The sequence below is a fragment of the Bradyrhizobium sp. WYCCWR 13022 genome, from assembly GCF_030435535.1.
Lineage (GTDB): Bacteria > Pseudomonadota > Alphaproteobacteria > Rhizobiales > Xanthobacteraceae > Bradyrhizobium.
This window is the reverse complement of sequence record NZ_JAUIZJ010000002.1, coordinates 57,145-170,622: the sequence shown is the minus strand read 5'-3', so window position 1 is coordinate 170,622 and position 113,478 is coordinate 57,145. Positions and strand designations below refer to the sequence as shown.

Here is a 113,478-nt window from a genome sequence, read left to right as displayed (position 1 = left end):
CGTGGACGTTGGCGATCATGGCGCCGAGCGCGAACTGCCATTCGAACCGGAACCAGAGATAGATCAGGATCGAGACGATCGCGAGCATCAGGCCGAGCATGCCGAATGCCAGCAGTTCGCCAGAAACGCGGGGGCCGACCACTTCGACGCGGCGGTACTCGACGGAATCACCGAGCGCGCCGCGGACCTTCTGCACGGCCTCCTGCTGGGCAGCGTCACCGCCGGGCTGCTCCGCGACGCGGATGAGGACGTTCTCCGGGCCACCGAACTGCTGCAACTGGACCTCGCCAAGACGCAGGCCGTCCAGGGTGGTTCGCATCGCCGCGATGTCGGCGGCGCCCGACTTCGCCCTGACCTCCAGCAACGTGCCGCCACGGAAGTCGATGCCGAAATTCAGGCCATGGGTGAAGAACAGCGTGATCGCAACGATCGACAGCGCCGCCGAGATCGGGAAGCTGATGCGACGGAAGCGTGTAAAGTCGAAATGCGTATTGTCCGGGACGATGCGCAGTGACGGCAGCCAGCCGAACACCGAGACCACGGTGAGGACAGCAATCAGAATGCCGAGCCCGATGAGAACGTAGTGAGTCACGGTCAGGCTCCTAGATCGGCACGTTCTGCGGCCGCTTCCACCGCACCCACCCGGCCACGATCAGCCGGGTCAGCGTGAAGGCGGTGAACACCGTAGTGATGATGCCGATGCCGAGCGTCACGGCGAAGCCGCGCACCGGACCAGTGCCGATGTAAAACAGCACCGCAGCGGCAATGAAGGTGGTGATGTTGGAATCAAGGATGGTCGCGAGCGCCCGCTTGAACCCGGCGTCGATCGCCGAGATCGCGTTGCGGCCGCCGCGCAGCTCCTCGCGGATGCGCTCGTAGATCAGCACGTTGCTGTCGACCGCGATGCCGACGGTGAGCACGATGCCCGCAATGCCGGGCAGCGTCAGCGTGGCATTGAGCAGCGACAGCAGACCGAAGATCATGGCGACGTTGACGGCCACCGCGATGTTGGCGAACACGCCGAACAGGCGGTAGGTCAGCAGCATGAATACGATGACCATGATCGAGCCGACATAGGCCGCAAGCTCGCCCTTCTCAATCGAGTCCTGGCCGAGGCCCGGACCGACGGTGCGCTCCTCGGCCACAGCGAGCGGCGCCGGCAGCGCGCCGGCGCGCATCAGGATCGCGAGGTCGTTGGCTGACTGGACGGTAAAGTTGCCCGAGATCTGCCCCTGCCCCCCGGTGATGGGCTCGCGGATCACAGGCGCCGAGATCACCTCGTTGTCGAGCACGATCGCGAACGGCAGCCCCACATTCTCCTGCGTGGCCTGCGCGAATTTGCGCGCCCCGGTGGAGTTGAAGCGGAAGGAGACGATCGGCTCATTGGTACGCTGGTCAAATCCGGGCTGCGCATCGGTAAGCTCGGCGCCCGAGACCAGCACCTGCTTCTTGACGACGTAAGGCACCTTCGGCGTGCTCTGGCTCATCAGGAGCTCGGAATCCGGCGGCACGCCGCCGCGCTGCGCCTGGTCCGGCGGCACCGAGGTGTCGACCATGCGGAATTCCATCTTCGCGGTCTTGCCGAGCAGTTCCTTCAGATGCGTCGGGTCCTGGAGGCCCGGAACCTGCACCAGAATTCGGTCGGTGCCCTGGCGCTGGATCACCGGCTCGACGGTGCCGAGCTCGTTGACGCGGCGCTCCACGATCTGGATCGATTGCTCGATGGTCTTGCGCATGCGCTCGACCATCGCCGGCTGCGACAGCGCCAGGCGAATCAATCCACCGCCGGCGTCGGAGACGTCGAGGTCGCGCTGGCTGCTCGACCCGAGCAGGCCGCCGACCGGCTGTGCGAGGTCACGCAGCTTGGCCAGCGCGGTCTCGAACTCGGTGTCCTTGACCCGGACCTCGACGGCGTCACCGCGAGTAGCGAGGCCCGTATACCCGATCTTGGCCTCGCGCAGCACGCGGCGGACATCGTCGCGAACCTGGTCGAGCTTTTCCTTCTTGACGTAATTGGCGTCGACCTCGAGCAGCAGATAGGAGCCGCCCTGAAGGTCGAGGCCGAGCACGAGCCGACGCTGCGCCCAGGCGGGCCAGGTCTTGACCTGCGCCTCGGGAAAGAAATTCGGGACCGCGCAGAGGCACACGATCAGCGCCGTCAGGATGATCCCGAGCGCCCTCCACCGCGTGAAATACAACATCGACTGGACCTGTCAGATCAGGAGATTTTAAACACTCGCGGGAAAGCGCTCACTTCGCCGCGGCGTCGTCCTTGGCGCTTTCCTTCGCGCTGTCCTTGGCCGGCTCGCCCTTGGCGCGCACGCCCGAGATCATCGACCGCATCTGGCGCACGCGCACGCCGTCGGAAATCTCGAACTCGATCTGGTCGTCATCGACCACCTTGGTGACCTTGCCGACCAGGCCGCCCGAGGTCACGACGGTGTCGCCGCGGCGGATGTTCTTCACGAGTTCGGCGTGGTCTTTCACCTTCTTCTGCTGCGGGCGCAGAATCAGGAAGTACATGATCACGAAGATCAGGGCGAACGGCAGCAGCGACATCAACATGCTGTTGGTGTCACCGGCGCCCGCGGCCTGGGCATACGCAGGGGTAATGAACATTCGGACGATCCTCGTAGAAACGGGGGAAAACCGGTCAGGCCCTCAAAGGCGACCGGTTCGGTCAAATTCGCGCGGACTATAGCGACCACCGCCCCAATTGCAACGCTGCCAGACCGCCCCTTTTGGCCACCTTGCGGCGCGCCGTCAGGCCCGATAAGGCTGCATTCTCAGGAACTTCGGACATGCCAAAAAAACCAAGCAAAAGCCCGGCCGGCAAAGGCCCCCGTACCCCTGCCACAAAGCCCGCCCAGGTCGCGGCAAAACGCCCCAAGGCGGTCCAAAAGGCCCCCCTCTCCAAGGCCGTCCCGGACCTCTCCCAGGACCGCATCGTCCGCGCGCTGGAGACGATTGCGGCGCACCTTGCAGCCCAGGGCAGGCCGGCCGTCGAACGCGAGTCGTTCGAGCGGGCGAACGCTTATGTCTGGCACCCCGACGGCCGCCTGGCCGCAGTGCCGCGGGTCAGTCGCGTCGAGCTGTTCCTGCTGAAGGGCGTGGACCGGATGCGCGACATCCTGATGGAGAACACCGAGCGTTTCGCCAACGGCTTGCCCGCCAACAACGCCCTGCTCTGGGGTGCGCGCGGCATGGGCAAGTCGTCGCTCGTGAAGGCGGCGCATGCCAGCATCAACGCCGATCGCAAACTCTCTGAAAAGCTCAAGCTGATCGAGATCCATCGCGAGGACATCGAAACGCTGCCGATGCTGATGGAGAAGCTTCGCGACTCGAGCTTCCACTTTATCGTTTTCATCGACGACCTCTCCTTCGACGGCAATGACGCGTCCTACAAATCGCTCAAGGCCGTGCTCGAAGGTGGCATCGAGGGCCGGCCCGACAACGTCATCCTCTATGCGACGTCCAATCGCCGTCATCTGCTGGCGCGCGACATGATCGAAAACGAGCGCTCGACGGCGATCAACCCGGGTGAGGCCGTCGAGGAAAAGGTCTCGCTGTCGGACCGCTTCGGCCTCTGGCTCGGCTTCCACCGCTGCAGCCAGGACGAATACCTCGCCATGGTGCGCGGCTATTGCAGCCATTTCGGCATCAAGGTCGATGACGAGGCGCTGGAGCGCGAAGCGCTGGAATGGTCGACCACGCGCGGCTCGCGCTCCGGTCGCGTCGCCTGGCAGTTCGTGCAGGAGCTGGCGGGGCGCCTCGGCGTCAAGCTGACGACGAAGTAGCACTGATTTCAAGCACAGGATCGCCCGCCCCATGACACACAGGGCGGGCGATAATTTCGTTCTTGTGGAGAGAGCGAGAGCCTGAAGGGGCCTTACGCCCCGTTCAGGAATTGAAGCGGGTCAACCGGGCTCGATCCCTTACGGATCTCGAAGTGGAGCTGCGGCGACGCCACCTCCCCGGATTGACCCGACTTGGCAATGACCTGACCGCGCTTGATGGTATCGCCGCGCTTCACCAGCAGCTCACTCGCATGGGCATATGCGGTGACGTAGCCGTTGGCGTGCCGAACCAGGACCAGATTGCCGTAGTTTTTCAGCTCGTTGCCGGAATAGGCAACGACGCCGTCATCAGCCGCCTTGACCGGCGTGCCTTCGGGCACCGCGACGTTGATGCCGTCATTCGCCTTGCCATTGGTCTTGGTGCCGTAGCTCGTGATCACCTTGCCGCGCACCGGCCAGCGGAAAGTCGGCAGCGAGCTGGTGGTCTCCGCCGCTTTGGCCGGTGCTTCGGCAGCGGGTTTCTCGTCGATGTTGGTGGTTGCCTGCGCCAGACGCGCACTCTGCGCCGGCTGGGCGACAGCGGCCATCCTGGTGGCGGGCGCGGGAGCGGCCGCGACCGGCTGCAACGCAGCCGCAACGGGCGCTGCAGCAACAGGGGCCGGAGCAAGCGCAGCCGCAGCTGCGGCGGTCCTCGCGCCCGGCACGGTCAACCTGGTGCCGAGCTTGAGCTTCGTCGACGGCTGCATTCCATTGGCGCGAGCCAGCTCCGCCGCGGAGATATGGTTCTTGCGCGCAATGCTGACGAGCGTGTCGCCGCGATTGACGAAGTGGAAGCTCGACGGCGCAGCGGCGGCAGCAACCGGCTTCGGCGCCATCGCGGGAGCCGCGGCGACCGGAGCCATTGCCGGCGCCGGCATGGCAGCCGTTGCACCCGGATGCGGGATGATCAGTTGCTGGCCAGGCGAGAGCGCGCGCGGGCCCTTGTAGCCGTTGGCGGCCATGATCGCCTGCGGCGTAACATGATAGCGCCTGGCGAGCACGTCGAGCGTATCGCTGGTGCCGACGATGATTTTGGTCCCGCCGACCGGCTGGGCGGCTGCGACCGAGCGCGGCGGCACCGTGCCGGTGGCTTCGAGACGCGGCTGGGCCGGCGGCGTGTACGAGCCGAGGCCGCGCCCGCCTCCCGAGACTCCCCCGCCAGAGGCAACCGGATAGGATTGCGGCGCGGCGACCGCCGGCGGCGGCAAGGCCTGGGACTGATAATAGCCGGGCTGGGTCTGCGGCCGCGCATATTGCGGCAACTCACGCTGCGGGGGCGGAGCCTGCTGCACCGAACCGGTCGATTCAGCGAAGGGATTTGAGAAGTTCGACTGGGACAGCCGCGACGACATGTCGGCACTGCACCCTGCGAAGCTGAAGGAAATCAGCGCCAGCACCGCGACCTGCGGTACGCGGCGCGAGTAAAGCAACTCGGCGACAACAGACATGGTTACTCACTCGTACGCAACAGAACTCGTGCTTTAAGTAAACACGCGCCAAGTAAATAACGGCTTAACCCTCCCAATAAGATGTTGGATGCGCTGCCGATCCGGAATTCTACAGCTCCCGCGCCACGCCGGGGAGCGCCGGCACGAAGCGGACCTCGACGAGTTCCTTGCGCTCGATCCCTCGATCCCCGCGGATCAGGCGCGTCAGCGTCTGCACACCCTGATGCGGGCCGACCGGCGCGATCAGGATGCCGCCGAGCTCGAGCCGATCGATCAGGTTCTGCGGGATCTGCTCGACCGCGGCGGTAACGATGATGCGGTCGAACGGGCCGATGTTCGCTGGCAGATCGAGGCCGTCGCCGAGCATCACCTCGACATTGTGGCAGCCCAGCTTTTCGAGCCTGGCGCGCGCGGTGTCCGCGAGCTTGCGATAGCGCTCGACCGTCAGCACCTCGCGCGCCAGCTTCGACAGCACGGCGGCCTGGTAGCCGGAGCCCGTGCCGATCTCGAGCACGCGGTGGCTCTTCTGGAGCTGAAGCTGCTCGGTCATATAGGCCACGACGAAGGGCTGGCTGATGGTCTGCCCGCAGGCGATCGGCAGCGCGCTGTCACGGTAGGCGCCGTCGCGATCGGAGGCTTCGACGAAGAGCTCGCGCGGCACCTCCTCCATGGTCCGCAACACGGCCTGATCACTGATGCCGCGACGCCTCAGCGTAAGCTGAAACATCATCTTTTCCGGTGGGGGCTGATTGGAGATCATCGCTGCTTATGTCGTCTCGTCCGGTCCGGATCGATGGTTTTTGCGCCAGTTTCCAGAGCCAGAATCTTGTTCCTGCTCAGGAACCCATGATAGCCTTCCGGCTTAGGTTTTGACCATAAATCGCTTGCAGCGGACGAGCCACCACGGCCATTTTCATGGGCCAGCCGGCTGAAACGCGCATTGCGTCGATTCGTGTTATCTGCGAACGTTTTCACGAATGGGCAAGGACTCAACGACAATGACCGCGACAGGGCTTTCCGGCCGCTCTGTATTCCTCGTCGAGGACGAGGTGATGATCCGAATGATGGTTGCGGACATGCTGGAGGAGCTGGGCTACAAGGTCGCAGCCGAAGCGGGCGACATCACCGAGGCGATGCGGCTGGCTCAGGCCACCGAGTTCGACATTGCCATCCTCGACGTCAACGTCAACGGCAAGGTCATCTCACCGGTCGCCGACGTCATCAGGGCCAAGGGCTGCCCCTTCATCTTCGCGACCGGCTACGGCTCGTCGGGCCTGCCGGAGCAATACCGCGACCGGCCCGCGCTTCAGAAACCGTTTCAGCTCGACGCGCTCGGCAAGACCATCGAGGCCGCGCTGCGCGGCGGCTAGGCTAGCCGCTACTTCAGCATCGCGCTCAGTTCTTCGGAAAACGCTTCATTGGTGCGGTCGAGCCGCAGCGGCGTAACCGAGACGTAGCGCTCGCGCAGCGCCGCGAGGTCGGTCCCCTCGGCCGGCGTGTCCATCATCGCTGCGCGCTCGAAGCCGATCCAGAAATAGGGATTGTTGCGGCCATCCCTGCGCTCGTCGATCCTGAGGAAACCGAGGTTGCGCTTGCCCTGCCGCGTGACGCGAATGCCGAGCACGTCTTCCGGCGCGCAGGAGGGAAAGTTGACGTTGATGACCGTCTCCTTGGGAATGCCGGCCTTGATCACCTTGCGAAGGATGTCGGGGCCGAATTTGCGCGCGGTGTCCCATGGCAACCGCTCGCGCGTCTCGACGTTGAATTCCTGCGACAGCGCGAATGACGGGATGCCCAGAATGGTGCCTTCGAGAGCGCCGGCAATGGTGCCGGAATAGACTACGTCCTCGGCAACGTTGCGGCCTTTGTTGACACCAGAGAGGACGACGTCGGGGAGCTTGGCGCCGAGAATATGGCGCGCGCCCATGATGACGCAGTCGGTCGGCGTGCCTCGCACCGCGAAGTGCCGAGGTCCGACTTCGCGCAGGCGCAGGGGATCGTTCAGCGACAGCGAATGCGACACACCGGACTGATCGAGTTCGGGCGCCACCACCCAGACGTCCTCGGACAGAGCGCGTGCGATCTCCTCCACGACCTTGAGGCCGGGAGCGTTGATGCCGTCGTCATTGGTGCAGAGAATGCGCATGCCGGTGGTTGATTCCTGAGCTGGTATCAGGTCGTCTTATCCCCCTGGGACCGATCAGGCAAACCGGCTTCGGCGCAGACCTCACCCGTGATTCCCGCTCATCGCCGCAACGCAGCAATTGCCCCTTCCGCTAGCGGCGGACTCGCCATTGCGGCAGGAAGCGAGCGAGCCTGCCCTCCGCACGTAATTGCATCGCTGGCACGACCGGGATCGTGGCGGGCGATGTTTCAATCACACCGAGCGCGTTGAGTTGCGCGATGGGCGGCTCCGCCACAGGCATCTGCGGATAACGACCCCGTGCCAACGTCACCGCCTGGTCAAAATCCTCGACATTGACGCCGGCCTTCGCTCTGCGGCCTTGAATGAGTGCGTCGTCCCAGAGCCGTGCGATGTCGATATCAAGCACGCCACGCAAACGCTGATCGACAGCCTGGATGCCGGCACCTGTCACCGCCCATTGACGGCCGATCCAGAAGATGTCGCGGTGCAAGGCCATGGACGTTGGTTTCGCGTTCGCGGGCGGGCGTCAGGATAGCCGGCCGCCCGATCTTCGCAACCAAACGTTTCCGCGCTTCAGCCCGGCAACACGCGGTTCCTGCTCGACGCGAATGCGGTGACCTCTTCACTCGAAAACGCCTCGTTACTCGCGAGCGATCGCCTTCAACCCGCCCATATAGGGCTGGAGTACGCTGGGAACCGCGATCGAGCCGTCCTCCTGCTGATAGGTCTCCATCACAGCAATCAGCGCGCGGCCGACGGCCGTGCCGGAGCCGTTCAGCGTGTGCACGAAGCGCGGCTTGCCGTCCGGGCCGCGCGAGCGCGCGTCCATGCGCCGTGCCTGGAAGTCGCCGCAGACCGAGCAGCTCGAGATCTCGCGGAACATGCCGCCATCGCCCTGCCCGGGCATCCACACTTCGATGTCATAGGTTTTTTGCGACGAAAAACCCATGTCTCCTCCGCAGAGCGTCATCACGCGATAATGCAGGTCGAGCTTCTGCAGCACCTGCTCGGCGCAGGACAGCATCCGCTCCAGCTCGTCCTTGCTGGTCTCCGGCGGCGTGATCGAGACCAGCTCGACCTTGGTGAATTGATGCTGGCGGATCATGCCGCGCGTGTCGCGCCCGGCAGCACCCGCTTCCGCGCGGAAGCATGGCGTCAGCGCGGTGAGCCGCATCGGCAGTTGCTTCTCGTCGAGAATGGATTCTCGCGCGAGATTGGTGAGCGACACTTCCGCGGTGGGGATCAGGCCGAGGCGCTCAGTCTTCAGTCGCTCGTGGTCGGGCTCTGCAAGCAGCTCGCCCTTGATCGCCCAGAACTGGTCGTCCTCGAATTTCGGCAACTGCCCGGTGCCGAACATAACTTCGTTGCGCACAAGGAGCGGCGGGTTGATCTCGGTGTAGCCGTGCTCGGTAGTGTGCAGGTCGAGCATGAACTGACCGATTGCGCGCTCGAGCCGCGCGAGCCCCTTCTTCAGTACGACGAAGCGCGCGCCGGAGAGCTTTGCCGCCGCTTCGAAATCCATGTAGCCGAGCGCGGTGCCGAGATCGTCATGCAGCTTCGGCGCAAAACCATAATTGCGCTTGGCACCGAACACGTGGCGCTGAACATTGCCGTGTTCGTCGACGCCATCTGGCACGTCATCGAACGGAATGTTCGGGATCGCTGACAGCTCTTTGGTGAGCTCCTCGTCGGCCGCCTTCGCGGCGGCCTCGAGCTCGGGCATCGTGGTCTTCAGCTCGGCGACTTCGGCCATCAGCTTGGCCGCCCGCGCCTCGTCCTTGACCTTCTTCGCATCGCCGATTTCCTTGGACGCCGCGTTGCGCCGTGCCTGTGCCTGCTCCGAAGCCAGGATCGCCGCCCGCCGACGCTCGTCGATCGCGAGCAGCGACGCCGACAGCGGCTTCAGTCCTCGCCGGGCGAGTCCGGCGTCGAAGGCGTGCGGATTGTCGCGGATCGATTTGATGTCGTGCATGGCTGTTTTCCCGTCATGGCCGGGTTCATCCCGGCCATCCACGTATCAACCGCCTTAGATCAAGTCGTGGATGCCCGGGTCAAGCCCGGGCATGACGAATCATCGGCTGTACAGCGGTATGATCGAGCGAAAGTGCCCTACTCCGCCGGATTGGCCGGCGTCGACACGTCCGTACCGGTGGCCGCCTGCGAGGCAGCCGCCTTCTTCTCCACCATCGACACAGCGATGATCGATCCCTCGTAGAGCGCAAGCAGGGGAATCGCGAGCGAGCACTGGCTGAGGATGTCAGGCGGCGTCAGCACGGCTGCGATGATGAAGGCCAGAACAATGAAATAGCGGCGCTTCTCGCGCAGCATCTTTGACGTAATGATGCCGACCCGCCCGAGCAGCGTCAGGATCACCGGCAGCTGGAAGGCGATGCCGAAGGCGAAGATCAGCGACATCATCAGCGAGAGATATTCGCCGACCTTGGGCAGGAGCTGGATCTGCGCGGTCTCGTCACCGCCCACCTGCTGCATGCCCAGCGAGAAGCGCACCAGCATCGGCAGCACGACGAAATAGACCAGCGCCGCGCCCATCACGAAGAAGAACGGGGTCGCAACGAGATATGGCAGGAAGGCCTGCTTCTCATGCTTGTAGAGACCGGGCGCGACGAACTTGTAGATCTGCGTCGCGACGATCGGGAACGAGATGAATCCCGCACCGAACAGTGCGAGCTTGAGCTGCGTGATGAAGTATTCCAGCAGCGCCGTGTAGATGAATTTGGAGTTCTCTGCACCCGCGACCCACACGAACGGCCAGACCAGCACGTTGTAGATCTGCTTGGCGAAGAAGAAGCAGAAGATGAAGGCCAAACCAAAGCCGAGCAGCGCCTTGATCAGCCGCGAGCGCAGCTCGATCAGATGGTCCATCAGCGGGGCTTTGCTGGCCTCGATATCGGCGTCGCTCATGACGCTTTGGCGTCCTTGATCGCTTCGGATGCGGTGTCCTGCGCAACCGGTGTCTGCTCGACCTCACGGGTGATGGCGAGCGGCTCATTCGCGGCCGAATGTGCCTCCGCTTCCACGAAGGTCTCGGGGGTCGGCGCTTCGGGGGGTGTCGGGCTTGCCGGCGGTTCGACAGCAGCCGTCGCCGGCGTCTCGGCTGGCTTGTCGAGCGCATCGACGCGGAGCGCGTCGCTCACGTCCTTCTGGAGGGAAGTCATCAGACCGCCGCCGGTGAAACCGGAGGCGGCTTCCTTGACCTCGTCGAAGCTCTTCTTGAGGTCGGCCATCTCGGCCTCGCGCATCGCTTCCTGGAACTGGCCCTGGAATTCGGCGGCCATCTTGCGGGCCTTGCCCATCCACTGGCCGACCATGCGCAGCACGCCCGGAAGCTCCTTCGGGCCAATGGCGACCAGGGCAACAACCCCGATCAGGACCAGCTCACTCCAGCCGATGTCGAACATGACGTCTTCCGTTCACGCGAAGCCACGACCGGCCCAATCCCTCACGTGCAGGATCGGGTCCGCTTCCCGCGTCTCGCGTGCTCCTGGCTCAGACGGCCTTGCTGCCGACGTCGGACCGTGCCGCGGTCGGCGCGGCATTGTGCTCGATGGACTTCGAGGGCTCCTGCTTCTCGGCGGGCTTGTCGTCGTCCTGCATGCCCTTCTTGAAGGCCTTGATGCCCTGCGCCACGTCGCCCATCAGATCAGAAATCTTGCCACGGCCAAACAGCAGCAGGACCACTGCGATCACCAAGATCCAGTGCCAAATGCTAAGTGAACCCATCCTGCAACCCTCCAAACGCGCATGGCCGGGACCCGGCCGATCTTGACCGGAACGTAGGCTTGGCAGGCCTCAAAAACAAGGACCAAGGCAGTGCCAATTCGCTGTTGGCACTACGTAATCTTGCTAGTGTTAACCGGCCGCAAGGGGCCCCGTGGACGGCCGGAGGATTACTCCTCGCTGCCGCCCTCATTGCCGCCTTCCGGCGGGGTCTCGGGCTCCACCGCAGGCGCCAGCGCCAGATCGAGCTCCTCGCCCGGTTCCAGGGGATCCTCGTCCTCACGCAGCGCCGGGTCGTCCGAGGGCGTCGGCACGCTGAAGCCGGTCGGCAGGCGCGAATCCAGCAGGCCCGTGCCCTTCAGCTCCTCGAGGCCCGGCAGATCGCCGAGTTGTTCCAAGGTGAACTGCGACAGGAAGTCCTCGGTGGTTCCGAAGGTCAGCGGACGGCCCGGCGTCTTGCGGCGGCCGCGCGGCTTGATCCAGCCCGTCTCCAGCAGCACGTCGAGCGTGCCCTTCGAAGTGACGACGCCGCGGATCTCTTCGATCTCGGCGCGCGTCACCGGCTGATGGTAGGCGATGATCGCCAGCACCTCGATCGCCGCGCGCGACAGGCGCTTGGTCTCGGTGCTCTCGCGGGTCATCAGCCAGGCGAGATCGCCGGCGGTGCGGAAGGTCCATTTGTTGGCGACCCGCACGAGGTTGACGCCGCGCGAGGCATAATCGACCTGGAGCTGCTCGAGCGCAGCCTTCACGTCCACGCCCTCGGGCATGCGCTTGGCCAGCGTCGCGGTGTCCAACGGTTCACTCGAGGCGAACAGCAGCGCTTCCAGCAGCCGCAATTCTTCGGGACGTGCCTGGGATTCGTTCTCCATCGGCTCGGCCTCTTCTACCCGCACTTCAGCCAGGCTTGCCATGGCAGCTTCTCCTTCTTGCACTTAACCGACCGGCGCATCGGGCGCAGGCGCTGCGTCCGCGACCGGTTTCGGGCGCCCTTTGCGGAAATAGATGGGCGCAAACGCCTCTTTCTGGTTCAGTTCGAGCTGACCTTCACGCACGAGTTCGAGCGCGGCTGCGAAGCTCGAGGCGAACACCGTCGCGCGCTGCGTCGGATCGGCGACGTGACGGATCAGGAAATCGTCGAGCACGCCCCAATCGTCCTGCTCGGTGATGCTGCCGACCAGACGCTCAAGCGTGGCGCGCGCCTCGGCGAGCGACCACACGGTACGCTTGGCCAGATGCACACTCGCCAGCACGCGCGACTGGCGCTGTGAGGCATAGGCCGTGAGCAAATCGTACAGCGTCGCGGTGTATTTCGGATGCCTGATCTCGGCGATCTGCTCGGGCTCGCCGCGCGGGAAAATGTCGCGCAGCAATTGCTGCCGGTTCATCAGCCGGTTGGCCGCTTCGCGAATGGCTTCGAGACGACGCAGGCGATTGGCGAGTGCGGTCGCCATTTCCTCGGCGCTCGGGCCTTCCGCGCTCGGCGGTTCCGGAAGCAGCAGGCGCGATTTCAGGAAGGCGAGCCAGGCGGCCATCACCAGATAGTCGGCGGCAAGCTCGAGCCGGATCTTTCGTGCGGCTTCGATGAAGTGGAGGTACTGGTCGGCCAGCGCCAGGATCGAGATCTTGGCGAGATCAACCTTCTGCTGCCGCGCCAGCGCGAGCAGCAGGTCGAGCGGGCCCTCATAGCCCTCGACGTCGACCACCAACGCCGGCTCGCCCTCGGCGAGCTCTGCGGGCCGGCCGGTTTCAAACGATAGAATTTCTGCGGTCATGCGGATGCCGTGGTTGCGGTCAATGCGTCCCGTTGCGCATTGTCGTTGCTGTGAAGCGGCGTGCCGGCCGCCAACATGGCGTGATTTTGCCCGCCAATGCTTCCCCCCAGCGCCTTCATCGGCACGTCATTACTCATTAACAAACCCTGGAACCCGATTGCGCTGCGAATCACCTGAGCAATCATTGTCGCAGAAGTCGTCATGGGATGGACCGGGTCGGCGGCGCCATCCACGGGAATGCTGTGACCGGCGAGATTAGCCTCAATCAGCCGCGCCGTCGTCATTTCCCCAACAGAGACGGCGACTTGCATCGATATCTCGAAGCCAAGCCTGAAGGGAATCGCGTTCGATGGGCATTCGGCACGGACAAACACCCGCGCAGGGGCGGTCAGTTCCGTTCCGGATACGCCGGTAATGAAGGCCCGCGTGGTCATAGGGCCGATTAACGCTGCCCCGGAAAGGGGGTCAAGGAAACGGCCGCTAATTCCTCTGGACGAAGCAAGACGGCAGGCCGGCCGACTTCAGATTGTTGCAAGTCTGCACCGCCTCGTCGGCCGTGCCATACGGTCCAGCGAAGGCGCGGTAGACGATGCCCTTGCCCTTGTCGGTCAGATCGACCCGCTTGATCACCGGCGAGCGGGAGCCGAGCACGCTGCCATATTTGCTCTGGAGAACCCGGTAGGACGCGGCGGCGCTATCCTCGCTCTGCTGCGAAGACACCTGCACGACATAGCCGCCACCACTGCTCGCGGGGGCAATCTGCGTCGGATTGGTTGCAGCCATCCGCTGCGGCGGCTCGGCCTGCGGCGCCAGTGAGAGCGGCTGGTTGGCGCTGGCATTGGCCGAGGTCGGCGGCGTGCGCAGCGCGGCGGCCGGCTTCGGAGAAGCGGCTGGTTTGGCCGACGGCGCGGCGGCCTGCGGCACGGCGCTGTCGGTCTGGTCGCCCTTCACAGCCACGGTCTTGATCGCGCGCGGCGCGCTGTTCGGCATCGTCCCGTTGCTCGGAACCGGACCGCCCGGCGGCGGAACATTGGACGGCGACACGCTCGCAACCGGCGGCGGATTCGCATTCGGGTTCAGCGGCGGAAACACCACGCGGGGACCCGCTGCCTTGGCGTTGACGTCGACGGGGGCCTCTTCGCGCGGCACGATCTTCTCGCTGCCGTCGCCGCTCACCATGCGGTCCGGCACCTTGGCCGAGTCGGACGGCGCCGGCACGATCTTGGTCGGCGTGTTGTCTGCCTTGATGATCGGCGGCTCACCGCTGCGGGGCGAGCCGATATAGGTCTTGTAGGCGAAGGCTGCACCAGTGCCGACCACTGCGAGCGCAAGGATCGCAGCGACCGTCATCATGCCGCCGCGCGACTTCTTGGGCTCGTCGAGATCGGCCTCGGGATAGTCGCTCTGGAATGCGTAGGGGTCGTCCGGATAGGCCGGCTCACGCTGAAAATCCTGCTCGCCCGACTCAAGCCGGCCATAGAGCGCATCGTCGTAGCGCGCCGGATCGGGCTGCTCGTAGGGCGCCTCGTAAGCTTGGTGCTGAGCCTGATCCTGATGGTAGGCTTGATCCTGATAAGCCTGATCCTGATAGGCGCGGCCCTGATAGGCCTGCTGCGGCGGATGATACTGCGGCTCGGGCGCGGCCGGCTGGGCCGCATAGCGATGCAGCGGATGAACCGGATTCACGGCAACGGGATCGTCAGGCTCCGGCGCGGGCTGCGCCTGCACGTTGGCACGGCGCATCCATGAGGGCGGCCCTGGCTGAGCCTGCGGCGCGGGCTCGGCATAGTCCTGCCGATAGTCGTCCTGCGAATAATCGTCGTCCTGATAGCTCTGCGTCGGTGCGGGCGCTGCCGGGCGCGCGCCTGGCCGGCCCTGCGCTGCGAACGGGTCGGTCTGCCCGATCAGGCGGGCGAGTTCGGCCAAGGGATCGCTGTCCGCCCTCCCATGCTGATCGGCGTCGCGACCATAGTCATCGGAAGGAAGAGATCTGTTCTGATATCGATCGGCCATCGTGATGATGCGTCCCTTCGGGAAAGCCGCGCGCCCCTCGACCAAGGCACGACTTTCGACCCACAAGGCTTTCAACCAAGTCTAAGCGATCCGGCTTCTGCCGGTACCCCCAAATATTCCCCTTAAGTAGTTCGCCCCAAACTACCGCATCTCGTCCGGAGCATGGACGCCGAGGATGGCGAGGCCCGATGCCAGGACAGAGACGACGCCCTGGACCATGGCCAGTCGCGCCTTCGTAAGATCTGCATCATTATTGATAATGAAGCGTAAATAGGGCAAATCGCGCCCCTTCGTCCAAAGTGCGTGAAATTCGCTCGCTAAGTCATAGAGATAAAAGGCAATACGGTGCGGCTCGTGGGCGCTGGCTGCCGCTTCCAGCATCCGCGGATAAATTGCAAGGTGCTTGAGAAGATCGAGTTCGACGGGGTCCGACAGCCGTTCCACGGCCGACTCACTGAGCCAAGAGATGCGCTTGTCGGAATCCTCAGGCAGGTCCGGGAACACCTCGGCGCGCGCATTGCGGAAGATCGAGTGGCCGCGGGCGTGGCCGTACTGGACGTAGAACACCGGATTGTCGCGCGACTGTTCCATGACCTTGGCGAGGTCGAAGTCGAGCACCGCGTCGTTCTTGCGGTAGAGCATCATGAAGCGAACGGCGTCCTGACCGACTTCATCCACCACCTCACGCAAGGTGACGAAATCCCCGCTCCGCTTGGACATTTTCACCGGCTCGCCGTTGCGCAGCAACTTCACGAGCTGAACGATCTTGACGTCGAGCGCGCCCTTGCCTGAGGTCGTCGCCTTCACCGCCGCCTGCATGCGCTTGATGTAGCCGCCATGATCGGCGCCCCAGACGTCGATCATCTCCGCAAAACCACGGTCGAACTTGTTCTTGTGGTAGGCGATGTCGGAGGCGAAGTAGGTATAGGAATTGTCCGACTTGATCAGCGGGCGATCGACGTCGTCCCCGTAGGCGGTCGCCTTGAACAGCAGCTGCTCGCGGTCTTCCCAATCCTCGACCGGCGCGCCCTTCGGCGGCGGCAGGCGACCCTCGTAGATGTCGCCCTTGGCCTTGAGGAAATCGATGGTCTCGGCGACCTTGTTGTTGCCGCTCTCGATCAGCGAGCGCTCGGAGAAGAACACGTCGTGGCGGATGTTGAGGGCGGCGAGATCGTCCTTGATCGCGTCCATCATCATCGCAATCGCCTTGGCACGCACCGTCGGCAACCACTCGGCCTCGCTCATCGCGCGCAGCTTGTCGCCGTGCTCCTTCGCCAGCGCCTGCCCGACCGGCTTGAGATAGTCGCCGGGATAGAGCCCTTCCGGGATCGCGCCGATATCCTCGCCGAGCGCCTCGCGGTAGCGCAGGAACGCGGAGCGCGCGAGCACGTCGACCTGCGCACCGGCGTCGTTGATGTAATATTCGCGGGTGACGTCGTGGCCGCCGAACTGCAGCAGGCTCGCCAGCGCATCGCCGAACACCGCGCCGCGGCAATGGCCGACATGCATCGGTCCGGTCGGATTGGCCGACACGTATTCGACATTGACCTTGGAGCCGCCGCGGACGCGGCCGTAATCGCTCCCCTCGCGCAGCACCGTGCGCAGCGCCTCGGCCCAGGCGGCGGGCTGCAGCGTCAGGTTGATGAAGCCGGGTCCGGCGACGTCGACCTTGGCGATCAGCGCATCCGCCCGCAGCCGCTCAGCGATCTGCTCGGCGAGGTCACGGGGCTTTGCCTTTGCCTCTTTCGCGAGCACCATGGCAGCATTGGTCGCCATGTCGCCATGGGAGGCGTCGCGCGGCGGCTCGACCACCACGCGCGAAAAATCGATGCCCTCGGGCCAGTTGGCTTCCGCGGCGAGCGCGCGGCAGGCGGCGTGCACGCGTGCGAGCACGTCGGCGAACAGATGCGGGCTTGAGGATGTGTCGGGCATGGCCGCCGCCTAACGCAAATCCGGGGTCGAGTCAAAGAGCCGCTGGTGCTCGGTCAAGGCGAAACGGTCGGTCATTCCGGCAATGAAATTGCCGATCCGCCGGGCCCGGTCGCCCTCGTCGTCGCCTTGCGCCCCTACCAGCCATTCCGGCGGCAGGTCAGCGGGAGATGATAGGTACTTTGCAAACAGGTCGAACAGGATCTGTTCCGCCTCGGCCATCACCCGCATCACCCGCTTGTGGCGGTACATGTGCCCATAGAGAAACCGCTTGATGGCAGCCTCCTCCTCGGCGACCGCGGCGGGGAACGCGATCAGCGCCCGGCTCTGCTGCCGGACGTCCTGGGCCGATTGCGGCCTGACGGCGGCAATGTTCTTCTGCGCCTCCGCGAACACCGCACCGATCAGATGCGAGATCAGCTCGCGCACCAGCTCAGCGCCGCGCCTGACGTCTTCGAGGTCGGGGTAATGCGCCGCGGTGTCGGCGATGATCTCCGCGGTCAGCGGCATCACCTTGAGGTCGTCGAGATGGAACAGCCCTGCCCGCAGGCCATCGTCGATGTCATGGGCATCATAGGCGATGTCGTCGGCGATCGCGGCGACCTGGGCCTCGAGCGAGGCGAAGCTCCAGAGCTCGAGGTCGTAGGTCCTGATGTAGTCGGCGATGCCGACGGGAATGCCGTGCTCGCGATAGCGTCCGACAGGCGCGCCGCTGCGGTCGGTGAGCGGCCCGTTGTGCTTGACGATACCCTCGAGCGACTCCCAGGTCAGGTTCAGCCCGTCGAACTCGGGATAGCGGTGCTCCAGCGAGCCGACGACGCGGAGCGCCTGGGCATTGTGGTCGAAGCCGCCGAAATCCTTCAGGCAGGCGTCCAGCGCGCGCTCGCCGGCATGGCCGAACGGCGGGTGGCCGAGATCATGGGCGAGCGCCAGGGTTTCGGTGAGGTCCTCGTCGAGCCCAAGCTGCCGGGCCAGCGCCCGGGCGATCTGGGCCACCTCAAGCGAATGGGTCAGCCGGGTCCGGTAATGGTCGCCCTCATGGAACACGAACACCTGGGTCTTGTACTTCAGGCGGCGGAATGCGGTCGAATGGATCACCCGGTCGCAATCGCGCCGGAACGGGCTCCGGGTCCGGCTCGGCGGCTCGGCGACCAGCCGGCCACGGCTGCGCTCGGGGTCGCAGGCATAGGGCGCGCGGGGGGCTGCCATTCCGACGGACACGACGAATTTAGTCCCTATCCATTTGATTCTGCGTATCCTTGCACTTAACTATGCCGGACGCGGGATACCAAATGAATTGGGTATGACGTGGCCCTATCGGAGACGAACTATGACCACCCCTGTGACCATCAGTGACCGCGCCGCCCGCCGGATCGCGGAGATCCTCAAGGGCGAAGGCACAGGCGCGATGCTGCGCATCTCGGTCGAGGGCGGCGGCTGCTCCGGCTTCCAGTACAAGTTCGACATCGACCGCGCGCGCGGCGACGACGATCTCGTGATCGAGCAGGAGAACGCGGTGGTCCTGGTCGATTCCGCCTCGCAGCCGTTCCTGGCGGGCTCGCAGGTCGATTTCGTCGACGACCTGATCGGCGCCTCGTTCCGCGTCAATAATCCCAACGCGACGGCCTCCTGCGGCTGTGGCACCAGCTTCTCGATCTAGCCCGACACAAAATCTCGAAAACAACCCCATGCACAGTAGCCGGGACGCCGGCATGGCGCATTTCGGCTTTTACGAAAATCATTTGACCCGTCGGGCAAAACAGGGGTAAGGTGTGATCATCGCGAGGTCTCCAAGGGGAGCTTAACGGAACGCATACGCGGCGGGTTCAGCCCAACGCCGAAGCGGCCGCCTGCCCCAGTCCAAATTTCCGACTAGAAATCTCTTCAGCGACGCCGATAGCGGTAGTCAATTATCCAATGCGCATTCTCGATCGTCTGCTCTGTTGCCTCGCCCTATTCCTCGCAATCGCAGCCCTCCCCATGCCTCCCGCGCATGCTGCCGTCACCTGCCCGTTCATCAGCGCCCAGGAGCTCACCGGCGCGATGCCGGCGCTCAAATGGTCGCTGATTTCAAATCAGGACGGCCGCGGCTGCATCTATCAGGGCGGGCGCGGCGACACGATGATGCTGACCGTGTTCCGCAATCCCGACAAGGACCGCGCCAAGGAGTTGTATGCGACCTTCGTCAAGACGCTCGGTGAGCGCATGCCGCTTGGCGCGGTGTCCGGGATTGGTGAGGAAGGCCAGGGCGGGACGACCGCCGCTGACGCGCAGCGCCAGGAGGCCTCGGTCGTCGCCTTGTCCGGCGATTGGATTCTCCAGATCAGCGTCTATCCGACCGGCCGGCGCGCCGATAGCGCGCTGCTCGGGCCGGTCACCGAAGCCGCGCGCATTGCCATCGCCAATGTGACCAAGAGCAGCGAGCGGTTCGGCGATTGCGAATGGCTCAACGCCACGGATGCCGACGGCTTTCTCGACAAGAGCACGCTGCAGGTCCAGCGAACCGGCGCCGGCAGCTGCATGATGTTCGATCGCGAGGCCAACACCATGGCTGTTGCGGTGATCACGATGTCGCGTGACACGGTCATCAGCATGATGAAGCGCGCGGGTCCCTGCCAGCACGTGGCGATCCCCGAGCTCGGCAGCGAAGCGTTCGGCGAGCATTCCTGCACCAAGGGCAACGGCAACGCCGTCAACATCTTTGTCTGGAAGAACGGCAGGCAGGCTTCGATCCTGTTCGCGCCGGTCAAGCCGCATCCGGAATCAGGCTCGGTCGAGCATCTGAAAGCGGTCGCAGCGCGAGTCTATGGAAAGCTTTAGGCGCCGCGTTAGAGCATGACGGTGGAGGTTCGATCGGCCGGCCTTCTACACCTCTCCCCAGCGGGGAGAGGTCGGATTGCGCAGCAATCCGGGTGAGGGGCTGCGCCCAACAGTGAGACCAGAGCCCCTCACCCGGACCGCATCTTCGATGCGATCCGAGCTCTCCCTACGGGAGAGGTGTTCGGAGTTCGTGGATTACACCGATTCAACCAAAACGCATTCCGCTTTACGCCCCGGTCATCTGCCTTTCCTCGTCCGTCCACTCGACCTCGTCAGGCATCAGTTCCGGCCGGAGCGGCGCCTCCTCCGTCATCACGTGCCCATCCAGCGCACGCAACAAGGCTACGGCCAGCGCGGGCTTGCGCAGCGGCTTGGCCAGGAAGTCCGACATGCCGGACTCGCGGCAGATCCTGACGTCCTCTGGGAAGGCGTTGGCGGTCAGCGCGATGATCGGCAACGCCGCGAAGCGCCCTCCCTCCGCGCGGATCGCGCGGGTCGCGGCAAGGCCGTCCATCTCGGGCATCCGCACGTCCATCAGCACGATGTCGTAGTCGGCTTCGGACGCGGCCGCGACGGCTTCGACACCGTCGGTGACGACGCGCAGCTCGACGTCGAACGCACCCAGCATCTTGCTCACGACCATGCGGTTGACGGCATCGTCTTCCGCGACCAGCACCTTCAGCGGCCGGTCGAGGCTCGCAATGCGGGCCTTGAGCTCGTCGATCTCGTCACGGCCTGCGTCATGGTCGGACGTTTGCGCCTGGCTCCAGGGCAGCACCAGCGTGAAGCGGAAGGTCGAGCCCTCGCCCGGCGCCGATGTGACGCCGATGGTGCCGCCCATCTGCTCGATGATGCGCCTGGAGATCGCAAGGCCGAGCCCGGTACCGCCGAAGCGGCGGCTGATCGAGGCGTCGGCCTGGGCGAAGTCCGAAAACAGCTGCCCGAGCTTTTCGGGCGCAATGCCGATGCCGCTGTCCGTCACGATCCATTCGACGGTCGCGAGCAGATCGCGGCGCGCCTGGCACACGGCCTTGATCGTCACCTCGCCATGGTTGGTGAACTTCACCGCGTTGGAGGCGAGATTGAGCAGCACCTGGCGGATGCGCGCGACGTCGCCGCGCAGCGTCGGCGGCAGGTTCGGATCGAGCTCGACCTTGACGAGGAGCTCCTTGCTCTTGGCGCTTGCGCGCACGACGGTCGCAAGCGTCTCGACCAGCGCTTGCGGCGCAAAGTCGATCGCCTCGAACTGGAAGCGCCCGGCCTCGAGCTTGGAGAGATCGAGGATGTCGTTGAGAATGCGCTGGAGATTGTCGCCGGACTCGCGGATCGTGATGACGGCTTCGCGCTGCTCCGCATCGAGATCGGTTTCGAGCAGCATGCTGGCAAGCCCGAGCACGCCGTTCATGGGCGTGCGGATCTCGTGGCTCATCACGGCGAGGAAATCCGATTTGGCGCGACTCTCGGCTTCGGCCTTCTCCGCGCGCCAGCGCTCGGTGACGTCGCGGCCGAAGCCGCGATAGCCCAGAAATTGCCCATCGCGGTCATAGGCTGGCTTTGCGGTCAGCGACCACAGCCGCGCTTCGCCGCCGGCGACGACCTTCAAATTCATCTCGTGCAGCGGCTCGGCATGCTCCATCAGGCCGACGACGTTGTAGGCGGCCGCCTTGTCCTCGGGGCAGAGCATGTCGAGCACGTCGGCGAACAGAGATCCTTTCAGCAGCGGAAGCGGCAGCTGCGCGACGTCGGCGAAGCGCTGCGGCACGTCGGTGAGATGCCCGTCGGCGTCGGTCTGCCACAGCCAGTCGCTGGCGTTCTCCTGAAAATCCTTCAGCAGCAGCGAGATGATCTCGGTCTGGCGCTCGAGCTCGAGCTGGGCCTTGAGATTGCCGAGGAACAGATTGCCCTGCGAGACGATGTTACGCGCCATGAAGAACGCGAACAGCATCAGGAACACCGCGGTCACCAGATAGGGCCCCGTGCCGCACAGCAGCAGCGCACCGGCGCAGGCCACAGTCATGGTCGCGAGATAGACGAGGCCGGCGCGCGGAAAGGTCGACAGCGTAAAGGCGCCGCCGGACATCATGCCGACCATCAGGCAGGCCAGGATGAGCTGACTGGTCGGTCCGACCTGGCTGAACAGTGCCAGCGGCAGCGTGCCCCAGATCGCGGCGAGGAAGAATGCCTGCCGCATCATCTTTCGCGCCGCGCGCGGCGAAGCTTCCTGCGGTGGATTGCGGTGCGAGCGCTGCCATGAGCGCACCGCGAGCGAGGCGACCGCCGTGAGGGTTGCGCCCCAGATCGCGAGGAAGTCGTTCCAGCCCCTGCCCCAGAACAGGATCAGCACGATGGCGACGTTGAGCATGGTGACGGCCATCGTCACCGGGATTGCCCTCGTCACCGCATCGATCTGCTTGGCGCGGATGCGGCGCAGCTCGCGCTCGCTGAGACCGGCGATCAGGCCGTCCTCGATCTCGAAGCCGCCGAGCCAGTACAGGAATGCGCCGAACAGGCCGTCGCGCGGCTCAGTGGATTGTGAAGATTTGTCCTGCCATCCCATTCGAAAAACCTTTTCCGCATCAATGGCCCAGACCCGCCTTAAGCCGGGTTAATTTTGTGGGAGATTTTGCGGCGTCCTTGACGGGCGCGTTGGCAGTTTGTTCTAACCATGGCCCCTGCCCGGAGCCGCCCCCATGCCCATCAGAGTTGCCACCTGGAACGTGAATTCGGTTCGGCAGCGGATCGACCTTCTTCTGACGTGGCTGAAGGAGTGCCAGCCCGACATCGTCTGCCTCCAGGAGATCAAATGCGTCGACGAGGCGTTCCCGCGGCTGGAAATCGAGGCGCTCGGCTACAACGTGGTGACCCACGGGCAGAAGACGTTCAACGGCGTCGCCCTGCTCTCCAGGCTCAAATTCGACGAGACCAAGTCGGGGCTCGCCGGTGACGACGAGGATTCGCACGCCCGCTTCCTCGAAGGCGTGGTGACGCTCAAGCGCGGCGTGCTGCGCATTGCCTGCCTCTACCTGCCCAATGGCAATCCGGTCGGAACCGAGAAATACCCTTACAAGCTCAAATGGATGTCCAGGCTTCTTGAGTATTCGAAGGAGCGCCTCAAGACCGAGGAGCCGCTCATCCTCGCAGGCGACTTCAACGTCATCCCGCACGCCCGCGACGTCTCCAATCCCGCCGCCTGGACCGAGGACGCGCTGTTCAAGACCGAGACACGCGAGAGTTTTCAGTCCCTGCTCGGCCTCGGCCTGACGGACGCCTTGCGCGCCGTCACCGACGAGGGCGGGCTCTACACTTTCTGGGACTACCAGGCCGGGGCCTGGCAGAAGAACCAGGGCCTTCGCATCGACCATCTGCTGCTGTCGCCGCAAGCCAGCGACAAGCTCGCCAATGTCGGCATCGACAGCTATGTGCGGGCCTGGGAGAAGCCGTCGGACCACGTGCCGGTGTGGGCGGATCTGGATCTGGAGGCGGCGTAAGGCCGCCTCACCAGATTACTCGCGACGGCCTTGCACCCACTGTTCCAGCATTTGCAGGCACATGGCGCGGTCGTCGTCCGACGCCTTGGCTAAGGCGCGGTTGTAGTTTTCCTTGATCCAGACTTCATCGGTGCCGGCACTGTCACGCGCGAGCGTCAGCCACATCAGGCCGCGCGCGGCCTGCCGCGGCAGGCGGTCGCCGTTGAACAGCATCTGGCCGAGCAGCGCCTGGGCCTCATGCTGGCCCTTCTGGGCGGCAAGGCCGAGCCAGCGTGCGCCGTAACGGAAATCCTCGCGCGAGGCGTCCGGCGTCTTCAGATAGAGCCGGGCGAGATCGTATTGGGCATCCGCATTGCCGAAATAGGACGCCGCATAGGAGAACATCTCCCGCGCCCTGTCAGGATCGGCCTTGACCTTCGAGTTGGGGATGCCGTTCAGATAATAGCGGCCGAGCGCGACGAAGGCGTTGGCCACGACCTGCGCCTGGGCCGTCAACGGGCTGTCTTCGGCGTGCGCATTCGCAATCCGGGTGAAATAGTCGAAGGCGCGCACATCGTCCTGGGCGACGCCGTCGCCGCTGGCGTACATGCGGCCGAGCTTCCATTGCGCAATGGGATGACCGCCCTCGGCGGCATATTGCAGCGCGCTGAGCGAGGTCTCCTGGGGCGCGGCCGGCGCCGACCTGCGCACTGCGGCCGCCGAGCCGGGCAAGGTGGTCACGACCGGGATGGCCGCATCCTTCGGGTTGACAGGCGCACCGTCGAAGGCGAGCGCCGGCGCGGCCAGCGCGGTAGCCCCGAACACAAACGCAACTATGGCACGCCTAGATGTCCGCATAGCACTGTTTCTCGTGCGCGCCGCCCGGATGGGTCACTGCCCCCCCGACCGCTGGTCCAACCTGCTGAGCATATTTCCAGAGCGCACCCGACGTATGGTTAGTCGCGCGAGCGCTCCATTTGGTCTTGCGCTGAGCCAGCTCAGCGTCACTCAATTTTACGTTAAGAGTCCCGACGTCGGCGTCGATCTCGATGATGTCGCCGTCCTCGAGCAGCCCGATCGGCCCGCCGACCGCAGCCTCCGGCCCGACATGGCCGATGCAGAAGCCGCGCGTGGCGCCGGAGAAACGGCCGTCGGTGATGAGCGCGATCTTGCCGCCCATGCCCTGGCCGGTCAGCGCCGCGGTGGTCTGGAGCATCTCCCGCATGCCGGGGCCGCCCCTGGGGCCCTCGTAGCGGATCACGATGACTTCGCCTTCCTTGTAGGTGCGGTTCTGGACAGCCTCGAACGCATCCTCCTCACGGTCGAAGCACCTGGCCGGACCGGTAAACTTGAGGTTGGACATTCCCGCGACTTTCACGATCGCACCTTCTGGCGCCAAATTGCCCTTCAGACCGACCACACCACCGGTCTCGGTGATGGGCTTGTCCGCCGGGTGCACCACGTCCTGGTGCGGATTCCATTTCACGCTTTTGAGGTTTTCGGCGATCGTTCGACCGGTGACCGTAATGCAGTCGCCGTGGAGAAATCCGTTGTCGAGCAGCGTCTTCATCAGAAGCGGTATGCCACCTACTTCAAACATGTCTTTGGCGACATAACGGCCACCCGGCTTCAAATCCGCGACATAAGGTGTCTTTTTGAAGATTTCGGCGACGTCGAATAAGTCAAACTTGATGCCGGCCTCATGCGCGATGGCCGGCAGGTGCAGTGCAGCATTGGTCGAGCCGCCGGATGCCGCCACGATGGCCGCGGCATTCTCGAGCGCCTTGCGGGTGACGATGTCGCGCGGCCGAAGGTTGGACGCGATCAGGTCCATCACCTTCTCGCCGGCGGTCATGCAGAACGCGTCGCGGATTTCGTACGGTGCGGGGGCGCCGGCCGAGTAAGGCAGCGCCAGCCCGATCGCCTCCGAGACCGTCGCCATGGTGTTGGCGGTGAACTGTGCGCCGCAGGCGCCCGCCGAGGGGCACGCCACGCGCTCGATCTCGTCGAGGTCCTCGTCGGACATGGCGCCGACCGAGTGCTTGCCGACCGCCTCGAACATGTCCTGCACGGTGACCTGCTGGCCGCGGAAATTGCCGGGGAGGATCGAGCCGCCATAGATGAAGATCGAGGGCACATTGAGGCGGACCATCGCCATCATCATGCCCGGCAGCGACTTGTCGCAGCCCGCGAGCCCAACCAGCGCGTCGTAGGCATGGCCGCGGACGGTCAACTCGACGGAATCGGCGATACATTCGCGCGACGGCAGCGAGGAACGCATGCCGTCATGACCCATGGCGATGCCGTCGGTGACGGTGATGGTGCAGAATTCGCGCGGGGTGCCGCCGGCGGACGCGACGCCCTTCTTCACCGCCTGCGCCTGGCGCATCAAGGCGATGTTGCAGGGGGCGGCTTCGTTCCAGCACGAGGCGACGCCGACGAAGGGCTGATGGATCTGCTCGGTGGTCAGACCCATCGCGTAGAAGTAGGAGCGATGAGGCGCGCGCGCGGGGCCTTCCGTCACGTGACGGCTCGGCAGCCTCTGCTTGATGTTGGCCTTGGCGTCCATCGCGACCAGTTTCCTCGGGTCCAGTTTCCTTGGCCAACCCTTGTCAGTTCAGGAACATCAGACCCAAGATTTGAATCGACCTTGGGATTTCCCGCCGCCTGCAAGGGACCAGCCGGCCCCTGAAACATTAGAGAGATTTTATTCATGTTCAGGTGTGGCCAAAAAGCGGCGTCGATGCGAACGACTGGTGATGAGGGTTAAATCCGCTGTGAGTGTTGCTCTGACAGCACAATCGTTACCGGGAAGACACGCGCCGGCTTACTCCCATACCCTCGCAGAGATGACATCTCGCAATCTCTGATTTCATGATGCGGGGCGCGCGACCTGCTTGACGGCGATGGCGCGCGGCGCCGTGACTGAGTCGGAGCGACCAAGCAAGCGAAATCATGATTTTCAGAAACCGCAGTCGCGATATTGCTTTCTCGCAAGCCGGAAATGCGAGCCCACCTCGACGAAGTCGAGGTCGATGCACTGCTGGCCGTGGCGGACCTCCGTGAGCCCCTCGCAACGGAGATATTCGATGTTGATGCGCCAGCGCTTCTCGGCCGGGGAATAGGTTGCGAAGTCGTGCTGGGCGCTGGCCGGTCCTCTGCACAGGCTCGCAATGTACTGGCGGATTTCAGGCGGCAGGGCGCCGATATGCTCGGGATTCCAGGGATCGTCCTTGGATGGCGAGCTTCCCCTTGAATCGGCCGGCAGTGCGCTCGCGAGCAGAAGGCAAGCTCCGAGAACAAGTGCGCGCATCAACATTTCAGGCACCTCCGTGAGTGAGGGCTGCGTCAACCTTAGTCCCTTTCAGGCCGAGCAAGACGCAGAAAGTCGAGCGGTAGTGCCGTCCCCCGTTACCGGTCGCCCACTGCCCCGCGGTAAACGCGCATTGACTCACATAGGGTACCCCCCTATCTTACCCTGATGTCACACACGATCAAGCACAAGTCGAAGCTCATCGGCCGCGTCCGGCGCATCAAGGGGCAGCTCGAGGCCGTCGAACGCGCGCTGGAGTCGGAGATCGGCTGCGCCGACGTGCTGATGCTGGTGGCTTCGGTGAAGGGTGCGATCAGCGGCCTCACCACCGAACTGCTGGAAGACCATATCCGCCATCACGTCGTGGATCCCGCGCACGAGAAGGATCCGGAAAAGGCCAAGGGCGCCGCCGACCTGATCGACGTCGTCCGAACCTATTTGAAGTGAAGAGATGACCGACCTGTCTCACCTGCTCCAGCAGAGCAGCGCGAACGCGTGGCTGTTCGTACCCAGCGCCATCCTGCTCGGCGCGCTGCACGGACTCGAGCCAGGCCACTCCAAGACCATGATGGCCGCTTTCATCATCGCGGTGAGGGGCACCGTGTTCCAGGCCGTGCTGCTCGGCCTGTCGGCGACCGTCTCCCACACCGCGATCGTCTGGGCTGTCGCGCTCGCGGGGCTGTATTTCGGCCAGGAACTGTCCGGGGAACGCAGCGAGGCGTATCTGCAACTGGTGTCCGCGGTCATCATCGTCGGCATCGCCGGCTGGATGGTCTGGCGCACCTGGCGGGATCAGAACCACGAACACGAGCACGACCATCATCATCACGACGAGCCACAATCCATGTCCCTCGCCGGGTCGTCGTTGTCGCTGGAAGTGTTCGAGGACGGCGTGCCGCCGCGCTGGCGGATCCGGAGCGAAGGCGATGCGCTTCCCTCTGCCGGCGACGTCAAGGTGACCACGATCCGCGAGGACGGCGCGAAGCAGACCTTCGCGTTTGCCGCCCGGGACGGATATCTCGAAAGCATCGACGAGATCCCCGAGCCGCATGCGTTCAAGGCGCGCGTGACCCTGGGCGCCGACGCCGTCGAGATCATCTTCGAAGAGCACGATCACGACCATATCGATCTCGGCGACGAGGACGACGCGCACGCGCGTGCCCATGCCGCCGACATCCGCAAGCGCTTCGCAGGGCGCACGGTCACGACGGCGCAGATCGTGCTGTTCGGCCTCTCCGGCGGACTGATCCCCTGCCCCGCCGCCATCACCGTGCTGTTGCTCTGCATTCAGCTGAAGCAGTTCAGCCTCGGCTTCGTCCTGGTGCTGTCCTTCGGCATCGGGCTCGCGATCACGATGGTGTCGGCCGGCGTTCTCGCAGCCCTCAGCCTGCGCCACGTCGAGCGTCACTGGGGCGGCTTCACCCGCTACGCGCGCCGCGCGCCCTACGTCTCGGCAGCCCTGATCGTCTTCGTCGGCCTCTACACCGGCTGGACGGGGCTGCACGAACTGATGTTGTGAGCGACGACTGACGCCCGGAACGGGTCGCAGGCGCGTATTAAGCGCGCTGCTCCGCGCTGCGATCAAAACGCGCAAACACGGTGCTGGTCAGACCGCCCAGCAGCGTCCAGAACACCAGGCTCGTCACCGTCACCGCGGTGACGAACTGATGCGTCAGCGACGACGGCACGTTGGTCTCGATATTGGCGAGCTCCGGCGCACCGATCAGATGCGGCAAGATCAGCAGGATCACGCCTGATATTGCCGCCGGCACCGTGCGGCGGAAGGCGATCAAAGCGAGCCCTCCTGATGTCGCCAGCACGGCGGCGAGCCACCAGATCTGCCGCGACAGCAGCGGCGCCGAGGGCACGCCGGGCAGCTCCGGCGGCAGGCCGAGGCCCGGCGCCAGTGTAAAGACGGCAAAGCCGGCGAGGCCCCAGAGCAGACCTTCGTGCCAGGGCACGCTCGCACCGGTCGTTCCGCTGCGCACGGCGAAGAAGCCGGCCAGCAGCAGCGCGAAGCCGATCGCCGTCAGGACGTTGGCGGCAGCGGTATAGGCGTTTCGCTCAAAACCGTCGCGCGGCTCCCAGGCCCCGGCGCCATGGTCGTGGTCGCCAGCGCCATGGTCGTGGTCGCCGGCGCCATGCTCATGGCCGGCGTGGTCGTGCCCGGTCGCCGCCGGTTGCACCGCGAGCGCTGCGTCATGCCGATGCGTCTCGGCCGCCTTCTCGAAGACTTCCGCCTTCAGGATCAGGGGGACGGTGCCGAACTGCTGGACGACAGTGACGATGAGACCGACGATGAAGCCTGATATGACCGACGCGAAGACGATCGAACGAAACGTGCTCATGCCATCGCGGTTAGTGGCAGGGGAACGCGTTCGAGTGGCGGACGTCGTGAGCGGCGTTGTGGACGACGTCGATGTGGGAGAACCCGACCATGCCGACGACGAACACGCCGAGCACCATGGCCATCAGAGCCTGCGACAGCCGTCCCACCTGCCCGGCGGCGACCGGAAGCGTGACCTGAGTCGTGGCCTGGGCGTCGGCGAGCTGGGATTGGCTCATGGTCTATTCTCCATTGGCGATTTGCGGCTGTTCTAGCAGCTTCCGGGCGATGTCGCGACTGGTAAGATGCAGGCTTGTTCCGGACAAAATGCCCCTGCGGGCGATCTTGGCGCTGGCTGCGGCCCGAAAGACGGACTCAAACCGCTGGAAATAGCCGAGGCAGGCCTCCGGCGTGGGTGAGGTGCCGAGCAGCGTCCGGAAGGCGCCGCGGTGCACGGCGCAGATCGCGCCATGGCCGGTGACGGGAAACACCAGCGAGGCGATGTCGTCGCGCCAATGAGGCTCGCTGCTCAAGCGCGTCCCGCATGCGGCGACAGGATCATGAAGGCCATCGGTGATCTCCTGCGGACCACCCTACCACACAGCAGCCGACGTCCGGCAACGCGCAATCCGGGCGAGCTATGCTCGCCCTCTTTATTCCAAGACGGGCGAGCTATGCTCGCCCTCTTGGCCGCTGGGCCTGAGCCCAGGCTGCTTTGACGTCACGTGGCGGAGCGTCGATGCGCTTGATCGGCGTCAGCTCACCGGAGGCGGAGACGATGGCGGTCTCTTCGCGGCGGCAGTGCGGACAGACGAAGCGAACCTCGTGCGGCGCCGCCGACCAGCTCGAGCGTTTCACATTGGCAGCCATCGGCCATGCCTCGCAATGCGAGCACGACACCAGAAACCGACCGGGATCGAGCATACCCATTCCATAGGACTCCGTGTCCTGCCGCTCCCCTCTAATGATCAACCCATGTGAATCGTTCCGGTGCCCGAGCACCACGACGAACTGCGTGCGCGCTGTTCAGGGTGAAGCGGCTCGCGGCACACTATCAGCGGACGGCCGACGTCATCCTTCAGGACGACACCATTTTCCCGGAATTGCGACGAGAGGCGGCCTTGGGATGACGGGCTCCGTGACGCCCCTCAATGCGCGCCCTTGAGCGTGCAGGAGGTGCTGCAGGTGACCGTGTTGCCATGGTCGCACGCCTTGCAGGCTGCAACACACTGATTCATGTCGCGAGGATTGTAAGTGCTGTAGGTGCGCATCGGGCAAAGCGGGGTCGAGCCCGTGACATCCTGCTCCTGGTTGCAGGCCGCCGTCAGAATCGAAAACAACATGACCGCAAACAGACGCATGGGAGGTCAACCGTCGGACGAGCTACGTTCGCGGGCAATGTCGCATCGCAACCTTGCCCCGGGCATTCCCAACGCCAGGAGTGGCACTGCGCGACTCCCCGCTTCCCACCGAGGATGCGTCTGAATTGTTAAGAACGGCTTGCGATGGCACGACGCCTCGCAAAGACACGGATGCGGAAACACCGTGCCTTGCGGGGCATCGCGGCACTGTCCAGCGTCAGGCCGCGGCCCTCGTCGCGATCACCTGGCGCATGTCGAGCGCGAGTTGGCGGTATTGCTCCCCAAGCTTCAGGTAGAATTCCCGCTTTCTGCTGTCGGTGGCGAGCTTCGCAATCAGCTCGCATTCGGCGGTGAGCGTCTCGAACCGCTCCAGCCGGTCCTCAAGTTCTGTCATCGGCGTATCCCCATCAAACGCCCTAGGGACAGCAAACCTAAGCCCGGAAATTAGGTCACGACAAACATCGTTATAGGGTAGAATCAATTATTCACGAGCGGGCGGCTATTTGCTGTCCATCCGCCAGGCGCCATCCCAATTGGCCGCCGGCGGACGCGCCTCGAACTGTGCGATGCGAGCGAGCATCGTGCGCGAGGGCCCATCACCGGGAACGCTTTCGAGCGCTGCGTTGAACGCGGTGCGTGCGTCATCGAAGCGGCACGCGCGATAGGCGGCAAGGCCTTCGGCATAACGCGTGCGCAGGCTTTCCTGCGGCGCAGCCAGCGCACCTGCCCGGCCCATTACCTCGAACACCGGCTGCGGCACGCTCTGGCCGACCACCGCCAGACGATCGATCTCGCGCAACTCCAGGCGCACGCCGGTCGACTCCGCTGTCGCCTGCGAAATCAGGATGCGGGTACCGTAGACCTTGTTCGCAGCCTCCAGGCGCGACGCAAGGTTCACCGCATCGCCCATCACCGTAAAGCTCATCATCAGCTCGGAGCCGATGCTGCCGGTCAGGACCTCGCCGGTGGCGATGCCGATGCGCAGGTCGCATGGCACCGGCATGGCTCGGATGCCGAGGAGGTCGGGAAGCTGCTTCTGCAGCGCGGGCACCTGCTCGGCCATGTCGATGGCGGACAGGCCTGCGAGCAGCGCCTGCTCGTCCTCCTCGATGAAGGGCGGGCCCCAATAGGACATGATGGCGTCGCCGATATATTTGTCGATCACGCCGCGGTTGTTGCGGATCGGGCCGGACATCACCGTGAAATAGTGGTTCATCACCTTGACGAGGCCGCGCGGGGTCATGCCCTCGCTCATCGAGGTGAAACCGCTCATGTCGCAGAACATGATGGTCATCACACGGCGCTGGCCGTCGATGGCGACCTCGGGCTTGTCGATCAGGCCCTGCACGACCTTGGGATCGATGTAGCGGCCGAAGGTCTCGCGGATGCGCTCATTGTGGCGCAGCTGCTCGATCATGCGGTTGAAGGCGGCGGCAAGCTCGCCGATCTCGTCCTGGGTCGAAACCGTGATGGCCTTGTCGAAGCGGCCGGCCTCGACCTCGCGGGCGCCGGCGAGCAGCAGCCGCACCGGGCGGGTGATGCCGCTGCTGACCAGCAGCGCGAAGGCAAATCCGACCACGGCCGCGAGCAGCGTCACGAGACCTGAGATGATGATCGCCTGCCGCTGATGGCCGATCACCCTCGAGGTGCTCGCGAAAACCTGCTTGAGCATGTCGGCGCGGATCGCATCGATCCTCTGGTTGAACAGATCGCGCGTTGCATCGATGTGCTCGAGCGTCCCTCGTGCCTCCGCCATCTGCTTGGCATCGACCTGCTTGAGCAGCTTGGCGTGATCCGCGTTCATGTCGCGGCGCAGCTCGGTGACCGCAGTATCGATGCGCGTGTCGATCCGCGCCAGCGTGGCATTGTCCGACGGGGTCCTGGGATCCTCGATGATCGCGTTGATCAGCTTTTGCGCGCCCGACGTCTCTTCCTCGATCTTCCGGTCGGCTTCCTCGAATTCGTGCAGGCGCGCCGCATAGGCCTCCTCGTCCGAGGAGTCCTGCATCTTCATCATGACCATCCGCCGCAGCGCCACCGACCGCTCCAGCGAGCGGATATTGGCGCGCGCCAGGTCGCCATAGGCCGGGATGTAGCGGTTGGTCAGCTCGTCCAGGAGAACGCCGACCTGGCTCGACATCACCATCGACAGGATCGAGGTGATCAACATCAGGACGATCAATCCGAGGGCGATGCCGACGATCTTGCGCCGGATCGACTGGTTGAAAAGCGGCATGAGGGGGCAAAGGCTGAAAAGAAGGGTCTATGGAACTCAATACACCGGATTTTCCCTTGGGAACACGCGCAATCGCACCGTTCGTGGCGTGGAGAGCTCCCCGCAACCGGCGCGCGAGGCCCAATCGTTAACAAAGGTTAAAGCCCCTGCCGCTTCCGCTGTTTCGGAAGTTCCCCGGTTCCATTCCGTATTTTGCCGCATTGTTGAACCAGCGTGAGGAATGCGAAACGATGTCATGGCATCGTTTTGGTGTCGTCTTCGATTCTCAAGCCGCATGTCGTCGCGGACCTTGGTTTGTAGTGGTTTCGCAGGGGGACCATCGAATGAACCAGTGCCTACGCTCGCTCGCGTGTGTCGTTGCCGTGGCCGCCCTGGCCCTCCTTCCCACCGAACTGGCAGCGAAGAGCAGTCACAAATCATCCGCGTCGAAGAAGACGCACCTCGCGAAGGCCGGCAAGCAGCGTCATGCTGCGAGCGGCAAGCACGGCAAACATGCCGAGGCCAGGCGCAAGTCGAAGAAGCGGGACGAGGAGCCCGCGGACAAGCCCGCGCCGCCGGCGCTGACGGGCGACCTCGCCGCACTGAAAGATGCCATCGACTTCGCACGCAAGGGCAAGACCGACGACGCGAGCGCGGCGCGCGACCGCATTGCCGACCCGGCCGGACAGAAGGTCGCCGACTGGTTCATGCTGCGCCATTCCGAGAGCACGGCGCCATTCAAGCGCTACGCCGCCTTCCTCGCCGCCAATCCGGATTGGCCGAGCGCCGCGCTGCTGCGCAAACGCGCCGAGGCGCGGCTGTGGCAGGAGAAGAGCGATGCGGCCACCGTGCACGCTTTCACGATGGACCGGCCGACCAGCGCCAAGGGCAGTTTCGCACTCGCACGCGTGCTGCTGGCCGAGGGCGACAGCGACCGGGCCACGCGCCTCGTGCGCGCAGCATGGCGCTCGGAGGAACTGTCCGAACGCAGCGAGGAGGATTCCTACGAAGCGTTCCACGACCTGTTGCGGCCGGAGGATCATCGCGCCCGCATGGACAAGCGCCTTGGCGCCAAGGATTATGCCGGTGCACGGCGCGCCGCAAAGCGCCTCGGCGAGGATGCGCTCGCCATCGTCAAGGCCTGCGCCGCGGTCAACGGCAAGTCCAGCAAGGCCAAGGATTATCTCGACGACGTCGCGGCCGATGCGCGCCGCGATCTCGGCTATGTCCTGTGCCGCGCGCAATGGCATCTGCAGAAGGACCACATCGACGATGCCGCCGAAGTGATCCTGGCCGCTTCGCCCGACACCATGGGGGCCCAGGACACCGATGCGTGGTGGCGCGAGCGCCGCCTGCTCGCGCGCAAGCTGCTCGACCAGGGCAAGCCCAGAACCGCCTACGACGTGGTGCGCGCGGCCGCGGTGCCGGCGATGGAGGTCTATCGCGTCGACTACCATTTCATGTGCGGCTGGATCGCGCTGCGCTATCTCGACGATCCCAGGACCGCGATGGCGCATTTCGCTGCGATCGACGAAGGCTCGGCCAATCCGATCGCGCTGTCGCGCGCCCATTACTGGCGCGGCCGTGCGGCCGAGGCCATGGGGGCGACCGCCGACGCGCGGCAGAGCTACAAGGCAGCCGCGCGCTATCCGACCGCCTATTACGGCCAGCTCGCCCGCGCACGGCTCGGCCTCGAGGGGCTGGAGCTGCGCGCGCCCTCGCCCGTGCTGGCCGCGGCCGACACACTGCCTGCGGACGAGCGCGTGCGCGCCGCGGACATGCTGTATGGCATCGGGGAACGCGACGTGGTGCTCTACTACGCCGAGGATTTCGCCAAGGAGAGCACCGACGTCGCTGCCCTCGAAGCGCTCGGCGAGCTCGCCAGGCAGCGCAACGACGCCCGCGTCATGCTGGAGGTCGGCAAATCGGCGTTGGCGCGTGGGCTTGCGCTCGACCATTACGCCTTCCCGACCATCGGCATCCCCGAGCACAAGCAGGTCGCGCCCGCGATCGAGACCAGCGTGATCTATTCGGTGGCGCGCACCGAGAGCTCATTCGACCAGCGCGACAAGTCGTCCGCCAACGCGGTCGGCTTGATGCAGGTGACGCCGGAAGCCGGCCGCGACACCGCCAAGCGCTTCGGCGTGACCTATGACTGGGACAAAATGGTCTCCGACCCCGTCTACAACACGCAGATGGGTGCGGCCGAGCTCAGCGCGCTGCTGTCGGAATATCGCGGCAACCAGATCATGACCTTCGCCGGCTACAATGCCGGTCGCGGCCGGGTGCGCGAATGGGTGCAGGCGCACGGCGATCCCCGAGATCCCAAGGTCGATCCGGTCGACTGGGTCGAGCGCATCCCGCTGTCGGAGACGCGCAACTACGTCCAGCGCGTGATGGAGAACGTGCTGGTCTACCGGGCGCGGTTCGAGGGCAGCGGCGCGGTCGCCGGCAAGACCGACCAGCGTGTCGTGACGCAGGATGCCACCGCCAGGGCGACGCCGGTGGGGTTCAGGGGAGCGGAGTAGAAGCGGACCGGCCTCAATCCACCTTGATGTTCGCCGCCTTGATGATCGGCCACCACTTCGCGATCTCGGCCTTCTGTCTGATGCCGAGCGCCTCCGGGGTGAGCTGGTCCTTGGGTGTCATCTCCAGGCCCTGGCTTTCGAGCTGCTTCTTCACGGCCGGATCGTTGAGCGCTTCCACGGCGGCCGCGTTGAGCTTCGTGACGATGTCCTTCGGCGTGCCCTTCGGCACCCACAGGCCCGACCACAGCGTCATGTTGAAGCCCTTCAGGCCCGCTTCATCCGCGGTCGGGATGTCGGGCGCGGAGGCCAGGCGCTTGCTGTCGGTGATGGCATAGGCGCGGATGGTGCCGGCGCGGACCTGATTGATGGAGTTGGAGGTCTGGTCGACGATGATATCGATCTGGCCGGCGATGAGGTCGTTCAGCGCGGGCGCCGTGCCGCGGTACGGCACGTATTGCAGCTTGACGCCGGAAACGCTCTCGAAATAGACGCCGGCGATGTGGCTGCCGGAGCCGGCGCCCGCCGTGCCCGCGGTCGGCGGCGACGGTCGCGACTTCAGCCACTCCACCAGCTCCTTCAGCGATTTCGCCGGCACCGCGTTCTTGCTGACCACGATCATCGGGTTGCTCGGCAAGAGCACCACCGGCTCGAGGTCGGTGACGAGATCGTAATTGAGCTTGTAGACCGCGCCGTTGGCGACATGGGTGCCGAGATGGCCGAAGGAGATGGTGTAGCCGTCGGGCGGCGAGTGCACGGCGCGCCCCACCCCGATCGAGCCGCCGGCGCCGGTGACGTTCTCGATCACCAGCGGCTGGCCGAGCGACTGACGCATGCGCTCGGCGAGCACGCGCGCCATTGCATCGGACGGACCGCCGGCCGCAAAAGGAACGATGATGGTGATGGGATGAGAGGGATAATCGTCGGCGCGCGCGGCGCCGATGAAAGCGAGAAGTCCGATCAGCCCGGCCCAGGCGGCCTTTTTCATTGTCTGCTCCCCAGCGATGCGTTTTTGTTCTTGTCTCTTCCCGCGTACGGGAAGAGGGCTCATTCGTGAAGAGACGTGTTGCCGCGCTTAAAACTGCGAAAAATCGATCGGCTTGTGGCGATCGAGCGTGCGGGTGACTGGCGGCAGCGGGTATTTCAGGCCGGTGGCGCAGTTGAACAGCATCACGCGGTCATCCTTCGAGACGCGACCGTCCGCAAGGCTCTCCTTGTAGGCGGCGTAAGTCGCGGCACCCTCCGGGCACAGCAGCAGCCCCTCCTCGCGCGCGACCTCGTTGAGCGCCGACGAGATCTTGTCGTCGTCGACCGCGATCGCAAACCCCTTGCTCTCGCGCACGGCGCGCAAGATCAGGAAGTCGCCGATCGCCTGCGGCACGCGAATGCCCGATGCGATGGTGTGCGCGTCTTCCCAGCGCGTGGCGTGCTCGGTGCCGGCGTCATAGGCCCGCACCATCGGGGCGCAGCCGGAGGCCTGCACAGCGACCATGCGCGGGCGCTTCGATCCGATGAAGCCGATCTTCTCCAGCTCGTCGAACGCCTTCCACATGCCGATCAGGCCGGTGCCGCCGCCGGTCGGATAGAAGATCACGTCGGGCACGTCCCAGCCGAGCTGCTCGGCGAGCTCGAGGCCCATCGTCTTCTTGCCTTCGATGCGATAGGGCTCCTTCAGCGTGGAGGTATCGAACCAGCCGACCTTTGCCTTGCCTTCGCCGACGATCTTGCCGCAATCATCGATATAGCCGTTGACGCGATAGACCGTCGCGCCCTGCAGCTCGATCTCGCTGACATTCACCTCGGGCGTATCGGCCGGGCAGAAGATCGTGGTCTTGATGCCGCAAGAGGTCGCATATGCTGCGAGCGCCGCGCCGGCATTGCCGTTGGTCGGCATCGCCATGTGCTTGATGCCGAGCGCCTTGCCCATCGACACCGCCATCACGAGGCCGCGTGCCTTGAACGAACCGGTCGGCAGGCGTCCCTCGTCCTTGACGATGATCTCGCCGCCGCCGAGCTTCTTGCCGAGCTTGGGCAGGCGGATCAGGGGCGTCGTGACTTCGCCGAGCGAGACGATGTCCTTGCATTTGCGCACCGGCAGCAGCTCGCGGTAGCGCCACAGGTCGCCGGGGCGCTGCGCCAGAGCGTCCTTCGTCAGCGCCTTCTTCACGCCGGCGAGGTCGTAGCGCACGAGCAGCGGCTTGCCGGCCTTGGAGAGGTTGTGGACCTGATCGGCCGCGTAGTGATCGCCTTCCATGGCGCATTCGAGATGCGTGACGAAGGTCGGACGCTCGATGGTGAGGTTGTCGTTGTCGTGCATGGGATGATTTCCTTCTTATTTTGAGAACGGCTCTCCGTGACGGCGGCGGGCGCCGCCCTCACCGGTCAAATATTCAACACCCGCCCATAGGCATCCAGCACGGCTTCCTTCATCATCTCAGACAGGGTCGGATGCGGGAACACCGTGTGCATCAGCTCTTCTTCCGTGGTCTCCAGGTTCATCGCGACGACGTAGCCCTGGATCAGCTCGGTGACCTCGGCGCCGACCATGTGGGCGCCGAGCAGCTGGCCGGTCTTCTTGTCGAAGATCACCTTGACCAGGCCCTGGTCCTCTCCGAGCGCGATAGCCTTGCCGTTGCCGACGAAGGGGAAGCGGCCGACGCGGATCTCGCGGCCGCTCTCCTTGGCCTTGGCTTCCGTCAGGCCGACGGAGGCGACCTGCGGATGGCAATAGGTGCAGCCCGGGATCATCAGCTTGTCCATGGGATGCGGATGCAGGCCCTTGATCGCCTCGATGCAGATCACGCCCTCATGCTCGGCCTTGTGGGCGAGCATCGGGGGACCGGCGACGTCGCCGATGGCGTAGATGCCGGGAACGTTGGTCTTGCCGTAGCCGTCGATCACGATGCAGCCGCGATCGGTCTTCACGCCGAGCTTCTCGAGGCCGAGATTCTCGATGTTGCCGACGACACCCACAGCCGAGATCACCCGCTCGAACTCGGTGGTAACAGGCTTGCCCTTGCCGTCGTCGATGGTGGCAACGACGCTGTCGGCCTTCTTCTCCAGCTTCGTCACCTTGGTCGAGGACATGATCTTGATGCCCAGCTTCTCCAGCCGCTTGCGGGCGAGGCCTGCAATCTCGGCGTCCTCGACGGGCAGGATCTGCGGCAGCACCTCGACCACGGTGACGTCGGACCCCATGGTGTGGAAGAACGAGGCGAACTCGATGCCGATCGCGCCGGAGCCGACCACCAGCAGCGACTTCGGCATCCGCTCCGGCACCATCGCCTCGAAATAGGTCCAGATCAGCTTCTTGTCGGGCTCGAGGCGCGGCAGCACGCGCGGCCGCGCACCGGTGGCGACGATGATGTGCTTGGCCTGGTAGGTCCCCTCGCCCAGCGAACCCTTCGGGCCCTCGACGTCTGATTTCTTCACGGTGATCTTGCCGGGCGCGTCGATCGAGGCGGCGCCCCAGATCACGCTGACCTTGTTCTTCTTCATCAGGAAGCCGACGCCGTCGTTCAGCCGCTTGGAGACGCCGCGCGAACGCTGCACCACCGCCTTCGGATCGAACGACACCTTCTCCGCCGACAGGCCGTAGTCCTTGGCGTGCTGCATGTAATGGTAGATCTCGGCCGAGCGCAGCAGCGCCTTGGTCGGAATGCAGCCCCAGTTCAGGCAGATGCCGCCGAGATAGGATTTCTCGACGATCGCGGTCTTGAAGCCGAGCTGGGCGGCGCGGATCGCGGTGACGTAGCCGCCGGGACCGGAGCCGATGATGATGACGTCGAAGGATGTGTCGGCCATGGCGGCTCCCGTTCAACTCAAGACGCGACGCCGCGGGCGCGGCGATTGATGATGTAAGTTCTGACGAGCCATTCGAGGAGAATGGCCGCCGTCATGACGGCGAAGATGGTGAGCGTGATCGGCGCCCAGATGTTGCGTGACAGCGCCTCACCGGCCAGGAAGGCTGACACAACGATGTCGCGGCCCAGCGGGCTGAGGGTCGCTACCAGCGAGATCAACATCGAGATCCAGGGCCAGCGCGTCGTCATGCGCCATCTCAGACCATCATCATGACGGGGTTTTCGATCAGCTGCTTGAACGCGCCGATCAACTCGGCGCCGAGCGCGCCGTCGATGGCGCGGTGATCGCAGGACAGGGTGACGCTCATCATGTGCGCGATCTCGATCTTGCCGCCGCGCACGACCGGCCGCTCCTCGCTGGTGCCGACCGCGAGGATGGTGGCGTGCGGCGGGTTGATCACCGCGGTGAAGTGGCTGATGCCGTACATGCCGAGGTTGGACACGGCGGTGGTGCCGCCCTGATATTCCTCGGGCTTCAATTTTCGGGAACGCGCGCGCGCGGCGAAATCCTTCATCTCGTTGGAGATGGTCGAGAGCGTCTTGGTCTCCGCCTTGCGGATGATCGGCGTGATCAGGCCGCCGGGCATCGCCACGGCAACGCCGACGTCGGAATGGTGATGCTTGACCATGCCGCTTTCCGTCCAGCTGACATTACAGTTCGGGATCTTCTGCAACGCGACCGCCATCGCCTTGATGACGAAGTCGTTGACCGAGATCTTGTAGAGCGGCTTCTTCTCCTTGTCCTTCGGAGCCGCCGCATTGATCTCCTCGCGGGCGGCGAGCAGCTTGCCGATGTCGCAGTCGATGGTCAGGTAGAAGTGCGGGACGTTCTGGATCGAGGCGGTCAGGCGCTGCGCGATGGTGCGGCGCATGCCGTCATGGGGGACCATGTCGTAGGAGCCCGGCTCGAACAGCGACAGGATCTGCTTGTCCGACATGGTCGGCGCGATCGAGGGCGCGCCGTCGGACGGCACCGCGGCGGGCGCCTTGAGGCCCTTGCCGGATTTGGCCTGCTCGACGTCGCGCGCGACCACGCGGCCGTGCGGGCCGGTGCCGGTGACCATGCCGACATCGATGCCGGCTTCCTTGGCAAGACGCCGCGCCAGCGGCGACGAGAACACGCGGCCGGCATGGCCGTTGCTCTGCGTGGCCGGTGCAGCGGCTTGCGGCGCCGGAGCCGCAGCGGGAGCCGGCGCAGCCTTGGGCGCAGCTGGCGCAGGAGCCGCAGCGGGAGCCTCCGCAGCCTTGGGCGGTGCGGCCGAAGCGCTCGGCTTGGCGCTGCCAGCGGCCTTTACGTCCTCGCCTTCGCCGGCGAGCACCGCGATCACGTCGTTGACCGGCACGTCCTGCGTACCCTCGGGCACGAGGATCTTGGCGATCGTGCCCTCGTCGATGGCTTCGACCTCCATGGTGGCCTTGTCGGTCTCGATCTCGGCGATGACATCGCCTGACTTGACCTTGTCGCCTTCCTTCTTCAGCCACTTGGCGAGGTTGCCCTTCTCCATCGTCGGCGAAAGAGCGGGCATCAGGATGTTGATGGGCATGCTGACCTCACGAAGAACTTCTCAAAACGTCGCCCCCGAAAGTGAGGACGAACAGACCAGGTTTAGTTGCCGATGTCGCCCTGCCACAGGCGCTCATTGGCAGGGATGGAACGCCAATTCTTCATCATGGTGATGGAGCGGTCGTCGGCAAGGTCGATCCAGGCAATCCCGAACTTGTCGAGAATGTCCTTGGATCCCGGAAAGGTGACGGATTCGCCGATCACCACCAGCTTGACCTTGAACAGAGCGAGCGCGCCGGCACACATCGAACATGGCGACAGCGTGGTGTACATGACGGTGTCGTGGAACGAGATCGCGCCGGCTTCGCGCAGGCAGCTCATCTCGCCGTGCAGGATCGGATTGTTCTCCTGCACGCGGTTGTTGTGGCCGCGGGCGATGATCTCGTCGCCGCGAGTCAGCACGGCGCCGATCGGCAGGCCGCCTTGCGCGATCGAGGCCTCGGCCTCGCGGATCGCCTCCAGCATGAAATCGTAGTGGTGAGCTTCGATCGCCACGGTCAGTGCCCCTTCCCGCGCGGCGTCGTGGTGCCGGTGTCGGTGGGACGCTCGATCTCGGCCTGGAACATGTCGAGGATCCGGTTCAGCGCGTCCTCCTCGGTGTATTCGCTCTCGCGCGCATAGGCACGCGCGGCGTGGCGGGCGAGATCGACGAGCAACAGGCCCCACATGTCGGGCTCCTCGAAGGCGCGCTGGAATGCCATCGACAGCCCGCCATCCAGCACGAACACGCGCAGGATCTCGACCGCATCATCGCGGGTCATGACGTCGGGCGGCAGTGGCTGCTCCTTCGGGCCTGCCATGGCCTACCTGTAGCAGACGGCTTTGGCGGCCTCGACGACTTCCGCCGCCGAGGGCAGCGCCAGCTTCTCCAGGTTCGCGGCATAAGGCATCGGCACGTCCTTGCCGGAGACGCGCGCAACCGGCGCATCCAGATAGTCGAAGGCGTTCTCCATGATGCGCGCGGCGATCTCGGCGCCGACGCCGCTCTGGGCCCAGCCCTCTTCCACCGTGACCGCGCGGCCGGTTTTCTTGACCGAGTTGATGATAGTCTCGGTGTCCATCGGACGCAGCGTACGCAGGTCGATCACCTCGGCTTCGATGCCCTCCTTGGCGAGTTCGTCGGCGGCCTTCAGCGCATAGGTCATGCCGTTCGACCAGGAGATGATGCTGACATGGCTACCGGAGCGGACGATGCGCGCTTTGCCGATCGGGATCACGAAGTCGTCGAGCTTCGGGACTTCGCCGGTATGACCGTAGAGCACCTCGTTCTCGAGGAAGATCACCGGATTGGGATCGCGGATCGCGGCCTTGAGCAGGCCCTTGTAGTCGGCGGCGGAGAACGGCGCGACCACCTTGAGGCCCGGGACGTTCGAGTACCAGGCCGAGTAATCCTGGCTGTGCTGGGCAGCCACGCGCGCAGCCGCGCCGTTGGGGCCGCGGAACACGATCGAGCAGCCCATCTGGCCGCCGGACATGTACAGCGTCTTGGCTGCGGAGTTGATGATCTGGTCGATCGCCTGCATGGCGAAGTTGAAGGTCATGAACTCGACGATCGGCTTCAAGCCGGTCATTGCGGCGCCGACGCCGACGCCGGCAAAGCCGTGCTCGGTGATCGGAGTGTCGATGACGCGCCTCGCGCCGAACTCCTGCAGCAGGCCCTGGGTCACCTTGTAGGCGCCCTGATATTCGGCCACCTCTTCGCCCATCACGAAGACGTCGGGGTCGCGGCGCATCTCTTCGGCCATGGCGTCGCGGAGCGCTTCGCGGATGGTCTGGGTGATCATCGCGGTGCCTGCAGGCACCTCCGGATCCGGCTCGGCGACGGCCTGCGGCGCCGGTGCCGCCTTGGCCGCAGGCGCCTCGGCCTTCGCAGCGGCGGGCGGCGCGGACTCCGCAGCCTTCGCGGCCGGTGCAGGCGCTTTCGCAAGATCGGCGGCGCTCTCGCCGTCGGCGAGAATGGTCGCAATCGGCGTGTTCACCGCGACGTCGGCGGTCCCTTCCGGGATCAGGATCTTGCCGAGCGTGCCCTCATCGGTCGCCTCGACCTCCATGGTGGCCTTGTCGGTCTCGATCTCGGCGATCACGTCACCGGACTTGATCGTCTCACCCTCTTTTTTAAGCCACTTGGCGAGGTTGCCCTTTTCCATCGTGGGCGACAACGCGGGCATCAGCACTTGAATTGGCATATCGACTCCAAAAGAAAGCTTGCGCGCGTTTAGCGGTAAACGTCGGTCCAGAGCTCGGCGGCATCCGGCTCTGGATCATGCTGGGCAAAGTCGGCGGAGGCATTGACGATGTCGCGAACCTCGGCGTCGATCGCCTTGAGGTCGGCCTCGCTCACCTTGGCCGCAAGCAGGCGATTGCGCACCTGCTCGATCGGATCCTGGTCGTGACGGACCTTTTCGACCTCCTCGCGCGTACGGTACTTCGCAGGATCGGACATCGAGTGGCCGCGATATCTGTAGGTCTGCATCTCCAGGATGAAGGGACCCTTGCCGGCGCGGCACCAAGCCGCCGCCTCCTCGCCCGCGGCCTTGACGGCGCGGACGTCCATGCCATCGACCTGCTTGCCGGGGATATTGAACGAAGCGCCGCGCTTGGAGAAATCCTGCTGCGCCGAAGCGCGCGAGACCGCGGTGCCCATGGCGTAGCGGTTGTTCTCGATGACGTAGATCACCGGCAGCTTCCAGAGCTCCGCCATGTTGAAGCTCTCATAGACCTGGCCCTGGTTGGCCGCGCCGTCGCCGAAATAGGTGACGCTGACATTGCCGTTGCTGCGATAATTGTTGGCGAAGGCAAGACCGGTGCCGAGCGAGACCTGAGCGCCGACGATGCCGTGACCGCCGTAGAAATGCTTCTCCTTGCTGAACATGTGCATGGAGCCGCCCTTGCCCTTGGAATAACCGCCGCGGCGGCCGGTGAGCTCGGCCATGACGCCGTTGGCCTCCATGCCGGTGGCAAGCATGTGACCGTGGTCGCGATAGCCGGTGATGACCTGATCGCCCTGTTTCAGGGCCATCTGCATGCCGACCACCACGGCCTCCTGGCCGATATAGAGATGGCAGAAACCGCCGATCGCACCCATGCCGTAGAGCTGGCCGGCCTTTTCCTCGAACCGCCGGATCAGGAGCATGTCGCGAAGCGCCTTCAGCTCTTGCTCCCTGGTGAACTCCGGAGGCGAACCGCCGTTGGTTTTGTCCTGCTCAGCGCTTGCGGCGGCTTTCTTGGGTGCGGCCATGGGAATTCCGGGTCAGAGAAATCTAAGTCCTCTCTAACCTAACTCAATCGCGTGTGAAAGCACTGCAGCGGCATGCCACGACTTTCATTATGCCGCACTGCAACGTGGCCGAAATTTTGCAAAACCTTTGGCGCCGATCAGGCAACATTTGCTCCGCAAGAACGAGAGCTCTGCACGCAGACGAGGCAACGACATCGGCCACGCATAACTCGGGCGTTGAGCCCCGGTGCGTGTCCGATTCGAATGGCCGGGCCTACCAGCCCAGCTCGCGCAAATACGCCGTGCGGGCGGCAACGCCGGTGTGCGTGAAGTCGGTGAAGACCCCATCGACGCCGAGCCGGAAAAATTTGAGATATTCCTGGACGGGATCGGCGTGATAGTCGGCCGCCAAATATTTCTTCTCGTTCCGGAACGTGAAGACGTGCACGAACAGGCCGAGCTTGTGTGCGTCGGCGATCAGGCTGGTCGCCTGCTTTGTCGAAGCGTCCGGCGTCGATCCCTTGTACGGCGAGCCGTCGGCGTTGGCGTCCTTCCACAGGGCGATCTTGAGCGGGACGATATAGGCCTTCCACGGACCGATGCCGTCGGCATAGGTCTTGATCTCGGCAAGGCCCTCGGGCGTCAGCATCGCATCGTAGAGGCGCGCATCACCCGCAGCCGTCCAGTCGAACGGACGGGAATTAGTGATGTTGTTGAGCAGGACCTTGCCGGTTTTGAAGTCGATGCCGTTGCCGTCGATGAGCTGGACCTGTCGGGCCTCAAGGCCATGGCTGCGCATGTATTTCAGGCTGCCGGGCTCGAAGCTCTGGACGAAGATCGGGGCGTCCTTGGTGTTGAGGCCGTTGTCCTTGATGATCTTGATCAAGGCATCCTCGAGCGGATGGCTGCCCGGCACACCACAGCCACTGGCGATGGCCTGCGCATTGTTCCAGGTCGGGTTCTTGGTCTCCGGGTAGACCAGGATGGTCCGCCCGGTCTCCTTGCTCTTGGCCTTGGCGATATCGAGGATCTCCTGGAAGCTGATCACAGGGAATTTGCCGTTGAACACCTTCGGCCGCTCGTTGGCCGCATCGTAGGTGGTGCCTCCGATCCACTCCCTCAGCTCGGCCATGGTGAAGTCGGTGATCGACCAGTCGTTGGTGTGATCCTCACCGTCGACGATCAGTGACTTCAGCACCGATTTGGGATCGGCGGAATCGGTGAGATCGACGAGGTAGTCGGCGGGCGTGCCGGCGGCAGCCGGTGCCTTGACGCGCACACCTGATACCGTGCGCTTGCGGGCTGCGACCGCCGCATTGGTCTTCGCCACCTCGGCCACGTTGGTGTTGTCGGCCAGCCACGGATTGTGGCGCGCGACCAGGACGCAATCCTTGGTGAGGTGCAGGTCTTCTTCGAGCGCATCGGTTCCGAGCGCTGCAGCGAGGTCGTACGAAGCCTCGGTTTCTTCGGGCACGAGGCCGGGCACGCCGCGATGTCCAAGGATCAGCGGCGCCTTGCCATCAACGGTCAAAAAGGGCTTGGCGCTGGCCGCTGTCGTCTGCGCGAGGGTCATCGACGGCGCCAGCAACGCCAGCGCTGCCGCGCCCAGCATCGCTCCAGCTTGCATCTTACGCTGATTGTTCGTCATGGCCCCACCTCCGTCTGTGCCTGGCATCGCGTCGTGCGCGATCGGGCTGTCGTCTTGTCTCAATTCTCTGACAGACGAATGACGAAGGATCGAACAGTCACGGATGTGCACGGGCGGCGCCGCTGTGGCGACGCCCGTGCCTGCTCGATCAGAAGAAGCCGAGCTTCTTCGGGCTGTAGCTGACCAGGAGGTTCTTGGTCTGCTGGTAGTGATCGAGCATCATCTTGTGGGTCTCGCGACCGACGCCCGATTGCTTGTAGCCACCGAATGCGGCATGGGCGGGATAGGCGTGGTAGCAGTTGGTCCAGACCCGGCCGGCCTGGATCGCCCGGCCGAAGCGGTAGCAGCGGTTGGCATCGCGGCTCCAGACGCCAGCCCCGAGGCCATAGAGCGTGTCGTTCGCGATCGCGAGCGCTTCGTCATCGGTCTTGAAGGTCGTGACCGAGACGACGGGCCCAAAGATCTCCTCCTGGAAGATCCGCATCTTGTTGTTGCCTTCGAACACCGTCGGCTGGACGTAGAAGCCGCCCGACAGATCGCCGCCGAGTTCGGCCCGTCCGCCGCCGGCCAGCACCTTGGCGCCCTCCTGCTTGCCGATGTCGATGTAGGAGAGGATCTTCTCCAGTTGCTCGCCAGAGGCCTGCGCGCCGATCATGGTATCGGCCGCGCGCGGATCGCCCTGCTTGATCGCCGCGACGCGCTTCAGCGCCCGCTCCATGAAACGGTCGTAGATGTCGGCGTGCACCAGCGCCCGGCTCGGACAGGTGCAGACCTCGCCCTGGTTCAGCGCGAACATGACGAACCCTTCGATCGCCTTGTCGAAGAAATCGTCGTCCTCGGCGGTGACGTCCTTGAAGAAGATGTTCGGCGACTTGCCGCCGAGCTCCAGCGTGACGGGGATGAGATTCTGGCTGGCATATTGCATGATCAGCCGACCCGTCGTGGTCTCGCCGGTGAAGGCGATTTTTGCAATGCGCGGGCTGGATGCGAGCGGCTTGCCGGCTTCGAGGCCGAAACCGTTGACGATGTTGAGCACACCGGGCGGCAAGAGATCGCCGATGATCTCGGCCCAGACCATGATCGAGGCCGGCGTCTGCTCGGCGGGCTTGAGCACCACGCAATTGCCGGCGGCAAGCGCGGGCGCGAGCTTCCAGCAGGCCATCAGCAGCGGGAAGTTCCAGGGAATGATCTGGCCGACCACGCCGAGCGGCTCATGGAAATGATAAGCGATGGTGTCGTGATCGATCTCGCCGATCGAACCTTCCTGGGCGCGGACCACGCCGGCGAAATAGCGGAAATGATCGATGGCGAGCGGCAGGTCGGCGGCGCGGGTCTCGCGGATCGGCTTGCCATTGTCCCAGGTTTCGGCGACCGCGAGCCGCTCAAGATTTTCTTCCATGCGGTCGGCGATGCGATTGAGGATCGCTGCGCGCTCGGCGACGCTGGTCCGTCCCCAGGCGCCCTTGGCGGCATGGGCGGCGTCGAGGGCCGCGTCGACGTCCTGCGCGTCGGAGCGCGCGATCTTGCAGACGATCTTGCCGGTCACCGGCGAGGCGTTGTCGAAATATTTGCCGGCCAGCGGCGCCACGAACCTGCCGCCGATGAAATTGTCGTAGCGTTCGGCGAAGGGATTCTGGGTGACGCCGAGGAATTCCACCTTGTTCATTGATCACTCCCGATGTTGATGTTTGCGCAAATCGTCGTGTGCTCACGACTTGCGCCGACGATCTCGCGGGAGGTGTTTTCTGTCAGCCCGGGTGGATGCGATGGCGGGACGGACCTGTCGCAGTTCTGCGACAGTCAGTGCTTGAGCTCGAACCGCTTCAGCTTCCGGTGCAGCGTGGCGCGGCTGACGCCGAGGGCCTTGGCGGCGGCCGACACATTGCCGCCGGCGCGAAGCAGCGCCCGCTGCAGCACCGCGCGCTGACCGCCGGCGAGATGGTCTTGCGCGGGTTCGCCGCCGAGAAGGTCGGCTGCCGGCATCGGCTGCAATGGCCTGCCCGGCGCAATCCCGAGCGCTGCGCGTGCGGTCCGCGTCGCACCGATCACGAGATCGTCCGCATCGACCGCGACGAGGCCGACGGACTGGCCGTCCGGCCCCTGCGTCAGCACGATGCGGGCATCGGCGAAGGCGCGGCGAAACAGGTCCGCCTCGATGCGCCTCGCCGCCTCACCGGCCGCGAGCGCGATCAAGTTCGAGAACGCATCGGTGCGGTCGGCGCGGCAGGACGAAACGTCGAGCACGCCGGCAAAGGCCGCCTCGTGGTCGTAGATCGGAACGGCGGTGCAGCTGAGCAGCGTGTTGCGGGTGAAGAAATGCTGGTCGCGATCGATCGTCAGCGGCCGCTGCTCGACGACGCAGGTGCCGATGCCGTTGGTGCCCTCGTGCTCCTCGCTCCAGAGCGCACCGGTCCACAGGCCCCAGGATTGAAAGGTCGCATCGTCGGCCGGCGTGCCACGGCGGTCCACCGGAACCCCCTCGCCGTCCGCGAGCAGCACGCAGCAACCGGCCGCACCGACCGCCTGATAGAGCCGGTCCATGGCGCCCTGCGCGGCGGCGAGCAGCGGCGCGATGCGCTCGCGCGCCTGTCGAAGCTCGACGTCGCTGAGCCGCAGCGGCGCGCTGCAACCGCCGGGATCGAGATGATGCAATCGGGAGGAACGGCGCCACGAGGCCACGAGCGCGGACCGAGCCGCCTGGCCTGATGCGATGGCGGCTTCGACACGAGCCGCGTGATGCCGGGGCATTGACCCATCCATCACCGTTTCCTCCGAAAAGCAGTCTAGGCGGCGCCCCTCGCAACCCGATTGATCTCCGTCAACCTTTCGCAGCCATGGCGCCCGGACAAGCAATCTCCCCTGGCCATGCCGACGTCAAGGCGGCGGCCCGGTCGCGGCTCTACGACCTTCGGAATAGTCCGGGCGGCTTTCGTATGTGGCGGAAAGCGCTAGTTCTGCGGGATCATCCGAACCAGATCGTGCGGATTGACGTAGTCGAGCTGGAACCGGGCTCGTTCATCCAGCATGTCGGGGTCGATCTTGTCGGTGCGGAGCAGCGAGACGCGCTGCTCGCTGCGGGTGCGCTCGCGCTTGAGCTGGGCGAGCTCGCTGGTCAGCGCGATGATCTCCTGGTCGAGCTCCTGGCGGGCGTTGAGGCCGTACTTGCCGGTATAGGCGTTGACGCCGAAATAGCCGACGATGGCGGCCGCCATCGCATAAAGGGCGAGACCGGTCAGGATCGATTTGAGGCGGGCGCGGGAGACCATTTTGGCAGGATGGGCCAGCTTGGTTAAGGGAGTGCTAATTTAGCCAAGCCGTCATTCCGGGGCGGTGCGTAGCATCGTCAGGTGCGCAATTGCGCACCCGCGACTGCGGAGATTCCGGGTTCGGCTCTTCGAGCCGCCCCGGAATGACAAGTCCATCGGCTGGTTATTCGACCTCAGCCGTGATGCTTGGCAACATGCGCCGCAAACGCGTCGACATACGCCTGGAGCACGCCCTTCAGCGAGTCCTTGGTCAGGTTGCCCTCGGCATCGAACGCGTCGCCGACCGCGTTCAGATACGTCTCGGGCTGCTGCATGATCGGGCCGGCGATGCCCGGCAGGATGTTCTGGAGCGTCTTGGCGGCGCTGACACCACCGAGCGGGCCCGGCGAGTTGGAGATGATGCCGACCGGCTTGCCGTTGAACGAGCTCTTGCCATAGGGGCGCGAGGCGACGTCGATGGCGTTCTTGAGCACGCCCGGGATGGCGCGGTTGTATTCCGGCGTCACGAAGATGACGCCGTCGGACTTCTGGAGCTTTTCGCGGAAGGCGAGCCAGTCGGCCGGCGGCGCGCCCTCGAGATCCTGGTTGAAGAACGAGATGCCGGCGAGGGTGATGACCTCGAGCTTGAGCGAGGCCGGCGCGAGCTTGACGAGCGCATTGGCGATCTTCAGGGAGAAGCTCTCCTTGCGCAGGCTGCCGGCGATCACGACGATGTTGTAGGCCATCAGATTATCCTTGGTTTGTCTTGAAACCTCGAGGGGGAAGTGCCGGGCGGCACTTAAGCGATCCGGGTCGATGGATGCAAGTGCATGAACCGATCCGATTTGGAAACGCTGAGTTTCGCGAAAGCAGATGGTCGCCCGAAACAATCAGGCCGCCAAGCGGCGGCCCGATCTTTCGTGCACTCTGAAAGCCAGCTCAGATCGTCGGATTCCAGGCCGACGGGATCAGGCGATACTTGGCGCCGTCCTTCTCGACATGACCGACCGACGGGAACGTGAAGTGGAAGCCGACAACGGTCGCCTTCTCAGCTGCCGCCATGTCGTAGAATTTGTGTCGCGTCTGCTGCGCCAGCGCGCCGTCGGTGTCGAAGACCACGTGCCAGTCCGGATTGCGCAGGAACAGCTCCGGAATGTTGGTGACGTCGGACTGGATCAGCACCTTCTTGTCGCCTGAGGCAACCGCGAACGAGGTGTGACCCGGCGTGTGGCCGGGCGTCGCGATCGAGGTGATGCCGGGCGCAACCTCCTTGCCCCATTCGTACTTCGTCACCTTGGACTCGAGGCCGGCGAAGGTCTTCTTCACGTTGGCGAAGTAGTTCTTCATCATGTCGCCGGAGGCCTTGCCCGCATTCTCCTCGCTGGCCCAGAACTCCCAGTCCTTCACCGGCACCATGATCTCGGCATTCGGGAAGGCAAGCCCTCCGTCGGCCAGACGGATCCCGTTGGTGTGGTCCGGATGCAGATGCGACAGCAGCACGATGTCGATGCTCTTCGGGTCAACCCCGGCGGCTTGCAGGTTCTGCAGGGTGCGGCCGACCGCACCCTTGCTGGGCTCGAGATTGGCGACGCCGTTGCCGGTGTCGATCAGCACGAGCTTGGAACCGGTGTTGATGAGCTGCGGATTGAACGGGACAGTGACCATCCCCTTCGGCATGTAGGCGGCGTCGGCAGCCGCGAGCGCCTCTTCCTTCGGAACGTTGACGACGAACTTGTCCGGCATCGGGAAGCTGCGCGCACCGTCATTGATCGAGGTGCACTCGTAGCTGCCGACCTTGTAGCGATAGAAGCCCGGTGCCTGCGCGCCTGTTTGCGGCACCGAGGCATTGACGGTGGATGGCCGGAGACCGGTCACAGCGGCCGCACCAATGGCGACCGTGCCTGCGAGCAGATGACGGCGATTGAGATCGATCATGGAGATGTCCCCTTCTGAGCGCACGTTGCGGTTGTTCCGCTTTCAACGCGGCGGAATAATCTCCCGCCTGGCTCAGAAGGCAAGACGTCTTTTGACCGACCCGCGGTTGCAGATCACGATTATTTATTTGGGTTGATGAGGAATTTTTCGCCGGTGGCGCGTTTGGCGTACACCGCGATGTTGGCGGGATCGAGCGCTTCCTGCAGCGAGACCACCTTGGTGTAGTGGCTGGCGAAGGTGGTCTTCAATTCGCTCACGACGCGCTGACGCAGCCGTCCGATGTCGGCCGGTCCGATCTTCTGGAGGAACGGGGTCAAGAGCCAACCGCCGACGCCCCAGGCCATGCCGAAGCCGCGCGGCAATTCGATGGGGCGGATATCGAGCGCGCCATAGACATAGACCTGCTTGTGCACGCTGGAGCCGTAACGGCTGTATTCCTTCGCGGTCTTGTTGATCGCGATTTCCATGCAGTTGAGGATATCGCCGGCGAGCTTGCCGCCGCCGATCGCATCGAAGGCGATCGTAGCGCCGGTCTCGACCAGCGCATTGGTGAGATCGTCGAGGAAGCTCGGCTTGCTGGAATCGACGATATGCTTGGCGCCGATCTTCTTCAGGATGTCCGCCTGCTCCTGGCTGCGCACGATGTTCACGAGCGCAATGCCATCCTTGATGCAGATCTTGTTCAGCATCTGGCCGAGATTGGAGGCGGCCGCGGTGTGCACCAGCGCCTTGTGGCCTTCGCGCCGCATCGTCTCGGTCATCCCGAGCGCGGTGAGCGGATTGACGAACCACGAGGCCCCCTCCGCCGCCGTCGTGCCGTCCGGCAGCGGCTGGCAGTCCCGCGCCTTGAGGGTCCGGTACTGCGCGTACATGGCGCCGCCGATCATCGCGACAGTCTTGCCCATCAGCGCCTTCGCAGCGTCCGACGAGCCGGTCCTGATGACGACGCCGGCCCCCTCATTGCCGACCGGCAAGGACTGGTCGATCCGGGCGCCCATCGCACGCATCGCACCATCGGGCACCTTCGCAGTGATGATTGGCGCCTCTTTCGTTCCTGACGCCTTGGCCGTGCTCATGTCGGCCGCGCCGACCAGCAGGCCGAGGTCGGACGGGTTGATCGGCGCCGCCTCGATGCGGACGACGACCTCGTCGTCCGCGGGCTCGGGGGTCGGCACTTCCAGAAGCGATATCTCGAGCTCTCCGCTCTTCTTGATCAGCGAACGCAGTTGCAGTCCGGTCTTGCCGTCGCTCATGTCGATCCTCCCCTGTGTTTGTTGACGCGCTGGCTTATGCCAGCGCCTTCAGTGCCGCCTTGCCGCCATAGAGCGCCTGCTTGCCGAGTTGCTGCTCGATGCGGAGGAGCTGGTTGTATTTGGCGGTGCGATCGGAACGCGCAAGGGAGCCGGTCTTGATCTGACCGCAGTTCGTGGCGACCGCAAGGTCGGCGATGGTGGAATCCTCGGTCTCGCCGGAACGATGGGACATGACTGAGGTGTAGCCGGCCTTGTGCGCCATCTCGACGGCGGAGAGGGTCTCGGTCAGCGTGCCGATCTGGTTGACCTTGATCAGGATCGAGTTGGCGCGGCCGGCCTTGATGCCCTCGGCGAGGCGCTTGACGTTGGTGACGAACAGATCGTCGCCGACCAGCTGGCACTTGTTGCCGATGAGGTCGGTGAGCTCCTTCCAGCCGTCCATGTCGTCTTCCGACATGCCGTCCTCGATGGTGACGATCGGATAGCGGCCGACGAGGTCGGCGAGATACTTCGCCTGCTCGGAGATCGAGCGGGTCTTGCCCTCGCCCTCATAGACATACTTGCCGCCCTTGAAGAATTCGGTCGAGGCGCAGTCGAGGCCGAGTACGATGTCGGCGCCTGCCTTGAAGCCGGCCTTGCCGATCGCGTTCATGACGAACTCCAGCGCAGCGTCCGCCGACGGCAGGTTCGGGGCGAAGCCGCCCTCGTCGCCGACGTTGGTATTGTGGCCGGCCTTCTTCAGCTCCGACTTCAGCGTGTGGAAGACCTCTGCGCCATAGCGCAGCCCTTCGGCGAAGGAGGACGCGCCGACCGGCAGGATCATGAACTCCTGGAAATCGATCGGGTTGTCGGCGTGCACGCCGCCATTGATGATGTTCATCATCGGCACCGGCAGCAGCCGCGCCGAGGTGCCGCCGACGTAGCGGTAGAGCGGCATGTCGAGCGAGTTCGCGGCCGCCTTGGCGCAGGCGAGCGAGACGCCGAGGATGGCGTTGGCCCCTAACCGGCTCTTGTTCGGCGTGCCATCGAGGTCGATCATGATCTGGTCGATCTGGGCCTGCTGCTCGACATCGAGACCGCTCAGGGCCTCAAAGATCTCGCCGTTGACGGCGCCGACTGCCTTGGTGACGCCCTTGCCGAGATAGCGGGCCTTGTCGCCGTCGCGCAGCTCGACCGCCTCGTGGGCGCCTGTGGAGGCGCCTGACGGCACGGCCGCGCGGCCAAGCGCGCCATCTTCCAGCACGACGTCGACCTCGACGGTGGGGTTGCCACGGCTATCGAGAATTTCGCGTCCGATGATGTCGATGATGGCGGTCATGAGAGCCTCTTTTCGGGGAACAAAGGGGGCAGTTCGCGGGTGCTTCTACCGCAATGCATCGAAGCGGAAAAGGCCGGGTGACGGCTGCGCCGTGATTGGCTAAGAGGGCCGCATGTCGAAAAAACCCAGCAAATCGAAGACCTCACCCAGCCTGCAGCTCGGCCGCGCCGTGGAATGGCCCGATGCGCCCGAAAAGGCCAAGCTCGACCGGGTGCCCAATCCGCAAGCCGGCACCGACTATCTGGTCCGCTTCACCGTGCCGGAATTCACCTCGCTCTGCCCGGTGACCGGCCAGCCGGATTTCGCCCATCTGATGATCGACTTCGCGCCCGGCCAGTGGCTGCTGGAGTCGAAATCGCTGAAACTCTACATCGCGAGCTTCCGCAATCACGGCGCCTTCCACGAGGACTGCACCGTGATGATCGGCAAGCGCATTGCTTCCGAGATCAAGCCGAAATGGCTGCGCATCGGCGGTTATTGGTATCCGCGCGGCGGCATCCCGATCGACGTGTTCTGGCAGACCGGCCGTGTGCCGAAGGGCCTGTGGGTGCCCGAGCAAGGCGTCGCGCCGTATCGTGGCCGGGGCTAGTACGCGCTCAACAGATCGACCTTGGCATTGCAAGCACCAGCCGCCGCGCCAGGATGGCGGCGAGGTTGCGCATGATCTTCAGCGACGTCTCCGGGTGCAAACGGCGGTAGTCCGCGAAGCTGTCGAGTGGCAGCTCGAGGCAGGTCACGGAGGTGTCGGCGAACACGTCGGCACTGCGGCCCTGCTCGAGGATCGCCATCTCGCCGAATTCCATGCCGGGGCCGAGAGACGCGAGCCGCACGCCGCTCCGCAGCTTGACGCTGACCATGCCGCTCTGAAGGAAGAACAGCGAGTTGGCGGGCTCGCCGGCGGCGACGATGCGCTGGCCGGCAACGAAATGGCGTGTCGTCGACAGTTTGACGATCGCGGCGATTTCACCCTCGTCGAGCTCGGCGAGCAGCGCCTGCTCCCCGAGATGCGCGCTCTCCTTCACATCGGTGAAGCCGCCGGAGCGGTAGATCACCTGGTCTTCAGCCCATTCGATGGCATCGTCGAGCAGCGCGAAGCGGCGCAGCCGGCGCGACTCGACCGTGCGCGCGGCGATCGCCGCCCACACAGCAGACGTCTCCTCGAAGCCTGACAGGATCGCGGTGACGCCGGTATTGCCCAGAGCGGTCAGCGTCTCGCCGAGAAGCTCCGCGCCGGCCGCCGTGACGTCGGGGACACGGCGGAAGTCGACGATCAGCAGCGGCGCGTTTGGCGGCTCGCTGGAGAGCCGTCGCGTGACATAATCTATAGTGCCGAAATTCATCGCACCGACCAGCTCGAGCACGCGGATGTCGCTGTGGCGTTCGTCGAGGATCTGTTGCTCGTGGGGCTGGCGGCTCCGGCGCGAGGAGATGCCATAGACGTCGTAATCCGCCATGATGCTGGTGCGGACGTCGGCGTTGCGATTGAGCATGTGCAGGTCGAACCGCGCCGACAAGGCTTCGCAGACCTTCAGACCACGCACGCTGTTGAAGTGATTGTCGAGCAGTGGCGAGAAGGTGCCGAGCCCGAGCTGGGACGGCAGCGCTGCGACGATGCCGCCGCCGACGCCGCTCTTGGCGGGAATCCCGACGCGATAGGTCCATTCGCCGGCATAGTCGTACATGCCCGAGCTCGTCATCACCGATAGCGTGCGCGCGACGATGTGCGGCGTGATCACCTGCACGCCGGTCACCGGATTCACGCCGCGATTGGCGAGCGTTGCCGCCATCACCGCGAGATCGCGCGCCGTCACCAGGATCGCGCATTGGCGGAAATAAACGTCGAGCACGGCATCGACATCGTCAGGCAGCACCGCGTAGTTGCGGAGCAGCCAGGCGATGGCACGGTTGCGATTGCCGGTCGCGGTCTCCGAGGCGTGCACGGCCTCGTCGACGCCAAGCTCGCGGCCGGCGAACTGGCTGAGTTTCGCACGGACACGCTCGAAGGCGCCCTTCCCGTCCACTTCGTAGATCAGGCCCGAGCAGGCGATAGCGCCCGCATTGACCATGGGGTTGAAGGGACGATTGTCGTTGGTGAGCCGGATTGAATTGAAAGCCTCGCCGCTCGGCTCGACGCCGATGGTGGCCGCAACCCGCTCCTCGCCGACCATCTCCAGCGCCAACGCGAACACAAAGGCCTTGGAGACCGACTGGATCGTGAATGGCACCTGACTGTCGCCGACCTCGTAGACATGGCCGTCGATGGTGACGAGCGCGATCCCGAAATGATCGGGGTTGGCGCGCTTCAGCTCCGGGATGTAGTCGGCAAGCTGACCAGAATTGTCCGCCCGGAATTCCTCGTGGCAATCGGTGAGGAAACGCCGCAGCGGTGGCTTGGTGGGATATCCACTCGATCGAAGGACGTTGGCTGCACTGGAACGGCTGGTCTGGACGTCCACGATCTCACACCTCGATTTGCTCAAAATCGAAGCAATCCTCATGCCATGTATACCGAAGACAACTGTGGCGCGGTGACGCAAAACGACAAAGGCCGCCGCGGCCCGTGACGCCGCGGCGACCTGCCGAACTGGCGCTACCCGGTCTGCCCCTACGCCACGTCGCGCACCCGGGTGATGAAGCTGTCCACCTCGCCGGTGAGCGAGGTCGACTGGCTCGACAGGTCGGCGGCCGCCTTCAGCACGCCCGCGGCGGCGCGGCCGGTCTCGTTCGCGGCCGACGAGACGGTGGCGATGTTGCGGGTCACGGTCGAGGTGGCCTCCGCGGTATGCTGCACGGTGTTGGCGATCTCGGCGGTGGCCTTGTTCTGCTCCTCGATCGCCGCGGCGATGACGCGGTTGATGCTCGAGACCTCCTCGATGGTCTTGACGATGCCGTCGATGGCGGAGACCGCCTTCTGCGTCGCGCCCTGGATCTCGGTGATCTGGGCACTGATCTCTTCGGTCGCCTTCGCCGTCTGCGACGCCAGGTTCTTCACCTCGCTCGCCACCACCGCAAAGCCGCGCCCGGATTCGCCGGCGCGCGCGGCCTCGATGGTCGCATTCAGGGCGAGCAGATTGGTCTGGCCCGCGATCGAGGTGATGAGACCGATGACCTCGCCGATGCGGTCGGCGCCGTCAGCGAGCGCACGCATGGTGCTGTCGGTCTCCCTGACGGTCACGACCGCATGCTCGGTGGCGCGGCTTGCCTGCTCGACCTGGCGGTTGATCTCGCGGATCGAGGCGTTGAGCTCCTCGGCCGAGGCCGCAACCGTCTGAACCCCGCCGCCGACCTGGTCGGCCAGCGTCGAGGCCGAGCCGGCCTGGGCCTGGGCTTCCGCCGCCGTGCCCGACATCGAACGCGCCGTCGTCTCCAGCTCGCCCGAGGCGCTCGACAGCGTCTGCACCATCTGGCCGATCCGGCTTTCGAACTGGCGCACGAGACCCGAGAGCGCGCTGGCGCGCTTCTCCTTGTCGGCGCGCTCGGCGGCCTGATCGCCGGAGAGACGCTCGGCCTTGATCATGGCGTCCTTGAACACCTGCAGGGCCGACGCCATGCGGCCGATCTCGTCGTTGCGATCGAGGCCCGGCACGTCGCTGGCGAAATCATGATCGGCAAAGCGCGTCATCACGCCCGTGATCGCGGTCAGCGGCCGGGTGACGCGGTTGCGCATCAGCATCAGCCCGCCGATCATCAGCCCCAGCGAGGCCGGCACCAGGAGGCCGAACAGGATCAGGCTGAAGCGGGCGCGCGAGGCGCCGTCCTCGGCCCGCGCGATCATGTTGGCGAGCGCAGTCTGGGTGACGATGACGACGTTGTTGGCCCCGACAAGCTGACGATCGCGGTAGTCGATGCCGACGACGCCGGCGGGCTCACCGGCGAGCAGCTTGGTCGCAATGGCATTGCGCTCGTCGCTGAGCGCGCCGGAGATTTCCGGCTCGGCGGTCCGGATCGCCTGCAACAGCTCGGGCGAGGCCACGGCCGGGCTGAGGTCGCGCACCACCAGCCAGGACTGCTGGATGCGGCCGCGCAGATCGGCGAAGGCGACGCCGTCGGCCGCGGTCCAGGTCTTGTTGGCGAGGATCGCGGAGAACTGGACGAGGATGGTCTGGCCGGCATTGGCGCGAGCCTGCCAGGAGGCCTGCTTGGCGATCAGAAGGCGATCGACCACGGGATCGATCAAGGTCATCGCATTGTCGACATGGGTGGTGACGTCGCCGATCGCATCCATGAAGGCGTCGCTGATCTTGGCCCAAGCCGGCGTCAGGCTGGCGTCACGTGCCCCCTTCTCCTGCTTCAAGGCCGTGATGGCGCGCGGCCGGAGCTCCTCGAGCTGGCCCCAGATGCCGCGGAGCTTGTCGAGCTTCTCGGTGAGCCCTGGCGCATCGACCGAAGCCAGGCTCTGCAGCGCCTGCGCGTAATTCTTCTGCACGGTGGCCCGCTGCTCGGCGAGGCTGCTCATGACGCTGTCGGGCGCAGCAGCGCCGGACGCCAGATAGCTCAGCGTGTCGCCGCGCTCCAGGCGGAAGATCACCAGCGTGTTGGTCAGGTCGCGGCTCGCGATCGTCAGCGAGACGATGCGGTTGCTGTCCGAATAGCGCGTCACCGCCAGCTTCAGGGCGTAGGCGCAGATGACGACAAGGATGAGACCGAGAGATCCAACCACCGCCCCGAGAATGCGGGCGACCGAACGCTGTTTTTGCATCGACTGATCCACAGATGTTGCCGCCGGCTAGCGGTTCGGGCGGCAATCTACGAAGCGATCGGTGAGATTTGATTTAAGATTGAAGGGATTTGGCTACCGTTTCTCCACGGGAAACTACGGTGATTGGTAATTGAATACTTCCGTCAGGCCCGTGCGTCGGACGGTGCCCGCGGCTTGAGCATCCGGGCGCAGACGAGGCCCAGCACCACCATGATCGCGGCGCTTGCAAACAGCGTCGGCATCTTGCCGCCATGCTGCAGCCCGAGGCCATAGGCGATCGGGCCAACCGTCTGTCCCATGAAGAAGAAGAACGAATGCAGCGACATCGCGGTCGCCCGCGCCCCGATCGACAGCTCGCTGGCGAACACCTGCAGGCAGCCATGGATCATGTAGAAGCCCCAACCCATCGCCAGCATGCTGAGGAATTGCAGCTTCCATTGCGGACCGAAGGCGAGCGCGCCGAGTTGCAAGGCGACAAGCCCGGCGCCAGCGATCATCATGCCCTTGACGCCGAGCCAGGGCAGGAAGCGCGAGACGGTGAACGTGTAGAACAATCCTCCGATCGCAAAGCCGGCGATCACGATGCCTGCGATTGACGGCGACTTCTCGCCGAGATCGAACAGCAGCGCAGCGATGAAGGGAAACAGGCCGAACACGCAGCAGCCCTCGACGAAGACCGCCGAATAGCAATAGCGCGTGTTGGGATTGGCGAAGATGGTACGATAGCCCTGCCGCAAAGCCTTCAGGTCGGTCTTCGGCGCCGCCGTCAGCGCGGCCCCGCGAAAGCCCGCCGCCACCGCGACGGCTGCGATCAGGCCGAGCGCGCCGAGGATCATGAGCACGCCGCGCCAGCCGATCAGTTCGCCGATGATGCCGGAGGCCGTCGCACCCAACAGGTTGCCGGTCATCGAGCCCGCCAGCGTACGCCCGATCGCAACCTGCCGCTTGGCGGGGACGACGAGGTCGGCGGTCAGACCAAGGGCGACCGGAAACACGCCGCCGGAAGCGATGCCGGCCAGGATGCGGCTCGCGAACAGGCCCGAGAAGGTGGTCGCGACAGCGCCGAGAATGGAGGCGACACCGAGCAGCGCCAGGCACAGCGTCATCAACCTCGCCTTGCCGAACATGTCGGCGGCAGCTCCGATCACGGGCTGGACCAGTGCGTAGATCAGGGCATAACCGGCCGCGATGCTGGCGGCCGTGGTGACGCTGATCGAGAAATCCTCGGCGACATGCGGCAGCACGGGATCGAGCGCGCGCGTGGACAAGGCGGCCGAGAAGCTGGCGAGCGCGATGATGTTGATCGCGGGTGGAAACTTCTGGTCGGACGGCGCGCCGGTCGCAGGCTGGTGCATCAGCGCGTTGTGCTTTTCGTCACCGCGTCGAACGCCATCAGCTTGGCGATCAGCCCTTCGAACTCGCGCAGCGGCACCATGTTGGGTCCGTCGGACGGCGCCCGATCCGGATCGGGATGGGTCTCGACGAAGACGCCGGCGACGCCAACGGCCACGGCTGCACGCGCCAGCACCGGCACGAATTCGCGCTCGCCGCCGGAGGACGCGCCCTTCCCGCCCGGCTGCTGCACCGAATGGGTGGCGTCGAAGATCACGGGCGCACCGGTCGTGCGCGCCATGATCGGCAGAGATCGCATGTCCGACACCAGCGTGTTGTAGCCGAACGATGCGCCGCGCTCGGTGACGAGCACGTTGGGATTGCCCGCGCTGGTGATCTTGGCAACGACATTCGTCATGTCCCAGGGCGCTAGGAATTGCCCCTTCTTGACGTTGACGACCTTGCCGGTTGCGGCCGCCGCGAGCAGCAGATCGGTCTGACGACACAGGAACGCCGGGATCTGCAGGACATCGACCACTTGCGCCACCTCGGCGCATTGAGCGGCATCGTGCACGTCGGTCAGAACAGGCAGACCGAGCGAGGAGCGAATCTCAGCGAAGATCGACAGCGACTGCGCGAGCCCGAGGCCGCGCGCCGCCGACGCGCTGGTGCGGTTGGCCTTGTCGAACGAGGTCTTGTAGACGAGGTCGATCTTCAGCCGCGCCGCGATCTCCTTCAGCGCGGAGGCCACCTCCAGCGCATGCTGGCGGCTCTCGAGCTGGCAGGGTCCTGCAATGATCGAGATCGGCAGGTCATTGCCGAATTTGACCGTGCCGACGCTGACGACCGGTGCCGCGGAAGATGAAGAGCTCAAGGCCAATTCCCTCGTTTCGCCGCGAAACATAGCGGCGATGAGGGGCCGATCAACCCCATTCGGCCCTGGGCTGCCGGAATATCAGGGTTGCGCGGGGATTCCCGCGGCAACCCCCACCCGAACGCCGCTACTTGACCGACGAGAAGGCGGTCGGCGTCAGGAGCTGGCTGACGATGTTGCCGACGATCTGGCCGTCCGCCTCGCTCTCGGCCCGCGCTTTCATCCAATCCGGGTCGGTCATGAACTTGACCCACTTCGCCTCGCGATCGGCGAGCGACTCCCAGGCCAGGAAATAGGTCAGTTCCTGGTTGGATTCGCCGATCAGCGTGGTGAAGAACCCCGCCTGCTTGATGCCGTGCTTCTCCCACAGCTTCAACGTCACCGTCTCGAACCGCTTCAGCAGCGCAGGCAGGCGGCCGGGCACACAGCGATAGACGCGCATTTCGTAGATCATCGAAGTTCACTCCATGCATCGTTGTTCTTGCAGGGAGCTTGTCGCAACAAAACGCGCGATCGTCAAAGGCCGGAAAAAGCCTACACCAACCGGCTCTGCTTCGCCGCCGCCGCAATGAACGAGGCGAACAGCGGGTGCGGCTCGAAGGGGCGCGACTTCAGCTCGGGGTGGAACTGGACGCCGATGAACCAGGGGTGATCCTCGTACTCGACGATCTCAGGCAGAACGCCGTCGGGCGAGAGGCCGGAGAATTTCAGGCCGTGCTGCTCAAGGCGATCCTTGTACGCGGTGTTGACCTCGTAGCGATGGCGATGGCGCTCGGAAATCTCGGTCGCGCCGCCATAGACCTCCGAGACGCGGCTGCCGCGATTGAGCGCGGCAGGATAAGCACCAAGGCGCATCGTGCCGCCGAGATCGCCGGCCTGCGTGCGCTTCTCGAGCTCGTTGCCGCGCAGCCATTCCGTCATCAGGCCGACCAGAGGCTCCTTGGTCGGGCCGAACTCGGTCGAGTTGGCGTCCTCGATGCCGACGAGGTTTCGTGCGGCCTCGATGACAGCCATCTGCATGCCGAAACAGATGCCGAAATACGGCACGTCGCGCTCGCGCGCGAACTGCGCCGCCTTGATCTTGCCCTCCGCCCCGCGCTGGCCGAAGCCGCCGGGCACCAGGATGCCGTTGACGTGCTCGAGGAACGGCGCCGGGTCTTCCTTCTCGAAGATCTCGCTCTCGATCCAGTCGAGATTGACCTTGACCTTGTTGGCGATGCCGCCGTGCGAGAGCGCCTCGATCAGCGATTTGTACGCATCCTTCATGCCGGTGTACTTGCCGACGATGGCGATGGTGACGTTGCCTTCCGGGTTACGGACGCGCTCGTTGATCTTCTGCCAGCTCTGAAGCGCCGGCGGAATCCGCGAGCCGATGCCGAAGGCGGCGAGCACCTCGTCGTCGAGGCCGGCGTTGTGATAGGCCTCCGGGACGGCGTAGATGTTGTCGACGTCGCGCGCCTCGATCACGGCGCTTTCGCGCACGTTGCAGAACAGGCCGAGCTTGCGCCGCTCCTCCTTCGGGATCTCGCGATCGGTCCGGCAGAGCAGGATGTCGGGCTGAATGCCGATCGAGCGCAGCTCCTTCACCGAATGCTGCGTCGGCTTGGTCTTCAATTCGCCGGCGCTCGGAATGTACGGCAGCAGCGTCAGATGGATGTAGACGGCATGATCGCGCGGCAGCTCGTTCTTGAGCTGACGGATCGCCTCGAAGAATGGCAGGCCTTCGATGTCGCCGACGGTGCCGCCGATCTCGACCAGCACGAAGTCGTAATCGTCATTGCCCGACAGCACGAACTCCTTGATGGCGTTCGTGACGTGCGGCACCACCTGGATGGTCGCGCCGAGATAGTCGCCGCGGCGTTCCTTCGAGATGATGTCCTGGTAGATGCGCCCCGTCGTGATGTTGTCCTGCTTGGTCGCGGGACGTCCGGTGAAGCGCTCGTAGTGACCGAGATCGAGATCGGTCTCCGCGCCGTCATCGGTCACGAACACTTCGCCGTGCTGATACGGCGACATCGTTCCGGGATCGAGATTGAGATAGGGGTCGAGCTTGCGGAGGCGGACCTTGTAGCCCCGGGCTTGCAACAGCGCACCGAGTGCCGCTGAAGCCAGACCCTTGCCGAGCGAAGAAACCACGCCGCCGGTGATGAATATGTACCGCGCCATGGGACCTAACCTCTAATCCCTCGAATCCGATTCGCCAAAGCGATTCGTATTCCGCCCCAAAGAATCTGCGGGCCTGTGGGTGAGCCAAAACGAAGAGTGGTGACAGAGCCTTGATGGGGATTGTTGATGCAGGACGCTAGCCGCCGTCCTGCATGGCCCCCCTGCTTTATTGCGAGCGAGGCACCTGCGGGCCGCTCGGCGCCGCCGGGGCCTGCTGCTGCTGCTCGTCCGCCTTCTTCAGCGTATCCAGAATACCGCCCGAGGTCGGCGCGGTGATCGGGTTGCCGCCGGCCGGCTGGGTCTGCGACGCAGGCTGGCCGATGATCGAGGACGGTGCGCGGTTGTAGCCCGCGTACCAGGACAGGAACAGGCTGGTCAGGAAGAAACCGGCGGCGAGGATTGCCGTGGTACGCGACAGCAGATTCGCGGTGCCGCGGCTCGACATGAAGCCCGCGCCACCGCCCATGCCGAGGCCGCCGCCTTCCGACTTCTGGAGCAGCACGGCGCCGATCATCACGGCAACGATCATGAGGTGGATGACGATGACAACGGTCTGCATAGTATCCTTCCGTCACAAGCGGGCGGCGCCTGACGGCGGCCGATCGCGCTTCGCGGGTTTTCCTGAAGTTGCGCGGTGTTACACGATCGGATGGGGCATTGCCACCCCCGATCGGCCACGGCCCGCGCTTTACCCTTAGCTCGGGGCAGCCTTTAGTTAGGACAGCCTTGGGCAATGGCAAGGAAATCGGCCGCTTTCAGGCTGGCGCCCCCGACCAGCGCGCCGTTGACGTTTTTGACCGCCATCAGCTCGGCTGCGTTCGACGGCTTGACAGAACCGCCATAGAGGATTCGCATCCTTGCCCCATCCGCCTTGAACCTGGAGGTCAGGAGCTCCCGGATAAAGCCATGAATCTGCTCGACATCCTTGGCCGTGGGGGTCAGGCCAGTGCCGATCGCCCAGACCGGCTCATAGGCGACGACCAGATTGGCGGCCGACGAGCCGTCCGGGAGCGAGCCATCGAGCTGGCCACGGACGACGTCCAGGGTCTGGCCGGCATCGCGTTGGCTCTGGGTCTCGCCGACGCAGACGATCGCGACCGCCCCCGCCCGCCAGGCCGCTTCCGCCTTCTGCCTGACAAGCGCATCGCCCTCGCCATGGTCGGCGCGGCGCTCGGAATGGCCGACGATGATGGCGGTCGCACCCGCATCCGCCAGCATTTCGGCCGCGATATCGCCGGTATGGGCACCGGAGGCCTTGGGATGGCAATCCTGGGCCCCGACGGCGACCTTCCTGCCGCGCGCCTTGTCCGCAAAACCCGCAATCAGGGTCGCCGGCGGGCAGACCAGCAGATCGGCCTTGCCGGTCACCCCTGCCGCGCCGTCGAGCATGGCGTCGAATTCAGCGGCCGCGGCTTTCAGGCCGTTCATTTTCCAGTTGCCGGCGATCAAGGGGCGGATGGCATCGGTCATGTCAATGTCCAGCAAATTGAGGTTTGTGCATGCGCTAGCAGAGGTGCAGCAGCAGTTCCAGAGACCAGAGGCCCTTTAACCGCAGCTTCGAGGGGCGGCCTGAGGCGAGGTTGCGGGGGGAAAGCCGCCACTTTATGATGGCATATCAATTTGGTGACGCGCTTTTGCGGAATCTGCATTAAGACGCGCTCCCGTTCCCCTCCTGCCAAACAAGTTGGACCAAATGCTTCGAGGAATGCGCAAGGCCTCATCAAACTGGGTCGGCAAGACCATCATGGCCATCGTGATGGGCGTGTTGATCATCAGCTTCGGCATTTGGGGCATCGCCGACATCTTCCGGGGCTTCGGGCAGTCCACGCTGGCCAAGGTCGGTCATACCGAAATTTCGCTGAACGAGTTCCGCCAGATCTACACCGACCGCCTCCAGCAGATCGGCCGCCAGTTCGGCCGCCCGCTGACGCCCGACCAGGCGCGTGCGTTCGGCCTTGACCGCCAGGTGCTGCAGCAGACGATCGCGGAAGCCGCGCTCGACGAGAACGCGCGCCAGCTTGGACTGGGCCAGTCCGACGAGCAGATCCGCCAGATCATCATGAACGACCCCAATTTCAAGGGAGTCGACGGCAAATTCGATGCGAACCGCTTCCAGAGCCTGATCCGCAATTTCGGCTACACCGAGCAGCGTTACGTGGCCGAGCAGCGCAAGGTGGCGCTGCGTCGGCAGATCACGGGCACGATCGGCGCCGGCCTCGAGCCGCCGAAGACCATGCTCGACGTCGCGACGCGCTTCCAGAACGAGCAGCGCGCCATCGCGTTCATCCGGCTCGACACCGCGCAGGCGGGCCAGATCGATCCGCCCTCGCCCGAGGCCCTCGCCGCCTATTTCGAGGATCACAAGGTCCAGTTCCGCGCGCCCGAATACCGCAAGATCGTCTTCACCGTGATCTCGCCGGAGGACATCGCGAAGTGGAGCGACGTCTCCGACGAGGATGCGAAGAAGCTGTTCGACCAGCGCAAGGAGCAGCTCTCCACTCCGGAGAAGCGCAAGATCCAGCAGATCGTGTTCCCGAATGTCGCCGACGCGCAGGCCGCGCGCGAGCGCCTGGTCGGCGGGCTCTCCTTCGAGGATCTCGGCAAGGAGCGCGGACTGAGCGCCACCGACGTCGATCTCGGGCTCGTCACCAAATCTTCGCTCGAACCCGCGGTCGGCGATGCCGCCTTCGCCCTTCCCGCGGGCGAGATCAGCCAGCCGATCCAGGGCCGTCTCGGCGTCTCGATCGTCAAGGTCGACAAGATCGAGCCTGGCGTCGAGGCCGACTACGCCAAGTTTGCCGCCGACGCGAAGCGCCAGATCGCCACCGAACGCGCGCGCGTCAAGGTCGGCGAACTCCGCGACAAGATGGAGGACGAGCGCGGCGCCGGCACCAGCGTCGCCGATGCCGCACAGAAGCTCGGACTCACCGCCGTGACCATCGATGCCGTCGACCGCTCCGGCCGTGCCCCGAACGGGCAGACCGTCGCCAACATTCCACAGGGCCTCGACGTGGTCTCGCAGGCCTTCAACAGCGACGTCGGCGTCGACAACGACCCGATCTCGTACAAGGGCGGCTATGTCTGGTACGACGTGCTCGCCATCACGCCGTCGCGCGACCGCAATCTCGACGAGGTCCGCGACCAGGTCGAGGCGCGCTGGCGCCAGGACCAGATCGCCACCAAGCTGAAGGGGAAGGCGACCGAGATGGTGCAGAAGCTCGAACAGGGCGGCAAGCTCGCTGACGAGGCGGCTGCGATCAACGCCAAGGTCGAGACTGCCAGCGGCTTCAAGCGCGACGACACGCCGGCCGGCGTGCCCGCCAACATCGTTGCCGCCGCCTTCCGCACCGCCAAAGACGGTGTCGGACAGGCGCCCGTGACCGGCGGCACTGAAGTGATCGTCTACCGTGTCACCGACATCGTCGATCCCCCGGTCGATACCGCCTCCGACGCCGCCAAGAAGCTGAAGGAAGCCGCCGAGCGGTCGCTGACCGACGAGCAGGTCGCCTCCTACGTCAACAAGCTTGAAGCCGACATCGGGACCAGCATTAATCAGGCCGCCTTCGCGCAAGTGACCGGCGCGAACCAGTGAGTTGAAAGCAAGCGATGGACGACCTGAAATCGATCATTGGAAAAGTCGCGACCGGCGCCAGCCTGTCGCGTGAGGAAGCTGCATCCGCCTTCGACGCGGTGATGTCCGGCGAGGCCACCCCCTCGCAGATGGGCGGCCTTTTGATGGCGCTGCGCGTGCGCGGCGAGACCGTGGACGAGATCACCGGCGCGGTCACCGCGATGCGCTCGAAGATGCTCACGGTCGATGCGCCAGCGGACGCCGTCGACATCGTCGGCACCGGCGGCGACGGCTCGGGCTCGGTCAACGTCTCGACCTGTGCCTCGTTCATCGTCTCGGGGGCCGGCCTGCCCGTCGCCAAGCACGGCAACCGCGCGCTGTCGTCGCGCTCGGGCGCCGCCGACGTGCTCGCCTCGCTCGGCGTGAAGATCGACCTCAGGCCGGAGCAGGTCGGCCGCTGCGTGCGCGAATGCGGCATCGGCTTCATGTTCGCCCCCGCCCATCACCCCGCGATGAAGAACGTCGGCCCGACCCGGGTCGAACTCGCCACCCGGACGATCTTCAATCTGCTCGGCCCCCTCTCCAACCCGGCCGGCGTGAAGCGGCAGATGGTCGGTGTGTTCTCCAGGCAATGGGTGCAGCCGCTGGCGCAGGTGCTGAAGAATCTCGGCTCCGAATCCGCCTGGGTGGTGCACGGCTCAGATGGCCTCGACGAGATCACCCTCACCGGCCCGACCTTCGTCTCTGCGCTCCACAATGGCGAGATCCGCAATTTCGAGGTGACGCCGGAGGATGCCGGCCTGTCGCGCTGCGAGCCCGGGGCCCTCAAGGGCGGCGATGCCGATGCCAATGCGATCGCGCTGCAAAGCGTGCTCGACGGCAAGCCGAGCCCCTATCGCGACGTCGCCCTGCTCAACGCCGCGGCCGCGCTGATCGTGGCCGGACGCGCCAAGGACCTCAGGGAAGGCGTCGCGATCGGCGCGAAATCGCTCGACAGCGGCGCGGCGAGCGCGCGGCTGAAGCATCTGATCGCGGTCTCGAACAGCTGAGCCTGTCATGTCTGACATCCTGACCAAGATCGAAGCCTACAAGCGCGAGGAGATCGCAGCCGCCAAACGCGCCCAGCCGCTCGCGGCAGTGGAGGCCCTGGCCAAGGCGCAAGGCGCACCGCGCGGCTTCGTGCGCGCGATCAGGGCCAAGCATGCCAATGGCGATTACGCGCTGATCGCCGAGGTGAAGAAGGCCTCGCCCTCCAAGGGGCTGATCCGCGCGGATTTCGATCCGCCCGTGCTCGCCAAGGCCTATGAGGCCGGCGGAGCGGCCTGCCTGTCGGTGCTGACCGACACACCTTCGTTCCAGGGCCATCTCGATTTCATGGTGGCGGCGCGCGCGGCGACCTCGCTTCCCGTCCTGCGCAAGGACTTTCTGTTCGACACCTATCAGGTGGTCGAAGCCCGCGCGCATGGCGCCGACTGCATCCTCATCATCATGGCCGCGCTCGATGACGCCACGGCCAGGGATCTCGAGGACGCTGCCATTGCCTATGGCATGGACGTGCTGATCGAGATCCATGATCGCGCCGAGCTCGACCGGGCGTTGAAGCTGCGTTCGCCGATGATCGGCGTCAACAACCGTAACTTACGCACCTTCGAGACCACGCTTGCGACCAGCGAGACGCTGGCGCCGCTGATTCCGCGGGAGCGTTTGATGGTCGGCGAAAGCGGCATCTTCACGCCCGCCGATCTCGCAAGGCTCGAGCGTGTCGGCATGTCGACCTTCCTGGTCGGCGAGAGCCTGATGCGGCAGGCCGATGTAACCGCGGCGACGCGCACATTGCTCGCGCGCGAGACCAACGCCCGCGCCACCGGTACCCGCTGACATGGCGCGCAAGCCTGCGAAGACCAAGCCGTCAAGGAAGACGAGCCCTGGCCTCACCCATATCGGCGCCTCCGGCGAGGCGCGGATGGTCGACGTGTCGGACAAGGCCGCGACAGAGCGGCTCGCCGTCGCCGAAGGGCGCGTCGTCATGGAGAAGGCCACGCTCGACCTGATCGTGTCGGGCAACGCCAAGAAGGGCGACGTGCTCGGCACCGCGCGCATCGCTGGAATCATGGCGGCCAAGCGTACCTCCGAGCTGATCCCGCTCTGCCATCCGCTCGCGCTGTCGAAGGTCACGGTCGACATCGAGCCCGACGCAAGGCTGCCGGGCTGCGTGGTGCGTGCCAGCGTCAAGGTCACCGGCCCGACCGGCGTCGAGATGGAAGCGCTGACGGCCGTCTCGGTCGCCTGCCTCACCATCTACGACATGATCAAGGCCGTCGAGCGCGGCGTGCGCATCGAGGGCATCCATCTCGTCGAAAAGCTGGGCGGCAAGTCGGGCCACTACCGCGCCTGATCCCGCCGCTACTTGAGCGACGAGCTGATCGATCCGAACTTGGTGTTGAGCTTGCTGCCGAGGCCGTTCACCACGGTGATGACGGCGAGCGCGATGCCCGCGGCGATCAGGCCGTATTCGATTGCGGTCGCGCCGGATTCGTCGGCCCAGAAATTCTTCAAAGTCTTTTTCATGATCACGTCCTCTCTCTCGTCGTTGGGATCCTGATCTGCAAACTGCGCGCCATCATGGCGTCGAGGATCGTCAACACGTTAGATGGTTAAGCGTCGGTTGACGTCACCGCGACCGGCAATAACTGACCGGCATCGCGACCATCGCCGGCAAAAGCTGCACGCCTCCTGCCATGCGCATCGATTGCATTTGCGCATTACGGTTCATGCCGCATTAACCGCGCTTCCTAACGTCGCCTCCACATCGATCCCGTAAACCGACGGATGTTATGGGGATCGCGAGTTGACCCTGGCGTGTGGACGGCAACGATCGACATGATGACGAGATACGGCAGTCGCCTGCTCGACCAGGCCTTCGTGCGCAGCGGACCGATCCGCTGGCTCGTGGTGGGCGGCGCCCTCCTGATCGCGGCCATCGCCGTTGGCGCGGTGCTGATGGCGCAGAACTTCCGCGAGCGCGCGCTGCGCAATTCCGGCCGCGAGCTGGAAAACACGGTCCTGCTGCTCACCCATCATTTCGACCAGCAATTGCAGGATTTCGCGGTCATCCAGAAGGATTTCATCGACCACGTGCACGCGAGTGGAATCACGACAGCGGAGGACTTCCGCACGCGCCTCTCCGGCCAGGACGTGCACCGGATGCTGCGCTCGAAGATCGATGCGCTCCCGTACATGGGCGGCGTCAACATCATCGACGCGGACGGAAATCTGATCAATTCCTCGACGGCGTGGCCGGCTCCGAAGGTCAATGTTGCGGATCGCGCCTATTACCGCACCTTCCGCTACGATCCGCAGGCGCCTGAGGTGCTGATCGAACCGGTGCATAGCCGCATCTCCGGGGCCTGGACCATCCTGATCGTGCGCCGGATCATGGGGCCGCACGGCGAGTTCATGGGCATCGTCGGTCGCGGCATCGAGCCGGCCAATTTCGAGAAGTTCTTCGAGACCGTCATGCTCGGTGAAGGCGCCACGATCTCGATGCTGCATCGGGACGGCACCCTGCTTGCCCGCTATCCCGAGTCCCGCGACATGATGGGACGCAATTTCAGGAACGGCTCGTTCGAGCAGCAGCAGATCTTCGCGCTCGATCATTTCGCCGGGCGCATCGTCAGCCCGGTCGACGGCGAGGACCGGTTGGCCTCGGCGCGCGCCTTGCCGCACTTCCCGATCCTGATGATGGCGACGACCACGCGCGCGGCGGCGCTAGCCGACTGGCGCGAGCAGATCGGCATCCTGATTTCGGTCGCCGGCGCCTCCGCGCTGGCGATCGCCGGCGTGCTGATCGCGATCGTGCGCAAGCTCCTGGAGCAGCACCGCCTGTCCCGGGAGCGGCTGACGCTGGAAAAGCAGCGCCTCGACCGCGCCGTCAACAACATGACCCAGGGCCTCTTGCTCTTCGACGCATCGCAGCGGCTCGTGGTCTGCAATCAGCGCTACATCGAGCTGTACGGCCTGTCGGCCGACATCGTCAAACCGGGCTACAGTTTCCGCGACATCATCGCGCATCGCAAGGACACGGGTTCGTTTGCCGGCGACGTCGACCAGTATGCCGCGCGCGTGCTGCGTGACATCCACGTGCGCAACTCCATGGTGGTCGAAACCAGCGATGGCCGATCGATCCAGATCGTCAACGAGCCGCTCGACGACGGCGGCTGGGTCGCAACCCACGAGGACATCACCGAACGCCGTCGGATCGAGGAGCGCATCACCCACCTCGCCCACTACGACGCGCTGACCGACCTGCCCAACCGGGCCATGTTCCACGAGCATCTGCGCAGCGAGCTCCTCGCCCTCGTCGGAGGCGAAGAGATCGCGGTGCACTACATCGACATCGACGAGTTCAAGGGCGTCAACGACGCGCTCGGCCATCTCGTCGGCGACGAGCTGTTGAAGTCGGTGGCGAAGAGCCTGCGTGACTGCGCCGGCCCGACCGATTTCGTGGCACGGCTCGGTGGCGACGAATTCGCGATCGTGCAGAGCGCGGTGACCTCGCAGGACCAGGTCAACGAGTTCGTTGCGCGGGTCTTTGCGGCGATCCGGGCGCCGTTCGACTGCATGGGCCATCACCTCACCACCGACGCGAGCATCGGTATCGCGCTGGCGCCGGGACACGGCACTGCGCTGGATCAGATCCTGAAGAACGCGGACATGGCGATGTACGCCGCCAAATCCGCCGGCCGCCGCACCTATCGATTCTTCGAGCCGGAGATGGACGCCAAGGTGCGCGAGCGGCGCCAGCTCGAGGTCGACCTTCGGCACGCCATCGCTCATGGCGGCCTCGAGGTCCATTACCAGCCCTGTCTCAACCTGAAGGACGACCGCATCGCCGGTTGCGAGGCGCTGGTACGGTGGCGCCACCCCGAACGCGGCATGGTCTCGCCCGCCGAGTTCATCCCGATCGCCGAGGATACCGGATTGATCAACGAGATCGGCGAATGGGTGCTGGCGACCGCCTGCCGCGACGCGGCCGGCTGGCCCGACGACATCCGCCTCGCCGTCAACGTCTCACCGGTACAGTTCAAGAGCGGCACGCTGGCCCTGAAGATCATGGCGGCGCTGGCCGCCTCCAACCTGCCGGCGAGCCGGCTCGAGCTCGAGATCACCGAGGCCGTGCTGATCCGCGACGACGACACTGCGCTGACGATCCTGCACCAGCTCCGTGCCATCGGCGTGCGCATCGCGCTCGACGATTTCGGCACCGGCTACTCCTCGCTGAGCTACCTGCACCGCTTCCCGTTCGACAAGATCAAGATCGACCGCTGCTTCGTCGACGACATCGCAGGTCCCGACGGCTCCGCCAGCATCGTGCAGGCCGTGGTCAACCTCGCCAGCGCCCGCCGCATGGCGACCACGGCCGAAGGTGTCGAGACCGAGGAGCAGCAGCGGCTGCTGCGCGCGCTCGGCTGCACCGAGATGCAGGGCTATCTGTTCAGCGCCGCAAAGCCTGCCGACAGGATCGTGGAACTGTTCGCGCTCCATCGCAGCCGCCTCGCCCAGCGCGGGGGCCACGAAAGCCGCCACCGCGAGGCGAGCTAGACTAGGGCTCCTCCGAGCTGAGGCTGCTGCATCCAGAACGAATTCGCCCGGGAGTGGCCATCCACTCCCGGGCGATGTCTTGAGGTCGCAAGAACCGATATAGCCTAGTTCGGCACCGTCGCCTTTGGCGCCGGCTTGGCGGCCGCCGCATTCACGGTGACGCCGTGCAGGAAGTCATAGGCCGCGTGCAGCGCCTTGTCGTCCTTCTCTTCCGGCGGGACATAGGACTGCGATCCAGTCTGCTCCGCACCCTCGGTATTCTGCAGATGACCGCGCATCTGGGATTCCGCGATGGTGTCGACGCGGCCCTTCAGCTCGGGCGGCACGTCCTGGAGTATCTCGATGTCCGGCGCAATGCCCTGCGCCTGGATCGAGCGGCCCGACGGGGTGTAGTAGCGCGCTGTGGTCAGCGCCAGCGCACCGTTGCCGGCGCCGAGCGGAATGATGGTCTGCACCGAGCCCTTGCCGAACGAGCGCGTGCCGATCAGCGTTGCGCGCTTGTGGTCATGCAGCGCGCCGGAGACGATTTCCGAGGCTGACGCCGAGCCGCCGTTGATCAGGACAACGAGCGGCTTGCCCTTGGTGAGGTCGCCGCCATGCGCGGTGAAGCGCTGGGTTTCTTCCGGATTGCGGCCGCGGGTCGAAACGACCTCGCCGCGCTGCAGGAACGCGCTCGACACCGACACGGCCTGGTCGAGCAGGCCGCCCGGATTGTTGCGCAGGTCCATCACGTAGCCGACGAGCTTCTCCGGCGGGACCTCCTTGGAGATCGAGGCGATCGCCTTCTTCAGGCCGTCGGTGGTCTGTTCGTTGAACGAGGTGACGCGGATGTAGCCGATGTCGCCATTCTCGACGTGGAAGCGGACCGGGCGGACATGGATGATCTCGCGCGTGATCGCGACGTCGAGCGGAGCATCGGCGCCCTTGCGCATGATGGTGAGCTTGGTCTTGGTGTCGACCGGGCCCTTCATCTTGTTGACGGCCTGCTCGAGGGTCATGCCCTGCACGTTTTCACCGTCGATCTTGCTGATGAGGTCACCGGACATGATACCGGCCTTGGACGCCGGCGTGTCGTCGATCGGCGAGACGACCTTGACCAGACCGTCCTGCATCGTGACCTCGATGCCGAGGCCGCCGAACTCGCCGGAGGTGGTCTCCTGCATCTCGGTCCAGGCCTTGGCGTTCATGTAGCGCGAATGCGGATCGAGCGAGGTCACCATGCCCGTGATCGCACCTTCGATCAGCTTGGCATTGTCGGGCTTCTCGACATAGCTCGCCTTGACGCGCTCGAAGACCTCGCCGAACAGATTGAGCTGGGAATAGGCATCGCCCGTGCCGACGCCCGCCGCCGCCCGTGCCGCCCATAGCCCGCCCTGCGGACCGGACACGAGGAGGGTGAGGCAGGCTCCGGTGAGCGCGCCCAGGGGGAACAGCAGGGTTTTCCGCATGGAATGGGTGGCCTTTTTCGCTTGGGACGGGACGCCACGCAAATGGCAATCCAATTCGGTTCTCACAATACCATTCAGGTTTCTTCAAGGCCGGGCTGCCACGCCCGCTTGTATATCGCAAAAATCCCTTCGCCCTGACCTAAACTTTTGGCAACGTTCCGAAGCCGTCGCCCGCCGCGCGGGAATCGATCGGCCGGGCCGCGCTTCGCAGCTATGCGATTTTAGGATGGTTTTGGAGGGCTGAACGGGATAGGCGATGAGATAAGGCTTCAAATTCTCGGGAGGACAACAATGAACGAAGCGCTCCGGCCGGAACGGAACGTCGAACTCGGCGCCAGCAACGAGCCGTTCCAGAACCTGCACGAATTCATCAGGAAAGCCCGTTCCAACCTCAACCAGAACGCCTGGGACTATATCGTCGGCGCCGCCGAGACCGAGACCACGATGCGCCGCAACCGCATGGCACTGGACGAGATCGCTTTCCGTCCGCGTGTGCTGCGCGACGTGCGCAAGGTCGACGGCTCGGTCGAGCATTTCGGCCGCAAGATGCGCCTGCCCGTGGTGCTCGCCCCCGTCGGCGCATTGGAGATCTTCGACCCGCATGGCGCAGCGAGTGTGGCCCGCGCCGCCGGCACCTTCGGGGCGTCGCACATGTTGAGCTCGGTCTCCGAGCCCGGGCTGGAAAAGACCGCCGAGGCCGCGCCCGATGCGCTGCGCATGTACCAGCTTTACGTCCGTGGCGATGACGCATTCGTGGCCGACGTCGTCAGCCGCGCCGAGAAGGCCAACTACGCCGCCTTCTGCCTGACCGTCGACACCGCCCATTACAGCCGTCGTGAGCGTGACATTGCCAAGCGTTACGTTCGCGAGAGCCGCCTGCGCGCCACCGGCGGCGACTACCAGAAGGGCCTGGAGTGGCGGACCGTGAAGATGGTCAAGGACAAGTTCAGGATACCGCTGATCCTCAAGGGCATCGCCACCGCAGAGGACGCGCAGATCGCGGTCGATCACGGCGTCGAGTGGATCTACGTTTCCAATCATGGCGGCCGCCAGCTCGATCACGGCCGCGGCGCCATGCACGTGCTTCCTGAAATCGTCGACGCCGTGAAGGGGCGCGCGAAGATCATGGTCGACGGCGGCATCTGCCGCGGCACCGACATCGTCAAGGCGATCGCCGCGGGCGCAGACCTCGTCGGCATTGGCCGGCTGCAATGCTGGGCCTTGGCGGCGGCCGGCGAGACCGGCGTGACGCGGATGCTGGAACTGCTCGAGGACGAGGTGCTGCGCTGCCTCGGCCTGCTGGGAGCCACTTCGTTCGCCGAGGTCAACAAGTCCTGCCTGCACCCGGCCACCGCGACCAATGCGCCGAGCGTGTTCAGCGCATTCCCGCTGTTCGACCACGAGCCCTATCGATACTGATTGGAAGGATGCATGTGACCTCGCTCTCTCCCGGCAGCGCGGATGCGCTTCTGTTCGATCTCGGGCGCGTCGTGCTCGATATCGATTTCTCCAAGGCGATCGCCTGCTGGGCGGGACATGCAGGCTGCAAGCCGGAAGCGATCGTGGCGCGCTACGTGCGTGACGAGGCCTACCGGCTGCACGAGGTCGGCAAGATCAGCGACGAGGACTACTTTGCCTCGCTCCGCTCATCGCTCGGCATCAGCATTTCGGATGGGCAGTTCCTGGAAGGATGGAACGCGATCTTTGCCGGCGAGATGCCCGACATCGCCGAGTTGCTGCCGCGCGCGGCGAAGCAGATGCCGGTCTACGCCTTCTCCAACACCAACCGCCCGCACGTGGACTACTTCTCGAAGGAATATGCCGACCTGCTCGGCCATTTTCGCGAGCTCTATCTGTCCTCCAGCATCGGTCTGCGCAAACCGGATGCAGAAGCGTTCGACCATGTCGTTGCCGCGATGGGCGTACCGGCGAACCGCGTTGTCTTCTTCGACGACCTCGCCGAGAACGTCGAAGGCGCCCGCGCCCGCGGCCTGACCGCGGTGCATGTGACCTCCCCTCACGACGTCGGCAATGCGCTGAGGGCACTGGGGATCTGATCCCCGAACGGACCGCCCCTCTGGAACTATTTCGCCTCCGGGTTTGGAACCAAGTCGCTTTGTACATTTTTATACAGAGTTCCGGGAACGAATGCCCGTTTCCGGACTCATGAGTCCGTTGGGAATTCTACATCGGACTTATCATCGTGTTGGGCAAAACCTACCTCACCAAGCAGGCCTCTCTGCTGATGAAATACGCCAGAACCACCTCGGATTCTGACCTTTCCGCAAAACTGATCAGCAAGGCCGCCGATCTCAAGGCCCAGGCCGATCCGATGCCTGACAGGGACCAGAGTCCCGAAGCGCCAGACGTCAGTCCGGACAAGCAGCCGGGGACCTGACCGGTGCTGGCCGTGGCTCTCGTCATCCTCGCCATAGCCATCCTCGAACCGGTCTGCTTCGCCTTCCGGATCATGCCGCGGCGACTTTGATCTTGCGCCTTCGTCGCCGAGCTGACGACGCACGACAAATCATGCTGCGCGACCACCGTTTTGCCTCTGCGCCTGCACTCGGCTAGAACTCTCGCCGCCGATTTGCCCGAACGGGCGCAGCTGGAGTTTTCACCCGTGGCCCTGATGCCGGTTTCCGACGCGCTCGCCGCGGTGCTTGCCGGCGCGCAGCCGCTGACCGAAGAGGTCGTCGCACTCGAGGCGGCCTTCCACCGCGTGCTCTCGCGCGACGTCGCGGCGCGGCGGACGCAGCCGCCGCAGGCGATGTCGGCGATGGACGGCTATGCCGTTCGTGCGGCCGATGCGGCGAAGCCCGGGGCGCAGCTTGTCGTCGTCGGCGAAGTCGCAGCCGGCCGACCGTTCGCGGGGACCGTCGGCGCCGGCGAAGCCGTGCGAATCTTCACCGGTGGTGTCATCCCCGATGGTGCGGATGCGGTCGTTATCCAGGAGGACACCGTCACCGACGGCAAGCGCATCACCATCAAGGAGGCCGCCGTCACCGGGCGCCACATTCGCCCCGCCGGCATCGACTTCCGCGAGGGCGACGTGCTCCTGCGCAAGGGCGTACGGCTCACCGAGCGGGACCTTGCACTTGCCGCCGGCATGAACCACCCGCAGCTCGCGGTGTGCCGCCGTCCGAAAGTCGCGATCCTCGCGACCGGCGACGAACTGGTGATGCCGGGATCGACGCCCGGTCATGGCCAGATCGTCTATTCCAACGGCTACGCCCTGCACGCGCTCGCCCGCAGCGAGGGCGCCGACACCATCGACCTCGGCGTTGCCGCAGATACGCTTGCCGCCACCAGCGCCGGTATCCGCCGCGCGCGAGAATCCAGCGCCGACATCCTGATCACGACGGGCGGCGCCTCGGTCGGCGACCACGATCTGGTGCAGCAGGCCCTCCGGGACGAAGGCACTGCGATGGCGTTCTGGAAGATCGCAATGCGGCCGGGCAAGCCGATGATGAACGGACAGCTCGGAGCGATGCGCGTGATCGGCCTGCCCGGCAATCCCGTGTCGTCCTACGTGTGCGGTTTCCTCTTCATGGTCCCGCTGATTCGCGCTTTGTCCGGCCGTTCGGTTGTCCATCATCGCCGCGAACGCGCCGTGCTCGGCCGCGACGTCGGCGCCAATGACCAGCGCGAGGATTATCTGCGTGCGCGTCTCGACGAGCGTGACGACGGCACGCTCGTCGCCCTTCCCGTCAATCACCAGGACTCCTCGCTGCTTGCGAATCTCGCTGCGGCACAGGCACTTCTCGTGCGTCCGCCATTCGCACCGAAGGCCGAAGCGGGAGCGCCCTGCGAGGTGTTGCGACTGCCCGCCTGAGCGCATCGTTCGCAACCGTTCCGCGAACTTTGCCGCGTTCACGGTAAATTAAGCAGTTGCGGAACATGTATCGAACATATAGTGTCCGTTCATGATTTGTTTCGAGCATGTAGCGGCTTATTGCTGAATTCAGCGTCTCGGAATCGAACGACATCGTCAGGGGGATTTTGGTCGAGATGTTAACGCGCAAACAATACGAGCTCCTGCGGTTCATCAGCGAGCGGCTGAAGGAAAGCGGCGTGCCGCCCTCCTTCGACGAGATGAAGGACGCGCTCGATCTGCGCTCGAAGTCGGGCATCCACCGCCTGATCACGGCGCTCGAGGAGCGTGGCTTCATCCGCCGCCTGCCCAACCGGGCCCGCGCCATCGAGGTGATCAAGCTGCCGGAGCTCCAAGCCGCCGCCGGTAGCCGCCGCGGCTTCACGCCAAGCGTCATCGAAGGCAATCTCGGCAAGGTGCGCACGACATCGAGCCCGCCCGCCGACGAGGGCGAGCGTCCGGTCGCGGTGCCCGTCATGGGCCGGATCGCAGCCGGCACGCCCATCGAGGCGCTGCAGACCCGCAGCCACACCATCAGCGTCCCCCCTGACATGCTGGGCGCTGGCGAGCACTACGCGCTCGAAGTGCGCGGCGATTCCATGGTCGACGCCGGCATTCTCGACGGCGACATGGCGCTGATCCAGCGCAACGAGAGCTGCGACACCGGCGATATCGTGGTCGCGCTGATCGACGACGAGGAAGCCACCTTGAAGCGCTTCCGCCGCCGCGGCGCCTCGATCGCGCTGGAGCCGGCCAACGCGGCCTACGAGGTCCGCATCCTCCCGCCCAACCGGGTCAAGATCCAGGGCAAGCTGATCGGACTGTATCGGAAGTACTGAGCGCCGGACGACCTGAGCGCTCACGCGCAATCAACGATCGGAGCGGACGATTGTCCGCTCCGGCCGGATGGTCTTTCTGGTTTTGCACAGATTATCCGGCCCCCTCTCCAGCACTACATCCTCGGCACGCCGCGACGAAGCACGCATCGCTTCATAAGCCTCCAGGCGACCGAGGAGACAACCATGCGCAAGATCTTCCTGAGCACCGTCACGATGGCGCTGATTGCAGCATCGGCGTCACAAGCCCTCGCTGCGCAGCCGCAACATCGCGCCCGCAAGGCACCGCAGGCGACGAGCGCGCAATTGCGTGATGCGCATAATACCGTCGAGCAATCCTCGCGGCCGGCCTGGCCATATTCGGGCTGGTCGGCACCGGCCGGACGCTGACGGCGACGGTCGCCGAATGCACGGAAGCAGGCTTTGTTCCTAGCGGTTCGGGAAAGATATTGTGATTGCGGCTTGCGTATCCGGGCCGCAGATTTGCCTACAACCGAGCGGAGTCTTGCAGGCTTCCACTCTGATAGAGGCCTGCGCCTCCAGGCCAGAGGCGCGGGTTACTATCCCTGATGAGGAGCACCCGATGTGTGACTATAGCCTGCATGCCGTCGCGACACGTCCCGCAGAAGTCGGCGAGACGATCGTCACGACAACATTTCGCGGTACCTCGACGCGCGGCTTCGCCTCCGAAGCCGACATGTCGGTCGCGGTCTGCCTGCTGCCGGGAACGGAGCTCGCGTTCGCCGACAACGTCCGTTACGATAACAGGTGGATCTGGACGCGCACCGTCAACTCGCGCGTCGGCAAGTTCGGCAAGGTCGATCCGCACATTCCCGATCGTCATCACGATGCGATCGAATTCCCCGATGGCAAATACGTGCTGGTGACGCAGCTCGTCGAAGGTCAGCGCGCAACCGTGCTGCAACTGCCCGTGACCCAGCCGCTCGGCGAGCGCGAGCAGAAGCCGCAAGGGATCGCTGACAGCCGCACCACGACGCCGCGGCTGCCGATCGGCTGAAAGGTCGATCTTACTCCTCAGCCTGAAGGTCGGCCTCCGACGGTGTTACGTCCCGGGAGCGTGGAGCTACCGACCTTGGCATGAGGGTCTGCTCGAAGTCTCCATCGCCGGTCGCCGCCGGCGACCAGGGGCGGTTTGCGCCCCTTCCCCTCACAGCCTGAATCGCAAAACCGTCACCGCGCTGCGTGAGCGCCAGCGCGCCCTGGTGCGCGAGACGCGGTCGATCGACCACCATCGCGGCGCAATCCGGCGCCGTAGGCCTGGTCGTCACCACCAGCGCGGCACGACTGCAATCGTCGGCCAGCGCGTCGATGCGTATCGACAGCGCAATCATGCGACCGTCGGCGAGCGTCGTCACGCAGCCGGCGTCGTCGCATGACACGCCGTCACCAAGCGAGGCGCTGGCCGCGTCGCGCGGGTCAGCATCGGCGGCAAGCCACTCCTTGAGCAGAAAATTGTCCTTCTTCATTCTGATCACGTGCAGTTGCCCATCCCTGCCTCGCACTGCGACGTTCTGGCCGTCAGCGGCAATCAGGATATCGGGTTGCCGGACCGACAGCCCCCAGACGGTCGCAGCCACGAGCACGCAAGCACCCGACCAGCGCAGCGGCGTGCGCAACAGGCCCATCAGGATCAGGCCGAGGCTCGCCGCAATCAACGGCGCAGTGCCGAAGGCGGCGACATGGCCGATCGCTCCGGGCAGTGCGGCCACCCAGCGCGACACCGCCACCATCCAGTCGATGCCGATCCCCATCAACCACCAGAACACACCGTCGAGTCCGAAGGGAGCCGCGAGCAATCCCAGCAGCCCCGCGGGCATCACCAGCGCCGAGACCACCGGCATCGCGCCGAGATTGGCGAGCACGCCGTAGGGCGTGACGCGATGGAAATGGAAGGCGGCATAAGGCGTGGTTGCAAACCCGGCGATCATCGAGGCCATGAACAGCATCGCGATCTCGCGGCCGCCCCACAGCGCGATGCGCGCGGTCGCCGAGTGGTCAGGTGAGGCAAACAGGTTCGGCATGCCGATCTGCACCAGGGCCACCAGCCCGAGCGTCGCGGCGAAGGACATTTGAAAGCTCGGATGCACGAGCGCCTCCGGCGCCACCGCCAGCACGATCAGCGCCGCGACCGCCAGCGTGCGGAAGGTGACGGCGCGGCGATCGACGATCACCGCGATCAGCACCACGGCAGTCATGAAGAACGATCGTTGGGTTGCGACTTCAGCGCCCGAGAGCAGCAAATAGAAAGCAGAAGCGACCAGGGCCGCGGCGGCCGACCATTTCTTGATGGGAAATCCCGCCGCCAGCCCGGGGATCAGCGCGAGCAGTGCGCGAACCGCGAAGAAGACGACACCGGCGACGACAGCCATGTGGTAGCCGGAGATCGACAGCACGTGGCCGAGGCCGGAGATAAACATCGCGTCGTTGACGGGCGTCGTGATCGCATCGCGGCGGCCGGTCAGAAGCGCAGTCGCAATCGCGCGGTTGTCGCCGTCGAGTACGGCGCGGATGCGCGCGTCGATCCCATCGCGCAGGCCTTGCAGGACGGCGGCATAGCGCAGCTGCAAGCCGCCGGCATCGGGCGGTGTCACAGTCGTGATTGCCCCCATCGCGAAACCGGACGCGCCGATCCCCTGGAAGAACATGTCGCGCGAGAAGTCGTAGCTCCCCGGTCGCAACGGCGCGAGCGGCGGCATCAGCCGCGCCTTCAACTGCACGAAGCTGCCGACATCAGGCGCCATCCCCTTGCGCACGGAGAGGCGGACGCGCTCGAGCTTCAAATCGCTGTGCTGCGCCTCCATCGCGGTGACGCGCAGCACGAAACGGTCGGTGCGCTCGCGGATGTCACGGGTCTCGACGAAGCCCGACAGCGACACCGAATAAAGCGGCCTTGTGAGCACGGTATGCGCGATGCGCGCCGTCTTCCATGTCGCCATGGCAAAGCCGGCCGCGACCGCGGCGATCATGATCGCCGGCGCGAACCACCGGCTTCGTCGCAACAAGACCGCGCCAAGCGTCAATGCGGCCGCCGTCGCAGCCGTGACCCACAACACGGGCTCATGGTCGGCGGCGAAGTAGAGCGCAATCCCGCAGCCGAAGGCGATCGGCACCCACGGGAACAGGCGCCCGGCGCCGGCCTCAGCCTTTGCCCATTCACGCAGCGTCCCGACGACCGCGGGCCAGACGCCAAACCCTGCCGGCACAAACCCGCCGGCCGACGCGGCCCCGCCTGTGGGCCAAGTCCCGGCGATACCCTGCGAGGCGCGTTGTGGCCGGCCCGGCTCCGCCATGTCTTGGCAACCCTGCGATACGCTACGGTTGCAAAGGCTACCGGAACGTGCAGGCCGCAGAATAGCGGTACGGATCGGGAACGAAGGGGCTGCTGCCCTACTTTTCCTCTTCCATCGTCACCGCCACATCCGCCTTGGCCGACAGCCGGACCTTGTTGCCCTCGACACCAGCGACGAGGCCCTTGTCGATGAAATGATGGTGGCCCTTGTGGCTGCCCTCGCCGCTGTCCTTCTTGGTCAGCTTGATGCGGTTGCCCTCGACCTTGTCGACCGTGCCGACGTGGACGCCATCGGCGCCGATGACTTCCATATGCTCTGCGATGTTCTGCATGGTGGGATCCTTGGGTTGGATCCATCCTCAACGCGCGCAGAGAGATTGGGTTCGTATTTTCTGTCGTTCCGAGGCGCGCCACTGTCGCGAGCCCGGAATGACGATAATTGTGGGATCGCGTCGTCCCTAAATCAGCGGCGCCTTCGCCGAGGCGTGGTGATTGACGATCTTCCAGTCACCGTCCTCGCGGATGATGACCCAGCTCATCTTCACGAGGAGATCGGGCCGTTCACCGGCGAGATCGAAATTGATGGTTGCGCCCATGTTGATCAGGTCAGGCCCTGCATGCGTCGCCTGCACTTCCGAAAATGTCGCGCTGGGCTTGCGCCAGCGCGGCAGGCCGTTGAAGTAATTGGTGACGCCGTCCCTGCCCCGATAAAGCGTTGGGTTCGAGCCAAAGAAGAATGCGTTCTTCGAATAGAGCGATGACAGAGCCGCCGCATCAAGGCTGGCGAAGCCGGCGCACCATTTCGCGATGATGGCGGAAACGATGGCGTCGGCCTCGTTGCTCATGTCCGCGTCCCTCAACCCTTGGCGACTTCCTTCGCGAACGTATCGCGCAGGCCGATGGTGCGCGAGAACACCGGCTTGCCCGGCGTCGAGTCCCTGTCGCGCACGAAATAGCCCTGGCGTTCGAACTGCATAGGCTCCATCGAGTTGCTCTCGGCAACGGAGGCTTCGATCCGCGCGTCGGACAGGATTTCCAACGAGTTCGGATTGAGATCAGCCGCGAAATTCGAGGCGTCCGGGCTCGGATTGGCAAAAAGCTGGTTGTAGATGCGGATCTCCGCGGGCACCGATGTCGCGGCCGGCAGCCAGTGCATGGTCGCCTTGACCTTGCGGCCGTCGGGCGCGTTGCCGCCCTTGGTCGCGGGATCGTAGGTGCAACGCAGTTCCACGACCTCGCCCTTGTCGTTCTTGATCACGCCGGTGCACTTGACGAAATAGGCGTAGCGCAGCCGCACCTCGTTGCCCGGCGACAGGCGGAAGAACTTCTTCGGTGGGTTCTCCATGAAGTCGTCCTGCTCGATATAGAGCTCGCGGCCGAACGTGATCTTGCGCGTGCCGGCGCCGGGATCGTCGGGATGGTTGATCGCCTCGAGCTCCTCGCTCTGCCCTTCCGGATAGTTCTCGATCACGACCTTGAGCGGCCGTAGCACGCCCATGCGCCGCTGCGCAGTACGGTTCAGCTCCTCGCGGATGCAGAACTCGAGCATGCCGACGTCGACCACGCTGTTGGCCTTCGCAACCCCGATGCGCTTGACGAACTCACGAAGCGCGGCCGGCGGCACGCCGCGGCGGCGCATGCCCGCCATGGTCGGCATGCGCGGATCGTCCCATCCGGCGACATGGCCGTCGCGGACGAGCTGTGTCAGCACACGCTTGGACAGCAGCGTGTAGGTCAGGTTCAGCCGCGCGAACTCGTACTGGTGCGGCTTCGACGGCACCGGCAGCTTCTCGATGAACCAGTCATAGAGCGGCCGGTGGTCCTCGAACTCCAGCGTGCAGATCGAGTGCGTGATGCCCTCGATCGCGTCCGACTGGCCGTGGGCATAGTCGTAGCTCGGATAGATGCTCCACTTGGTCCCGGTGCGCGGATGGTGCGCATGCAGGATGCGGTAGAGCACGGGATCGCGCAGATTGATGTTGCCCGCGGACATGTCGATCTTGGCCCGCAGCACGCGCGCGCCGTTCGGGAATTCGCCGGCCTTCATGCGGCGGAACAGGTCGAGATTTTCATCGACGCTGCGGTCGCGGAACGGCGAGTTCTTGCCGGGCTCGGTCAGCGTGCCACGCGACAGGCGGATCTCCTCCTGGGTCTGGTCGTCGACATAGGCGAGGCCGTCGCGGACCAGCTTCTCCGCCCATTCGTACAGGCGGTCGAAATAATCCGAGGCAAAGAACAGGTTCTTGCCCCAGTCGAAGCCGAGCCAATGCACGTCGGCCTGGATGGAATCGATATATTCCTGCTCTTCCTTGACCGGATTGGTGTCGTCGAAGCGTAGATGGCAACGGCCCGGAAACTCCTGGGCGATGCCGAAATTGAGGGCGATCGACTTGGCATGGCCGATGTGGAGATAGCCGTTCGGCTCCGGCGGGAACCGGGTCACGATCTCCTTGTACTTGGCCTGGTCGAGGTCGGCCTGGATGATGTCACGAATGAAATCGCGCCCAACCTCAGTCGCCACCGGTTCTGTCATTACGAAAATCCTGTAGGGAAATCAGCGGTCCTTCTGCCAAATTCGCTTGGCTGCGCCAAGGCCTTAAGGCATCCGCTGCCGGGCTTTAGTTATGCTCCGGTCCTGTTATATACCACCGCCTCCAATGCATAGGCCCTGCCAAGAATGACCGATTCCGTCGTCACCCGCTTTGCCCCCTCGCCGACCGGCTTCCTCCATATCGGAGGTGCCCGCACCGCGCTGTTCAACTGGCTCTATGCGAAGAAGCACGGCGGCAGGATGCTGCTCCGGATCGAGGACACCGACCGGGAGCGCTCCACCGAGGCCGCGATCGGAGCGATCCTGGACGGGCTGAAATGGCTGGAGCTCGGCTGGGATGGCGACGTCATCTACCAGTTCAGCCGCGCCGCCCGTCACCGCGAAGTCGCCGAGCAGCTGCTCGCCGACGGCAAGGCCTATCGCTGCTACGCTACCGCGGAGGAACTCGCCGCCATGCGGGAGAAGGCGCGCAGCGAGGGCCGCACCCGCCTCTATGACGGCATGTGGCGCGACCGCGATCCCGCGACTGCCCCGTCCGACGTCAAGCCGACCATCCGCCTGCGCGCGCCGCAGACCGGCGAGACCGTGATCGAGGACCAGGTTCAGGGCCGCGTGGTCTGGCAGAACGAGAATCTCGACGACCTCGTCCTGCTGCGCGGCGATGGCAACCCGACCTACATGCTCGCGGTGGTCGTGGACGACCACGACATGGGCGTCACCCACGTCATTCGCGGCGACGACCATCTGATCAATGCCGCGCGCCAGAAGCAGATCTACGACGCGATGGGCTGGGCGCTGCCGAGCATGTCGCACATCCCCCTCATCCACGGGCCCGACGGCTCGAAACTGTCCAAGCGCCACGGCGCGCTCGGCGTCGATGCGTACCGCGCCATGGGGTACCTCCCGGCCGCCTTGCGCAACTACCTTGTCCGCCTCGGCTGGAGCCATGGCGACCAGGAAATCTTCTCGACCGAGGAGATGATCGCCGCGTTCGATCTCGCCAGCGTCGGCCGTGCCGCCGCCCGCTTCGATTTCGCCAAGCTCGAGAACCTCAACGGCCATTACATCCGCCACGCCGACGATCAATCACTCGTGAAAATGTTCGGAGATGTGCTCGACCACGTCGTGCCTGCTCGCGACGAGATTAAAGCCAAGTTGAACGATACCACGCGCGCCCAGCTGCTCAAGGCCATGCCGGCTTTGAAGGAGCGCGCCAAGACGCTGATCGAGCTGATCGACGGCGCTGATTTCATCTTCGCCGACCGGCCTTTGCAGCTCGATCCGAAAGCGGCCGCCCTGCTGACGCCTGACAACCGCAAGCTGATCGGCCAGCTTCATTCCGCGCTGGAGAATGTCGAGACCTGGAGCGGCGCCGCCACGGAAGCTGCACTACGCGCATTCGCGGAGGAAAATAGTCTCAAGCTCGGCGCCGTCGCCCAGCCGCTGCGTGCGGCGCTGACCGGCCGCACCACCTCGCCGGGTATTTTTGAGGTTTTGGACGTGTTGGGACGCCAGGAGAGCCTCGCCCGGCTCGAGGATCAGGCCAAGGACGTACCTAAGACGTAAGTAGGCCATGGCTGCCATGATCTTGCAGCGCACACAGCAATAATATACCCATCTCCCCGTACATTCTGGAACATCCGGCCTGCCCCATTTTCTCCCTTGGGGGATTCCGGCTCCGGCCCGTTTCACCACACATCGGGGACCTACGATGGACGCAAAACCAAGCAACAAGACCGCCACGCTGACGGTCGGAAACAAGAATTACGATCTTCCGATTCACAGCGGCAGCGTCGGACCTGATGTCATCGATATCGGCAAGCTGTACGGCCAGTCCGGCCTGTTCACTTACGATCCCGGCTTTACCTCGACCGCGAGCTGCCAGTCCAAGATCACCTATATCGACGGTGACGCGGGCGTGCTGGAATACCGCGGCTACCCGATCGAACAACTCGCCGAGAACGGCGATTTCCTCGAGACCTGCTACCTGCTGCTCTACGGGAACCTGCCCACCGCCGCGCAGAAGAAGGATTTCGACGACCGCGTGATCCATCACACGATGGTGCACGAGCAGATGGCCCGCTTCTTCCAGGGCTTCCGCCGCGACGCCCATCCGATGGCGGTGATGGTGGCTTCGGTCGGCGCGCTCGCCGCGTTCTACCACGACTCGACCGACATCAACGATCCCAAGCAGCGCATGATCGCTTCCATGCGCATGATCGCGAAGATCCCGACACTGGCGGCGATGGCCTACAAGTACACGGTCGGCCAGCCCTTCGTGTATCCGAAGAACTCGCTCACCTTCGCCGAGAACTTCCTCAACATGTGCTTCGCGGTGCCGTGCGAGGAGTACAAGATCAACCCGGTGCTCGCCGATGCGCTGGACAAGATCTTCATCCTGCATGCCGACCACGAGCAGAACGCCTCGACCTCGACGGTGCGCATCGCGGGCTCCTCAGGCGCCAACCCGTTCGCCTGCATCGCCGCCGGCATCGCCTGCCTCTGGGGCCCGGCACATGGCGGCGCCAACGAAGCTGCGCTTGCGATGCTTGCCGAGATCGGCAGCGTGGACAAGATCCCCGAATTCATCGCCAAGGTGAAGGACAAGAACTCTGAAGTCCGCCTGATGGGCTTCGGTCACCGCGTCTACAAGAACTACGATCCGCGCGCCAAGATCATGCAGAAGATGTGTCACGCCGTGCTCAAGGAGACCGGCCATGGCGACGATCCCATGCTGAAGGTGGCGCTCGAGCTCGAGAAGATCGCGCTGAGCGACCAGTACTTCATCGATCGCAAGCTGTACCCGAACGTCGACTTCTATTCGGGCATCACGCTGAAGGCGATGGGCTTCCCGGTCTCGATGTTCACCGTGCTGTTCGCGGTCGCCCGCACCGTCGGCTGGATCAGCCAGTGGAGCGAGATGATCGAGGACCCGCAGCAGAAGATCGGCCGTCCGCGCCAGCTCTACACCGGCGTCACCCGCCGCGACTACGTCGCGATGAAGGATCGCAAGTAAGTCCGAGCCGATACGGCTTTCGAAACGGCGCCATCTTGCGATGGCGCCGTTTTTGTTTGCACACCCTACGAACTGATGAGGCCGCCGCTCGTCTTTGTGCCGCGCACAACAACAAGTCCACGCATCACGCCGACGAGTGCTTGACAGTTGAAACGCTCCGCAGGCAAATTCTTACACTAAGTAAGAATGACGACAGGGATGGAAATGCCGGAGCAGCCGAGAAGTCGGCGGCAGACACGTGCTGCCATTTTGACTCACTTGCTTCAGTCCGGCGGCTCGTTCCGGCCTCCGCTGGCGAAGGCCGTGCGCCTGTCCGAGGCGAGCCTGTCGCGTATTCTGTTCGACCTGAAGGCCGAAGGCCTGATCGAGGAAGTCCGGCGCCCTGCCCCTTATGTCGGCGGCCCGACTGGTCTCGTCTCACTCGACGGCACCGTGGCGCTGGGCGCTCTCGAGCTCACCGGCCAATGGCTCAGCGTCGGCGTCGGCGGCCTGTCGGGCGAGCTGCGTTACACCGAGCGCGTGCCGCTGCCGAAGAAGCCGACGGTCGAATCCGTCGGCCGGGTGTTTCGCGAGGCGCTCACCTTGCTGCGCGACTGGACGCAGCGCCGCCACATCAGGCTCTCGCAGGTGGGCATAACGGTTCCAGGCCTCGGCCGCCTCAGCGTTTCAGGCAATCCGATCATTCCCTGTGACGTCGAGCGTATCGGCGGCATGTTCGGCGAAATGTTCCCCGGTGTGCCTGTCGCTTTCATCAATTCGGTGGTGGCGCACGCCACCTTTCATCGTTGTCGCTCGGACAGCTATCCGTTCAGCGATCCACACCTGTTCGTTTTCGTCGGCCAGGGCGTCGCCGGCGCCTGGGTGGACGATCCGATCGAAGATGACGCGCTCGATCCGGTCGAGCTCGGCCACATGGTGTTTGGAACCGACGGCCCCCGCTGCCGCTGCGGTCATCATGGCTGCGTCGAAGCCTATACGTCGCTGCCGGCGCTGGCCGAACTGCTGCGCACCACCGAAGCGGAATTGCTCCAGCTCGGCCCTGACTGGGTGACCGCGATCCCTCTCTCGTCCCGGGTGCGCCAGGAGTTGCGCCAGCGCCTCTTCCGGCTCGGCCTCGCGATCGGCAACACGTTGAACGTCAAGCCATGCCGCGGCGTTGTCGTCAGCGGCTGGCCATCGCTGCTCGCGGAGGACGATCGAAAAGCCATCGTCGACGGCATCGACGCGTGTCTCCTCGGCGGACGGAAACACGCGCAGGTGTCGCTCGCCTTCGTGCCGCCCTCGAACGGGAACGATCCGCAGGCAGCCCTCGCCTTCGCTGCATTCTGCCTGGCGAGATCTGGCGGCATGCCGGCCGCGTCGACGGAGGCCGCCTGATATGACTTGAGCCGCGTGCGGCTCGCGCACGCCAACAACGGCGCCAAAATGGCGCAAACAACTTCACACCCGGGAGGAACTGCCATGCCAATTACAACAACAAGGCGTCGTCTGCTCGCTGGATCTGCTGCCGCACTCGCACTGCCGGCCTTTGCCCGCGCGCAAGGCGCGGTCAAGCCGCGCCTCACCGCAATCTCGCAATGGTCCGCGGGCAGCGACGGTGCTGCGATCACGGCGCTCGGCAAGAAGTTCGAGGAAAAGGGCGGCATCTGGCAGCACTCGCCCGTTCCCGGCTTCACCACCGAGATGATGAACAAGCTGCGTGCGCAGATCATCGCCGGCGATCCGCCGGCCTGCTCGCAGCTCAAGGGCCCCGAGATTGCCGCCTGGTCGAAGATCGCCCCGACCGTCGATCTCGACTCCTTGGTCGCGGCTGCCGGCTATGAAAAGGTTGTCGCGCCGGACCTTGCCAAATTGCACAAGCCGGCCGGCAAGTGGATCGCGCTGCCGCTGCAGATCTACAGCACCAACATGCTGTTTCTCTCCAAGCGCGGGATGGACAAGGCCAAGGCCGACAAGGTCCCCGTCACTTGGGCCGACTTCAACGAACTTGCCGAGAAGATGAAGTCGGCCGGAATGGCTTATCCCCTCGCCAACGGTGGCACCCGTCCCGACGACGGGCAGAAGTTCGAGGCTTCCTTCGCCGGCATCAGCCCGACGGCATACCGCACCGCCATCATGAATCTCGACAAGAAGGCGCTGCAGGGCCCGGAGATCAAGGCAGCCTTCGCACAGACGCGCAAGATTGCCGACTGGTGTGACCCCAATGTCGGCGCTCAGCCCTATGCCACCAATCTGAAGCGCTTCGTCGACGGCGACATGGGCATGTTGATCATGGGCGGCTGGGCGCAGGGCGTGCTCAAAAACGCCGGCTTCAAGTTCGACGACTTCACTATCGTTCCAGGCCCCAGCGACAACGGCAAGCCGGTGTTCCTGTTGAATGCCGATGCTTTCATCTTCTGGCAGCGCAAGGAGGCCGATCTGCAGGCCGGCCAGACGCTGATGGCGCAGCTGGTGATGGATCCGGCGATCCAGACCATGTATTCGCAAATCACGGGGTCGATCCCCGTGCGTACCGATGTCGATCTGTCCGGTGCAGGCTGGTCCGACGGTCAGCGGCGCACCGCCGCAGCGCTGAAGGACGCCGTCGCCAGCAATCAGGCCGTCCTGAGCCTTGCGCACAACATGGCGCAGGAAAACGGCCTGACCGCCGCGATGATCGACGTCATCACCGAATATGTGAAGAACAAGACGATCAAGCCGGAGGAGGCCGTCACCCGCCTCGCCGACGCCGTCGAGAGCTCGCGTTGAGCAACGCCGTCTCGACAGCAACGCAACCGGGCCGGTCGGCGACCTCTGAGATGGTACGCCGACTGCCCGAATTTCTGATGATCTGGGTGCCGCTGCTGTTGTCGGCAGCGCACCTCATTTCGTTTTCGATCTGGACGATCTGGATTTCGTTCACGCCATCCACCCTCATTCCGGTCTCCGGCTGGGTGGGCCTGCACAACTACACCGCGGTCCTCGCATCGCGGAATTGGCAGATCGCCTTCGACAATCTTCTGCTGTTCGGCATCGCCTTCGTGCTGTTCAGCTTGATGACGGGCCTCGTGCTCGCGATCCTGCTCGACCAGCGCATTCGCGCCGAGAACGTGCTGCGGTCCATTTTCCTGTACCCGCTGGCGGTATCGTTCGTCGTCACCGGCACGGTCTGGAGCTGGTTGCTCAATCCCGGCATCGGGATCGAGAAGCTCGTCCATGACCTCGGCTGGACCACCTTCCATTTCGACTGGCTGGTGAACCGCGACATGGCGATCTGGACCATCGTCATCGCTGCGGTCTGGCAGTCCTCGGGCTTCGCAATGGCCCTCTTCCTGGCCGGTCTTCGCTCCGTCGACGCCGACATCATCAAGGCCGCGCAGATCGACGGCGCCGGACCGATCCGAACCTATTGGCGCGTCGTCCTGCCGACGCTCTGGCCGATCACCATCACGGTCATCGTGATCCAGCTGCAATTTGCGATCTCGGCCTTCGACCTCGTCCGCGCGCTCACCAACGGCGGACCTGGAATCGCGACCCAGCTACCGGCCCTCGTCGTCTATGATCTGATGTTCCAGCGTAGCCAGCTCGGCCGCGGCGCGGCGGCGGCGGTTCTGATGTTGCTCATCCTTCTCGCGGTGCTGCTGCCCTATGCGGCGTGGCGTTATGTCCAGCGGCGGCAGGCCAACCATGCGTGAAAGCAGCTTCGCGCCGAGCCGCGTCCTGATCTATCTCGTCGTGTCGTTGCTCGCGGCCGCCTGGCTCGCGCCGCTCGTCGTCGTCGTCCTGAATTCGCTCCGCACCAACGAGGAGATCGCGCAGGGGTCGATGATCGGCTGGCCGCAACATTTCGCCTGGGGCAACTACGCCCTGGCCTGGAGCGGCTTCTGCGTCGCCGAGAGCTGCAACGGCATCCGGCCGTACATGCTGAACTCCGCGCTCATCACGATTCCCGCGACAATCCTTTCCACCCTGCTGGGCGCAGTCGCCGGTTACGCCGTGTCGCTCTGGCGCTTTCGCGGCGACAACTGGATTTACGGTATCGTCACCCTCGGCCTCTTTCTGCCGCAGCAGATGCGCCTCCTGCCCTGGACCATCGTGCTGCGCGACATCGGACTCATCAACACGCTGACGGGCCTCGTGCTGATTCACACGATCCAGGGGCTCTCCTTCACCGTGCTGTTCTGCCGGAACTACTATGTCGCCATTCCGCACGAGTTGATCAGGGCCGCGCGCATCGACGGCGCCGGGTTCTTTCGGATCTTCTGGCGCATCATTCTGCCTCTCTCGCCTCCTATCCTGATCGTCACCGTGATCTGGCAGTTCACGCACATCTGGAACGAGTTCCTCTTTGGCGTGACCTTCACGACCGGCCAGCAGCAGCCCGTCACGGCCGCACTCATCGCGCTGTCGGCCGCGGTCGCAGACATCCCGCAACACGGCGTGCAGAGCGCCGCGGTGATCATCGCCGCGCTGCCCACACTGTTGGTCTATCTCCTCGGCGGCAGGTATTTCGTACGCGGCCTCACTGCCGGGGCCGTGAAATGATGGATGAATCATGGCAGCACTGAGCATTCGCGCCCTGTCGAAGCGCTACGCCAATCTGGAGGTGCTGAAAGGCATCGACCTCGACATCGAGAGCGGCGAATTCACCGTGCTGGTCGGCCCCTCCGGCTGCGGCAAGTCCACGCTTCTCAATATCATCGCCGGGCTCGATCGCGCGAGCGACGGCACGATCGAGATCGGCGGACGGGTGGTCAATGACGTGCCGCCGAAGGACCGCGACATCGCCATGGTGTTCCAGTCCTACGCGCTGTACCCGTCGATGACGGTGCGCCAGAACATCACGTTCGGCATGGAATGCCGGGGCGTCGCCAAGGCCGAGCAGGAAAAGGCACTGGCGAATGTGGCCAGACTGCTCCAGATCGAGCCGCTGCTTGCCCGCAAGCCGTCGCAACTGTCCGGCGGCCAGCGCCAGCGCGTCGCGATGGGGCGTGCGCTGGTGCGCGATCCCCTGCTCTTCCTGTTCGACGAGCCACTCTCCAATCTCGACGCCAAGCTGCGCGTCGAGATGCGCATGGAGATCAAGCGGCTGCACCAGCGCATCGGCGCCACCATCATCTATGTCACCCACGACCAGATCGAGGCGATGACGATGGCAACGCGCATTGCCGTGATGCATCGGGGCGTGGTGCAGCAGTTCGCTGACCCTGACACGGTGTACCGCTATCCCGCCAATTTGTTCGTCGCCCGCTTCATGGGCTCGCCGCCGATGAACACGATGCCGGCCCGGCTCGAGGCAGAGGGCGGCGGGCCCGTGGCGGTGATCGGCGCCGGCCGGCCGGACGAGGTGCGTCTCCGCCTGCAAGGCTACGAGGCAGCCGCATCCTATCTCGGCCGCGAGGTGGTGCTCGGGATCAGGCCGGAATGCATCGCCGAGGGCGACCGATTGTTCTCTGGCGCTGCGGGCGCGCCCGTCATCGTCACCGCGCCGGTCGAGCTGGTCGAGCCCACTGGCGCCGAGACCATCGTTCTGCTGCGGCTCGGCGGCGAGCCCGCGCAGGCGCGCATCTCGCCGGACATCCGGCCCGTACCGGGCGCAACCGCCTCCTTCGCGCTGGATACCCGCCGCATTTGCCTGTTCGACCCCGAGACGGAGCGACTGATCGCATGACCCAGACGACCTATGCCGACCTCGCCAATCGCGTGGTGGTGATCACCGGAGGCGCGAGCGGCATCGGTGCCGCCTTTACGCGCGCGTTCGCCGCTCAGGACTCCCGCGTCGCCTTCCTCGACCTCGATACGCAGGCCGGCGAAGCGCTGGCGCAGGATGTGGCGAAGAGTTCCGGCACTGCACCGCTGTTCGTGCCTTGCGATCTCATGGATATCGACGCCTTGCGCGCCGCGCTGGCGAAGGTGCACGCATCGCTTGGCGATGCCGCGGTCCTCGTCAACAACGCCGCCAATGACCAGCGCCAGGTGCTTTCGGACGTGACGCCGGCGGACTTCGACTGGATGATCGGCGTCAATTTCAAGCACGTGTTCTTTGCCGCCCAGACCGTTGTGCCGCAGATGCAGGCGCGTGGCGGCGGCTCGATCATCAACATGTCGTCGGTGGCCTGGATGCGCGGCGCGCCGGCGCTGCCGGTCTACGCCGGCGCCAAGGCGGCCATCGTCGGCTTAACCAATTCGCTCGGCCGCAAGTTCGGTGCCGACCGCATTCGCGTCAACGCGATCGCGCCGGGGATGGTGATCACCGAGCGGCAGCGCAAGCTGTGGTATCCGGACGAGAAGGTCATCACCGAGATGCGTACGCGCCAGGCCATTCCCGATGCGGTGACGCCTGAGGATATCGCCGACATGGCGCTCTACCTCGCCTCCGACGCGAGCCGGCGCATCACGTGCCAGTGCTTCCGGGTCGACGGCGGGCTCGCCTAACCGGCGTGCCCCTTCCGCATCGTCGCGAGCACGATGTCGGCGGCGAGCACGCTCGGCGATGTGTTGCCGGTCGACATGATGGTGTCGAGCTGCGCGAAGGCTTCGACCTGTTGCCGGCGCATTGGCGTCTCCGTCAGCACCTCGGACAGGGCGCTCGCGAGCTTTTCTGGCGTGCAGTCTTCCTGCAAATATTCGGGGATCACGTCCTTGCCGATCACCAGATTGGCGAGGATCACCGAGGAGACCTGGATCGCACGGCGCAGGATGAACGCCTCCATCGCGCCGACGCGATAGGCCGTCACCATCGGGATGCCTGACAGCGCCAGCTCCAGCGTCACGGTGCCCGACTTCGCCAGCGCCGCACGCGCGATGCGAAATGCGGCGCGCTTCTCGGCCTCGCCGACCACGATCTGCGGCTTGACCGGCCAGTTCGCGACACCCGCACGGATGGTGGCTTCGAGATGCGACATGGTCGGCAGCATCAATTCGAACGCGACGCCATCGGACCGCAACCGCCCGAGTGCCGCGCCAAACACGTCCAGATGATGCCGGATCTCGCTGCGACGGCTGCCCGGCAGCGCCAGCAGCACCGGCGTTTCAGCCTCGCGGCGCTTTTGCTCGTCCGCACCAGGCCGTAGCGAGGACAACTGCTCGATCAGGGGATGGCCGACATAGCTGCAAGGCGGCCCGCCGAGCTTGCGGTATTCATCCGGCTCGAACGGCAGCAGACCGAGCACATGATCGACATAGCCGAGCATGGCGCGCGCGCGGCCCGGCCGCCACGCCCAGACCGAGGGCGAAACGTAGTCGATCACGGGGATCGCCGGATTTTTCGCCCGCACACGGCGCGCCACGCGATGGGTGAAGTCGGGACTGTCGATGATGACGAGCGCGTCCGGAGCAGCCTCCGTCACGGCATCCGCGGTCTCGCGGATCAGCCGCAGGATCTTCGGCAGCTGCTGCACCACCGCGGCAAGACCGACGATCGACAGCTCCTCGATCGGAAACAGCGTCTCCAGCCCCTCGCGCGCCATGGTGCGGCCGCCGACGCCCTCGAACTGCACGCCGTCGCCGAGGCGCTGGCGAAGCACCTTCATCAGCGCCGAGCCGAGCCGGTCGCCGGATTCCTCCGTCGCGATCAGAAAAATCTTCCGCTTGGGATCGCGAAGCTGCATCACGCGGGCAAACCGACGATGAAGAGATATTTGGCGTCGGCGAGCGCGATCATCGCCTGCGGCTCGGCGGCGATGGTGTTGCCGGCGATGACGGCGACGCCGGCAAGGCCGGCCCTGGCGACGCCCTCGATCGTGCGCGCGCCGATCGTCGGCAGGTCGAAGCGCAGATCCTGGCCGCTCTTCGGCGCCTTCACCAGCACGCCACGTCCCGTGGCGGCACGGATGCGGCCCTCCTCGCGCAGCCGCGCCACGCGCGCCAGCAGCGCATCTGTGCCTTCGATGTCCTCGACCGCCACCACATGGTTGTCGATCACCACCGCGGCCTGCCCGATGTCGAATGGTCCGAGCGCGGTCAGCACCGCGCGCCCACGTTCGATGTCGCCCTTGGCGTTGTCCGCCGGCCAGGCGCGGGTGATGCACCCCTCGGGCATCAGCAGGTCGGGCGCGACGTCCTTGATGCCGACCATGCGAAAGCCGTCCTGCTCGAGGATCCGCCCGACGCCGGACAACAGATGATCGTCGCCGCCGCGGAAGGCACGGATGACGTTGCCGAGCAATCGCAGCGTCTTGACGTCGAAGCGGATCTCCGTGAGCGAGGGCCGCACCAGCGTGCCGATGAAGATCAGGTCGCGGCAGCCCTCCTCGCGGAACAGCCGCATGGCCCGGCCGAGCTGGCCGACCGAGATCCAGCGATGGCGGAATTTCTCGACCTGCGCCGGATCGCACGCGCCGCGCAGCGGAAACAGCACCGGGGTGATGCCGCGCGCGGCGAGCGACTCTGCGACCGCGAACGGCATTACGCCCCCGCCTGCGACCACGCCGACCGGTGATGAAATCGCAGGAGCCGCCGATGTCATGTCCGCGGCCATCGCAGCATCACTTCTCGATGGTCGGAAGGCAGAGCGGGCGCTTGCCCTTGCCGATGAAGCCGAGGATCTCGGCGATCGCGGGATCTTCGCTCTCGAGCGGTCGCACCGACTCCAGCCGCTCGGCGAACGTGCCGGGGCCGTGGAAGAGCTTCTGGTAGAACGCCCGCACGGTTGCAAGCCGCTGCTTGGTGAACTTGCGCCGCTTCATCCCGATCAGGTTGAGGCTCTCGAGCACCGCATATTGGCCGTTGGCGAGCCCATACGGGATGATGTCGTCGCGCACGCCCGAGAGGCCGCCGACCATCACATAGGAGCCGATGCGGGTGAACTGATGCACCGCGGACAGCCCGCCGATATAGACGGCATCGCCGATCTCGCAATGGCCGCCGAGCGTCGCCGAGGTCGCGAAGATCGCGTTGTTGCCGACCATGCAGTCATGGCCGACATGGCTGTTGTTCATGAAGTAGCCGTCGTTGCCGACGCGCGTCTTGCCCCCGCCCTTGACGGTGCCGACATTCATCGTCGCTCCCTCGCGGATGGTGTTGCCGGACCCGATGTCGAGCGTGGTCGGCTCGCCCTTGTAGCTGAGATCCTGCGGCGCGCCGCCGAGCACTGCGAACGGCGAGATCACACAGGCGTCGCCGACCGTGGTGTGGCCGATGACGGTGACCTGTCCAAGCAGCCTGCAATTGGCCCCGATCCGGGCATTGCGACCGATGATGCAAAAGGGCCCGATCTCGGTGCCCTCGCCGATCACGGCGCCGTCTTCCACCCGCGCGGTGGGGTCGATCTTACTCATCAAAAAGGTCTGGCTATGTGTTGAACTTGCTCGGCTTTCCGGTGGTTAGCGCGACTGCGCCCGATCTGTCCAGTGACGTATGATCTCGGCCTGTTGCAGAGGCCGGCTGAACAAGCCGCGCCGCTTGCGTGAACGACCTCATCCAACACTTGAACGGACGAGGCGCCGTTCTCAGTCGGTCAGCATGGCTCCGACGTCGGCTTCGGCGACGACCTGGCCGTTGACCTTGGCGTCACCGTGAAACCACCACATCGCCTTGCGGCGGCCGAGCGAGCGCATGTGATACTCGATGGTATCGCCGGGAAGCACCGGTTTGCGGAACTTGCATTTGTCGATGGTGAGGAAATACACCGCCCGCGGCTTCTCGGTGCCCTCGACCGACTTGATGCCGATCACGCCGGCGGTCTGCGCCATCGCCTCGATCATCATGACACCGGGATAGACCGGGCGTTCGGGGAAATGCCCCTGGAAGGCCGGCTCGTTGAAGGTGACGTTCTTGATGCCGATGCCGCTGTAGTCGGCCCGGATGTTGATGACGCGGTCGATCAGCAGCATCGGAAAACGGTGCGGTAACGTCTGGAGGATCGCATTGATGTCCACCAGCTCGAACTTAACAGGTGATTCCGCCGTCATTCCCGTCCCTCATCCTTCGGATCGGCCTTGCCGTCGCGTACCAGGCGCTCCACTGCGATGATTTCCTTGAACCATTGTTTGGTGGGCTTGGCAAAGAAACCGCCCCAGCGACCGTTCGGCGGGATGTCGTCCTTGACGCCGCTCATCGCGGTGACCTGGGCCCCGTCGCCGATCTTGAGGTGATTGTTGATGCCAACCTTTGCTCCCAGCGCCACGTTGTCGCCGATGGTCAGGCTGCCCGCGAGCCCGATCTGGGCCGCCAGCAGGCAATTCCGGCCAATCGTTACATTGTGGCCGATCTGGACCTGATTGTCGATTTTGGTGCCCTCGCCGATCACGGTGTCGCGCAAGGACCCGCGATCGATGGTGGTGCCGGCGCCGACTTCCACGTTGTTCTGGATCAGCACGCGGCCGGTCTGGGGCACTTTCAGATGGCCCTCGGGGCCGAAGAAGATGAAGCCATAGCCGTCCTGACCGATCGAGCAGCCGGGATGGATCAGCACGTTGTTGCCGATCAGCGCGCACTGGATGGCTGTGCGGGCACCGACATTGCAGTCCCGTCCGATCTTGACGCCTGGACCAAGCACCACGCCGGCGCCGATCACGGTGCCGCTGCCGATCTCGACGTCAGGGCCGATGACGGTCAGCGGCTCGACGATCACGTCGTCCTCGAGCCGCGCCGAGGGATCGATGATGGCCGATGGTGCAATGCCGTCATTGCCGAACCAGGACTGCGGGCGCAGCGCGTCGCCATGCCATTCCCGGGCAATGCCGACAAAGGCGCGGAACGGCTGTGCCGCCCGCAGCACCGCCACATGCGGAGGCACCTGTGCCTCGAAGCGGGGGCTGACCAGGCAGGCGCCGGCCTTGGTCGCCTTCAGCTCGTCGGCGTATTTGAGGTTGTCGAAGAACGCCAAATGCATCGGGCCGGCTTCGTCGAGCGAAGCAAGACCCGTGATGACATGACCGCCCCTGCTGGGATCGACCAGCTGGGCCTTGGTCTGCGCGGCGATGTCCGCCAGCGTCGAGGCTGGAGGCTTTTTGAAGAAGGTCGGCTGCGCCATTCCACCCCGTCGCGGTCCGGCTTCGGCATGAAGCGGTCAGGCCGCATCATGCCTTATCTCACGGATTGAGCACGATCTTTTTGGCGACCGGCCTCGAGGAAACTGCCCAGAGGCCGGGTCATGCCCTGTTCGAATTAGAACGACGTGCCACCGCCGAACCGGAATTCCTGCACGCGGTCATACTTGCCCTTGGTGAGCGGCACCGCGTAGTCGAAGCGCAGCGGACCGAACGGCGAGGCCCAGATCAGACCGACACCGACCGACGACCGGATGACCTTGCTGTCGTCGTAAACCAGGCCGGTACAGGTTCCCGTGGAATTCGGATTGACGGTCGACGGCGTACAGGACGAGTTCGCGGTCGTGGTCATTTCGTTGGTCACAGACCACGTCGTGGGGCCCTTGTAGTCGTAGAGACCACCGGCGTCGGCGTAGACCGCGCCCTTCAGACCCACTTCCTTCGGCAGGAACCAGAACGGCATCTGCAACTCGAGCGAAGCGCCCCAGTACTTGGTGCCGCCGAGCGCGTCCTGCGTGCCGTAGGGGTTGAGGTCGCGCGGGCCAATGCCGTTCGGCGCGAAGCCGCGGACGAGATTCGGGCCCATCTGGAAGTGATCCAGCATGCGCAGGTCGTCGCTGCCGATCTTGTTCAGGATACCGCCCTGGACGTGGAGCACGCCGACGAGGTCGGACACCAGCGACTGGTAGTACTTCGCATCGGCCACGGTCTTCAGGTAGGAGACGTCGCCGCCGACGCCGGCGAAATCCTGCCTGAAGTCGACGAGCAGGCCATCAGTCGGGTTCTTGTTGTTGTCGAGCGTGTTGTAGGTCAGCGTGTAGCCGAGCGCAGACGTCAGCGTCTTGCCGCTCGCAAGCTCCTTGCGCACAGGCAGCGAGGCTTCGCCGTCGCTGTAGCAGCCGAGGCCATTCGTCGATGTCGCAAGTGGCGTGCCGGTCGCAAGCGCATAGGCTGGGCTTGGGTTGAACGCCGCCGAGGTCGGATCATTGTTACAATTCGCCAGGTAGGACGGCAGCGAGATTTCCTGCTGGTAGATCGAATAACGCAGCTGGAGCGCCAGGTCCTCGCGCAGCTGGAAGCCGAGGCGTGGGCTGAAGCCCAGCGTCTTGGTGCCGTAGGAGATGTAGCTGTTGGACAGCTGGGTGCGCTGATAGAGGTCGAGGCCGAGCGCGACGCGATAGTCGAGCAGATAGGGCTCGACGAACGACAGCGAGTAGCCGCGGGCATACTGGCCATAGGTCACCGAGGCCTTGGCGAACAGGCCGCGGCCGAGCAGGTTGCGCTCGGAGACCGAGACTTCGGCCAGCGCACCGTCGGTCGTGGAGTAGCCGCCCGAGACCGAGAAGTCGCCGGTCGACTTCTCTTCGAGATCGACGACCAGGATGACGCGGTCGCTGGAGGAGCCCGGCTCCGTCGTGATCTTCACGGTCTTGAAGTAGTCGAGGTTCTTCAGGCGGCGCTCGGCGCGGTCGACCAGCGCGCGGTTGTAGGCATCGCCCTCCGAAATATCGAACTCGCGGCGGATCACATAGTCGCGGGTACGGGTGTTGCCGCGGATGTTGATGCGCTCGATATAGGTGCGCGGGCCCTCGTCGACGTTGAACACGACGGAGACGGTGTGGGCGTCGAAATTGCGATCGCCACCCGGACGCACCATCGCGAAGGCGTAGCCGCGACGCGAGGCCTCGATCTGCATGTCCTCGACCGATTTCTCGACCGATTCGACGTTGTAGAGCGAACCGACATTGACGCGCGAGAAGGAGCGCAACGTGCTCGGGTCGAAGTTCGCGATGCTGGTGCGGAAATCGACGCTGCCGACGCGGTACTGCTGGCCTTCCTCGATCTTGAAGGTGACGTTGAAGCCCTTCTTCGCCGGATCGTATTCGGTGAGCGCGGCCACGACCTGAACGTCGGCGAAGCCGTTCTTCAGGTAGAAGCGGCGAATCAGGTCGCGGTCGGCTTCGACGCGATCAGGATCGTAAACGTCGCCGCTGCCGAGGAAACTCAGCAGATTCGTCTCGCGCGTCTTGATGACGTCGCGCAGGCGGTAGGACGAGAACGCATTGTTGCCGATGAACTCGATCGACTTCACGCCGGTCTTGGCGCCTTCGTTGATCGTGAAGACGAGATCGACGCGGTTGTTCGGCTGCTCGATGATTTCAGGCACGACGGTGACGTCGTACCGGCCGGAGCGGCGATAGATTTCGGCGATTCGCAGCGTGTCCGACTGCACCATGGCGCGGGAGAACGTGCCGCGGGCCTTGGACTGGACCTCGGCGGTGAGCTGCTCGTCCTTGATCTTCTTGTTGCCCTCGAACGCAATGCGCCCGATCACCGGGTTTTCCACCACGGAGACAATGAGTTGGCCGCCGGCGCCGCGATTGATCTTCACGTCCTGGAACAGGCCGGTTTCGATCAGCGCCTTGAGGCCGTCGTCGATGGCAGCCTGATCGAGGCGACCGCCGGGACCGGCCTTGAAATAGGACCGGATCGTCTCCACCTCGACGCGGCGATTCCCTTCGACGGAAATCGACTGCACGGTCTGGGCGAGCGCAGACGAAGACACAAAAACAGCCCCAACCGGGGCAATCACCGGCGCGCCGAACATGATCAGGGTTGCGAGCAAGCCCCCCCGGAGTCGCAGTCCAAACTTCATGCGCAACGCGCCCTTATCAACGTACCAGACCCAACCCCAAAGCCGGTCTGGGAGATTCCCCAAGTTCAAGCCGCTTGTAGCCAATTTCCCCGACGCCGCAAACGGCCGAGCGCGCCGTAATTTCAATTTCATTCCAAGACGTTGCTCAACAGCAACGCCACAAAAAAGCCCCTATCAGGACGCCGCCATCCGAAGAATGTCGTTGTAGGTCGCGAACACCATCAGCATCAGCACCAGACCAAGGCCGATTCGGAACCCCATTTCCTGGGTGCGCTCGGACAACGGACGGCCGCGGACCACCTCGGCCGTGTAGAACAGAAGATGACCGCCATCGAGCAGCGGGATCGGGAACAGGTTCAACAGCCCGATCGAGACCGACAGCACCGCGCACAGATTGATCACGAACTGGAACCCGGCGCTGGCCGCCTGCCCCGACATCTTGGCGATGCCGAGGACACCGCTGACCTCGCTCGGATTGCCCTGCCCCATGAAGAGCGAACCCAGGAACTTGAAGGTGCTGCTGATGATGAACCAGACCTGCTCGCCCCCGATCTTGAGCGCCTCGCCCACCCCGACCGGCGCGGTCGAGACCTCACCCGCCTGGGACTTGTGCTCGACGCCGAGCACGCCGACCCGATGGCGGTTGCCGAACGGATCCTTTCGCTCCAGCAGCGCCGGCGTCGCGGTGAGCGACACCATCCCGCCATCCCGCTTCACCTGGAAAACCAGCGCTGAACCGGCGCTCGTCGCGACGATCCGCTGCATGTCGGCAAAGCTCTCGATCGGCTTGCCGTCGATCTGGATGATGACGTCGCCGATCTTGAAGCCGGCGGCGGCCGCAGCGCCGTCGGCAACGATGCCGTCCACGCGCGCGATCGTGCTCGGCTTACCGTAATACAGGGCCATGCCTGCGAAAATCAGGGCTCCGAGAATGAAATTGGCAATCGGACCGGCGGCGACGATGGCGGCGCGCGGACCGACCTTCTTGTAGTGGAAGCTGCCGGCGCGCTCCTCCGCCGTCATGGCCGCAAGCGTCTCGGCCGACGGGGTGGACGCCTCACCCTCGTCGCCGAAGAACTTGACGTAGCCGCCGAGCGGGATCGCCGAAATCTTCCAGCGGGTGCCGTGACGGTCGTTGAACCCGACCAGCTCAGGCCCGAACCCGAGCGAAAAGGTTAACACCCGGACGCCGGCCCAGCGCGCGACCAGGAAATGGCCGAGCTCGTGGAAGAACACGACGATGGTCAGGACGAACAGGAACGGAACCGCGTAGCCGAGGAGCCCATGGCTCAACGTATTGAAACTATGGACGAAAAAGTCAGACATCGATTCCCCTCATCCAGCGCCGCAAGGCCCTGGCCCCGAACTACCTAGGATGCCTTTAAGGCAATTTGAGGCAATAGGGCGGCAGCTTTATTTCGCGAAACATGGTCAATGTTTATTGCGTCGTCCGCTGAAGTCATGGGGCCGTGGTTCCCGCCCCGGATCCAGTCCTCCAGCGTCGCCTCGACCAGCCGGGCAATCGCGCCGAACCGGATCTTGCCGGCAATGAAGGCTGCGACCGCGACCTCGTTGGCGGCATTGTACACAGTGGTCGCGCCCTTCCCGTGCCGCAGCGAATCGAAGGCCAAACGTAACCCTGGGAATCGCTCGAAATCCGGCGCCTCGAACGTGAGCTGGCCGATCTTGGCCAGATCGAGCTTGGCCGCCGGACCCTTGATCCGGTCGGGCCAGCCGAGGCAATGGGCGATCGGCGTGCGCATGTCGGGCGAGCCGAGCTGGGCCACCACGGAGCAGTCGGAAAACTCGACCATGCCGTGGATGATCGACTGGGGATGCACCAGCACGTCGATCTCGTCCGGCGACAGTGCGAACAGATATGAGGCCTCGATCACCTCGAGACCCTTGTTCATCATCGAGGCGGAATCGATCGTGATCTTCTGGCCCATGCTCCAGTTCGGATGCTTCAGGGCCTGCGCGAGGGTGGCCTGCTCGATGTCGGCGCTCTTCCAGGTCCGGAACGGTCCGCCCGAGGCGGTGATGATGACGCGGACCAGTTCGTCGCGATTGCCCGAGGCCAGCGCCTGAAACAGCGCGTTGTGCTCGGAATCAGCCGGCAGGATACAGGCGCCCGCTTTCGCCGCGCGCTGCATGAAGAAATCGCCGGCGCAAACCAGGCATTCCTTGTTGGCGAGCGCGACATGCGCACCGCGATCGACCGCAGCCAGGGCCGGCTTCAATCCGGCCGCGCCGCTGACGGCCGCCATCACCCAATCGGCCGGACGCGCGCCGGCCTCGATCACGGCGCTTTCGCCGGCGCCGCATTCCGTGCTCGTGCCGGCAAGTGCAGCCTTCAGGTCGGCGAGCTTGGTGCTGTCCGCGATCGCGACGTAGCGCGCGGAAAACTCCTTCGCGAGCTTGGCCAGCGCTTCGACATTGCTGTTCGCCGTCAGGGCTTCGACGCGATAGCGCTCGGGCGAAGCGCGCAGCAGATCCATCGTGCTGTCGCCGATCGAGCCGGTGGCGCCGAGAACCGTGACGCTGCGGATGTCCGACACAGCGAGCTTGTTGTTCCGCAAAGGGACTGCGCTCATATCCTCACCAAACCATAAGACCGCTTCCGGCGCTATGCACACCATGGCGGAGAAAACCGATAATCCATGCCACCAGGATGGCGGCGACAAAGCCGTCCAGGCGGTCCAGAAGCCCGCCATGGCCGGGAATTAAGTGACTGGAATCCTTGACGCCGAAGCGTCTTTTGACCGCGGATTCGAACAGATCGCCAGCTTGCGATACCACCGACAGGACGGCGCTGACGAGCAGCAGCGGAACTGCCTTTCCGACGCCGAAAGCCGCAAACCCCGACGCGACGGCAAGGCTCGCCGCAAAACCGCCGAACGCACCCGCCCAGGTCTTCTTGGGACTGACGCGCGGCCACAGCTTCGGTCCGCCGATGCCGCGGCCGGCGAAATACCCGCCGATATCGGTCGCCCACACCACCAGCAGCACGAACATCAGCGCGGAGAAGCCGTTGACCAGATCCTTCCGCACCAGGATCGAGGCCAGCAGCGCCGCCGACGCATAAGCAAATCCGGTCGCGGCCCACATGAACTTGCCGCGTGCGATCAGCATGATGATCGCGCCGCCGAGGCAGCCGACGATGATGGCGGTCTTGAGCGCGCCGGCGGCAACGCACAAACCCATCATGGCGATGACGATCGTCCCTGCCCCGGTCAGCGCGGTCGAGCCTGCGCCCACCACCATCAGCCATTCCGCGAACAGTCCGACCGACACCAGGGTCACGAGCAGCGCCCACAGCCAGCCGCCGACGTAGGCAGCACCGATCGTCAACGGCGCCAGCACCAGCGCCGCGAGGACTCGCATCACGAGATTGCTCGGGGCCGGCTTGGTGCCTGCCGGTGCGGTGTCCGATTCGCTCACGAGGCTGATTTCGCGACCAGGCCGCCGAAACGGCGCTCGCGCCTGGCGAATTCGGCGATCGCGCCTTCCAGCGCCCCCTTGTCGAAGTCGGGCCAGTGCACCGGCACGAACACGAGCTCGCTATAGGCGGCCTGCCACATCAGGAAATTCGACAGGCGCTGCTCGCCGCTGGTGCGGATGATGAGATCCGGATCGGGAATGTCGGGCGCATCGAGATGGGCGCCGATTGAATCGGCATCGATCGAGGCAGGATCGCGTTTGCCTTCCGCGACTTCGCGCGCAAGCTTTTGTGCGGCCTTCGCGATCTCCTGCCGCGAGCCGTAATTGAAAGCGACGACGAGCGTGAGACGCGTGTTGTCGCGCGTCAACTCCTCGGCCTCGTTGAGCAGCGCACAGATGTCGCCCTCGAGCCCGTCGCGCTCGCCGATGATGCGGACCTTGACGCCGTCACGATGCAGGCTCGCGAGATCGTTGCGGATGAAGCGGCGGAGCAGACCGAAGAGATCGCCGATCTCGCTCGCCGGGCGCGACCAGTTCTCCGACGAGAACGAGAAGATGGTGAGATAGCGGATGCCGAGCTCATGCGAGGCACGCACCACGCGGCGCAATGCCTCGACGCCGCGGCGGTGTCCCTCCGCCCGCGGCAGGCCGCGCGCCGCCGCCCAGCGCCCGTTGCCATCCATGATGATGGCGACATGCGCAGGCGCGTCGGACCGGTCGGGTCCTTCAGTTGCAGGCGCGGCGGCGTTGGGCATGGAAAAGAAGCCTTAAACGGTGAGGATTTCTTTTTCCTTGGCGGCCAGCAGCTGGTCGATCTCGGTGATGGTGCCGTCGGTCGCCTTCTGCACCTCGTCGGCGTGACGCTTCTGATCGTCCTCCGACATCTCATGATTCTTCTCGAGCTTCTTCAGCACGTCGAGACCGTCGCGGCGGACGTGGCGCGCGGCGACCTTGGCGGCCTCGGCGTATTTGTGCGCGACCTTGACCAGCTCCTTGCGGCGCTCCTCGTTAAGCTCGGGAATGCGCAGGCGCAGCACCTGGCCTTCGGTCGCGGGCGACAGGCCGAGATTGGAATCGACGATCGCCTTCTCGACCGCCTTGACCATCGACTTGTCCCAGACCTGCACCGAGATCAGGCGCGGCTCCGGCACGCTGACGGTGGCGAGCTGATTGAGCGGCATGTGACTGCCATAGGCATCGACCTGCACCGGATCGAGCATCGAGGCCGAGGCGCGGCCCGTGCGCAGGCCGCCAAGCTCGTGCTTGAGCGAGGCGACCGCGCCCTGCATGCGGCGCTTCACTTCGTTGAGGTCGAAATTACCCGTGGCCATCACGTTTCTCCTTCAGTAACCCGGCGACCTCACCGCGCCCCTCCCTCGGGGCGCACCCGATGTGCCGTCAGCCGGCGACAACAGTCCCGTGGCCGGCGCCGCGCAGAATCGCGCCGATCGACCCCGGCTCCGCGATCGAAAATACGATGATAGGCAGCGACGTCTCGCGGGCAAGTGCGAAGGCGGTCGCATCCATCACCTTGTAGCCACCCTCGATCGCCTGCGAATGCGTCAGCCGGTCGAACCGCGTCGCCGTCGGGTCCTTCTTCGGATCCGCCGAGTAGACGCCGTCGACATTGGTCGCCTTCAGCACCGCCTGGGCGCCGATCTCGGCGGCGCGCAGCACGGCCGTCGTGTCCGTGGTGAAGAACGGATTGCCGGTTCCGCCGCCGAGCAGCAGGATGCGGCCCTCGGCAAGGTATTTGTGCGCCGCAATGCGGGTGAACAGCTCGGAGATCTCGGGCATGACGAAGGCAGAGAGCGCCCTCGCCGGCGCGCCCTTGCGCTCGATCGTGGCTTCGAGCGCGAGGCAGTTCATCATGGTGGCAAGCATGCCCATGGTGTCGCCGGTCGGGCGCGACACACCGCGCGAGGAGACCTCGACGCCGCGAAAGATATTGCCGCCACCGATCACGACCGCCACCTCGCAACCGAGCTGGCGGGCGGCGATCAGGTCGTCCGCAACCCGGTCCATGGTCGGCTGGTCGATGCCGAAGCCCTGCTGTCCCGCGAGATATTCGCCGGACAGCTTGATCACGACACGACGATAGACCGGATCAGTCATGAGCACTTTCCTTGTCCGGGCGCCGCTTCCGGCGGCACGCCGGAAGGAGGTGTTCCGGCGCTTACTTCTTGCCGCTGGCCGCCGCGACCTCGGCCGCGAAGTCCGATTCCTGCTTCTCGATGCCCTCACCGAGAGCATAGCGCGCGAAACCGGCGATCTTCACCGGGCCGCCGACCTTGCCTTCGGCTTCCTTCAGCGCCTGCGCCACCGACTTGCCGGTGTCGTGGATGAAGGCCTGCTCGAGCAGGCAGACTTCCTTGTAGTAGGTCTTCAGGCCGGACTCGACGATCTTCTCGATCACGTTCTCCGGCTTGCCCTGCTGGCGGTACTTGTCCGCGAGCACGTCCTTCTCACGCTTCACGACGGCCGGATCGAGGCCGGTCGGGTCGAGCGCGAGCGGGTTGGTGGCGGCGACATGCATCGCGATCTGGCGGCCGAGCGCTGCGAGATCGTCGGCCTTGCCGGGCGATTCCAGCGCAACGAGCACGCCCATCTTGCCGGCGCCGTCGATGACCGCACCGTGGACATAGCTCGATACCACGCCCTGGCTCACTTCGAGCGAAGCGGCCCGGCGCAGCGTCATGTTTTCACCGATGGTGGCGATCGCGTCGTTGATCGCTGCTTCCACCGTGACGTCACCGACCTTGGCAACCTTGATCTTCTCGACGTCGGCGCCGGCGTCGAAAGCGACCTGCGCGACCATCTTCACCAGGCCCTGGAACTGCCCGTTGCGCGCGACGAAGTCGGTCTCGGAGTTGACCTCGACCACGACGCCCTTGGTGCCCTTGGTGAGCGCGCCGATGAGGCCTTCGGCCGCGACACGGCCCGACTTCTTGGCGGCCTTCGACAGGCCCTTCTTGCGCAGCCAATCCTGCGCCGCTTCCATGTTGCCGTCGTTCTCGGTCAGCGCGGCCTTGCAGTCCATCATGCCTGCGCCGGTGGACTCGCGCAGATCCTTGACCATCGCAGCAGTGATCGTTGCCATCGTTGAAAATCCTTCTTGCCTGCCGGTTCGCCGCGGCGTGGCTCCAATTGCCCCGCCGCGGTCCATCTCAGGAATTCGCGTCAACTGAATGAAATGGCGGCCGGACCCTGTCCGGCCAACGCATCGCTCGTTTTGACTATTCCGCTTCCGCGGTCAGCGCCTTGGCCTTGGCCACCCACGCATCCGCGCGGCTCGGCAGACCGACTTCTTCGCCGATCTTGTGCGCGGTGTCGTGGTCGAGCTCGGCAAGCTGCCAGTAGTGGAAAATGCCGAGGTCGTTGAACTTCTTCTCGATCGCGCCCGAGACGCCCGGAAGCTTCTTGAGGTCGTCGGCGGTGCCGCGGGGACCGGCAAGGCCCTGGAAGCCGCTCGAGGACGCAGCCGGCAGCTCTTCGGCGACCGGACGAACCGAAGCGCCGATGTCGACCCCGGATTCGCCCTGGGCGCGCGAGATGCCGTCGATCGCGGCGCGCGCGATCAGGTCGCAATAGAGCGAGATCGCGCGACCGGCGTCGTCATTGCCCGGCACCACGTAGGTGATGCCCTTCGGATCGGAGTTGGTGTCGACGATCGCGGCGACCGGGATGTTGAGCCGCTGGGCTTCCTGGATCGCGATGTCTTCCTTGTTGGTGTCGATCACGAAGATCAGGTCGGGCAGACCGCCCATGTCCTTGATGCCGCCGAGCGAGCGATCGAGCTTGTCGCGCTCGCGCTGGAGCGTCAGGCGCTCCTTCTTGGTGTAGGAATTGGCTTCGCCGCCGGCCAGCACCTCGTCGAGGTGGCGCAGGCGCTTGATCGAAGCCGAGATCGTCTTCCAGTTGGTCAGCGTGCCGCCGAGCCAGCGCGAATTGACGAAATACTGCGCGCAGCGCTTGGCCGCATCAGCGACGCCGTCCTGCGCCTGGCGCTTGGTGCCGACGAACAGGATGCGGCCACCCTTGGCAACCGTGTCGCTGACGGCCTGGAGGGCCGCGTGCAGCATCGGCACGGTCTGCGCGAGGTCGACGATGTGGATGTTGTTGCGAGCGCCGAAAATGAACGGAGCCATTTTCGGATTCCAGCGGTGAGACTGGTGACCAAAGTGAACACCAGCTTCGAGCAGCTGACGCATAGTGAAATCGGGTAGTGCCATCGTTCTAATTCTCCGGTTGGTTCCTCCGGAAGCGTGTGAGCAAAACGGAGCGTTGTCGCCCCGGCTGCCACCGGACGGCCTTGTGAGCCATGCTTCCGTGTGAGATGGCGCGCTATATAGCGCCATTTCGGCGAGAAGCAAGGAAATAAGGGCCTTTCGGGGCTTTTACCGTCCCCGAAAGGCCCTTTCAGCGATTTCCGCCCTGCTCCGCTAGCACTTTGGCTGGTTGGGCGGGCATTTTTTCGGGGCTGCGGCCGCAGGGCGCGGCGGCGGCGGCGGGGCCGGACGCGGCGGCGGCGCAGCCACGACCCGTGGCGGTGGCGGCGGGGCTGGCCTCGCCACTGGCGGTGGCGCCGGACGGGCGGCCGCAACCGGCGGCGCCGGACGGGGTGGTGGCGCGGCCATCCGCGGCGGCGGTGGAGCTGCGCGTGGCGGCGGCGGTGCCGGCGCGGGGCGTGCAGAGATCTGCGGACGCGGCGGCGGAGCGGCGGCGCGTGGCGGTTCGGGCCTTGTCTGCTGCCGGGCCACCGGTGGTGGCGGCGGAGGAGATACCGGTTTAACCGAGGTCGCGGCTGGCCTGGCGGTCGTAGACGCCGGAGGCGGCGCGACGGCATGCCCTGGCCCGGAAGGGTGTCCCGCTGTAGGCGACGTTGAGGTGGCGGGGGCAGCAGCGGTCGGCGGCGGCGGCGCGTTTGGCGCCCGCTTGCCGCCGGGAACCTGGCCACCGGGCGCGTGGACAGCGGACGACGGCGCACCGGTTCGACCGGGCGCGAGCGGCACGCCATGGGCACCCGGAACCGGAAGTGCGTGCGCGTCAGGCTGCTTCGGCTGCCCGGGCGCGGGCGCGATTGCCGGAGCGTTGGCCTGCACCGGCGGGACATTGGCCGCCGGTGCGGTTGTCGTCGGGGCAGGCTTGCCGTTCGGCGTCTGAACCGGTGGCTGCGCAGGAAGCCCATGACCGACCGGCGGCGTCGACGACGGATTGACCGCCGTCGGCGTGGCGTTGACCGGCTTCACCATCATCGCCGCCGGTTTGGCCGTCGGGTTGCTGACCAGCGCAGCCTGGCTCGGCTTGAGCTGCTGGTTCGGATTGGCCTGGATCGTCTGCGCCTGCTGCTTCACGGCGGTCGGCACCTGCGTCATCCCGCTTGGGCGTCCTGGTCCGTTCGCGGCAACGGCTGCGGCCGCAGCGGTATTGCCGGCCGCCAGTGCCGCCGGCGCCTGGTTGATCACCGTGTTGATGACCGTGGTGTTGTGGATGTTCTGGTAGATGATGTTGTTCGGCGGCGGCGCGACATAGACCGGCGGCCGGACGAATACCGGGATCGGCACGAACACCGGCTGCGGCAGCACGAACAGGCCGACCACGGGCAGCGGCGGCGGCAGCACCACGAAATCCGGCGGCGGCGGCGGCAGATAGTAGACCGGCGGCGGCGGTGGCGGCACGAAGCCGAACACGGGATCGCTGAAATACAGCACCGGACGATCGACATAGACGACCTCCTCCGGCGGCGGCGGCGGCACGTCGTAGTCCATCATCGCAAACGTCGGCGGCGGCTCGAGCGGCGCCGTCAGGATCGCCAGTCGTCGACGCGCGTCGCCCGCATGAGGTCCGCGCGGATAGCGGCGCAGATATGACCAGTAGGCATCCGGCGTGTCGGCGCGATAGGTGCGCCGCCAGGTGATCGCCTCGCGGCGCGCCGCAACGATCGCCATCACGCGCCTGGCGAGGGGATCGCCGGGATAGGCTGCGAGAAACTCCTCATAGGCCGGCAGCGTGTCGCGCTCGAGCGCGGCCGCGTAGGCGTCCTGTACGCCGAGATCGCGGATCGGCTTGTTGCGGATTGCGGCGACCTGGTCGGGTGCGGCCGCCTGCGGCGGCGCGTCGGGGGCGCGATCGAAGAAGCTGAATTGCGCGGAGATCTTCTGATCGTCCCACGGCACTTGCGCGCCCTTGGAGTTCTCGTTGACGCGCAGGCGAACGCGGTCGAACACCTCCGGCAACGACAGCCCGCCGGTGCGGATCATCTCGGCGAGCGATTGCGCATAGATGCCGTAGGGCCCCGGCTCTTCCGGCGCCACCGTGCCGGGCGCGGCGTTGAAGGCGATCAGCATGTTCGGGTCGGGCTCGACCAGCGCCAGGCCGCTCGCGATCGGCTGCTGGCCGCCCTCGACGAAAGGCTGCGCCCGCGCCGCGTCGAGTACGATGATGCTGGCCTTGAGCGGAATGGAAGCGAGCTGGCGGGCATAGTCGCTGATGCGCAACGCCTCGGTCGGAATGTCGGTGTCGCGCGTGATATTGGAATCGACCGGAATGAAATAGTTTTCGCCGGCGAGCTGCACGCCATACCCGGACAGATAGATCATCGCGACGGTGCCGGGTCCCGAAGCCTGCGCCTTCTGGATGAAGTCGCGAAGACTCTTGCGCAGCGTGTCGCCGTCGAGATCGCGCGCGCCGACCACGTCGAAGCCAGCCGCCTCGAGCGTCTGCGCGATCAGGCCGGCGTCGTTGGCGGTGGTCGCCAGCGGCGACTTCGAATAGGCGCCGTTGCCGACCACAAGCGCGATGCGCTTTTCCTGCTGCTGCGCGCGCACTGGCCCGAGCACGCCGGCAACGAAGAGGATCGGCAGAAGGAGGCAGAGGAAGACCTTGTGTGTCCCGCGCATGGCTTGCTTGCCCGTTATTGTTGTTGAGGTACCACGCATGAGACGCGCGGCCGGCTGAACGGCAGTTGAACGAAAGGCTTGGATTGAGGCGGCGACATGGCGCACCTCGAGGCATGGCGTCTCGCGTCAGCTCTACGTCAGCGTCAGCCTTTGCGTCAGCCCTGGGCTTTCAGCCTTGCGATCATGTCCACCGTTCCCGTCGTCAGGCGGTAGATGCCGCCGGCGATCTTCAGCTTGCCCTGCTCGGCCGCTGCGTTCAGGATCGGCGCGGCCGATTTCAGCTTGGCGACGGTGTCGATCACGTTCTGCCGGATCGCCTTGTCGAGCACGTTCCCGCCCTGCTGCATCGCGGCCTTTGCAGCCGGCGCAAGCGCATCGGCCAGCGAGGGAATATGTCCCGGCGGCGGCTTGTCGTCCTTGATCGCCTTCAGCGTCGCATCGACCGCGCCGCAGGCATCGTGACCCAGCACGAGGATCAGCGGCGTATTGAGGACGGCGACCGCGTATTCCATGCTGGCGATGGTCTCGGTGCCGGCAAAATTGCCGGCGACGCGGCAGACGAAGAGATCGCCGCGGCCGGTGTCGAAGGCGTATTCCGGCGCAATGCGCGAGTCAGCGCAGCTCAGCACCGCCGCGAACGGATTCTGCCCGCCGGCCAGCGCCTCGCGCTCATGTCTGAAATCGTGGCGCCGCGTGACGCCCTCGACGTAGCGCGCATTGCCGTCCATCAACCGCTTCAGCGCCGCATCGGGCGACAGCACATTCTGCGGTTTGGGCGGCGCCTTGTGCTCCTTGGCGAAAGCGCCGCCGGCGAAGGCAGTGCCGAGTGCGGCGGCCGTCAGCAACAGCGCGGACCGGCGCGACGGCGCCAGCTTGCCCCGCACGGATTCAGAGCATTGATCGCACATGTTTCGCTCCCTCCCCGGCGCGACGGACGCGCCCTCACCAACGAGCTGCATCGCGGCCGAGCATAGCCGCGATCGCATGACGAGGCCACAACATCCGTGCGTTGCGCGGATGCACGTTCGGGGCGGCCGGCTAGATCTGCTGCACGTCCACGACGCCGGCCACCGCCTTGATGGCGCCGGCGATCTGCGGCGAGACCCTGAAGCGGCCGGGCAGCTTCATTTCGACCTCGGTCTCGAGGTCGAGCATCATCACCAGCGAGACCTCGCCGTCGCCATTGGAGCGCGGCGCGATGCCCGGACTGCCGATTTTTGGCGCGGCCCCGGTTGTCGGCGCAGCTTCCGGTCCGGCCAGACGCTTGGCGATCGAATCGAGCGGCTTGGTGTCGCGCACGAAGATGCGCAGGCCCTTCTGCGTCTTGGCGGCAGCGTCATCCAGCGGCTCGGCATGCAGCACGCGCGCGCGGACGTCTTCTCCTTGCAACTCGGCACCGAGCTGCAGCAGCACGGCGGCGCCCGGCTCCAGCACGTCGCGATATTGCGCCAGGCCTTCGGAGAACAGCACCGCTTCGAAATGGCCCGTGGGATCGGACAATCCCATGATGCCCATCTTGTTGCCGGTCTTGGTGCGCCGCTCCATGCGCGACACCACGGTGGCTGCAACCTTGCCGGCGGTGGCGCCGGTCTTCACCGCGCGCGAGAACTCGGCCCAGGACTGTACCCGGAGCCGCTTCAGCACGGTGGCGTAATCGTCGAGCGGATGGCCCGACAGGAAGAAGCCGACGGCGTCGTATTCGCGGCGGAGTTTTTCAGCCGGCAGCCACGGTTCGATCTGCGGCAGCATGATGGTCGGCGCGTCCGCGGACATGCCGAACATGTCGTTCTGGCCGATCGTCTCGGCCTGATGCGCGCGCTGGCAGGCGGCGAGGATCGAGTCCGCGCCGGCGAAGACGCGGGCGCGGTTCGGCTCCAGCGTATCGAAGGCGCCGGCGGCGGCGAGGCTCTCGATGATGCGCTTGTTGATCGCGCGCGGATTGACGCGCGCGGCGAAGTCGGCGAGCGAGGTGAACAGGCCGCGCTTGGTCCGCTCCTCGATGATCTGGTCGATCGCCTGGATGCCGACACCCTTGAGCGCGGCGAGCGCGTAGTAGATCACCTTGTCGCCGACCTCGAAGGTCGCGCCGGAACGGTTGATGTTCGGCGGCTCGACCTTGATGCCGAGACGCTGCGCCTCCGAGCGGAACTCGGACAGCTTGTCGGTATTGTTCAGATCGAGCGTCATCGACGCCGCGATGAACTCCACCGGATAATGCGCCTTCATGTAGGCGGTGTGGTACGACACCAGCGCATAGGCAGCCGCGTGGCTCTTGTTGAAGCCGTAGTCGGCGAACTTGGCGAGTAATTCGAAGATGGTCTCGGCCTGCCCCTTCGGCACGCCGTTCTTCACCGCGCCCGCGACGAAGATGTCGCGCTGCTTGTCCATCTCGGCGCGGATCTTCTTGCCCATGGCGCGGCGCAGGAGGTCGGCGTCGCCGAGCGAATAGCCCGACATCACCTGCGCGATCTGCATCACCTGTTCCTGGTAGATGATGACGCCGAAGGTCTCCTTCAGGATCGGCTCGAGCACCGGATGCAGATATTCCGGCTCCTCGTCGCCGTGCTTGCGCGCGCAATAGGTCGGGATGTTCGCCATCGGGCCCGGGCGATACAGCGCCACCAGGGCGATGATGTCCTCGAAACGGTCGGGCCGCATGTCGACCAGCGCGCGCCGCATGCCCTGGCTTTCAACCTGGAACACGCCGACCACTTCGCCGCGCGCCAGCATCTGGTAGCTCTCGGCATCGTCGATCGGCAGCGTGGCGAGGTCGACATCGATGCCCCGCGGCTTGAGCAGCTTGCACGCGACGTCGAGCACGGTCAGCGTCTTCAGGCCGAGGAAGTCGAACTTCACGAGGCCGGCCGGCTCGACCCATTTCATGTTGAACTGGGTCACGGGCATGTCGGATTTGGGATCGCGGTAGAGCGGCACGAGCTCGCTCAAGGGGCGATCGCCGATCACGATGCCGGCCGCGTGGGTCGAGGCGTGCCGCGTCAGGCCTTCGAGGCGCTGGGCGATGTCGAAGGCGCGCGCCACGATCGGATCTTCATCGCGGAACGCCTGGAGTTTCGGTTCGCTCTCGATCGCAGCCGCCAGCGTCACCGGCGCCGCCGGATTCTGCGGCACCAGCTTGGTCAGCTTGTCGACCTGTCCGTAGGGCATCTGCAGCACGCGGCCGACGTCGCGCAGCACGCCGCGCGCCTGCAGCGTACCGAAGGTGATGATCTGCGCGACCTGGTCGCGGCCGTAGCGTTCCTGGACGTACTTGATCACCTC

General features: G+C 65.0%; 103 protein-coding genes and 2 pseudogenes (2 of these 105 cut by a window edge). 29 read left to right on the top strand and 76 right to left on the bottom strand.

Translation table 11 applies throughout. The features are described 5' to 3' along the window. The 3 genes in view from secF to yajC are tightly spaced (at most 49 nt apart) and all read right to left on the bottom strand, a layout consistent with a single transcriptional unit that may run on beyond the window. Positions 1-592 carry the 5' portion of a protein translocase subunit SecF gene (gene secF, locus QY049_RS01755; protein ID WP_301268697.1) on the bottom strand. The gene continues 428 nt to the left of window position 1, outside the view, so only the first 592 of its 1,020 coding nucleotides appear in the window; its start codon is at positions 590-592; its stop codon lies off the left edge, out of view. Positions 593-602: 10 nt separating this feature from the next. Further along, positions 603-2,201 carry a protein translocase subunit SecD gene (gene secD, locus QY049_RS01750; RefSeq protein WP_194475750.1) on the bottom strand — a complete coding sequence of 533 codons (1,599 nt, stop codon included), beginning with the start codon at positions 2,199-2,201 and terminating at the stop codon, positions 603-605. A 49-nt stretch (positions 2,202-2,250) separates the two neighbouring features. Next, on the bottom strand, positions 2,251-2,619 hold the full coding sequence (gene yajC, locus QY049_RS01745; protein WP_148753779.1) for a preprotein translocase subunit YajC: 369 nt from the start codon (positions 2,617-2,619) through the stop codon (positions 2,251-2,253). A 182-nt stretch (positions 2,620-2,801) separates the two neighbouring features. Here yajC and QY049_RS01740 point away from each other — a divergent pair, with 182 nt between their 5' ends. Continuing rightward, a complete protein-coding gene (locus QY049_RS01740) occupies positions 2,802-3,797 on the top strand; it encodes an ATP-binding protein (protein WP_301268696.1) in 996 nt (331 codons plus the stop codon). A gap of 92 nt (positions 3,798-3,889) precedes the next feature. Here QY049_RS01740 and QY049_RS01735 read toward each other — a convergent pair whose 3' ends face one another. Both QY049_RS01735 and QY049_RS01730 read right to left on the bottom strand, forming a co-directional pair. Beyond that, positions 3,890-5,284, bottom strand: coding sequence for a LysM peptidoglycan-binding domain-containing M23 family metallopeptidase (locus QY049_RS01735; protein ID WP_301268695.1), 1,395 nt, complete (start codon positions 5,282-5,284; stop codon positions 3,890-3,892). 109 nt (positions 5,285-5,393) lie between these two features. Next, on the bottom strand, positions 5,394-6,044 hold the full coding sequence (locus QY049_RS01730) for a protein-L-isoaspartate(D-aspartate) O-methyltransferase (protein WP_194475747.1): 651 nt from the start codon (positions 6,042-6,044) through the stop codon (positions 5,394-5,396). A gap of 238 nt (positions 6,045-6,282) precedes the next feature. On the opposite strand from QY049_RS01730, the gene QY049_RS01725 reads away from it, so the two are divergent. Then, on the top strand, positions 6,283-6,654 hold the full coding sequence (locus tag QY049_RS01725; RefSeq protein ID WP_258766807.1) for a response regulator: 372 nt from the start codon (positions 6,283-6,285) through the stop codon (positions 6,652-6,654). An 8-nt stretch (positions 6,655-6,662) separates the two neighbouring features. On the opposite strand, the gene surE is transcribed toward QY049_RS01725, so the two are convergent. From surE to QY049_RS01665, 12 genes and pseudogenes are all read right to left on the bottom strand, one after another. Continuing rightward, complete coding sequence (gene surE, locus QY049_RS01720; RefSeq protein WP_194475745.1) at positions 6,663-7,430, bottom strand: 5'/3'-nucleotidase SurE; 768 nt, start codon at positions 7,428-7,430, stop codon at positions 6,663-6,665. 130 nt (positions 7,431-7,560) lie between these two features. Next, positions 7,561-7,926, bottom strand: coding sequence for a hypothetical protein (locus QY049_RS01715; protein WP_258766805.1), 366 nt, complete (start codon positions 7,924-7,926; stop codon positions 7,561-7,563). Between the two features lie 144 nt (positions 7,927-8,070). Further along, complete coding sequence (serS, locus tag QY049_RS01710; RefSeq protein WP_301268694.1) at positions 8,071-9,402, bottom strand: serine--tRNA ligase; 1,332 nt, start codon at positions 9,400-9,402, stop codon at positions 8,071-8,073. Between the two features lie 137 nt (positions 9,403-9,539). Next, positions 9,540-10,352: a twin-arginine translocase subunit TatC gene (gene tatC, locus QY049_RS01705; RefSeq protein WP_194475742.1), complete on the bottom strand. Its 813-nt coding sequence runs from the start codon at positions 10,350-10,352 to the stop codon at positions 9,540-9,542. Further along, the gene (gene tatB, locus QY049_RS01700) at positions 10,349-10,849 is read right to left on the bottom strand and encodes a Sec-independent protein translocase protein TatB (protein ID WP_258766803.1); all 501 of its coding nucleotides are present in this window, start codon (positions 10,847-10,849) and stop codon (positions 10,349-10,351) included. Before tatB ends, tatC begins: the two co-directional genes overlap by 4 nt. A gap of 88 nt (positions 10,850-10,937) precedes the next feature. Further along, the gene (locus QY049_RS01695; protein ID WP_027529733.1) at positions 10,938-11,171 is read right to left on the bottom strand and encodes a twin-arginine translocase TatA/TatE family subunit; all 234 of its coding nucleotides are present in this window, start codon (positions 11,169-11,171) and stop codon (positions 10,938-10,940) included. Between the two features lie 167 nt (positions 11,172-11,338). Beyond that, the gene (gene scpB, locus QY049_RS01690) at positions 11,339-12,082 is read right to left on the bottom strand and encodes an SMC-Scp complex subunit ScpB (protein WP_194475740.1); all 744 of its coding nucleotides are present in this window, start codon (positions 12,080-12,082) and stop codon (positions 11,339-11,341) included. Between the two features lie 21 nt (positions 12,083-12,103). Continuing rightward, a complete protein-coding gene (locus QY049_RS01685) occupies positions 12,104-12,943 on the bottom strand; it encodes a ScpA family protein (protein ID WP_194475739.1) in 840 nt (279 codons plus the stop codon). A 77-nt stretch (positions 12,944-13,020) separates the two neighbouring features. Further along, a pseudogene (locus QY049_RS01680) lies at positions 13,021-13,152 on the bottom strand (beta-hexosaminidase); the annotation flags it as partial. Between the two features lie 271 nt (positions 13,153-13,423). Then, positions 13,424-14,956 carry an SPOR domain-containing protein gene (locus tag QY049_RS01675; protein ID WP_301268693.1) on the bottom strand — a complete coding sequence of 511 codons (1,533 nt, stop codon included), beginning with the start codon at positions 14,954-14,956 and terminating at the stop codon, positions 13,424-13,426. Between the two features lie 141 nt (positions 14,957-15,097). Further along, positions 15,098-16,888 carry an arginine--tRNA ligase gene (gene argS, locus QY049_RS01670; protein ID WP_301268692.1) on the bottom strand — a complete coding sequence of 597 codons (1,791 nt, stop codon included), beginning with the start codon at positions 16,886-16,888 and terminating at the stop codon, positions 15,098-15,100. 9 nt (positions 16,889-16,897) lie between these two features. Next, entirely contained in the window at positions 16,898-18,106 is a 1,209-nt protein-coding gene (locus QY049_RS01665) for a deoxyguanosinetriphosphate triphosphohydrolase (protein ID WP_301268691.1), read from the bottom strand. Positions 18,107-18,215: 109 nt separating this feature from the next. Here QY049_RS01665 and erpA point away from each other — a divergent pair, with 109 nt between their 5' ends. Next, entirely contained in the window at positions 18,216-18,545 is a 330-nt protein-coding gene (erpA, locus tag QY049_RS01660; RefSeq protein ID WP_301268690.1) for an iron-sulfur cluster insertion protein ErpA, read from the top strand. 257 nt (positions 18,546-18,802) lie between these two features. Continuing rightward, on the top strand, positions 18,803-19,705 hold the full coding sequence (locus QY049_RS01655) for a hypothetical protein (RefSeq protein ID WP_367401168.1): 903 nt from the start codon (positions 18,803-18,805) through the stop codon (positions 19,703-19,705). A 226-nt stretch (positions 19,706-19,931) separates the two neighbouring features. Here the strand turns inward: QY049_RS01655 and QY049_RS01650 are convergent, their stop codons facing one another. Further along, positions 19,932-22,262 carry an ATP-binding protein gene (locus tag QY049_RS01650; RefSeq protein ID WP_301268688.1) on the bottom strand — a complete coding sequence of 777 codons (2,331 nt, stop codon included), beginning with the start codon at positions 22,260-22,262 and terminating at the stop codon, positions 19,932-19,934. Between the two features lie 133 nt (positions 22,263-22,395). Here QY049_RS01650 and xth point away from each other — a divergent pair, with 133 nt between their 5' ends. Beyond that, positions 22,396-23,193 (top strand): exodeoxyribonuclease III, encoded by a 798-nt coding sequence (xth, locus tag QY049_RS01645; protein ID WP_258766797.1) that lies wholly within the window; start codon positions 22,396-22,398, stop codon positions 23,191-23,193. Positions 23,194-23,208: 15 nt separating this feature from the next. On the opposite strand, the gene QY049_RS01640 is transcribed toward xth, so the two are convergent. From QY049_RS01640 to QY049_RS01630, 3 genes are all read right to left on the bottom strand, one after another. After that, complete coding sequence (locus tag QY049_RS01640) at positions 23,209-24,030, bottom strand: tetratricopeptide repeat protein (RefSeq protein WP_301268687.1); 822 nt, start codon at positions 24,028-24,030, stop codon at positions 23,209-23,211. After that, positions 24,017-25,741, bottom strand: coding sequence for a dihydroxy-acid dehydratase (gene ilvD / locus QY049_RS01635; protein WP_301268686.1), 1,725 nt, complete (start codon positions 25,739-25,741; stop codon positions 24,017-24,019). The genes QY049_RS01640 and ilvD overlap by 14 nt, the downstream gene beginning before the upstream one ends. A 393-nt stretch (positions 25,742-26,134) precedes the next feature. Next, positions 26,135-26,485, bottom strand: coding sequence for a hypothetical protein (locus tag QY049_RS01630; protein ID WP_301268685.1), 351 nt, complete (start codon positions 26,483-26,485; stop codon positions 26,135-26,137). 168 nt (positions 26,486-26,653) lie between these two features. On the opposite strand from QY049_RS01630, the gene QY049_RS01625 reads away from it, so the two are divergent. After that, positions 26,654-26,932, top strand: a complete 279-nt coding sequence (locus tag QY049_RS01625) for a metal/formaldehyde-sensitive transcriptional repressor (RefSeq protein WP_063706516.1) — start codon at positions 26,654-26,656, stop codon at positions 26,930-26,932. A gap of 4 nt (positions 26,933-26,936) precedes the next feature. Then, positions 26,937-28,004, top strand: coding sequence for a nickel/cobalt efflux transporter (locus QY049_RS01620; RefSeq protein WP_301268684.1), 1,068 nt, complete (start codon positions 26,937-26,939; stop codon positions 28,002-28,004). Between the two features lie 37 nt (positions 28,005-28,041). Here the strand turns inward: QY049_RS01620 and QY049_RS01615 are convergent, their stop codons facing one another. The 7 genes from QY049_RS01615 to QY049_RS01585 all read right to left on the bottom strand — a co-directional run bounded on the left by QY049_RS01615 (position 28,042) and on the right by QY049_RS01585 (position 32,408). Beyond that, positions 28,042-28,833 carry a CbtA family protein gene (locus QY049_RS01615; protein WP_301268683.1) on the bottom strand — a complete coding sequence of 264 codons (792 nt, stop codon included), beginning with the start codon at positions 28,831-28,833 and terminating at the stop codon, positions 28,042-28,044. 10 nt (positions 28,834-28,843) lie between these two features. After that, positions 28,844-29,050 carry a CbtB-domain containing protein gene (locus QY049_RS01610; protein ID WP_194475723.1) on the bottom strand — a complete coding sequence of 69 codons (207 nt, stop codon included), beginning with the start codon at positions 29,048-29,050 and terminating at the stop codon, positions 28,844-28,846. 3 nt (positions 29,051-29,053) lie between these two features. Continuing rightward, complete coding sequence (locus QY049_RS01605; RefSeq protein WP_301268682.1) at positions 29,054-29,344, bottom strand: hypothetical protein; 291 nt, start codon at positions 29,342-29,344, stop codon at positions 29,054-29,056. A 139-nt stretch (positions 29,345-29,483) separates the two neighbouring features. After that, positions 29,484-29,741 (bottom strand): phage terminase large subunit family protein, encoded by a 258-nt coding sequence (locus QY049_RS01600; RefSeq protein ID WP_301268681.1) that lies wholly within the window; start codon positions 29,739-29,741, stop codon positions 29,484-29,486. Between the two features lie 218 nt (positions 29,742-29,959). Beyond that, positions 29,960-30,172 carry a hypothetical protein gene (locus QY049_RS01595; protein WP_301268680.1) on the bottom strand — a complete coding sequence of 71 codons (213 nt, stop codon included), beginning with the start codon at positions 30,170-30,172 and terminating at the stop codon, positions 29,960-29,962. 217 nt (positions 30,173-30,389) lie between these two features. After that, positions 30,390-30,566, bottom strand: a complete 177-nt coding sequence (locus QY049_RS01590; RefSeq protein ID WP_194475710.1) for a hypothetical protein — start codon at positions 30,564-30,566, stop codon at positions 30,390-30,392. A 105-nt stretch (positions 30,567-30,671) separates the two neighbouring features. Next, positions 30,672-32,408, bottom strand: coding sequence for an adenylate/guanylate cyclase domain-containing protein (locus QY049_RS01585; protein ID WP_301268679.1), 1,737 nt, complete (start codon positions 32,406-32,408; stop codon positions 30,672-30,674). A 323-nt stretch (positions 32,409-32,731) separates the two neighbouring features. Between QY049_RS01585 and QY049_RS01580 the strand changes: the two genes are divergently transcribed. Beyond that, positions 32,732-34,915 (top strand): lytic transglycosylase domain-containing protein, encoded by a 2,184-nt coding sequence (locus QY049_RS01580; RefSeq protein ID WP_301268678.1) that lies wholly within the window; start codon positions 32,732-32,734, stop codon positions 34,913-34,915. Between the two features lie 13 nt (positions 34,916-34,928). Here QY049_RS01580 and QY049_RS01575 read toward each other — a convergent pair whose 3' ends face one another. From QY049_RS01575 to eno, 17 genes are all read right to left on the bottom strand, one after another. Next, on the bottom strand, positions 34,929-35,900 hold the full coding sequence (locus QY049_RS01575) for a tripartite tricarboxylate transporter substrate binding protein BugD (RefSeq protein ID WP_194475707.1): 972 nt from the start codon (positions 35,898-35,900) through the stop codon (positions 34,929-34,931). Between the two features lie 87 nt (positions 35,901-35,987). Continuing rightward, positions 35,988-37,229, bottom strand: a complete 1,242-nt coding sequence (locus QY049_RS01570) for a threonine synthase (protein ID WP_194475706.1) — start codon at positions 37,227-37,229, stop codon at positions 35,988-35,990. Positions 37,230-37,294: 65 nt separating this feature from the next. Further along, positions 37,295-38,716, bottom strand: coding sequence for a dihydrolipoyl dehydrogenase (lpdA, locus tag QY049_RS01565; protein ID WP_301268677.1), 1,422 nt, complete (start codon positions 38,714-38,716; stop codon positions 37,295-37,297). A 17-nt stretch (positions 38,717-38,733) separates the two neighbouring features. Beyond that, a complete protein-coding gene (locus QY049_RS01560; RefSeq protein WP_301268676.1) occupies positions 38,734-38,964 on the bottom strand; it encodes a hypothetical protein in 231 nt (76 codons plus the stop codon). 8 nt (positions 38,965-38,972) lie between these two features. After that, positions 38,973-40,319: a pyruvate dehydrogenase complex dihydrolipoamide acetyltransferase gene (locus QY049_RS01555; RefSeq protein ID WP_301268675.1), complete on the bottom strand. Its 1,347-nt coding sequence runs from the start codon at positions 40,317-40,319 to the stop codon at positions 38,973-38,975. Positions 40,320-40,381: 62 nt separating this feature from the next. Then, on the bottom strand, positions 40,382-40,834 hold the full coding sequence (locus tag QY049_RS01550) for a nucleoside deaminase (protein ID WP_194475702.1): 453 nt from the start codon (positions 40,832-40,834) through the stop codon (positions 40,382-40,384). Between the two features lie 2 nt (positions 40,835-40,836). Beyond that, on the bottom strand, positions 40,837-41,139 hold the full coding sequence (locus QY049_RS01545) for a DUF5076 domain-containing protein (protein WP_008547332.1): 303 nt from the start codon (positions 41,137-41,139) through the stop codon (positions 40,837-40,839). A 3-nt stretch (positions 41,140-41,142) separates the two neighbouring features. After that, positions 41,143-42,525: a pyruvate dehydrogenase complex E1 component subunit beta gene (locus QY049_RS01540; RefSeq protein ID WP_194475701.1), complete on the bottom strand. Its 1,383-nt coding sequence runs from the start codon at positions 42,523-42,525 to the stop codon at positions 41,143-41,145. Positions 42,526-42,554: 29 nt separating this feature from the next. Next, the gene (gene pdhA / locus QY049_RS01535; RefSeq protein WP_258766777.1) at positions 42,555-43,577 is read right to left on the bottom strand and encodes a pyruvate dehydrogenase (acetyl-transferring) E1 component subunit alpha; all 1,023 of its coding nucleotides are present in this window, start codon (positions 43,575-43,577) and stop codon (positions 42,555-42,557) included. A 253-nt stretch (positions 43,578-43,830) separates the two neighbouring features. Beyond that, positions 43,831-45,204, bottom strand: coding sequence for a glycerophosphodiester phosphodiesterase family protein (locus QY049_RS01530; RefSeq protein WP_301268674.1), 1,374 nt, complete (start codon positions 45,202-45,204; stop codon positions 43,831-43,833). 148 nt (positions 45,205-45,352) lie between these two features. Then, positions 45,353-46,870: an aldehyde dehydrogenase gene (gene adh, locus QY049_RS01525; protein WP_301268673.1), complete on the bottom strand. Its 1,518-nt coding sequence runs from the start codon at positions 46,868-46,870 to the stop codon at positions 45,353-45,355. Between the two features lie 134 nt (positions 46,871-47,004). After that, positions 47,005-47,964 carry a GAF domain-containing protein gene (locus tag QY049_RS01520; protein ID WP_258766774.1) on the bottom strand — a complete coding sequence of 320 codons (960 nt, stop codon included), beginning with the start codon at positions 47,962-47,964 and terminating at the stop codon, positions 47,005-47,007. A gap of 188 nt (positions 47,965-48,152) precedes the next feature. After that, positions 48,153-48,470: a septum formation initiator family protein gene (locus QY049_RS01515; RefSeq protein WP_194475697.1), complete on the bottom strand. Its 318-nt coding sequence runs from the start codon at positions 48,468-48,470 to the stop codon at positions 48,153-48,155. 173 nt (positions 48,471-48,643) lie between these two features. Continuing rightward, complete coding sequence (locus QY049_RS01510) at positions 48,644-49,195, bottom strand: NADPH-dependent FMN reductase (protein WP_301268672.1); 552 nt, start codon at positions 49,193-49,195, stop codon at positions 48,644-48,646. 193 nt (positions 49,196-49,388) lie between these two features. Then, positions 49,389-50,384: an MBL fold metallo-hydrolase gene (locus tag QY049_RS01505; protein WP_301268671.1), complete on the bottom strand. Its 996-nt coding sequence runs from the start codon at positions 50,382-50,384 to the stop codon at positions 49,389-49,391. Between the two features lie 119 nt (positions 50,385-50,503). Further along, positions 50,504-51,637, bottom strand: coding sequence for a zinc-binding dehydrogenase (locus QY049_RS01500; protein ID WP_301268670.1), 1,134 nt, complete (start codon positions 51,635-51,637; stop codon positions 50,504-50,506). Between the two features lie 34 nt (positions 51,638-51,671). Continuing rightward, positions 51,672-52,955 (bottom strand): phosphopyruvate hydratase, encoded by a 1,284-nt coding sequence (gene eno / locus QY049_RS01495; protein WP_301268669.1) that lies wholly within the window; start codon positions 52,953-52,955, stop codon positions 51,672-51,674. Positions 52,956-53,067: 112 nt separating this feature from the next. Here eno and queF point away from each other — a divergent pair, with 112 nt between their 5' ends. After that, a complete protein-coding gene (queF, locus tag QY049_RS01490) occupies positions 53,068-53,544 on the top strand; it encodes a preQ(1) synthase (protein WP_194475692.1) in 477 nt (158 codons plus the stop codon). Here queF and glsA read toward each other — a convergent pair. The 8 genes and pseudogenes from glsA to tpiA form a co-directional block, all read right to left on the bottom strand. Beyond that, positions 53,541-55,411, bottom strand: a pseudogene (gene glsA / locus QY049_RS01485) (glutaminase A). The gene queF and the pseudogene glsA sit on opposite strands and share 4 nt — an antisense overlap. Before the next feature lie 149 nt (positions 55,412-55,560). Then, positions 55,561-57,654 (bottom strand): methyl-accepting chemotaxis protein, encoded by a 2,094-nt coding sequence (locus QY049_RS01480; RefSeq protein WP_301268667.1) that lies wholly within the window; start codon positions 57,652-57,654, stop codon positions 55,561-55,563. A 143-nt stretch (positions 57,655-57,797) separates the two neighbouring features. Continuing rightward, entirely contained in the window at positions 57,798-59,009 is a 1,212-nt protein-coding gene (locus QY049_RS01475) for an MFS transporter (protein ID WP_194475689.1), read from the bottom strand. Further along, positions 59,009-59,860: a 3-deoxy-8-phosphooctulonate synthase gene (kdsA, locus tag QY049_RS01470; RefSeq protein WP_301268666.1), complete on the bottom strand. Its 852-nt coding sequence runs from the start codon at positions 59,858-59,860 to the stop codon at positions 59,009-59,011. Before kdsA ends, QY049_RS01475 begins: the two co-directional genes overlap by 1 nt. Before the next feature lie 127 nt (positions 59,861-59,987). After that, positions 59,988-60,314: an NIPSNAP family protein gene (locus QY049_RS01465; protein ID WP_258766767.1), complete on the bottom strand. Its 327-nt coding sequence runs from the start codon at positions 60,312-60,314 to the stop codon at positions 59,988-59,990. Positions 60,315-60,394: 80 nt separating this feature from the next. After that, positions 60,395-62,026 carry a CTP synthase gene (locus QY049_RS01460; RefSeq protein ID WP_194475686.1) on the bottom strand — a complete coding sequence of 544 codons (1,632 nt, stop codon included), beginning with the start codon at positions 62,024-62,026 and terminating at the stop codon, positions 60,395-60,397. Between the two features lie 166 nt (positions 62,027-62,192). Continuing rightward, on the bottom strand, positions 62,193-62,585 hold the full coding sequence (gene secG, locus QY049_RS01455) for a preprotein translocase subunit SecG (RefSeq protein WP_194475685.1): 393 nt from the start codon (positions 62,583-62,585) through the stop codon (positions 62,193-62,195). 152 nt (positions 62,586-62,737) lie between these two features. Next, positions 62,738-63,496 carry a triose-phosphate isomerase gene (gene tpiA / locus QY049_RS01450; RefSeq protein ID WP_301268665.1) on the bottom strand — a complete coding sequence of 253 codons (759 nt, stop codon included), beginning with the start codon at positions 63,494-63,496 and terminating at the stop codon, positions 62,738-62,740. A gap of 223 nt (positions 63,497-63,719) precedes the next feature. Here tpiA and QY049_RS01445 point away from each other — a divergent pair, with 223 nt between their 5' ends. The 4 genes from QY049_RS01445 to moaC are packed head-to-tail and all read left to right on the top strand — an operon-like array spanning position 63,720 to position 67,992. After that, entirely contained in the window at positions 63,720-65,618 is a 1,899-nt protein-coding gene (locus QY049_RS01445) for a SurA N-terminal domain-containing protein (protein WP_301268664.1), read from the top strand. Positions 65,619-65,632: 14 nt separating this feature from the next. Further along, the gene (gene trpD, locus QY049_RS01440; protein WP_194475682.1) at positions 65,633-66,646 is read left to right on the top strand and encodes an anthranilate phosphoribosyltransferase; all 1,014 of its coding nucleotides are present in this window, start codon (positions 65,633-65,635) and stop codon (positions 66,644-66,646) included. Between the two features lie 7 nt (positions 66,647-66,653). Beyond that, a complete protein-coding gene (gene trpC, locus QY049_RS01435) occupies positions 66,654-67,475 on the top strand; it encodes an indole-3-glycerol phosphate synthase TrpC (RefSeq protein WP_258766764.1) in 822 nt (273 codons plus the stop codon). Position 67,476: 1 nt separating this feature from the next. Next, positions 67,477-67,992 carry a cyclic pyranopterin monophosphate synthase MoaC gene (gene moaC, locus QY049_RS01430; RefSeq protein ID WP_194475680.1) on the top strand — a complete coding sequence of 172 codons (516 nt, stop codon included), beginning with the start codon at positions 67,477-67,479 and terminating at the stop codon, positions 67,990-67,992. A gap of 8 nt (positions 67,993-68,000) precedes the next feature. Here moaC and QY049_RS01425 read toward each other — a convergent pair whose 3' ends face one another. Next, on the bottom strand, positions 68,001-68,165 hold the full coding sequence (locus QY049_RS01425) for a Flp family type IVb pilin (protein ID WP_258766763.1): 165 nt from the start codon (positions 68,163-68,165) through the stop codon (positions 68,001-68,003). 312 nt (positions 68,166-68,477) lie between these two features. Here QY049_RS01425 and QY049_RS01420 point away from each other — a divergent pair, with 312 nt between their 5' ends. Continuing rightward, positions 68,478-71,198, top strand: a complete 2,721-nt coding sequence (locus QY049_RS01420) for an EAL domain-containing protein (protein WP_301268663.1) — start codon at positions 68,478-68,480, stop codon at positions 71,196-71,198. A 104-nt stretch (positions 71,199-71,302) separates the two neighbouring features. Here the strand turns inward: QY049_RS01420 and QY049_RS01415 are convergent, their stop codons facing one another. Next, positions 71,303-72,646, bottom strand: coding sequence for a S41 family peptidase (locus tag QY049_RS01415; RefSeq protein ID WP_301268662.1), 1,344 nt, complete (start codon positions 72,644-72,646; stop codon positions 71,303-71,305). A 291-nt stretch (positions 72,647-72,937) separates the two neighbouring features. Between QY049_RS01415 and QY049_RS01410 the strand changes: the two genes are divergently transcribed. The 7 genes from QY049_RS01410 (at position 72,938) to QY049_RS01380 (ending at position 78,374) form a co-directional block, all read left to right on the top strand. Beyond that, the gene (locus tag QY049_RS01410) at positions 72,938-74,065 is read left to right on the top strand and encodes an alpha-hydroxy acid oxidase (protein ID WP_194475676.1); all 1,128 of its coding nucleotides are present in this window, start codon (positions 72,938-72,940) and stop codon (positions 74,063-74,065) included. Between the two features lie 8 nt (positions 74,066-74,073). Continuing rightward, entirely contained in the window at positions 74,074-74,703 is a 630-nt protein-coding gene (locus QY049_RS01405; RefSeq protein ID WP_194475675.1) for an HAD family phosphatase, read from the top strand. A gap of 146 nt (positions 74,704-74,849) precedes the next feature. Continuing rightward, on the top strand, positions 74,850-75,044 hold the full coding sequence (locus QY049_RS01400; protein ID WP_194475674.1) for a hypothetical protein: 195 nt from the start codon (positions 74,850-74,852) through the stop codon (positions 75,042-75,044). A gap of 225 nt (positions 75,045-75,269) precedes the next feature. Then, positions 75,270-76,481, top strand: a complete 1,212-nt coding sequence (gene glp / locus QY049_RS01395) for a gephyrin-like molybdotransferase Glp (RefSeq protein ID WP_301268661.1) — start codon at positions 75,270-75,272, stop codon at positions 76,479-76,481. Between the two features lie 176 nt (positions 76,482-76,657). Continuing rightward, positions 76,658-77,359 (top strand): transcriptional repressor LexA, encoded by a 702-nt coding sequence (lexA, locus tag QY049_RS01390; RefSeq protein WP_128951590.1) that lies wholly within the window; start codon positions 76,658-76,660, stop codon positions 77,357-77,359. 183 nt (positions 77,360-77,542) lie between these two features. After that, on the top strand, positions 77,543-77,746 hold the full coding sequence (locus tag QY049_RS01385; RefSeq protein ID WP_194475672.1) for a hypothetical protein: 204 nt from the start codon (positions 77,543-77,545) through the stop codon (positions 77,744-77,746). A gap of 193 nt (positions 77,747-77,939) precedes the next feature. Further along, positions 77,940-78,374: a hypothetical protein gene (locus QY049_RS01380; RefSeq protein WP_194475671.1), complete on the top strand. Its 435-nt coding sequence runs from the start codon at positions 77,940-77,942 to the stop codon at positions 78,372-78,374. A gap of 10 nt (positions 78,375-78,384) precedes the next feature. Here QY049_RS01380 and QY049_RS01375 read toward each other — a convergent pair whose 3' ends face one another. From QY049_RS01375 to QY049_RS01360, 4 genes are all read right to left on the bottom strand, one after another. Continuing rightward, positions 78,385-80,667 (bottom strand): ComEC/Rec2 family competence protein, encoded by a 2,283-nt coding sequence (locus tag QY049_RS01375; protein ID WP_301268660.1) that lies wholly within the window; start codon positions 80,665-80,667, stop codon positions 78,385-78,387. Between the two features lie 97 nt (positions 80,668-80,764). Beyond that, complete coding sequence (locus QY049_RS01370) at positions 80,765-80,998, bottom strand: DUF2171 domain-containing protein (protein ID WP_015685840.1); 234 nt, start codon at positions 80,996-80,998, stop codon at positions 80,765-80,767. A gap of 126 nt (positions 80,999-81,124) precedes the next feature. Further along, entirely contained in the window at positions 81,125-81,511 is a 387-nt protein-coding gene (locus QY049_RS01365; protein ID WP_301268659.1) for a nuclear transport factor 2 family protein, read from the bottom strand. An 11-nt stretch (positions 81,512-81,522) separates the two neighbouring features. Further along, the gene (locus tag QY049_RS01360; RefSeq protein ID WP_301268658.1) at positions 81,523-83,199 is read right to left on the bottom strand and encodes a glutamine--tRNA ligase/YqeY domain fusion protein; all 1,677 of its coding nucleotides are present in this window, start codon (positions 83,197-83,199) and stop codon (positions 81,523-81,525) included. 144 nt (positions 83,200-83,343) lie between these two features. Here QY049_RS01360 and gltX point away from each other — a divergent pair, with 144 nt between their 5' ends. The 8 genes from gltX to QY049_RS01320 all read left to right on the top strand — a co-directional run bounded on the left by gltX (position 83,344) and on the right by QY049_RS01320 (position 92,647). Further along, positions 83,344-84,783 (top strand): glutamate--tRNA ligase, encoded by a 1,440-nt coding sequence (gltX, locus tag QY049_RS01355; RefSeq protein WP_301268657.1) that lies wholly within the window; start codon positions 83,344-83,346, stop codon positions 84,781-84,783. A 145-nt stretch (positions 84,784-84,928) separates the two neighbouring features. Then, positions 84,929-86,233, top strand: a complete 1,305-nt coding sequence (gltA, locus tag QY049_RS01350; protein WP_194475663.1) for a citrate synthase — start codon at positions 84,929-84,931, stop codon at positions 86,231-86,233. Positions 86,234-86,431: 198 nt separating this feature from the next. Beyond that, positions 86,432-87,610 (top strand): ROK family transcriptional regulator, encoded by a 1,179-nt coding sequence (locus QY049_RS01345; protein ID WP_301268656.1) that lies wholly within the window; start codon positions 86,432-86,434, stop codon positions 87,608-87,610. A gap of 84 nt (positions 87,611-87,694) precedes the next feature. Then, positions 87,695-88,981, top strand: coding sequence for an ABC transporter substrate-binding protein (locus QY049_RS01340; protein ID WP_194475661.1), 1,287 nt, complete (start codon positions 87,695-87,697; stop codon positions 88,979-88,981). Positions 88,982-89,031: 50 nt separating this feature from the next. Beyond that, complete coding sequence (locus QY049_RS01335; protein ID WP_194475660.1) at positions 89,032-89,907, top strand: carbohydrate ABC transporter permease; 876 nt, start codon at positions 89,032-89,034, stop codon at positions 89,905-89,907. After that, positions 89,900-90,757: a carbohydrate ABC transporter permease gene (locus QY049_RS01330; protein ID WP_258766753.1), complete on the top strand. Its 858-nt coding sequence runs from the start codon at positions 89,900-89,902 to the stop codon at positions 90,755-90,757. The genes QY049_RS01335 and QY049_RS01330 overlap by 8 nt, the downstream gene beginning before the upstream one ends. 10 nt (positions 90,758-90,767) lie before the next feature. Beyond that, positions 90,768-91,883 (top strand): ABC transporter ATP-binding protein, encoded by a 1,116-nt coding sequence (locus QY049_RS01325; protein ID WP_194475658.1) that lies wholly within the window; start codon positions 90,768-90,770, stop codon positions 91,881-91,883. After that, positions 91,880-92,647 (top strand): SDR family NAD(P)-dependent oxidoreductase, encoded by a 768-nt coding sequence (locus QY049_RS01320; protein WP_301268655.1) that lies wholly within the window; start codon positions 91,880-91,882, stop codon positions 92,645-92,647. Before QY049_RS01325 ends, QY049_RS01320 begins: the two co-directional genes overlap by 4 nt. Here QY049_RS01320 and lpxB read toward each other — a convergent pair. The 17 genes from lpxB to dnaE all read right to left on the bottom strand — a co-directional run. Further along, positions 92,644-93,825, bottom strand: a complete 1,182-nt coding sequence (gene lpxB / locus QY049_RS01315; protein ID WP_301268654.1) for a lipid-A-disaccharide synthase — start codon at positions 93,823-93,825, stop codon at positions 92,644-92,646. The two genes, QY049_RS01320 and lpxB, sit on opposite strands and share 4 nt — an antisense overlap. Continuing rightward, a complete protein-coding gene (locus QY049_RS01310) occupies positions 93,822-94,679 on the bottom strand; it encodes an LpxI family protein (protein ID WP_258766956.1) in 858 nt (285 codons plus the stop codon). The genes lpxB and QY049_RS01310 overlap by 4 nt, the downstream gene beginning before the upstream one ends. A 19-nt stretch (positions 94,680-94,698) precedes the next feature. Next, positions 94,699-95,490: an acyl-ACP--UDP-N-acetylglucosamine O-acyltransferase gene (gene lpxA / locus QY049_RS01305; protein WP_301268653.1), complete on the bottom strand. Its 792-nt coding sequence runs from the start codon at positions 95,488-95,490 to the stop codon at positions 94,699-94,701. A gap of 171 nt (positions 95,491-95,661) precedes the next feature. Then, positions 95,662-96,123: a 3-hydroxyacyl-ACP dehydratase FabZ gene (gene fabZ, locus QY049_RS01300; RefSeq protein WP_024341283.1), complete on the bottom strand. Its 462-nt coding sequence runs from the start codon at positions 96,121-96,123 to the stop codon at positions 95,662-95,664. Beyond that, positions 96,120-97,187 (bottom strand): UDP-3-O-(3-hydroxymyristoyl)glucosamine N-acyltransferase, encoded by a 1,068-nt coding sequence (gene lpxD, locus QY049_RS01295; protein ID WP_194475654.1) that lies wholly within the window; start codon positions 97,185-97,187, stop codon positions 96,120-96,122. The genes fabZ and lpxD overlap by 4 nt, the downstream gene beginning before the upstream one ends. Positions 97,188-97,321: 134 nt before the next feature. Then, positions 97,322-99,859: an outer membrane protein assembly factor BamA gene (gene bamA / locus QY049_RS01290; RefSeq protein ID WP_301268652.1), complete on the bottom strand. Its 2,538-nt coding sequence runs from the start codon at positions 99,857-99,859 to the stop codon at positions 97,322-97,324. A 174-nt stretch (positions 99,860-100,033) separates the two neighbouring features. Then, entirely contained in the window at positions 100,034-101,185 is a 1,152-nt protein-coding gene (gene rseP, locus QY049_RS01285; protein ID WP_301268651.1) for an RIP metalloprotease RseP, read from the bottom strand. A 44-nt stretch (positions 101,186-101,229) separates the two neighbouring features. After that, positions 101,230-102,453 (bottom strand): 1-deoxy-D-xylulose-5-phosphate reductoisomerase, encoded by a 1,224-nt coding sequence (dxr, locus tag QY049_RS01280; protein WP_258766745.1) that lies wholly within the window; start codon positions 102,451-102,453, stop codon positions 101,230-101,232. 4 nt (positions 102,454-102,457) lie between these two features. Next, complete coding sequence (locus QY049_RS01275) at positions 102,458-103,300, bottom strand: phosphatidate cytidylyltransferase (RefSeq protein ID WP_301268650.1); 843 nt, start codon at positions 103,298-103,300, stop codon at positions 102,458-102,460. Continuing rightward, positions 103,297-104,055: an isoprenyl transferase gene (locus tag QY049_RS01270; RefSeq protein WP_258766743.1), complete on the bottom strand. Its 759-nt coding sequence runs from the start codon at positions 104,053-104,055 to the stop codon at positions 103,297-103,299. The genes QY049_RS01275 and QY049_RS01270 overlap by 4 nt, the downstream gene beginning before the upstream one ends. Positions 104,056-104,067: 12 nt before the next feature. Continuing rightward, on the bottom strand, positions 104,068-104,631 hold the full coding sequence (gene frr, locus QY049_RS01265) for a ribosome recycling factor (protein ID WP_128951567.1): 564 nt from the start codon (positions 104,629-104,631) through the stop codon (positions 104,068-104,070). A 67-nt stretch (positions 104,632-104,698) separates the two neighbouring features. Further along, entirely contained in the window at positions 104,699-105,415 is a 717-nt protein-coding gene (pyrH, locus tag QY049_RS01260; protein WP_301268649.1) for a UMP kinase, read from the bottom strand. A gap of 61 nt (positions 105,416-105,476) precedes the next feature. Continuing rightward, on the bottom strand, positions 105,477-106,400 hold the full coding sequence (gene tsf / locus QY049_RS01255) for a translation elongation factor Ts (RefSeq protein ID WP_301268648.1): 924 nt from the start codon (positions 106,398-106,400) through the stop codon (positions 105,477-105,479). 136 nt (positions 106,401-106,536) lie between these two features. Continuing rightward, the gene (locus QY049_RS01250) at positions 106,537-107,532 is read right to left on the bottom strand and encodes a 30S ribosomal protein S2 (protein ID WP_194475647.1); all 996 of its coding nucleotides are present in this window, start codon (positions 107,530-107,532) and stop codon (positions 106,537-106,539) included. Between the two features lie 210 nt (positions 107,533-107,742). Then, entirely contained in the window at positions 107,743-110,199 is a 2,457-nt protein-coding gene (locus tag QY049_RS01245; protein WP_301268647.1) for a caspase domain-containing protein, read from the bottom strand. A gap of 155 nt (positions 110,200-110,354) precedes the next feature. Beyond that, positions 110,355-111,107 carry a carbonic anhydrase gene (locus QY049_RS01240; protein ID WP_301268646.1) on the bottom strand — a complete coding sequence of 251 codons (753 nt, stop codon included), beginning with the start codon at positions 111,105-111,107 and terminating at the stop codon, positions 110,355-110,357. Positions 111,108-111,237: 130 nt separating this feature from the next. Next, positions 111,238-113,478: the 3' portion of a DNA polymerase III subunit alpha gene (dnaE, locus tag QY049_RS01235; protein ID WP_258766737.1), read on the bottom strand. It continues 1,263 nt past the right edge of the window; 2,241 of the gene's 3,504 nt are visible here — the last part of the coding sequence; the start codon falls outside the window, past its right edge; its stop codon occupies positions 111,238-111,240.

What these genes read in the sequence shown, in the direction of transcription:
- secD (WP_194475750.1), bottom strand. Translation starts at nt 2,201, where the DNA reads ATGTTGTATTTCACGCGGTGGAGGGCGCTCGGGATCATCCTGACGGCG.
- yajC (WP_148753779.1), bottom strand. Translation starts at nt 2,619, where the DNA reads ATGTTCATTACCCCTGCGTATGCCCAGGCCGCGGGCGCCGGTGACACC.
- QY049_RS01740 (WP_301268696.1), top strand. Translation starts at nt 2,802, where the DNA reads ATGCCAAAAAAACCAAGCAAAAGCCCGGCCGGCAAAGGCCCCCGTACC.
- QY049_RS01735 (WP_301268695.1), bottom strand. Translation starts at nt 5,284, where the DNA reads ATGTCTGTTGTCGCCGAGTTGCTTTACTCGCGCCGCGTACCGCAGGTC.
- QY049_RS01730 (WP_194475747.1), bottom strand. Translation starts at nt 6,044, where the DNA reads ATGATCTCCAATCAGCCCCCACCGGAAAAGATGATGTTTCAGCTTACG.
- QY049_RS01725 (WP_258766807.1), top strand. Translation starts at nt 6,283, where the DNA reads ATGACCGCGACAGGGCTTTCCGGCCGCTCTGTATTCCTCGTCGAGGAC.
- surE (WP_194475745.1), bottom strand. Translation starts at nt 7,430, where the DNA reads ATGCGCATTCTCTGCACCAATGACGACGGCATCAACGCTCCCGGCCTC.
- QY049_RS01715 (WP_258766805.1), bottom strand. Translation starts at nt 7,926, where the DNA reads ATGGCCTTGCACCGCGACATCTTCTGGATCGGCCGTCAATGGGCGGTG.
- serS (WP_301268694.1), bottom strand. Translation starts at nt 9,402, where the DNA reads ATGCACGACATCAAATCGATCCGCGACAATCCGCACGCCTTCGACGCC.
- tatC (WP_194475742.1), bottom strand. Translation starts at nt 10,352, where the DNA reads ATGAGCGACGCCGATATCGAGGCCAGCAAAGCCCCGCTGATGGACCAT.
- tatB (WP_258766803.1), bottom strand. Translation starts at nt 10,849, where the DNA reads ATGTTCGACATCGGCTGGAGTGAGCTGGTCCTGATCGGGGTTGTTGCC.
- QY049_RS01695 (WP_027529733.1), bottom strand. Translation starts at nt 11,171, where the DNA reads ATGGGTTCACTTAGCATTTGGCACTGGATCTTGGTGATCGCAGTGGTC.
- scpB (WP_194475740.1), bottom strand. Translation starts at nt 12,082, where the DNA reads ATGGCAAGCCTGGCTGAAGTGCGGGTAGAAGAGGCCGAGCCGATGGAG.
- QY049_RS01685 (WP_194475739.1), bottom strand. Translation starts at nt 12,943, where the DNA reads ATGACCGCAGAAATTCTATCGTTTGAAACCGGCCGGCCCGCAGAGCTC.
- QY049_RS01675 (WP_301268693.1), bottom strand. Translation starts at nt 14,956, where the DNA reads ATGGCCGATCGATATCAGAACAGATCTCTTCCTTCCGATGACTATGGT.
- argS (WP_301268692.1), bottom strand. Translation starts at nt 16,888, where the DNA reads ATGCCCGACACATCCTCAAGCCCGCATCTGTTCGCCGACGTGCTCGCA.
- erpA (WP_301268690.1), top strand. Translation starts at nt 18,216, where the DNA reads ATGACCACCCCTGTGACCATCAGTGACCGCGCCGCCCGCCGGATCGCG.
- QY049_RS01655 (WP_367401168.1), top strand. Translation starts at nt 18,803, where the DNA reads ATGCGCATTCTCGATCGTCTGCTCTGTTGCCTCGCCCTATTCCTCGCA.
- QY049_RS01650 (WP_301268688.1), bottom strand. Translation starts at nt 22,262, where the DNA reads ATGGGATGGCAGGACAAATCTTCACAATCCACTGAGCCGCGCGACGGC.
- xth (WP_258766797.1), top strand. Translation starts at nt 22,396, where the DNA reads ATGCCCATCAGAGTTGCCACCTGGAACGTGAATTCGGTTCGGCAGCGG.
- QY049_RS01640 (WP_301268687.1), bottom strand. Translation starts at nt 24,030, where the DNA reads ATGCGGACATCTAGGCGTGCCATAGTTGCGTTTGTGTTCGGGGCTACC.
- ilvD (WP_301268686.1), bottom strand. Translation starts at nt 25,741, where the DNA reads ATGGACGCCAAGGCCAACATCAAGCAGAGGCTGCCGAGCCGTCACGTG.
- QY049_RS01630 (WP_301268685.1), bottom strand. Translation starts at nt 26,485, where the DNA reads ATGCGCGCACTTGTTCTCGGAGCTTGCCTTCTGCTCGCGAGCGCACTG.
- QY049_RS01625 (WP_063706516.1), top strand. Translation starts at nt 26,654, where the DNA reads ATGTCACACACGATCAAGCACAAGTCGAAGCTCATCGGCCGCGTCCGG.
- QY049_RS01620 (WP_301268684.1), top strand. Translation starts at nt 26,937, where the DNA reads ATGACCGACCTGTCTCACCTGCTCCAGCAGAGCAGCGCGAACGCGTGG.
- QY049_RS01615 (WP_301268683.1), bottom strand. Translation starts at nt 28,833, where the DNA reads ATGAGCACGTTTCGTTCGATCGTCTTCGCGTCGGTCATATCAGGCTTC.
- QY049_RS01610 (WP_194475723.1), bottom strand. Translation starts at nt 29,050, where the DNA reads ATGAGCCAATCCCAGCTCGCCGACGCCCAGGCCACGACTCAGGTCACG.
- QY049_RS01600 (WP_301268681.1), bottom strand. Translation starts at nt 29,741, where the DNA reads ATGGGTATGCTCGATCCCGGTCGGTTTCTGGTGTCGTGCTCGCATTGC.
- QY049_RS01595 (WP_301268680.1), bottom strand. Translation starts at nt 30,172, where the DNA reads ATGCGTCTGTTTGCGGTCATGTTGTTTTCGATTCTGACGGCGGCCTGC.
- QY049_RS01590 (WP_194475710.1), bottom strand. Translation starts at nt 30,566, where the DNA reads ATGACAGAACTTGAGGACCGGCTGGAGCGGTTCGAGACGCTCACCGCC.
- QY049_RS01585 (WP_301268679.1), bottom strand. Translation starts at nt 32,408, where the DNA reads ATGCCGCTTTTCAACCAGTCGATCCGGCGCAAGATCGTCGGCATCGCC.
- QY049_RS01580 (WP_301268678.1), top strand. Translation starts at nt 32,732, where the DNA reads ATGAACCAGTGCCTACGCTCGCTCGCGTGTGTCGTTGCCGTGGCCGCC.
- QY049_RS01575 (WP_194475707.1), bottom strand. Translation starts at nt 35,900, where the DNA reads ATGAAAAAGGCCGCCTGGGCCGGGCTGATCGGACTTCTCGCTTTCATC.
- QY049_RS01570 (WP_194475706.1), bottom strand. Translation starts at nt 37,229, where the DNA reads ATGCACGACAACGACAACCTCACCATCGAGCGTCCGACCTTCGTCACG.
- lpdA (WP_301268677.1), bottom strand. Translation starts at nt 38,716, where the DNA reads ATGGCCGACACATCCTTCGACGTCATCATCATCGGCTCCGGTCCCGGC.
- QY049_RS01560 (WP_301268676.1), bottom strand. Translation starts at nt 38,964, where the DNA reads ATGACGACGCGCTGGCCCTGGATCTCGATGTTGATCTCGCTGGTAGCG.
- QY049_RS01555 (WP_301268675.1), bottom strand. Translation starts at nt 40,319, where the DNA reads ATGCCCATCAACATCCTGATGCCCGCTCTTTCGCCGACGATGGAGAAG.
- QY049_RS01545 (WP_008547332.1), bottom strand. Translation starts at nt 41,139, where the DNA reads ATGGCAGGCCCGAAGGAGCAGCCACTGCCGCCCGACGTCATGACCCGC.
- QY049_RS01540 (WP_194475701.1), bottom strand. Translation starts at nt 42,525, where the DNA reads ATGCCAATTCAAGTGCTGATGCCCGCGTTGTCGCCCACGATGGAAAAG.
- pdhA (WP_258766777.1), bottom strand. Translation starts at nt 43,577, where the DNA reads ATGGCCGCACCCAAGAAAGCCGCCGCAAGCGCTGAGCAGGACAAAACC.
- QY049_RS01530 (WP_301268674.1), bottom strand. Translation starts at nt 45,204, where the DNA reads ATGACGAACAATCAGCGTAAGATGCAAGCTGGAGCGATGCTGGGCGCG.
- adh (WP_301268673.1), bottom strand. Translation starts at nt 46,870, where the DNA reads ATGAACAAGGTGGAATTCCTCGGCGTCACCCAGAATCCCTTCGCCGAA.
- QY049_RS01520 (WP_258766774.1), bottom strand. Translation starts at nt 47,964, where the DNA reads ATGGATGGGTCAATGCCCCGGCATCACGCGGCTCGTGTCGAAGCCGCC.
- QY049_RS01515 (WP_194475697.1), bottom strand. Translation starts at nt 48,470, where the DNA reads ATGGTCTCCCGCGCCCGCCTCAAATCGATCCTGACCGGTCTCGCCCTT.
- QY049_RS01510 (WP_301268672.1), bottom strand. Translation starts at nt 49,195, where the DNA reads ATGGCCTACAACATCGTCGTGATCGCCGGCAGCCTGCGCAAGGAGAGC.
- QY049_RS01505 (WP_301268671.1), bottom strand. Translation starts at nt 50,384, where the DNA reads ATGATCGATCTCAATCGCCGTCATCTGCTCGCAGGCACGGTCGCCATT.
- QY049_RS01500 (WP_301268670.1), bottom strand. Translation starts at nt 51,637, where the DNA reads ATGAGCGACGGCAAGACCGGACTGCAACTGCGTTCGCTGATCAAGAAG.
- eno (WP_301268669.1), bottom strand. Translation starts at nt 52,955, where the DNA reads ATGACCGCCATCATCGACATCATCGGACGCGAAATTCTCGATAGCCGT.
- queF (WP_194475692.1), top strand. Translation starts at nt 53,068, where the DNA reads ATGTCGAAAAAACCCAGCAAATCGAAGACCTCACCCAGCCTGCAGCTC.
- QY049_RS01480 (WP_301268667.1), bottom strand. Translation starts at nt 57,654, where the DNA reads ATGCAAAAACAGCGTTCGGTCGCCCGCATTCTCGGGGCGGTGGTTGGA.
- QY049_RS01475 (WP_194475689.1), bottom strand. Translation starts at nt 59,009, where the DNA reads ATGCACCAGCCTGCGACCGGCGCGCCGTCCGACCAGAAGTTTCCACCC.
- QY049_RS01465 (WP_258766767.1), bottom strand. Translation starts at nt 60,314, where the DNA reads ATGATCTACGAAATGCGCGTCTATCGCTGTGTGCCCGGCCGCCTGCCT.
- QY049_RS01460 (WP_194475686.1), bottom strand. Translation starts at nt 62,026, where the DNA reads ATGGCGCGGTACATATTCATCACCGGCGGCGTGGTTTCTTCGCTCGGC.
- secG (WP_194475685.1), bottom strand. Translation starts at nt 62,585, where the DNA reads ATGCAGACCGTTGTCATCGTCATCCACCTCATGATCGTTGCCGTGATG.
- tpiA (WP_301268665.1), bottom strand. Translation starts at nt 63,496, where the DNA reads ATGACCGATGCCATCCGCCCCTTGATCGCCGGCAACTGGAAAATGAAC.
- QY049_RS01445 (WP_301268664.1), top strand. Translation starts at nt 63,720, where the DNA reads ATGCTTCGAGGAATGCGCAAGGCCTCATCAAACTGGGTCGGCAAGACC.
- trpD (WP_194475682.1), top strand. Translation starts at nt 65,633, where the DNA reads ATGGACGACCTGAAATCGATCATTGGAAAAGTCGCGACCGGCGCCAGC.
- trpC (WP_258766764.1), top strand. Translation starts at nt 66,654, where the DNA reads ATGTCTGACATCCTGACCAAGATCGAAGCCTACAAGCGCGAGGAGATC.
- moaC (WP_194475680.1), top strand. Translation starts at nt 67,477, where the DNA reads ATGGCGCGCAAGCCTGCGAAGACCAAGCCGTCAAGGAAGACGAGCCCT.
- QY049_RS01425 (WP_258766763.1), bottom strand. Translation starts at nt 68,165, where the DNA reads ATGAAAAAGACTTTGAAGAATTTCTGGGCCGACGAATCCGGCGCGACC.
- QY049_RS01420 (WP_301268663.1), top strand. Translation starts at nt 68,478, where the DNA reads ATGATGACGAGATACGGCAGTCGCCTGCTCGACCAGGCCTTCGTGCGC.
- QY049_RS01415 (WP_301268662.1), bottom strand. Translation starts at nt 72,646, where the DNA reads ATGCGGAAAACCCTGCTGTTCCCCCTGGGCGCGCTCACCGGAGCCTGC.
- QY049_RS01410 (WP_194475676.1), top strand. Translation starts at nt 72,938, where the DNA reads ATGAACGAAGCGCTCCGGCCGGAACGGAACGTCGAACTCGGCGCCAGC.
- QY049_RS01405 (WP_194475675.1), top strand. Translation starts at nt 74,074, where the DNA reads ATGCATGTGACCTCGCTCTCTCCCGGCAGCGCGGATGCGCTTCTGTTC.
- lexA (WP_128951590.1), top strand. Translation starts at nt 76,658, where the DNA reads ATGTTAACGCGCAAACAATACGAGCTCCTGCGGTTCATCAGCGAGCGG.
- QY049_RS01385 (WP_194475672.1), top strand. Translation starts at nt 77,543, where the DNA reads ATGCGCAAGATCTTCCTGAGCACCGTCACGATGGCGCTGATTGCAGCA.
- QY049_RS01380 (WP_194475671.1), top strand. Translation starts at nt 77,940, where the DNA reads ATGTGTGACTATAGCCTGCATGCCGTCGCGACACGTCCCGCAGAAGTC.
- QY049_RS01375 (WP_301268660.1), bottom strand. Translation starts at nt 80,667, where the DNA reads ATGGCGGAGCCGGGCCGGCCACAACGCGCCTCGCAGGGTATCGCCGGG.
- QY049_RS01370 (WP_015685840.1), bottom strand. Translation starts at nt 80,998, where the DNA reads ATGCAGAACATCGCAGAGCATATGGAAGTCATCGGCGCCGATGGCGTC.
- QY049_RS01365 (WP_301268659.1), bottom strand. Translation starts at nt 81,511, where the DNA reads ATGAGCAACGAGGCCGACGCCATCGTTTCCGCCATCATCGCGAAATGG.
- QY049_RS01360 (WP_301268658.1), bottom strand. Translation starts at nt 83,199, where the DNA reads ATGACAGAACCGGTGGCGACTGAGGTTGGGCGCGATTTCATTCGTGAC.
- gltX (WP_301268657.1), top strand. Translation starts at nt 83,344, where the DNA reads ATGACCGATTCCGTCGTCACCCGCTTTGCCCCCTCGCCGACCGGCTTC.
- gltA (WP_194475663.1), top strand. Translation starts at nt 84,929, where the DNA reads ATGGACGCAAAACCAAGCAACAAGACCGCCACGCTGACGGTCGGAAAC.
- QY049_RS01345 (WP_301268656.1), top strand. Translation starts at nt 86,432, where the DNA reads ATGGAAATGCCGGAGCAGCCGAGAAGTCGGCGGCAGACACGTGCTGCC.
- QY049_RS01340 (WP_194475661.1), top strand. Translation starts at nt 87,695, where the DNA reads ATGCCAATTACAACAACAAGGCGTCGTCTGCTCGCTGGATCTGCTGCC.
- QY049_RS01335 (WP_194475660.1), top strand. Translation starts at nt 89,032, where the DNA reads ATGGTACGCCGACTGCCCGAATTTCTGATGATCTGGGTGCCGCTGCTG.
- QY049_RS01330 (WP_258766753.1), top strand. Translation starts at nt 89,900, where the DNA reads ATGCGTGAAAGCAGCTTCGCGCCGAGCCGCGTCCTGATCTATCTCGTC.
- QY049_RS01325 (WP_194475658.1), top strand. Translation starts at nt 90,768, where the DNA reads ATGGCAGCACTGAGCATTCGCGCCCTGTCGAAGCGCTACGCCAATCTG.
- QY049_RS01320 (WP_301268655.1), top strand. Translation starts at nt 91,880, where the DNA reads ATGACCCAGACGACCTATGCCGACCTCGCCAATCGCGTGGTGGTGATC.
- QY049_RS01310 (WP_258766956.1), bottom strand. Translation starts at nt 94,679, where the DNA reads ATGACATCGGCGGCTCCTGCGATTTCATCACCGGTCGGCGTGGTCGCA.
- lpxA (WP_301268653.1), bottom strand. Translation starts at nt 95,490, where the DNA reads ATGAGTAAGATCGACCCCACCGCGCGGGTGGAAGACGGCGCCGTGATC.
- fabZ (WP_024341283.1), bottom strand. Translation starts at nt 96,123, where the DNA reads ATGACGGCGGAATCACCTGTTAAGTTCGAGCTGGTGGACATCAATGCG.
- lpxD (WP_194475654.1), bottom strand. Translation starts at nt 97,187, where the DNA reads ATGGCGCAGCCGACCTTCTTCAAAAAGCCTCCAGCCTCGACGCTGGCG.
- bamA (WP_301268652.1), bottom strand. Translation starts at nt 99,859, where the DNA reads ATGAAGTTTGGACTGCGACTCCGGGGGGGCTTGCTCGCAACCCTGATC.
- rseP (WP_301268651.1), bottom strand. Translation starts at nt 101,185, where the DNA reads ATGTCTGACTTTTTCGTCCATAGTTTCAATACGTTGAGCCATGGGCTC.
- dxr (WP_258766745.1), bottom strand. Translation starts at nt 102,453, where the DNA reads ATGAGCGCAGTCCCTTTGCGGAACAACAAGCTCGCTGTGTCGGACATC.
- QY049_RS01270 (WP_258766743.1), bottom strand. Translation starts at nt 104,055, where the DNA reads ATGCCCAACGCCGCCGCGCCTGCAACTGAAGGACCCGACCGGTCCGAC.
- frr (WP_128951567.1), bottom strand. Translation starts at nt 104,631, where the DNA reads ATGGCCACGGGTAATTTCGACCTCAACGAAGTGAAGCGCCGCATGCAG.
- pyrH (WP_301268649.1), bottom strand. Translation starts at nt 105,415, where the DNA reads ATGACTGATCCGGTCTATCGTCGTGTCGTGATCAAGCTGTCCGGCGAA.
- tsf (WP_301268648.1), bottom strand. Translation starts at nt 106,400, where the DNA reads ATGGCAACGATCACTGCTGCGATGGTCAAGGATCTGCGCGAGTCCACC.
- QY049_RS01250 (WP_194475647.1), bottom strand. Translation starts at nt 107,532, where the DNA reads ATGGCACTACCCGATTTCACTATGCGTCAGCTGCTCGAAGCTGGTGTT.
- QY049_RS01245 (WP_301268647.1), bottom strand. Translation starts at nt 110,199, where the DNA reads ATGCGCGGGACACACAAGGTCTTCCTCTGCCTCCTTCTGCCGATCCTC.
- QY049_RS01240 (WP_301268646.1), bottom strand. Translation starts at nt 111,107, where the DNA reads ATGTGCGATCAATGCTCTGAATCCGTGCGGGGCAAGCTGGCGCCGTCG.